This is a genomic window from Flavobacterium sp., assembly GCF_046296355.1.
Taxonomy (GTDB): Bacteria; Bacteroidota; Bacteroidia; order Flavobacteriales; family Flavobacteriaceae; genus Flavobacterium.
The window spans coordinates 4,367-119,709 of record NZ_JBKBLM010000001.1 but is presented as its reverse complement, the minus strand read 5'-3'; the positions used below and the strand labels follow the sequence as shown (position 1 = coordinate 119,709).

Genomic DNA, 115,343 nt, shown 5'->3' with positions numbered 1-115,343 from the left:
TGCGGTTGCGGAATGTTTAACTCTTCAAAGAAAGTATCGCTGAGGTTTTTATCGTAATGCTGACCGGTGTGTACCAACCTATAGGAAACGTTTGCGCCTTCGGCTTGCTTTTTTTCAATCGCCTTGATGATAGGTGCGATTTTGATAAAATTGGGTCTGGCACCCGCGATTATGGTGATTTTCATAAAACTATTTTACTAACGAAACAAACTGCTTTAATTTGCCGCTTTTGCTTCTTTCTAATTTTTCTTTTCGGGTGAAGGTAAAAGTCAAACCGGTTTCTAAATAAGTGGTAATGGCTTTTTCCATATTCTTAATTTGGTCTGAAGTCAATTCGTACTGACTCACATATTCAATATCAAAAGTATCGATTTTGGTTTGTTTTATGACAAATTCTTTCACATTTCCGTCATCTTCGATAATGCTTTTGGTTATGTAATAAAACGTTAATCCGGGCGATTTTTTACCGCTTGGGAGTAGAGCTATATCGTTGGTTCTTCCGATTAATTTTTTAAGAATGGGCTTTTTGAAAGTGCTTTTTTCATCCAAAATCCCTACATCGCCAATGTCGTAGCGAATAAACGGATGGGCTTTGTTGTACAAAGAAGTAATCACCACTCGACCTTCTTTTCCATTAGGTAAAACCTTATTTTTATCGTCTAAAATCTCGACAAATAAGGTTTCAGAATTTACCTGCCATTGACCTTGAGGATTTTGAAAGGCAATCAAATCCAATTCGGAAGCACCGTATTCATTGACTACCGGAACGCCAAACTGTTTTTCGAGCAGTTTTTTATCGTCCTCAAATAACATTTCCGAAGTGACTACGCAACATTTTAATGTGGGACAAACCGTTTTTAATACTATTTTTTTTTGTTCTAAAAATTTGGCAAACAAAACGATGGAGCTGGTGTAGCCATTGATGTAATCGAATTGTTTCTGTTGGAATTTTACCAATACACTTTCCAAAACTTTGTCTGATAAATCAAAAATAGGAAACCGATACCGATGGCTTAATAAATCTTTGATTCGCTCTTTGGTGTTCCCAATAAAATCCAATGGAATTCCGTAAAAACGAGCTTGTAAAGAAGTATTAAAATTAATACCGTACCATCCGAATCGGTCGAAAATATTGACCCAAGTCAGCGCGTGCGAAAATTTGTCTTTGGCAAAAATAAAAGGATCACCACTCGAACCCGAAGTTTTATTGACATATACATTCTTTGGTGCATAGCCTTCCGAAAGTCTTTCTGCTAAAGGTTTTTGAAAATCTTTTTTGGTCATTATCGGAAGTTCTTCCCAATTGTTGGGGTTTTTATTTCCGACTAATGCTTTATAAGAAGCATTGTGTTGAAAGTGAAAAGCAACGATTTCTTTTCTTTTGGTTTCTATATAATTCTGATAATCGTCTTCTGATATTGCTTGAATTTTTTCAAATGCATACTGAGCTTTCTTTAACGGAAAGCCTTTCAACCAAAGCGAAAAATGGAATAGTGGAAACACAAAAATCAATTTTCCTCAAAAATAAGAAAAGCAAAGTGTTAAGTGCCTAAATTTTTTAAAAGAATGACTTTAAATTCCATCAAAAACAAACTACTTTTGCGCAGCAACTACTAACAATACAACACTATGACTATCCTATTACTTGGATCGGGCGGAAGAGAGCACGCTTTAGCTCATAAATTATTGCAAAGTCCAAAATGCCAACATCTTTTTGTAGCACCCGGAAATGCCGGAACTGCAGCGATTGCCACTAATGTTTCTATGAGTCCAATAGATTTTGAGAGCATAAAAACTTTTGTAATCAAAGAAAGTATTGACATGGTTGTTGTTGGTCCGGAAGATCCTTTAGTGCACGGAATTTATGATTTCTTCAAGAATGATGCAGCACTTAATCACATTCCGGTTATTGGTCCATCAAAAGTGGGTGCCCAATTGGAAGGCAGTAAAGAATTTGCCAAAGAATTTCTAATCAAACACCAAATACCAACCGCGGCTTATGACAGTTTTACTTCGGAAACGGTCGAAAAAGGATGCCGATTTTTGGAGACATTGCAACCACCTTATGTTTTAAAAGCAGACGGATTGGCTGCCGGAAAAGGCGTTTTAATCTTAAATGATTTAGAAGAAGCTAAAACCGAGTTGCGAAACATGTTGGTACACGCCAAATTTGGAACCGCCAGCTCAAAAGTGGTGATTGAAGAATTTTTGGACGGAATTGAACTAAGTTGTTTTGTATTGACCGATGGGAAAAATTACAAAGTATTACCAACAGCCAAAGACTACAAGCGAATAGGCGAAGGCGATACCGGATTGAATACCGGAGGAATGGGAGCTGTTTCTCCTGTGCCATTTGCTGACGAAATTTTATTAGAAAAAATAGAAACCCGTGTGGTAAAACCAACCGTTGAAGGTCTACAAAAAGAAGGAATTGAATACAAAGGTTTTGTTTTCATCGGACTCATTATTGTCAAAGGCGAACCGATGGTCATTGAATACAATGTCAGAATGGGCGATCCGGAAACCGAAGTGGTGATGCCTAGAATCCAATCGGATTTGGTGGAATTGTTTCAAGCAGTCGCCAATCAAAAACTAGACGAAGTTACTTTGGAAATTGACCCAAGAAGCGCTACAACCATTATGGTAGTTTCGGGTGGATATCCGGAAGATTATGACAAAGGTTTTGAGATTACCGGAATTGAAAACGTACAAGACTCGATTGTTTTTCACGCCGGAACTAAATTGGAAAACGACAAAGTAGTAACTAGCGGCGGAAGAGTATTGGCAGTAACTTCTTTTGGGGATAACTTTCAAGAGGCCATAAAAAAATCTTACCAAAACATAGACAAGCTACATTTTGATAAGATGTATTTTAGAAAAGATATCGGGTTTGATCTAACTTAAGAAAGAGTGTGCCGTAGTATCTTGGTTTTCTTCGTTGTTGTCTTGGTGCTTTTTCAATTCTTTACACCAGTAAACGATGTAATAGCTACATACAATAATTAATGTCCAGCTAACGACATTGGCTAACCACCAACCTAAGGAACCATTTAATTCAAGTGCTCTTAACCAGTCTAATGGTTTGAATAAAAAGTCTACAAATAAAGTTTGAATAGCTTCGAAAAATGCTTTCATTTTATAAAATGTTATATTTACAGCACAAATGTATAAAATATCCTTATGATTACAAGCATTTTTAAAAAATCGAGCATACTTAATTATGCTTTGATAATAATTTTATTATTAGTTTCTTTTTTTTTATTCCAATCCAATGCCTTAAGCCAACTTTCGGGTGCTACTGATTTATCGGATAACACCTTATTAATCATACTTTTACTTACGTCCTTTTTTTTGGTCAACTTTATTGTCAAGAAAAACGGACTCACGAAAAACAGCAGCTACACCATTTTATTTTTTCTGTTGTTTTTGTTGATTTTTCCTTTAGTTTTCAGTCATTCTAACTTGCTATTTGCCAATTTTTTTCTACTGTTGGCCATGAGAAGATTGATTTCACTTCAAACCTTAAAGGCGCCAAAAGAAAAAATATTTGACGCTTCGATGTGGATTTTTATCGCCAGTTTGTTCCACTTTTGGTGTATTCTTTTTATCTTTTTGGTTTACATTTCTATCATCTTTCACGTTTCCAGAGATTACAGAAATTGGTTGCTTCCATTTGTGGCGTTTGTGACCACAGCAGTAGTCTTTTTGGTTGCAGCGTTATATTTTGATAAAACATGGATTGACCATATTTTGAGCCAAACCCAAACCCATTTTGAGCTCGATTATTTCACTAGTCACTACCAAAATGCGGCGCTTTCCTTTTATGTAGTCATTGCGCTGTATTTTCTATTTTCGATGGTTTTTTCGTTGACCAACAGACCGTTGATTCTACAAGCGTCTTATAAGAAAATGATTTTTGGGTTTTTAATCGGAAGCGTGGTTTTCATCCTTTCGCCTGATAAAAATAACGCGATGTTGCTGTTTACTTTTTTCCCTTTAGCGGTGATGATTACTAATAACATAGAGTATTCCCAAAACAAAATGTATCAGGAAATTGTTTTGTTGTTATTGATTGCAGGAAGTCTTTTCGCTTTTTTCGCCCAACTATAATTTGCTTCCATAAGCCAAATCGCCGGCGTCGCCCAAACCCGGAACGATGTAGTTTTTCTCGTTGAGTTTTTCGTCTAAAGCGGCTACCCAAAGATGACAGTTTTCAGGAAGATTTTTTTCCAAATAAGCGATGCCTTCAGGTGCGGCAATCACTACAGCAATGTGGATTTCTTTTGGTTTTTGTTCCAAATGTAATTTGTGTAAAACCGCCACTATCGATTGTCCGGTGGCCAACATCGGGTCTATCAAAATCAGATTTTTATTTTCAAATGACGGCGCGGCTTGGTATTCGACTAAAATATCAAACTTATCATCGTTGTCATAATGATGGCGATAGGCAGAAACAAACCCGTTTTCGGCATTGTCAAAAATGTTCATAAAACCGGTATGCAAGGCCAATCCGGCGCGAAGAATCGAACACAAAACCACATGGTCAGCAATCGTCGTCGTGTTTTTTATTCCCAAAGGCGTTTGCACATCCACATTTTTATATTCCAACGTTTTGCTGAGTTCATAAGCCATAATTTCCCCAATACGCTCAATGTTTTTTCGAAAACGCATGCTGTCTTTTTGAATGGTAACATCGCGAATTTGGGCCAAAAAATGATTGAGAATACTATTCTGCTCGGAAATGTAATGAATATGCATGGACGACTTTAATTTTGTATGTTATGGTAAAAGTATAAAAACTATCTTTGTACCCGAGACCTTTTGGTCTAATAGTATAAAATTAAAATAAAAACCGCAACTATGTTTTCAGAATTTGCCTTTCCTATTTTCGAGCAAAGTATAAGAGATTACCATATCATAGACGACGTATATCAACCTACGTTAAACCCTTACGCCAAAGGAACTATCGAGTATTTATTGTATGCCAAAAACTGGGTAGACACCGTACAATGGCATTACGAGGACATCATTCGTGACCCCAATATTGACCCGGTTGCTGCCTTAGTTTTGAAAAGAAAAATTGATGCTTCGAACCAAGTGCGTACCGACATGGTAGAATATATCGACAGTTATTTTCTGCAAAAACACCAAGATGTTCAGGTGAAACCCAATGCTAAAATTAATACCGAAAGTCCGGCTTGGGCTATCGACCGTTTGTCAATCTTGGCGCTGAAAATTTACCACATGAGTGAAGAAGCCAATCGCGCAGAAGCTACGGCGGAACACAGAGCCAAATGTCAGGAGAAATTAAATGTATTGTTAGACCAAAAAAGCGATATGTTTATTTCCATCAACGATTTGTTGACCGATATTGAAAACGGCGACAAGTTTATGAAAGTCTACAAGCAAATGAAAATGTACAACGACGACGATTTGAATCCGGTGTTGTACCAAAATAAAAAATAAAAACAGACCGCATTTGCCAAACCCAAACCAACATATAGCCGTCATCCGATTGTCTGCCATGGGCGATGTTGCGATGACAGTTCCTGTTATCCGAGCGCTGGCACAGCAAAACCCAAGTGTAAAAATCACAGTGGTTTCGCGTCCTTTTTTCCAACCTTTTTTTGCCGATATTCCGAATGTGAATTTCTTTGCAGTCGATGTAAATGGCAGACACAAAGGTTTTTTAGGTTTAGTCAAATTGTTCTCCGATTTAAAGAAACTTAACATTGATGCCGTTGCTGACTTACACAATGTTTTGCGTTCAATTATCGTTAGAAATTTATTCGCGCTAAGCGGAAAAAAAGTAGCACATACCGACAAAGGCAGAGCCGATAAAAATGCCCTGACCAGAGCCAAAAACAAAATCGTTCAACCTGTAAAATCTATGGTTGACCGACACGCAGAAACCTTCAAAGAACTGGGTTTTTTTGTTGATTTGTCTAATCCTATATTTCCGGAGAAAGCAAAACTGACAAAGGAAATTTTAAAGATTTCAGGCGAAAGGGAAACTCAAAAATGGATTGGCATTGCACCATTTGCCCAATATGAAAGCAAAGTCTATCCGTTCGACTTGATGCAACAAGTGATTGATGATTTAGCCAAAAATCAGACTTATAAAATCTTTCTTTTTGGCGGTGGGAAAAAAGAAATTGAACAATTGAATTTTTTGGCTGCAGCCAAAGAAAACACCATAGTTGTAGCCGGAAAATTATCTTTCGAACAAGAATTACAGCTGATTTCGAACCTTGATATTATGCTTTCCATGGATTCGGGGAATGCTCATATTGCGGCTATGTTAGGTGTAAAAGTAATTACACTTTGGGGCGCAACACATCCTTACGCAGGCTTCAAACCGTACAACCAACTAATGGAATATTGTCTGACTTCAAATCGAGAACAATATCCGTTATTGCCGACTTCTGTTTATGGCAATAAGAAAGTTGAAGGTTACGAAAACGTCATGCGAACAATTTCTGCTGAAAAAGTAGTCGAAAAAATAAATTCCAATCTCGCCTAAACAAAATTGGAATTTTTTATTTCAAAATTTTAAAGACTAAACGTCATCAAAATCCACATAAATTTCAGGAGAAGTCGGATGCGCTTGACAAGTCAGAATTAATCCGTCTGCAATTTCACCGTCTGTTAAGATTGAATTCTTTTTCATCTCGGCTGAACCATTCGTAATTCGTGCCAAGCAAGAACTGCAAATCCCGCCTTGGCAAGAATAAGGAGCATCGATGCCTTGTTTCAAAGCTGCTTCCAATAACGTTTGTTTCTGTGACATTTCAAAAGTAGTTTCTTCATCATCTACCATCACAGTAATTTTGGTATGACCTTCCTGTGAAGCGGCAGCGGTATTTTCGGCAGCAGTTGACGTGGAGAACAATTCAAATTTGATGTTTTTTTCAGGAATGCTGTGTTCTTTCAACACATTGGAAACCAAATTAATCATGTCTTCCGGACCGCATAAATAGAACTTGTCGAACTCTTTTTCCTTGTGTTTGTTGTTCAAGACAAAATTTACCGTTGACTTTTCAATTCGGCCGAAAAGTTCGTTTTCCACTTTGGCCTGACTGTACACAAAATGCACAAAAAATCTTCCGACGTATTTCAATTGCAAGTCGTGAAGTTCATCGTGAAAGATGGTTTCTTCAGGCGTTTTATTGCCGTAAACCAATACAAAAGAACTGTTGGGTTCACTTTCCAAAACCGATTTTAAGATAGACATTACCGGTGTAATTCCGCTTCCTGCCGCAAAAGCCGCATAGTTTTTTAAGTTGGAAAATGAGGGTTCAAACGTAAATCTTCCTTCGGGTTGGCTGACTTCTAAGATATCACCCACTTTCAAATTGTCATTAGCAAATTTAGAAAAATGACCACTTTTCACCGATTTAATAGCGATTCGCAATTCACCGCTATTGGGCGAAGAACAAACCGAATAAGCGCGACGTACTTCTTGTCCGTCAAGCGTCAATTTTAAGTTGACGTATTGACCAGCGGTAAATTGGTAAGCCGATTTTAACTCGGCCGGAATGGTAAAAGCAACAGAAATAGCGCTTGGTGTTTCGCGCTTTACTTCTTTGATATGTAATTTATAGAATGAAGACATGAAATTTGTTTTTGCAAAGGTAACAAACGTATCACTTTTGAGAAAATAATTATTTATACCCAAGAATATTATGTATATAAAAAACTTATGTATATTTGAACTTCAAAAATGAAGAGCCAATGAAGAATTCACAATTATACAAAGGAAGTTTAACTACGATAGTGATGAAACTTTTAGAAGAAAACGGCAGAATGTATGGGTATGAGATTACCCAAAAAGTAAAAGAAATTACCAAAGGAGAATTGAAAATAACCGAAGGCGCTTTGTATCCTGCGTTGCACAAGCTCGAAGCCGATGGCGTTTTAGAAGTTGAAGTCGAAAACGTTGACAATCGATTGCGAAAATATTATAAGCTTACGGAAAAGGGTTCGGCAGAAACTTTGAACAGACTGACCGAATTGGAAGATTTTATACGAAACATGCAAACTTTGGTACAACCTAAATTAGCCAATTAATCATGAAATTAAGCAAAGAAGAAATCAAATTTATTGACACTTATATAGAAAGCAGTGATGTTGTTTATTCGGATATCCGCCAGGAAATGGTTGACCATATTGCCACCGCGATAGAAGAAAAAATGCAATTGGAGCAAGAGGATTTTTACCAGGCATTTAAATCCTATATGTTGACCCATAAAAAGGACATTCTCAAAAACAACAAAAAGCGTTGGAGTTTTTCTTGGGAAGCCTTTCGCCAATTTTTACTGTTTTTAGCCAAGCCTTATATGTTATTTTTTGGGGTTTTGCTGTTTTTCTTTTTTAAGAATGTAAATGTAAATCGGTATTTCTCAGAAGATTTCACCCTTAAAAATTTGTTTTTTGTTTTGTTCCTGACAGCGTTACTCTTTCAGTCAGGCTACATCAATTTATATCTCAAAAAAAGATTTTACACTGTCGAAAAAACATCCGTTATATTGGCATTGATTTATTATGGACAAATGTTTTTCTTCCCCATTTTCGGCACAGAACAAGTTTCTTATTGGACACTTACGGTCTTTAGTTTTTTGTTCTTTGGGTATGTTGTCTTTTTTATTCAAGAATTGATAAAATTTCATAAGCACCGATTTAATTATATTTAGCATGAAACTCAACGCCGATCAAGTCGAAAGACTTTATGCATTCACGCGCCAACACTATGTGGAATACTACGATTTGCAAACCGAATTGGTTGACCATTTAGCAAATGCCATAGAAGAGCAATGGCAACAAAACCCAAAATTGTCTTTTGAAGAAGCTTTGCAAAAGGAGTTCAAAAAATTTGGCGTTTTTGGCTTTATGGAAGTCGTTGAAAAAAGGCAAGCGGCACTCAACAAAAAGTACAATAAACTCGTTTGGAACGAACTCAAAGCCTTTTTTAGTTTGCCCAAAATAATAGGAACTTTTGCCGCTATCGGCATAGTTTTTTACCTACTCAAGTATTTTCAAAAAGACGTTTTGATGGTGCAAATGGGATTTCTAGCCTTGGTTGTTTTCTTTTTTCTCGGGATATTTATGCTTTCGAGAAAGAACAAAAAGAACCACCAAAAAACCGGCAAAAAATGGCTGCTCAAAGAAATTATTTTTGGCTATGGTTCTCTTACCGGATTGATGAACTTGCCCATACAACTTGCCCTTCAAATTAAAGGCGAAAATTACCATGATTGGACTTTAATGTTGTTTAGTTTTCTGATGATTGTAATGGGTTTAGGGGAATATATTGTCTTGGTTTTAATTCCTTCTCAAGCCGACAAACACCTCAAAGAAACTTATCCTGAATATGAATTTGTAAATTAAATTGTAACAATTTTCTATCTTTAGGAACTAATTTTGAAAACCTAAAACCAACAACTATGTTCAAACATTTTATTAAACTTGAATGGAAGTCTTTTCTTCGCTCGTCTTCCTTTGGGAGTAATTTGGCGCTGAAAATCATTATGGGTATTTTTGCGGCCTTGATTATTTTAGAGTTTTTGGCACTTGGCGTTTTCTCCTATGATTTAATGGAAGAAAGCAACCTAAAACCTTTGGAAACGGTAAACAAATACCTCATTTATTATGTGTTAATTGATCTGGTTATTCGTTATTTTTTGCAAAAAATGCCGGTGACTAATATCAAACCATTGTTGCTTTTACCTATAAAACGAAGCACCATTGTACATTTTTCACTAGGTAAAACCGCTATTTCTTTCTTCAATATAATGCACGCTTTTTTCTTTGTACCATTTACAGCGCGTTTACTGTATGAAGGATTCGGTTTTAATGCTGTTTTGTGGCATTTAGGTATTGTTGCTTTAATTTATTCCAATAATTATATCAATGTTTTTGTCAATAATAAAAGTTCGGTTTTTTATGGTGTATTGACCGTTTTGATTGGGTTAATAGCGTTACAATATTATAATGTTTTTGATTTAACGGTTTATTCTACTCAGTTTTTTCAAGGAATGTATACTACCAATTATTTGTTTGTGGTTCCAATGATTTTGGTTGCATTGGTTTACTATTTTTCATTTAACTATTTCAAAAGCCGATTAAATCTCGATGATGGATTGGCCAAGAGAAGCGATATCGCTAAAACCGAAAATTTCGCATGGTTAGACCAATTCGGTACTTTGGGAACATTCCTCAAAAACGACATTCGATTATTGAAGCGAAATAAGCGTTCGAGAATGACTTTGATTATGAGTGGTATTTTCATCTTTTATGGGTTATTATTTTTCACCCAATCCATAGAATCTTACGACAATCCGTGGATGAAAGTCTTTGCCGGAGTTTTTGTTTCGGGTGGATTTTTGTTCACTTTCGGACAGTTTGTACCAAGCTGGGACAGCGCTTATTACCAGTTGATGATGAGTCAAAACATCCAATACCGCGAATACATAAGTTCTAAATGGTGGCTGATGGTGATTGGAACCGTAATCTCTACCATTTTAGCCTCATTTTATTTGTATTTCGGATTACATACTTATTTGATTATTGTGGTTGGTGCGATTTTTAACATTGGCGTCAATTCGCATTTGGTGATGCTTGGCGGTGCTTTTGTAAAAACGCCTATCGATTTAACGACTTCCAAACAAGCCTTTGGCGATAAGCAAGCGTTTAATATGAAGACAATGCTGATTTCGTTACCCAAAATGTTGGTTCCTATGGCATTGTATACTTTGGGCTATTATTTATTTTCTCCAAATGTAGGTTTGATATTCGTAGCCGCAGCCGGAGTTTTAGGTTTTGCGTTCAGAAATTATGTGTTCAATCAGATAGAGAAAATATACAAAACTCAAAAGTACGAGACCATAGCAGCTTACAAGCAAAAAAACTAATTACCTTTCACTAATTACTAATCACACGAAAAATGATACAAGTTCACAATCTTTCAAAAACATACGGCAACGGCGTAAGAGTTTTAAACATCGCCAGTCTTGAAATTCCAAAAGGGCAAAGCTTTGGGTTGGTTGGAAATAACGGTGCCGGAAAAACCACTTTTTTCAGTTTGTTGCTCGATTTAATTCAGCCAAGTACCGGACATATTATCAACAACTCCGTTCAAGTCAACACCAGCGAAGCATGGAAGCCCTTTACCGCAGCTTTTATCGATGAAAGTTTCTTGATAGGTTATTTAACTGCCGAAGAATATTTTTATTTCATAGGAGATTTGCGCGGCCAAAACAAAGCCGATGTGGATGCTTTGCTCAAAAAGCACGAAGAGTTTTTCAACGGAGAAATTCTAAATAGCCGAAAATACCTCAGGGATTTATCCAAAGGAAACATGAAAAAAGTGGGTATTATTGCGACTTTAATCGGAAATCCCGAAGTGATTATTTTGGATGAACCATTTGCTAATCTTGACCCAACAACCGTAAACCGTTTGAAAAAAATTATCAAAGAATTGGCCGATGATCCCAACAGAACTGTTTTGGTTTCCAGTCATGATTTAGTGCATACCGTTGAGGTTTGTAACCGAATTGTAGCCTTGCATTTAGGCGAAGTCGTTAAAGACATTCAAACTTCACCCGAAACTTTAAAAGAACTGGAAGCATTTTTTGCGGTCTAATTTTTTGCCATATCAAAAAGAAACGTATTTTTACCAGTTAGTTATACTATTTATGACTTTTTCACGTTATTATAAAAATACGTTTCGTTTTGAAAAACAACACTACTAAATATTTTATTTTCACCGGATTACTCCTTTTTTTGATAGCTTGTTCTACCAAGAAAAACACTTTTCTTTCCAGAAATTCTCACGCACTCAGCACAGAATTCAACATTCTTTATAACGGTCAATTGGCTTTAGACAAAGGCATTGAAGATGTAAAGTTGCAGAACAAAGACAACTTTTGGGAATTGTTGCCCATAGAAAGAATGCAAGTTACGGAAGACAGAATGTTGCCCGGAGACAATAGAAACGCCAATTTTGAAAGAGCCGAAACCAAAGCCACTAAAGCGATTCAAAAACATTCCATGAATATTCAGGGTTCGGAGAAAAATCCTCAAATGGACGAAGCGCATTTGCTTTTGGGGAAATCAAGATACTACGAGCAAAGATTTGTACCGGCATTAGAAGCTTTTAACTACGTGCTTTACAAATACCCGAAAAGCGACAAAATCTATGAAGTAAAAATTTGGCGCGAAAAAACCAATATGCGTTTGGAAAACGACGCGATTGCGGTTAACAATCTGACCAAGCTTTTAAAAGAAATCAAATTCAAAGACCAAATTTATGCCGATGCCAATGCGGCCTTGGCACAAGCGTTTTTAAATCTTGAAGAAAAAGACAGCGCGGTGGCCAAAATAAAATTGGCTACAGAATTCACCAAATCCAACGAGGAAAAAGCAAGATACCGATTCATATTGGCACAATTGTACGAACAACTAGGCTACAAAGACAGTGCTTATGCCAAATACCAAGAGGTAATCGACATGAACAGAAAGGCTTCCCGACAGTACATCGTTCAGGCGCATGCTAAACAAGCCGGTCAGTTTGATTACGAAAAAGGGGATTCGATTACCTTTTTGAAAAAATTCAATGATTTAATCGAAGACAGAGAAAACCGTCCTTTCTTAGATGTTTTACACTATCAAGTGGCTTTGTTTTATGATAAAAACAAAAACTTTCCTCAAGCCAAAAAGCACTACAATCTTTCGCTGAAAAAGAAAACGCAAGACACTTATTTGACGGCTTCCAATTACAGAAATCTGGCAGATATTTATTTTAATTCGGCCAAATATGTAACCGCAGGGAAATATTTTGACAGTACACTAGTGCAGTTAAAACCGAGAACTCGCGAGTTCAATTCGATTAAAAAGAAAAGAGAAAACCTCGAAGATGTCATCAAGTATGAAGGCATTGCGCAAAGAAACGATAGTATTATTTCGTTGTATGCCATGTCGGGTTCAGAGCGAACAGCTTATTTCGAAAAACACATCGAGAAACTGAAAAAAGCCGAAGAAGCTGCCCAAAAATTAGCTGAAAAAGAAGCTCAAATAAAAGAAAACCAAGACAGAAACGAAGGAAGAATTGATGCTAATGATAGTCCGAAAAAAGCAAGCGCTCCATCGCCTTCGGTAGCCAACCCAAGTGCTTCGGGTAAAGACAATACATTTTATTTCTACAATCCGACCACAGTAGCTTACGGACAAAAAGAGTTTCAAAAAATCTGGGGCAAAAAAACATTACAAGACAATTGGAGATTGGAATCAGGTTCGGGTAAAATCAATGAAAAGGAAGAAGTAGCTGAAGCGGAAAAAGAAAACGAAAAAGACTCTAAAGAAGCGGAAGTTGAAGCGCGATTCACCCCTGATTTTTACATCAAACAATTGCCGACAAGCCAAATCCTTATTGACAGTTTGAGTAAAGAAAGAAATTTTGCCTACTATCAGTTGGGTGTTATTTACAAAGAGAAATTCAAAGAATACCAATTGGCCGCCAACAAATTGGAGCAACTGTTAAAAAACAGTCCGGAAGAAAGATTGGTTTTGCCTTCGATGTACAATTTGTACAAAATCTATGAAATCATAGACAAGAACAAAGCTGAAAGCATGAAGGCAAGAATTATTTCGTTGTATCCAAATTCGAGATATGCACAGATATTAAGCAACCCGAACAATGAGTTTGCAGAATCTGAAGATTCGCCTAAAGCAGTTTATGAAACACTTTACAAACAATACCAAGCCGGAGATTACAAGTTAGTTTTAGTAGCGACTACTAACGCAATTGACAGATTTACCGGAGATGAGATTGTTCCGAAATTTGAATTGTTGAAGGCCAATATTGTTGGAAAACTTTCGGGTTTAGAAGAATACCAAAAAGCGTTAAATTTTGTAGCCTTAAATTATCCGAACAGCGAAGAAGGCAAAAGAGCCGAAAAAATGATTGAGGTTGATTTACCAAAATTAAATGCTTTGCAATTGTCAAGTCTCGATTCTAAAAATTGGAAAATCTTATACCAAACCAAAGATTTTGAAGACAAAAACACTAAAATCCTTAGAGAAAAAATTGGCAAATTTATCAAAGACCGAAGCTTAGACAGGTTGAGTGTTTCTTTGGATATTTACACCATGACCGATAATTTTGTGGTGATTCACGGGTTGAATTCTAATGATTTGGCGGTTGGAATTACTTCTATTTTAAAAGACTATAAGGATTATAAAATTCAGGACACACCGATTATTATCTCTACAGAAAACTATACGATTCTTCAAATCAAAAAGAATTTGGACGAGTTTTTGGCCGGAAATCTAACCGATAACCCAACCCAACCCAATTGGGACGGAACCTTCGAAAAACCGGCAGTGCAGGAAGAACAGCCAGTGCAAAACCAAGAGAAGCCAAGGAAAGAAGCTCAAGACCCTAATAACCCACAACCCATCAAATCAACTAAAGGAATTGAAGAGAGTGACGGGCAAATTGGGATGCCACCATCACCTCAAGCACCGAAGTCAGGCAAAAAAGGATAATATCATGTTTGAAAAGAGTCAAAAGTCATATACTGATCTTTTAGGGAAAACCAACAGAATTGTGGAAGGAACTACTATTACCGGTGATATTATTTCCCCGGCTGATTTTCGTTTAGACGGCCATTTAATTGGTAATTTTCAGTCCAAAGGCAAAATTGTAATTGGACCGGCCGGAAGTGTAAAAGGAGATATAATCTGTAAAAATGCGGATATCGAAGGCACTTTTGAAGGCAAAATCCAAGTGCAGGAAATCCTGAACGTAAAATCAAAATCCCATATCATAGGAGAAGTAATTTGCGGTAAATTGTCAGTAGAACCCGGTGCCGAATTCAGCGCATCTTGTGTCATGAAACCTCACGTGAAAAACCTTCCCAACAATGGACAATCCTCAGAAGAAAAAAGCGCGTAACAAGTGGTTGGCACTCATCAACATTCCCATTCAAATGGGCGTTATCGTTTTTTTATTTGCTTATTTAGGACGTTGGCTTGACGAAAAGTACAGTAATCCACATAATATTTATGTAAAAATTTTAACCTTGGTTGGCGTAGCAATAGCGTTTTACAACCTTAACCGGCAGTTGAAAGAAATTAATAAATCAGATAATCAGTAATATGAATTTAGACAAATTCAAATCCATTTTAACCATTTTAGTTTTAGGAATAATCGGTTTTGCTGTTCACAAAATCTTGTTTTATTTTTTGGTGCCCAAGGCTTACGAAGCCGGATTTATTTATTCCATTGAATTGTTGTACTTGTTCTTTTTCTTCTTTTCTTCGATATTGATTTTGGCGCTTGATAAGGTCAAAGAAAAGAGCATTAACTCAGTAGGTTACACCTTTTTATTGCTCACTACTTTAAAAATGGGAATCGCTTTTGTTTTTTTGAAACCAATATTGGCCGCAGAATTGCCCAAAACACCCACAGAAAAAATGAGTTTTTTTATCATTTTTATTTACTTTTTGGCAATAGAAACCTTTGTAACTATCAGAATTTTAAATAATAAACAATAAAAGGGGTTTAAATTGACAATTCTGTCAAAAAAAATAAAACATATACTTTTTAATATTAATTAATATTGTACTTTTGCACCAAATTTGAGAAAATAAAATTTAGATAACTATCAGATATGGTGTTTTCAAAAAAACCACTCCGTTTTATCATCGCTACCTTAGTAGCTTTTTTACCATTAGTAAGTTCGGCAAACCCTACAGTTGATTCAACCCAAGTTTCAGCAGAAACTTCACATGTTGTTGAAGCGGCTCATGGTGAAAATGCTGAACCAAAAGACGTTAAAACCGAAATCAAAGAGTTCATCGACCATCACTTGAAAGACTCTTATGACTTCAATATTTTTGGTTACAAAGATGAAACCGGAAAACAACACCACGTTGGATTTCCATTGCCGGTTATTTTAATTGATAATGGATTACAAGTTTTCTCTTCTTCAAAATTCCATAACGATCATGAAGTTGCTGAGGTTAATGGAACTTTCTACAAATTACACCACGGTAAAATCTATAAAGTAGACAGTGCTCAAGGCGAAGTAACTATGGATGAGCATCACCATGCTACCAATGAAAAGCTGCTTGATTTTTCTATTACCAAAAACGTATTCATGATTTTTGTAGTAGCTTTAATCATGTTCTTATTGTTTAAAAGTTTGGCTAAATCATATGTTAAAAACGGAGGTATTGCTTCCGGAGTTGGACGTATTTTCGAACCGATTGTTTTGTACGTAAGAGACGAAATCGCTATTCCTAACATCGGAGAGAAACACTATAAAAGATACATGAGTTATTTATTGACCATCTTTTTCTTTATTTGGTTCTTAAATATCTTCGGATTAACACCACTTGGAATCAACGTAACCGGAAACATTGCCGTTACTGCTTGTTTGGCATTAATCACATACTTAATCACAACTTTTACCGCTAAAAAAGATTATTGGGGTCACATCTTCTGGATGCCGGGCGTGCCTGTACCTATGAAATTTATCTTAGCACCAATTGAATTATTGGGAACGATTATCAAACCTTTCTCGTTAATGATTCGTCTTTATGCGAATATTGTTGCGGGTCACATCGTATTGATGAGTTTGATTGGGTTGATGTTTGTTTTCAAAAACTGGATCGGAAGTAGCTTGTCTTTCTTCCTTTCGTTTGCGATTTCTTTAATTGAAATATTAGTTGCTTTATTGCAAGCTTATATATTTACTATGTTGTCGGCCCTTTATTTTGGTTCGGCTGTAGAAGAGCATCATCACGATGAAGCTCACCATTAAAATTTTAGATATCAAATATTAAATTTTAAATATCTGAAATTTAATATCTAATATCTAATATCAAAATTGAATGTTTAATTTTTAATACATATTTTTATGGAAATTCCTAAAATCATTGGAGCTGGATTAGTAGTAATCGGAGCTGGTATCGGTATCGGAAGAATTGGTGGTTCTGCAATGGACGCTATTGCACGTCAACCGGAAGCTACTGGTAAAATCCAAACAGCTATGCTTATTGCTGCTGCGCTTATTGAAGGTATCGGATTTGCTGCTTTATTCGCAGTATAATTCAAACAAAACAAAAAGCTGCAACGGTTGGTTGTAGCTTTTGTTTAAAAATTAAATTAAAAGACTATATAATTACTTTATAATATGGAAAAGTTAATAAATGATTTTTCATTAGGATTGTTCTTCTGGCAGTTTTTGATTTTCGTAGGATTGATTTTCTTATTGAAAAAATTTGCTTGGAAACCTATTCTTGATGCCGTAAACGAAAGAGAAGAAGGAATCAGAAACGCTTTGCTTTCTGCTGAAAATGCAAAGAAAGAAATGCAAAACTTGAAATCAGATAATGAGAAATTATTAGCTGAAGCAAGATTGGAGCGTGATACTATGATGAAAGAAGCTCGTGAAATCAAAGAAAAAATGATTAACGATGCTAAAGCAGAAGCACAAACTGCCGGTCAAAAAATGATCGAGCAAGCGAAAGCTTCAATCGAAAGCGAGAAAAATGCAGCTTTGGCTGAATTGAAAGCTCAGGTTTCGACTTTGTCATTAGACATCGCTGAAAAATTATTAAAAGACGAATTATCTAACAAAGAAGCTCAAACCAAATTGGTGGAGAAAATGTTAGGTGATGTAAAATTAAATTAATCGTTATGTCAAGAGCTGCGATTAGATACGCGAAAGCAATTTTAGAAACTGCGGTTTCAAGCGGAAACGCTGCTAAAGTAAACGAAGACATGTTGTCAATCGTTGCTTCAGTGGCCGGAAGCGCTGAATTAAGCGAATTTCTATCAAGCCCAATCATTTCTTCAGAAGTGAAAATGAGTGCTTTGAAAGAAGTTTTTGCTACGGTTCAGTCAGAAACCAATGCTTTATTCAGATTGCTTCAGGAAAACAAAAGATTTGAAATTTTAGCTGAGGTTGCCCAACAATTCAATGCCCAATTCGACGTAATGAATGGTGTTGAATTAGCCAAAGTAACTACTGCTTTCCCAATTACTGCTGATTTGCAAAATCAAGTATTGGCTAAGATTGCAACGATTTCAGACAAAAAGATAACTATCGAAAACATCGTAGATCCATCCATCATTGGCGGATTTATTTTGAGAATAGGAGACAAACAATACAATGCTTCTGTGGCAAACAGATTGCAAGAATTAAGAAGAGAATTCACTAACTAAAATTAAGATGAAAAAACTATTTACAGTATTGTTTTTGTTGATTAGTCTTGCCTCTTTCTCTCAAAAGATAAAGTTGAAAAAAGGCGATGTTTTAGTTGATGAAAAGGAGTGGCTTAAATATAAAAAAGATGTATTCGATTACTCAATTTTGAATTTAAAGGGTGACGAAATAATCTTTATCAAATATGTTGTAAGAGGACCAAACAATCAGGTTTTTAGCAAAGAAGGAGAACCAAATTATTATCAAATTTCTTTTCTAGGCTTAAACAAGAAAGTTGAAATCAGAAGATTTGAAAAAGATATTTTGGAGATTTTGTATTCTGCTAAAGTGGTTAACGAAGATGGGACATTGAATCCAGAGAAAGTAGAAACACTTGTTGAAAAATACGGAAATCAATTTTCCGAAAACAATGGCAATAAAACAATTATAATCAAAGAAGAACCAAGAAGCGGTTCAGGAGTTAATATCAACATAAGAAGATAATATTATTATGGCGGAAATTAAAGCTGCTGAAATTTCAGCAATATTAAAAAAACAATTAGAAGGATTCCAATCTGGCGCAACTTTAGAAGAAGTGGGATCAGTACTTCAAGTAGGTGATGGTATCGCTCGTGTTTATGGTTTGTCAAACGCACAATACGGTGAGTTAGTACAATTCGATAACGGATTAGAAGCGATTGTTTTGAACTTAGAAGAAGACAACGTAGGTGTTGTACTTTTAGGACCATCAACCGGAATTAAAGAAGGTTCTATCGTAAAAAGAACCCAACGTATTGCCTCTTTGAAAGTAGGTGAGCAAATCGTAGGTCGTGTTGTAAACACACTAGGTGAGCCAATCGACGGTAAAGGACCAATCGGTGGTGAGTTATACGAAATGCCATTGGAAAGAAAAGCTCCCGGAGTTATCTTCCGTCAACCGGTAACTGAGCCGTTACAAACAGGTATCAAGTCAATCGACGCGATGATTCCTGTAGGTAGAGGTCAACGTGAGTTGGTTATTGGTGACCGTCAAACAGGTAAAACTACAGTTTGTATCGATACTATCTTGAATCAAAAAGAATTCTATGATGCTGGGCAACCGGTATTCTGTATCTATGTTGCTATTGGACAAAAAGCTTCAACAGTAGCAGGTATTGCAAAAACATTAGAAGAAAAAGGCGCTATGGCTTATACAACAATTGTTGCAGCTAACGCTTCAGATCCTGCGCCAATGCAGGTATATGCTCCAATGGCAGGTGCTGCTATCGGAGAATATTTCAGAGATTCAGGTCGTCCTGCTTTGATTATCTATGATGATTTATCAAAACAAGCGGTTGCTTACCGTGAGGTGTCTTTGTTGCTAAGAAGACCACCGGGTCGTGAGGCTTATCCTGGAGACGTATTTTACTTACACAGCCGTTTATTAGAAAGAGCTTGTAAAGTAATTGCGGATGATGATATCGCAAAAAACATGAATGACTTACCTGATACATTGAAACCAATCGTAAAAGGTGGCGGTTCATTAACAGCTTTACCAATCATTGAAACACAAGCGGGTGACGTTTCTGCGTATATCCCAACCAACGTAATTTCGATTACTGACGGTCAGATTTTCTTGGATGGTGATTTATTCAACTCTGGAGTTCGTCCGGCGATTAACGTAGGTATTTCGGTATCCCGTGTTGGAGGTAATGCTCAAATTAAATCAATGAAAAAAGTAGCAGGTACTTTGAAATTAGACCAAGCACAATTCCGTGAATTGGAAGCGTTCGCAAAATTTGGTTCTGATTTGGATGCAGTTACTTTAAACGTAATTGAAAAAGGTAGAAGAAACGTTGAAATCTTGAAACAAGCCGTAAACGATCCTTATACCGTTGAAGACCAAGTAGCCATTATCTACGCTGGTTCTAAAAACTTGTTGAGAAACGTTCCTGTAAACAAAGTAAAAGAATTCGAAAGAGATTATATAGAGTACTTGAACAACAAACACAGAGATGTTTTAAATGCTTTAAAAGCCGGTAAGTTAGATGATAACATTACTGACGTTTTAGAGAAAACAGCTAAAGAAATTTCAGCAAAATATAATTAATATAAGTGAATAGTGATTAGTAATTAGTGACAAGCTAATTACTAATTCCTAGTTACTAATTACTCAAGAAAAATGGCAAACTTAAAGGAAATCCGTAATAGAATTACTTCCGTTCAGTCGACGATGCAGATTACATCGGCGATGAAAATGGTTTCTGCCGCAAAGTTGAAAAAAGCACAAGATGCCATTACAGCAATGCGACCTTATGCCGAAAAATTAACGGAATTATTACAAAGCGTTAGCGCTACTTTAGACGGAGATGCCGGTGGACAATACACTATTCAACGCGAAATCAATAAAGTGTTGGTGGTAGTTATTACCTCTAACAGAGGTTTGGCCGGAGCATTTAATACCAATGTAATCAAACAAGCAAAAGAAGTGGCTGATAGCTACGCCGGAAAACAAGTAGATTTTTTTGCTATCGGTAAAAAAGGAAACGACTTTTTCAGAAAAGTAAATACCGTAATCGAAAACAAAAGCGAAGTATTTGACAACTTAACTTTTGATAATGTTGCCGAAATCGCTAACGTATTAACGGATAAATTCGTTTCCGGAGAATACGACAAAATCGAAATCGTTTACAACCAATTCAAAAATGCCGCGACACAAATCGTGCAAGTAGAACAGTTTTTACCTTTAGCACCAATCGCTTCTGATAAGCCTGTTTCAACCGGAGATTACATTTTTGAACCTTCGAAAGAAGAAATCGTGTTGACCTTGATTCCAAAATCATTAAAAACACAATTGTACAAATCTATTAGAGATTCTTTTGCTGCGGAACACGGTGCGCGTATGACAGCAATGCACAAAGCAACAGACAACGCAACCGAATTGAGAAACCAATTGAAATTAACTTACAACAAAGCACGTCAAGCAGCGATTACCAATGAAATTTTAGAAATCGTTGGTGGAGCAGAAGCTTTGAAAGGATAATTTTCAAAACAATATTTTCACAAAAAGAGTCAACGCGAGTTGGCTCTTTTTTTATTACTTTTAAATTAAAATTCAACCAATGCAAGTCAAAGAACTTACAACCATATCCGATATGCTGGAGCAATTCAACACCATCCAATTTCTGTATCCCAATATGACTATCGAACGCTATGAATCATTCTTGAAAGACATGATTCCAAAGAGCTACAAACAAGCAGCCGTTTTTGAAAATAATGTTTGTGTCGGATTGACAGGATTTTGGTTTGGCACCAAATTATGGACCGGAAAATACATAGAAATCGATAATTTCATTGTCCATCCCGCCCATCGTCAAAAAGGAATCGGTGGGATTATTTCGAATTATATAGATGAAAAAGCCAAAGAGCTTGACTGCACTTGTATAGTCTTAGATGCATTCACCGGAAACTTTCCGGCGCACAAATTCTATTATAACTTGGGCTATGTACCAAGAGGTTTTCATTTTATCAAAACTATTGACGAAAATGGATTTTCATAATCCAATAAAACCCTATTTTTGTTTCACTAACTGGAATCACCTTGAGTTTATATAAAAGTCTTTTCAAGCAAACACTGATCTATGGTTTAGCCACGGTTTTACCCAGAATGATTAGCTTTTTGCTGAATCCGTTATATGTAAATGAATTGCCCAAACAAGAGTTTGCTGATGTATCTATAGTATTCGCTTGGTTGGTATTTTTCAACGTGATTTTATCTTACGGAATGGAAACCGCATTCTTCCGATTTTACAATACCGAAGACAACAAGAAAGGGGTAATTTCTACTTCTACAGTTTCGATATTTTGGACGTCAATTGCGTTTTTAGGATTGGCTTTATTGTTCAGAAATACGCTGTCAGATTGGTCCGGCATCAAAGTCGAATATGTGACTTACACCATTTGGATTTTGGTGTTAGATGCTTTGGCGATTATTCCGTTTTCTCGAATGCGCGTGACCAAAAGACCAATGATGTATGCCATTGTTAAGATAGGCAATGTGATGGTCAACATGATTTTAAACTTGTTTTTCTTATTGCTTTTACCACAATTAGCACAAGACAATCCCGATGGGTTTTTCAATACCATTTATTACGAAAACTTCCAAGTCGGCTATATTTTTGTAGCCAATTTGATGGCGAGTTTCCTAACTTTTGTAGTGCTTTCTCCGGATTATTTGAAAATCAATTGGAGTTTCGATTTCAAACTTTGGAAAAGAATGATGCAATATGGTTTGCCCATTTTAATCGCAGGTGTAGCTTTTGCCATCAATGAACATTTTGATAAAATTCTCTTAGATTGGATGAATGTTTCTAAAGCAGACATCGGCGCTTATTCGGCTTGTTATAAAATCGGAATGTTTATGGTTTTGTTTAGAACGGCTTATACCTTGGGAATAGAACCGTTCTTTTTCAGCCATGCCGCCAATGAAAATGCCCAACAAACCTACGCCACAATTACCAAATATTTTGTGATTTTCGGTTCGTTCATCAGCCTTTTCGTAATTGCGTTTATCGATTTATTAAAATTACCGTTAGTTCCGGAAGACAGTTATTGGGTAGCTATTAAAGTAGTGCCATTGATTGTCTTGGCCAATTTCTTCTTAGGCATTTACACCAATCTGTCGGTTTGGTACAAATTAATTGACAAAACCAGAATGGGCGCTTACATTTCTATTGTTGGCGCTTTGGTGACACTTTTACTCAATTATTTGCTTATCAAACAAGGGTTTAGTTATTACGGCTCGGCAATAGCAACTATCGCAGCCTATGGAACGATGATGATTATATCCTATAAAATGGGACAAAAACAATATCCTATTCCTTATGACATTAATACGATTTTAAAATACTTAGGACTTTCCATTCTCTTTTCGGGAATCTCATTTTACATTCCCATTTTAAGAGAAAATTATTTCGTTAAGGTAATTTTACTATCACTATTTTTATACTTTATTTACCGCAACGAAAAAGAAACACTACTTCGAATCATAAAAAGAAAAGCCAAATAAAATGACCATCAAAATCATCAATAAATCCCAACACGAATTGCCCAATTATGAAACCATCGCTTCGGCAGGCATGGATTTAAGAGCCAATTTGACCGAATCAATCGTTTTAAAATCTTTAGAAAGAACCATTGTAAAAACCGGTCTTTTTATAGAATTACCCATTGGTTACGAGGCGCAAGTTCGCCCAAGAAGTGGCTTAGCAGCCAAAAAAGGAGTCACCGTATTAAATTCTCCCGGAACAGTTGATGCCGATTATCGTGGGGAAATCGGTGTGATTTTAGTAAATTTATCCAATGAAGATTTCGTCATCGAAAATGGCGAAAGAATTGCCCAATTAATCATCGCCAAACACGAACGCGCTGAGTGGATTGAAGTTCAGGAATTGTCTGAAACTTCTCGTGGCGAAGGCGGTTTTGGTAGTACGGGTGTAAAATAAGTTAAACAGTCTCAATTAATATAAAATGAAAATTATAGTACCAATGGCCGGTCGCGGTTCACGCCTTCGTCCACATACGTTAACCATTCCAAAACCTTTAATTCCCGTTGCCGGAAAACCAATTGTTTATCGCTTGGTAGAAGATATCGCCGGAGTTTTGAATCAGGAAATTGAAGAAGTAGCTTTTATTATTCATGAAAGTTTTGGCCAAAAAGTAGAAGACGAACTAATCGCAATAGCAAAAAAATTAGGCGCTAGAGGAACCATTTACTACCAAAACGAAGCTTTAGGAACCGGTCACGCCATTATGTGTGCCAAAGATTCTTTGAGCGGACCGGCAGTAATTGCTTATGCCGATACGTTAATCCGTGCCGATTTTGATTTAGACAAAACGGCTGATAGTGTGATTTGGGTCAAACAAGTGGAAGATCCAAGTGCTTTTGGGGTAATTAACTTAAACCTAAAGAACGAGATTGTCGAATTAGTAGAAAAGCCAAAGGAGTTTGTGTCTGACTTGGCCGTAATAGGAATTTACTATTTCAAAGACGTAGCCATTTTGAAAAATGAGCTGCAATCGGTTTTGGACAACAATATTATTCACGGCGGCGAATACCAAATCAATGACGGAATCAAGCAAATGATGGCAAAAGGCATGAAATTTGTGCCGGGAAAAGTAGACGAGTGGATGGACTGCGGAAATAAAGATGTAACGGTAGAAACCAATTCCAGAATGTTAGGCTTTTTGCACAATGACGGAGAAAATTTGATTGCCGAAACCGTTCGATTAGAGAATGCTACCATTATTCCACCATGTTATATCGGAGAAGACGTTGCCATTATCAACTCAATCGTTGGGCCAAATGTTTCTTTAGGCAAAGGAACTCATGTAAGCAATACCAAAATTCAAAATAGTTTGGTGCAAACCCACGCGCATATTAAAAATGCTAAATTAGATAACGCGATGATTGGAAATCACGCTACCTTTGACGGTGAATTCAAAAGCATAAGTATCGGAGATTATTCGGTTTTAGAATAGAAAGAAATGAAAAGACTTGTAATTTATGGTTTGTTACTCGGAATGTTCTGCATTCCCAATATTGCTGTGGCCCAAGAAGAGCCCAATAATATTGCCGTAATAGACGATGGATTTCAAGATCATTTCTATGAAGCGCTCAAGCAAAAGAGCATCGAAAACTACGATAAAGCGATTCAGTCCTTGGAAAGATGCAAAGAAATTCAGCCTGAAAATGCGGTGGTTTATTTTGAATTAGGGAAAAATTATTTGGCCCAAAAAAAATACAAAGACGCTTACGACAATTTTGAAAAGGTAACCCAAATGGATCCTCAAAATCGCTGGGCTTGGGTCGGCATGTATGATGTTTGTTATGATACACACGACTACAATCAGGCGATTGTTATTGTGCAAAAATTGGTCGAATTCAAAGCAGAGTACAAAGAAGATTTGACTTCGCTATACATGAATACACAGCAGTTTGACAAAGCTTTAGAACTGATTAATGACCTAAATGAAAAAGTAGGAAAGTCAGACAAACGCGAATTGTACAAAGCAGATATTCTTAAAGACGCCAAATACCAATCGGCAGAAAAGAACAATCTTTTGGACCAAATCAAAAAATTCCCCAAAGAAGAGTCTAATTATATTGCGCTGATTTACATGTATTCGCAAAGCAATCAGGAAGAGAAAGCTTTGGAAATCGCCAAAAAACTCGAGAAAGAAATCCCAACATCCGATTGGGCGCAAGTGAGTTTATTCAAATTTCATTTGAACAACAACGACGGTGACAATGCTATTAAAGCGATGAATATTGCCTTACCGAGTCAAAAAATCGATGCCAAAATCAAACACAGAATGCTCAATGAATTTCTGATTTTTGCCAAAAACAATCCGAAATACGAAGTCGATTTAGACATAGCCATTGCTTATTTTGACAATGACAAAGAAGTTAGAGTAGCCAAAGAAATCGGAAAATTTTATTATGCAAAAGCGGCTTGGCCCAAAGCGGTGAAGTATTTTGAAATGCATTTAAAAAGCAATCCTGAAGACATGGAAACGCTCTTGTTGTTGCTTCAGGCTTATACTGAAAACCAACAATTTGAACTCTTGGCCAAAAAGGCAGACGATCTGACGCAATTGTATCCAACACAACCACAGTTTTATTATTATGCAGGTTTGGCGTACAATCAAACGGGGAATTTCAAGAAAGCCGCTTCTACCTTGGAAACTGGCTTGGATTTTGTTATCGATGATACGGCTTTGGAAATCAATTTCAACATTCAATTAGGCGAAGCTTATAATGCTTTGGGCGATGTGAAGAAAAAAGAGAAGTATTTTATCAAGGCCAATGAACTCATTAACAAACAAAAGAAATAATGAAGTATTGGTATTTTATAGTGTTGGTCGTTTTTTTTGCTTCTTGCAAGTCAAAGGCTGTAATAGTGGATACTAATTCTGCTAAACCGATTGTGACGGCAAATGAAAACGAACTGACTTCCCAAAAAGTCATCGAGAATCACTACAACAATAAAAGCAATTTTTCCACGTTATACATTAGATCAAGCGCCAAATACAGAGACGAAAATCAGTCGCAAAATGTTTCGGCCGAAATCAAAATCAAAAAAGGAGAAAAGATTTTAGTAAGCATTCGGTTTTTGGGGATTACTATGGCCAAAGCCTTGATAACGCCTAATGAAGTGAAGTATTACGAAAAAATAAACGGTACTTATTTTGAAGGCGATTATGCCTCGTTAAGCGAATGGTTGGGAACCGATTTGGATTTCAATAAAATTCAAAATATGCTTGTGGGTCAACCGATAGACGATTTAACCAAACAACAGTATATGTCTGAGCTAACGGATAAATTCTACAAACTCAACGCCGTTCAAGATAAAACCGAAAAGACTTTTTTCTTTGAATTGAAAAATTATTTGCTCAAAAAACAAGAGGTTAACCAACCGGAAAAAGAAAGAATGTTTGCCGTGAATTATTCCGATTTTCAAACTTTCACTTCAGCTATTTTGCCTGCCGGTTTGTTTATCAATGCAGTACAAAAGAAAGGGAAAACAGAAATTTCAATTGATTACAATTCGGTTACTTTTAACGAAGAACTTTCATTTCCTTACAGCGTACCCGATGGATATGACCGAATTTTTATAAATTAGACTAGCCAAAATTTACTTTACTATGCCAAGATTCCTTTTCTGCTTATTATTCTTTTGTTTAGCTATGCCAATGTGGAGCCAGCCGCCCACACAGGAAGAACTCGAACAAAGAAAAGCCAAAATCCAACTCGAAATTCAGGAGAAAGAAAAGTTGTTGCAATCGGTTAAGAGTAAAGAAAAATCAGTTGTCGGGCAGTTATTGATTCAAAAAGAAAAAATCGGACTCAAAGAAAAACTTATCCGCACTACCGAAAAACAAACCAAATTATTGAGCAATGATATTTATATCAACCAACTCAAAATAAACCAGCTCAACCGCGACTTGGAACAACTGCGCAAAGACTACGCAGAGATGATTTTAAAGTCGTATAAGAGCCGTTCGGAACAAAGTAGGGCAATGTTCTTATTGTCGTCCCAAAACTTTCTTCAGGCTTATAAAAGAGCGCAGTATATGAAGCAATATGCGAGCTATCGCAAAATGCAAGGTGAAGAAATCAAAGGCAAAACAACACAGCTCGAAGATTACAATGTTAAAATCGGCGCACAAAAATCGGAGAAGGAAAAACTCATAGCCGAAAACGAAAAGGAAAAGCAGGAATTGGTAAAAGAAAAGCAAGAGCAGGAAAAAATCGCCAATCAGATCAAAAAAGAGAAAGGCAAAATCACGGCAGAAATCAAAAAGAAACAAGCCGAAACCAAAAAGATTGATGCCCAAATTAAGAAAATGATCCGCGATGCGATTATTGCGGCCAATAAGAAAACAGCGGCAGCCAACGTAAAATCAAATCCGAAAATCACGGCTGCGGAGAAAAAAGCCATTGAATCCTCAACAAATATCGTTTTAACGCCTGAAGGCAAATTGGTTTCTAATAATTTCAAGGCTAACAAAGGTAGATTGCCTTGGCCGGTGGAAAAAGGCGCCATTAGTTTAGGCTATGGAAACCAACCACATCCGGTTTTTAAAACCATTGAAGTTCACAATAGCGGTATCGAGATTTCTACCGAAAGTGGTGCTTCAGCCAGAGCGGTTTTCTCAGGCGAAGTGGTTCAAATTCAACAGGTAACGCCGCTTAAAAAAGCAGTCTTGGTGAGACACGGAGATTTCTTCACTCTTTACCAAAATTTAAGCTCAGTAAATGTTCAACCGGGCGATAAAGTTTCTGCCAAAGAAGTATTGGGTAAAATCAGAACCGACGCAGACGGACGCACCGTACTTAAGTTTGTTATTTCGCAAAACAGCACTTATTTTAATCCGGCCACTTGGCTGTCTTCGAGATAATAAAAAAATCCCGTTTCGTTATTACTAACAAAACGGGATTTTTTTTAAGGGAAATGGAATTAGTTTTTCTTTAATAAAACCTTTTCTTGAGTAAACTGGTAAGCTGCATCTAAGAAAGCAATCATTTTGGCCCAATTGGCATTAGGCTCATAATAGTTTTTATAATACTTAAATGTTTTGATTACCAATTGATTTCCTTTTACTTCAGCCGTTGCCGTAAATCCTCCGGTTTCATTTTCCACTTTTTTGTTTAGTTTTTCCAATCCGGAAACAGTATAGCCGGCCGGTATTTCTAAAATAATTTCATTTTCAAAAGAGCGTGGGTAAATCATGTAAATATTGTTTTTTCGGTCTTTTTCTTTTTGGTCAATTTCAATTTGAGAAGTCAACATTTTGCCGATTTCAATCAGGTATTTATCACCCGCTTTTTTGATTAAATTGTTTTTAACCACAAAAGTCTCTTCCATTTCCAAAGCCGATTTTTTACCGTAACGTCCGGTATTCTTGATTTCAAATTTGTAATCATCTACGTCAAATTCGTACTCTTCTTCCGTTGATTTTTCGAAGGCTTCTTTTTGTTTGTCCTTCATTTTATTAATCAAAGCAGTAAGTTCATTGGTGTATTGCTCTTTCTTCTTTTTGTTTTTAACATATTCTAAAAGCTGCGTTGTACCGTATTTTTTGTAATCTTCATACACATAATCATAGAAATTGAATTTGTCTTTTTGCTCGTTTTCTTTCAAATGACCCAAATAGGAAGACGCTCTTTTGATAGAAAAACCGGTAAAGTTATCTAGGGTTAAGGTTGTTATAGTTTTATAACTGTTTTCCTGATAAGTACTTGACGGAAGCACTACGGTTGAAGCATCGGTTACGCGTTTACCTTTCGAAACTTCCAACACATAGGCTTTTGAATTTTCTACTGTATAATCAATTTGGTCCGCACTGGTATAGGGCGAAAAGTATTGCAAGTAAACCGGATTTTTGGTATTTACTCTGATAAGCTTGGTCACATTGCCTTGGATTAACAAATCATCGATAGAACCGTTGTATCTTGGCGTGGCTACAATGATATCATAATCAATCTCATTCTTCTTGAGGAAGTACATGAAATAATTGATAAAAGATTCTTCATAACTAAAGAATATCGGATTGTAACCATAATATTCAAACGGATAAAAAAGCTTGGCTTCGTTAACTACAAAAGCTTCTATATAACGCGTATAATATTCGTGACGACAGAAATAATATACTTCGCGAATTTTTTCTTCGTCATTGGCAAAGGTTTTGCCTTTTAAGAAATCTTTGATGGGATCTAAGTTTCCGGAAGGCACAAACTTTTTGTTGTAATAATCGTAAATATCTCCTTTGGCCACCGTTTTTTTGATTTCTTTTTCGCTTTCAGCTAAAAAACCATCTGCTAGTTTTTCAAACTTCCCCGAACGGGCAAAAATTACCTGAAACTTGTAGCAAGGCATTTCCGCCAATGGATAAAACCAACGCGGGAATTCGTTCTTTTCGATGTTTTTTTCGGCCAATTCATAGCTTCTCTCTCCGCTGTTTTTGGTCGGAACTTGCTTCAAATCCGGTGCGCCGTTATAGGTATTGAAGTTTACGAAGAAGTCGTTTTCGGTTTCCAAAGTAATTTTTAAATCCATGGTTGGGTAAACGTCACCCAAAGGCGTTTCAACCGCTTCAAAACTGTAATCATAAACCGATTTGAAAGGTTCGATGCTGTAAAAATAAAAATCAATAATATCGCCAACTTCCAGATTAGCAATGGCTAATTTTTGTTCCCCATTGACTTCTTTAGAATCTTTTTCAGCATCTATTTCAACTTCTTTTCCATCGGGTTTTACCACTTTTACACCAATAAAATTGGTTCCTCTGCGCCAAAATCCGCTACCGTAAGCTTTGTTGGAATAGAATTTGGTTTTATAAGAAAACTGCGAAAACTCGGTTACTGCCGCTTGGTCTTGAAGCTTTATTCTCTTGCGAATGGCCGAAGTGTAAGTCACATTGGCGCCAAACTTATGGTAGTTATAATGTTCTCTTTTGTGAATGATTACTGCCGATTCGTTTTTCCATTTATCAGGAACCGTATTGGCTTTTTTGAATTCATCTTTGGCACCCCAAAAAAATTCTTTCACTTCTTTTTTATCTTGTGCTACTATCGAAGTGGTAACTAATAGCAAAAGCAATAACAGTTTGGCTTTCATTTGACTTTGGATTTATTTGGATAAGGTAATTTGTTGGTTGTAATTCTCGATTAGTTTTTTGTTGAAATCATTCCATTTTTCAATTTCATCGGCCTTGATACAGCCGTTTTTGAAAAGGAAGGTTTTTTTATAAACGATTTCCTTTCCGGTGTTTTCAAAACTAATGTTGATGTCAAAATTAGCCTCTTTAACCACAAGATTAGAAGGGATTTTGGTCACTTTATAACCGTCGGGAATTTTTAAAGTTATCAGTGAATTGAAATTGGTTTTGTAATCCATCTCATAATCCACTTTTCGGTCTTTTAATTCAAATCCTTTGTACTCATTCATAAAGTCTAAATCCACATAGATTTCATCGTCAAAAGAGGAAACTTTATTCGAAATGGCAATGGAATAGTCTAGTGTTAAAGGAATGTCGCGGTTTTTGAAGTCGCTTGTTTTCAAATCTTTTACTTGTATACTTTTGTTTTGTCTTGATAAAAATCCGTCTAAACGTTCTTTCTTTTTATTGGTTTCAAAACTGTTGTATACATTTAAAAATTGGGTTTTGCTTTCGCCAAAAAAACTTTTGTTACACAAACCAACAATGATTTCATTTTCAATACTCAGTGTTGCTTTGAAAAGTTCTTTGTTGCCGTCAGCGGTTCCGCCCGGTACTTTTTCGATGAGGCATTTTTCACCGTCTTCAATCATGACTTCTTTGTTTTGAATTCGCTCGGCATAATCGCCCAAAGAATTGAATTTTTCGGTTCCGTCAAGGTAAATCTTTTTACCTTTGTGAAATAAAGTACAAATCATGTGGTTGTCTACCGCTAATGAAGGCGTTCTGTAATCGTAGGCAATATGCTTGGTTCCAATCCAAGTCAGTCGCGCATCAAAACCGGCCAGTTTCAGCATTTGTTTGATTAAGTTGGCCATCCCTTTACAGTCACCATATCTTTTGGTAAAAACATTATTGGATTCATCGGGTTTGAATCCGGCAATCCCATCTTCAAAGGCAATGTATCGAATATTGTCCTGAACCCAGTAATAGATATTTTTGATTTTTTCTTCGTCAGTTTTGGCATTGGCGGTTAGTTCTGCTACTTTGTCTTTGAGCACGTTGGTGTCGTCTTTAATCATTAAAACCAGCGAACGATACCATTTGTATAAATCGTTATAATCGCCAAAAAGAGGTGTCTTAAAGCCATCTCTGGTATATGATTTGGCCAAAATTAAAATGTGCGGATAAATATAACTTCTCCCCGGAGTTTCGTCTTCTTTATATAGCGCCGGAACATCATCAAAGGTGTAAGTAACGTGCGTGATATTGCCTTCTTGGGTTGAAGTTTTGGTAATTTTATGGCCTTCAAAATTGAATTCTTTTAATTCAACTTCGAGCCAATTGGGAATGTCAAAGGCAATTTTTTTCTTTAGAATAGGATATTCGTCATTGAAATACAGCGCTGTAAAATACTTTACATCATCGTATTTTTTCTCCATTTCATATTTGTAATTGTAGCCTTGAACCGGAAAATCAACGGCGATGTACTTTACTTTGGCATCGTTGTAGAATAAATCGTTGTCTTTGTAAAATTCGTCCGTAACACTAAACTGTGCCGGTTTGTCATTTCGGTATTTCAAGGAGAAAGTCTGAATGCTTGACTCACTATCGTAAAATTCATATTTATGAATGTCTGCACGATGATTGATGTTCATCAAATTTTCTTTGGCAGTGTGATTCACAATGACTTTTCCGTCTTTTTTGTTCAAATCAAAGCTGACAAAATCACTACTTTCCAGGATGGCAATGTCATCTTTGGTGTATTTTTCTCGTAATTGTTTTGCCTTGGTAATGTCTTCGGGCGTTGGATCAATACCTTTTTGTGCTACAGCAACATTCACAAAAAGACATAAAAAAACCAACAAAAGTTGAGTGGTTTTCATTGTACAGAATTTTTGGAAATATACTGTTTTTTTGAATAAAAAAACGGCTGCTAAACAAATAATGCTTTTAGCTCTGTAGCATCGTGCGGATTCATTTTTCCGGCCAAGACCAAACTCAACTGTTTTCTGCGTAGCGCGGCATCAAATCTTGATTTTTCCAATTCAGTTTCCGGCTCAATTTGAGGCACAGGAACAGGATGTCCCATTTCATCAACGGCCACAAAAGTATAAATCGCTTCATTGGCTTTGGTTCTGTTTCCCGATTCACGGTCTTCAATCCAAACGTCAATAAAAATTTCCATGGAGGAATTAAAGGCTCTTGAAACTTTAGCTTCTACTGTTACCACGCTTCCCAAAGGAATTGCACGGTTAAAAGCTACGTGATTTACAGAAGCGGTTACCACTATTCTACGAGAATGTCTACGTGCGGCTATACTGGCAGCTCTGTCCATTCTGGCAAGTAATTCACCACCAAAAAGGTTGTTCAAGGGATTGGTTTCACTTGGCAAAACTAAATCGGTTAAAACCGTTAAGGAATCAGAAGGATGTTTAGGCGTCATGTTTTTTTTGCAAAGGTAATTACAGTAAACAAAAAATCCCGACAAATCGGGACTTTTTTATAGTTCTTCAATCAATAACCAAGCATCTTTATTGTCTAGTTTTTGAATGTCTTTCATCGCGCTTTGGGCTTCAGTATAGGAAGAATAACTTCCGTAAAGTACCGGAAACATGCCATGTTTATTGGCTGACAATCTTTTAGCTTTAAAGCCTAATTTCATCAGTGATTGATAGGCATTTTCCGCATTGCTTTCAATTCTGAAAACACCGGCAACTACATGATAAGGCTGTTTCTCATTTGGTACAGTTAAGGTCACACTTGGTAACGGATTCTCTATAAAGAAAGTGGCTTCTTGTATTTTTTGATTGATTTTTTTCTGAACATTAGATTGAACCATTAAGGTTTCTTGTTCTACTTGCGTCAAATAATTGTCATACAATTTGTAACCCAAAACGCCGGTCAAACCCAATGAAAGGGTGAAAACTGCAGCGTATTTCAAGGCTTTATAACTTCTTCTTTTTTCAGGAGTGAAAGCAATTGGCGCTTTTTCTTCGAGAGTTTCTGCAACTTGTTTGTAAGCTTCGCGTTTTACGGCAGGAGAAACAAATGAACTCAAACCAAAAGATTCTTTAAGGTAATTAACCTGATCAGCCGGAACAAAAACTAAGTTTTTTTCAGCGTTTAAAGTGAATTCTCCAATATTTTTGATGGAAAAACGACCTAATTCCTGAATTTTATTTTTCCAATCTGAAACTTCATTTTGAATGGCGTTTACCGCTATTTCATAGGCAATCTTTTCAGTTTGTGCCAAATGATTGGCCAATAAACCGTCGTTGTTTTTGATAAACGGATTGAACGAAACCAATTTTTTTGGCGGATAAAATGAATGGGCGTTTTCATCCAATTGCGCCGACTGGAATTCGGTCAAAAAAGCACCAAATCCGGGAACGGTAACGCATTGGTAACGGTATAATAATTGGGAAATGTATGGTTCAATCTTCATACCAACAAATTTAGAGAAACAATAGTAGTATCAAAAAATTATTCACAAATTTTATTAACAATTCAAAAGAAAAATATTTATTTTTGTAGTAATTTATTGATATGAATACCAGCGAACTTTTTCATGTTTTAGCACTTTTACGCATTGAGGGCGTTGGTGATATTGTGGCCAAAAAATTGATAAGCCATTGTGGTTCAGCGGAGAATGTTTTTAAAGCTAAGCTAAAAGCATTAAAAGCCATTGACGGCATAGGCCAAGTTTTGATTCAGAACCTAAATGACAAAAGTGTTTTCGAAAAAGCCGAACGAGAAGTACAATACATCCAAAACGAAAAGATCAAAGTATTGTACTTTCTGGATGATGATTATCCGGATAGATTAAAGCACTGTATTGATGGACCGGTTTTGTTATTTGCTTCCGGAAATTTCGATTTTCAAAATCGCAGAATGATTAGCGTTGTTGGTACAAGACAAATCACTTCTTATGGAACTGAGTTTTGCAAAAAACTCATAGAAGATTTAGCCATTTTCAATCCGGTTATCGTGAGCGGATTTGCTTATGGCGTTGATATAGTGGCGCACCAAGCAGCGATGGAGCACGATTTGCAAACCATTGGCGTTTTGGCGCATGGACTTAATCAAATTTATCCCAAAACACATAAAAAATACGTTGCCAAAATGGAACGAAATGGCGGATTTTTAACCGAATTCTGGAGCAGTTCAAATCCCGATAAAGAAAACTTTGTTAAGCGAAACCGTATTGTGGCCGGTATGAGTGAAGCTACGATAGTCATTGAAAGTGCCGAAAAAGGCGGATCGCTAATCACTGCAAATGTAGCCAATGATTACAACCGCGATGTGTTTGCCGTTCCGGGAAGAATTACAGATAAATACAGTCAGGGTTGTAATGATTTGATTAAAACCCAACGCGCCAATTTGATTACTTCAGCGGCAGATTTGGTCTATTGTTTGAATTGGGAGATTCATTCACCGACTAAGAATGAAAATAAAGTTATCCAAAAACAACTTTTTGTGTCTTTGGATTTTGAAGAACAGAAAATTTATGATTACTTGCAACAAAATGGCAAACAATCGCTTGATATTGTTGCACTTGATTGTGATTTACCTATTTTTAAACTTTCTTCGGTTCTTTTGACCATGGAATTAAAGGGAATAATCAGGCCTTTACCGGGGAAATTGTTTGAAGCGATTTAAAAAAATACCTATGAATATTATTGAAATAGCGGTGTTATTGTCTGTTGAACCAGCCCAAATGGGTTCATTCACCAAAGCAGATTTTACCGAAATAGAAAGCAGATTGGAAGTTGAAAAGCAAAATCATCCTAATCTGACTGACGAATCGATATTGCAGTTTTTTAAAGCGTTAAAAAAGCAGGCAAAGCCTTTTCAGACAGTAATGAATAACCGAGCGTTGTTTAACTTTTTTGCCCAAAAAAATTATTCCAAAAAACAATTTCAAGTTCAAGAGGAAGTTCTAGATACAGCAAAGATTCAGGCCTTTATCCAAACATTTTTATCGGATAGCCTCAACCCGTTTGTATTTGATAAAATTGTAGCCAATGATTTTCAGGAAATCGCCTTATTGGTTGAAGCGCATGAGTTTTTACCTTACTCATTTTCGGAACGAATTCTTTTTTATGCCAAAGAAAAACTTGATTTGGCCAACAATAATTTGAAACCACCATTTGGTGATTTTTCTAAAATACTTTACATAAAAGACGCTAACTTTTTTATTTTCCTGAATGGTTTAAAAAACGAAGAGCTTGAAGAAAAAGTCAAAATATTTTTTACCACTGTAATGAATCTGTACATAGCAGATAAGACTTCTGAATTGGCAAAGCGGACTTTTACAGCAATGAAAAATTACGAAGCACTTGACGAACAGCTTTCTAAAAATATAGGAATGCTTAAAGAAAGTGCGGAAATCAATTACAAGCCTTTTGCCGTAAATCGGAAGAAATATTATTGGATTTATGCCGTAGTAGGATTGTTTATCCTAATCAGAGTTTCTTTTTTCATCAGTGAAATTTCTGAAATAAATAACCAGTATGACAGTTACGAGAATTATGACGATTATGAAACCGATTCAGCGCCGAGAAAGTTAGACCGTTACTACACAGATATGAAGTTTAAAATTGACAGCTTCCGCATTTTTTTAGCCGATTATAATCAAGATCAAATTAAAAGATTAACCAAAATCAGTGATATTAAAACCGGGGAAAATCCGTTTGAAACCTTCTACGAAAACCAACCCACAGGAGAAAGCGGCAACAACATCAGAATACAAAACAGCAGCGATTATGATATGTTGCTTTTAGAAAATGCGGTATTGTATGACAGCATTAAAATCCCACGTACGGCTCATTTTATAAAAGCAGGTGATTTTGTTTATATCAACTTTAATAACGAAGACACCAGAACTATTTTCAATGTGTATATGGGAAAAAAATTGGCTACTTTCCAAACAGAAAGTAACCATTTATTTGTTAGAGGTGGTTCTATCGTTGAATACCGTTTTAGCGAATTGGCACCAAGCGCCAAAGCGATTTTAGCAGAAGACCATATCTTTGAAAACGATGTCAAGTTAAATTACAAAAACGGAGGATTGATAGAGGATTAAGCTATTCAAATCCGAGTTTGGTTCTCACTTTTTGCAAAACGCCATCAGCAATCTTGCCTGCTTTGGTCGCGCCCAATTTTAACAAACCATCAACTTCTTCCTGATGACTCATATAGTAGTTGTACTTTTCTCTTTCGGTTTTGAACTTTTCGCAAATCAATTCAAATAAAGCTTGTTTGGCATGACCATAACCAAAATCTCGGTTAACATTGGCATATTTGACTTTCATTTCGGCAATTTGATCCGCATTGGCAATTAATTTATAAAGCCCGAATATTTTACAAGTATCAGTATTTTTTGGTTCTTCCAATGGTGTACTGTCGGTTTCTATGCTCATGATTTGCTTGCGCAAGGCTTTGTCATCGAGGAAAATATTAATGATATTGCCACGGGATTTACTCATTTTAAAGCCGTCGGTTCCCGGTACATACATGGTTTCTTCTTGTACTTTTCCTTCAGGAATGACAAAAGTTTCGCCCATTTGATGGTTAAAGCGAGAAGCCACATCACGGGTAATTTCAATGTGTTGCATTTGGTCTTTTCCGACCGGAACAAAATTGGCATCATACAATAAAATATCGGCAGCCATCAACATTGGATACGAAAACAAACCGGCATTTACATCTTCTAACCTTTCGGCTTTGTCTTTGAAAGAATGGGCAAGAGTTAAGCGTTGGAACGGGAAAAAGCAACTCAAATACCATGACAGTTCAGCTGTTTGCGGTACATCGCTTTGGCGGTAAAAAATCACTTTATTGACGTCTAATCCGCAAGCCAACCAAACAGAAGCTGTGCTGTAAGTGTTTTGACGAAGTTCCGCGCCGTTTTTAATTTGGGTAACAGAATGTAAATCAGCAATAAAAAGAAAGGATTCGTTGCTTGGATTTTTTGACAGTTCAATGGCAGGTAAAATCGCACCTAAAAGGTTTCCTAAATGCGGCGTTCCTGTACTTTGAATTCCGGTTAATATTTTTGACATTTTCAATTTATTTCTAATCGCAAAGTTAAACCTTTGTATTAAAAATTGCATACCTTTCATTACATTTGACAACATGAGAGCATTGAAAATTGTTTTTTGGACGCTTTTTCGCGTTTGGTTTTACGTTTTGATGGCGATTCCGATCATCATTATGTTTCCTTTTCTTTTTATTTCGATTCTTTCCGAGAAATGGTATCCGTATTTTTTTGTGATGGCGCGAATTTGGGCCAAATTCATTCTCTTTGGAATGGGATATCGTGTAAGAGTTGAGTTTGAAGAAGCACCGCAAGAAGGGAAAAGTTATATGTTTGTAGCCAATCACACTTCGATGACCGATATTATGTTGATGCTTTCGATAGTCAAAAATCCCTTTGTTTTTGTGGGTAAAAAGGAGTTGTCAAAGATTCCGTTATTCGGGTTTTTCTACAAGCGCACTTGTATTTTAGTAGACCGGAAAAGTTCCAAAAGCAGAATGGCCGTTTTTGAACGTGCCCAAAAAAGATTGAATCAAGGTGTAAGCATTTGTATCTTTCCTGAAGGTGGTGTTCCCGACGAAAGTATACTTTTAGATGAATTCAAAGATGGCGCTTTTCGTTTGGCAATAGAACATGAGATTCCAATTGTGCCCATGACTTTTTATGACAACAAAAGACTTTTCTCTTATACCTTTTTTAGTGGAAGTCCGGGATTGATGAGGGCAAAAGTGCATCGCTTTTTTGACACCAAAAACCAAAGTGCTGAATACAAAAAGACTTTGAAACACAACGTCAGAGACATGCTCTTAAAGGATTTGCAAGAAGATTTGAAATAAAAAAGAGTTCCGAATTTCGGAACTCTTTTTAGTTATTACACGAGAGCAATAACACCACTTAACTAATTTTTAAACAATCACAAACTAGAACTTATAGCTTATTCCGCTGTAGATTCCAAACACGTAAGGTTTGAAATTTCCGTCATTGGAACGGAAAGTGTTTAACTGATATTTGAAGGTTGGCTCTACATTGAATTCAAAAGACTTCATAAAACCATATTTGATACCCAAGCCGATATTGGTACTAAAATGAATCGGATTTAAATTGTTGGCTCTTCCTAAAACGGTTGTTCGGTTATTGGATACAATTGAAATGGAATTGTCTTGTAAAAATAAGGTACTGAAACCACTGATGATTTTTAATCCGAAACGTTTCTCAATAATGGCATAAGACATTTCCAGCGGCATTTCTAAATAACCTATTTCCTGGTTGATATGGCCTTCGTTTTTTTGAACAATAGCTTGTTCAAATGCTAAAAGATCATTTTCAGAAATTAAAAGAGTTGATGACGGATTTGGGACTGCGCTTTCCACTTGTAAAGTATAACCGGCACCTGAAGGACTCAAACCATCGAGATAGCGGGTTTGCATACTGGCATAATAAAACACATCATTGGTGTTGTAACTCATATTCAATTTATTCAATCCGGTTCTTATCTTCAATTTTGAATTGACTGTGTAATTTACCCCAAGACCAAATCCAACTCTTGTATTGTAAGTTTTGGAATTATTCACAAGGGTAGAATCAATCGGAGAACCACCTGAGAATGACCCTAAAAAAAGAGGTGCCACATTAGAGGTAAGTTGCCATCTGTTTTGTTTAGATTCTTGTTTAGATTTTTTTTCTTTTTCCTCCAGCAATTTTTCCAACGGATTGTCAGCAACACTTTTGTTAATGGTAGTGTCATTAACCTTATTTTCTATTTCTTTCTCGGCAATTTTAGTATCATTATCTCCTTTTAAACCATCAAGATTAATCTCTTTTGGAGCTACTATCGCATTGATGTCTTTTGATTTATTGGAGTTGTTTTCTGTTTGAACAATCTGATTTTCATTAATATTTTGGGCTGAATTCTCTTGGTTCACCGCTATTGGAGTTACGTTTTTTACAATGGCACTTTCGGTAACCGAAGTTGTATTGTTTTCTGAATGCGATTTGTTTTTTGACGATTTCTTTTTATTCGATTTTCTTTGAGCAACGGCAGATTTTGAATCATTTCCTATTGATGAGGGTTTGATTTTGCCGCTTGATTTTTGGTTGTTTGATTTGGAATTAGGCACTACTGTACCAACAGTGTTGTCTAATTTTAAAGAGTTGTCATTGGTTTCTCCTTTATCTGTAACGGCTTCAGAAGTATTGTCAACTTCGTTACCAGTTCCTTTTTTCAACTCAGTATCAGCATCGGCATTGGTTTTTCCTTTGCCTTGATTGACATTTTCTTCATTAACTACAGAATTCGCAGGCACATTGTCATTGTTAAAGATAGTTTTGGTCATTACTATTCCAATAACCAATACAGCCACCAAACCAGAGAGTTTCCACCAAAACGGAATCACTCTTTTGCGTTTCTTGCCTTCGAGCCTTGCTTCAATATTACCCCAAAGATCTTCTGTCGGACTGACTTCAAAATCTTTGAATTTTTCTTGAAAAATACGGTCTATGTTCTTTCTTTCACTCATTTTGCAGAAGGAAACTTTTTAGCTTCTTCGTTTTTGTGTTGTTCAATTTTTTCTTTTAAAATCATTCTGGCTCGAGCCAAGTTTGATTTTGAGGTGCCGACATTAATGATCAACATTTCAGCAATTTCAGCATGTGAAAACCCGTCGATAACATAAAGGTTGAATACCAATCGGTACCTGTCGGGCAATTCCTGAATGATTTTCAACAAATAATCCATGGAAATATGATCGTCCTCGATTTCAACTTCATAATCTTCAGCAACATCTTCATTGACCAAACTCAAAAAAGTTTGATTCCGATATTGCTGTAATACGTTATTAATCATAACTCGTTTTAGCCAACCATCAAAAGAACCTTTGAACGAAAACTGTTCAATTTTATTAAAAATCAATAAAAACCCATCTTGCAAGTTATCTTGCGCCTCAGTATAATTACGAGAATACTTCAAGCAAACAGCAAACAGTTTTGGTGAATATATTCTATATAACTGTTCTTGTGCTTTCCTATTGTTGTTTTTGCAATCATTTATGAGTTGATTTAAATCCAATTTTCAAAAATTGATTGTTGTGTTCTAATTTGTTACCGGTATTTCGTAGTTTAAATAAATATCGTTTCCTTGTTCGTCCTTTCCTTGCCAAAATTTAAAAATATAAGAGCCATTACTGGTTACTAAAAAATCAAAAGAGCATTCGTATAAGTTGTTTTCTGTTAATTCTTGACAGTTGTTTTGCTGAGAGACAAGGGCTTCAACAGCTACAGTTCTTTTATTCAGATCTTTGTGATAATAAATAGAGTTGTAGCTATGACAATTTGTTGGTATTCTGTAAAACATTTTCATTTGGTAAGTTTCTCCTAAGGTAAATTCTGTTGGTATTTCAACACTTTCAACAGGCAACAATTCTAATGAATAATTTGTTCCTGAATCAGGAGAACAAGAATTGAATAAAAAAACTAACGCTAAAAGAGAAATTATTCTTTTCATAATGGTAATTGATTTTTTTGTTAGATGAATAAGTTAACCAATGGTTGCGTTAAATTAATAAAAAAACCCGAAAATCTTCGGGTTTGTGTATTAAGCATTATTTTCTTTTATAAGATCTTTAATTTTTTGTTCTAATTCGTCCGCTAATTCCGGATTGTCTTTAATTAAAACTTTCACTGCATCCCGACCTTGTCCTAGCTTGGTATCACCATAACTAAACCATGAGCCGGCTTTTTTAATGATTTCAAATTCAACGGCTAAGTCCAAAATTTCGCCGGTTTTAGAAACACCTTCTCCATACATGATGTCAAATTCGGCGGTTTTGAATGGTGGCGCAACTTTATTTTTAACCACTTTTACTTTGGTTCTGTTACCAATTACGTTTTCACCATCTTTAATTTGTGACGAACGACGAATATCTAAACGAACGGAAGCATAAAATTTCAAAGCATTTCCACCGGTAGTGGTTTCAGGATTTCCGAACATTACTCCGATTTTTTCTCTCAATTGGTTGATGAAGAAAACCGTACAGTTGGTTTTGCTGATGGTTCCGGTTAATTTTCTCAAAGCTTGAGACATCAAACGAGCATGCAATCCCATTTTAGAATCACCCATTTCGCCTTCAATTTCGCTTTTTGGTGTTAAAGCTGCAACCGAGTCAATTACCACAATATCAATGGCACCTGAACGGATTAAGTTTTCGGCAATTTCCAAAGCTTGCTCTCCATTATCAGGTTGAGAGATGATTAAGTTTTCAATATCAACACCTAATTTTTCAGCATAATTTCTGTCGAAAGCATGTTCTGCATCAATGAAAGCAGCGATTCCACCTGCTTTTTGGGCTTCGGCTATAGCGTGTAAAGTTAAAGTGGTTTTACCCGACGATTCCGGTCCGTATATTTCAATTACTCTTCCTCTCGGGTATCCGTTTACCCCCAAAGCTAAATCCAATCCCAGCGACCCGGAAGGAATAACTTCGACTTCTTCAACAGCTTTGTCCCCCATTTTCATTACGGTTCCTTTACCGTAAGCTTTGTCTAATTTATCAAGGGTTAGTTGTAATGCTTTTAATTTGGCTTCTTTTTCTGAACTCATTTTTTTAAAAATTTAGTGGCATAAAAATAACGCTTTTTTTGATGTTATAAGATACAACACAGAGGAGTTTTGAACAAATTGTGCTTATCAGTAACAGCTATTTTCAAAGGTAGCAGAGTTTAATTATTTACAAGTACACTAAAAGTGCCTATTTTCTAAAAATTATAAAATGTTTTTAATTCTGATGTATGCTTTCTGCCTTGATTTTTACTTATTTTTGTTTACAATTTTTACCCTATGGAAAAACTCATCTCGTATCCAATTTCAGTACTATACTATTTGTGTTTCGGATTAACATTGGTCATTTTTCATCCTATTCAATGGGTTTGCTTCAATGTTTTTGGTTACCAGGCGCACAAAAAAAGTGTCGATTATCTGAATTTTTTTCTGACAAAATGCACAAATATTTTAGGCACAACTTACACTTTTGAAAATAGGGAAAGCATCCCAAAAGGCGCTCCGATTATCTTTGTAGCCAATCATCAAAGTTTGTATGATATTATTGGAATCATTTGGTATTTGAGACGATTCCACGCCAAGTTTGTCAGCAAAAAAGAATTAGGCAAAGGCATCCCAAGTGTTTCCTATAATTTAAGACATGGCGGATCAATTTTGATCGACAGAAAAGACCCAAAACAAGCCATTCCGTTAATAAAAGGTTTATCAGAATACATAGAAGCAAACAAGCGTTCCGCAGTTATTTTTCCGGAAGGTACGCGAAGTAAAGACGGAAATCCTAAAGAATTTGCCCAAAGCGGGTTAAAAATCTTATGTAAATATGCGCCATCTGCTTATGTTGTGCCAATTACCATTAATAATTCGTGGAAAATGGTTAAATTTGGTGCTTTTCCTATGGGTTTAGGGAATCGCTTACAATTTATTATTCATGAGCCCATGGCCGTCAAAGATTTTTCATTTGAAGAATTGATGCAAAAAACAGAACAAGCAATAGTACAATCTATAAAAAATTAAACAATGCCTCAAAAGAATGTTAGACTTGAAGTCATGCAGTTCCTGGAAAAAGACGTAGACAAATTTGTTGATGAGTTTTTAATTCCGGTAGAAAAAATATGGCAACCTTCAGACTTACTTCCTAATTCGGAGAGTGAAAATTTCTTTGAAGAAGTAAAAGAATTGAGAGAAATCGCCAAAGATTTACCCTATGATTTTTGGGTGGTTTTGGTTGGAGACACCATCACCGAAGAAGCATTGCCAACCTACGAAGCGTGGTTAATGGACGTTGAAGGCATTGACAATGTGGAACGAAACGGCTGGGCAAAATGGGTTCGCCAATGGACCGGTGAAGAAAACCGTCACGGCGATTTACTGAATAAATATTTATACTTATCCGGTCGTGTAAACATGCGCGAAGTGGAAATGACAACACAACATTTAATCAATGACGGATTTGATATAGGAACCGGTCGTGATCCATATAAAAACTTTGTTTATACTAGTTTTCAAGAATTGGCTACTTACATTTCACACAATAGGGTTTCCCAAATTGCCAAACAATACGGCGATAAAAAATTGTCCAAATTGTGTAAAATGATAGCCGGAGACGAAATGCGTCATCACCACGCTTACAGTGAATTTGTAAACCAAATTTTCAAAGTAGACCCAAGCGAAATGATGCTAGCTTTTCAATACATGATGAAACAAAAAATCGTAATGCCTGCCGTTTTCTTAAGAGAATCAGGAGAAAAAATAAGTACTGCTTTTGAAGAATTTTCTAATTCGGCCCAAAAATTAGGCGTATACACCGCTGCAGACTATGTAGATATTTTGAAGAAATTGACCGAAAAATGGGAGATTGATAAAATTACCAACCTAAATGCGGAAGCCGAAAAAGCAAGAGATTATTTAATGAGATTACCGGAAAGAATGGCCAAAATTTCTGAAAGAATGGTCTTGCCCGAAGAAACCAAAACGTTCAAATGGGTTGAGCCCGCTTTGATTCGATAATAAATACAAATCCTTTCCAACGAAAGGATTTTTTTTAAATCCCAAAAGATGTCAATAATTGATAAAACCATACTTTTTGTAAAGCAGCAACTCGAGAATGCAGAAGGCGGACACGATTGGTTCCACTTAGAGCGCGTTTATAAGAATGCTTTATTGATTGCCCAAGAAGAAGCTTGTGATTTAACAGTAGTGAAACTCGGCGCATTACTTCACGATATCGCTGATAGTAAATTCCACAATGGAGATGAAACGGTTGGACCAAAAACGGCACGTGCTTTTTTAGCATCCGAAAATGTAGATGAAGCAACGATAGTTCATGTGATAAATATTATCGAAAACATTTCCTTCAAAGGCGGAAACTTTGAAAAGAAATTCAATTCTAAGGAACTCGAAATTGTTCAAGATGCTGACCGATTGGACGCAATCGGCGCCATTGGTATTGCCAGATGTTTTAATTATGGCGGATTCAAAAACAGAGCGCTTTACAATCCGGCAATTGGGCCAAATCTCAATATGAGTAAGGAAGAATATAAAAATTCGGAATCACCAACACTCAATCATTTCTACGAAAAATTATTATTGCTGAAAGACAAAATGAATACCGCAACAGGCAAAAAATTAGCCGAAGCGAGACATTTGTATATGGAAAATTTCCTATCGCAGTTTTATGCCGAATGGGAAGGCGAGAAATAGTGGTCAGTGTTCAGTTGTTAGTAAGCAGAAGAACTGAACACTAATTGCTGAACACTGAACACTAAAAATTATTTCCCTGTAAAACTGGCTTTTCTTTTTTCCAAGAAAGCCGTTGTGCCTTCTTTAAAATCTTCCGTACCAAAACATTTGCCAAAGTTTCTGATTTCTACATCATAACCGTCAACATCGTGTTTGTAATTGGCATTAATAGCTTTTATGGCTTTTCCGATGGCGTTTGGAGAATTGCGCATGATTTTGCCGGCTATGCCTTTGGTGAATTCTAACAACTCAGATTGAGGCACTACGTTATTGACTAAACCATACCCTTTGGCTGTTTCAGCGTCTATCATTCCGGCAGTCATAATCATTTCCATAGCGCGTCCTTTTCCAACCAATTGTGGCAAACGTTGCGTACCGCCATAACCCGGAATTACACCAAGCGAAGTTTCCGGCAATCCCATTTTAGCATTGTCGGAAGCGATTCTGAAATGACAAGCCATCGCCAATTCTAATCCGCCACCAAGTGCAAAACCATTCACTGCCGCAATAACCGGAGTTTTCAATTTTTCAACAAAATCAAATAGTAATTCTTGTCCATGTGCCGCCAATTGTGCGCCTTCTTCAATAGAGAAACTCGCAAATTCAGAGATATCTGCACCGGCAACGAAAGCCTTTTCACCTTCACCGGTAATAATAATGACTCTTACTTCGGAATTGTTTTCTAAGTTTTCAAAAGCGTCATGCAGTTCTTGAATGGTCGCTTTGTTCAAAGCGTTTAATTTTGCCGGACGATTGATAGTAATTTGTCCGATGCCGTTGTCAACAGCTACTAATATGTTTTCGAAGTTCATAAGATGTATGTTTTATTTAACAATAGGAAGTGATACCATAAAAGTGGAGCCTTTTCCTGCTTCGGTTTCAAAAGTAATAGTTCCTTTGTAATTTTCGATGATGTTTTTGATAATTCCCAATCCCAATCCCATACCGCTGGTTTTGGTGGTGAATTTGGGTTCAAAGATATGCTCGATATTTTCAGTATCAATGCCAATTCCGTTGTCTTTAACCGAGATGATTACATTGTCTTCAATTTCTTCTACCGAAACCAAAATGTGTTTTTCTTCTTGGTCTTCCGGAATGGATTGCGTGGCGTTTTTAACCAAATTGGTAATGATTCGAATCAGTTGTGTTCGGTCTAATTTGGAGATAATCTCTTCTTTATTGCTTTCAAAAACGATATAATCTTCGTTGAAAATATCTAGCGCCAATTCGACTACATCAACTACATTAAGGTTTTCATTCTGCTGCGCGGGCATCGAAGCAAAGTTGGAAAAAGCCGAAGCCACAGAACTCATCGTGTCCATTTGCTGAATCATGGTTTTAGAATAATCATTCAGTTTTTGCTTTAAATCGGGATCATTTGGGTCAAATTTACGCTGGAAACTTTGCACCGTCAAACGCATTGGTGTTAAAGGATTTTTGATTTCGTGGGCGACTTGTTTCGCCATTTCGCGCCAAGCTTGTTCACGCTCACTTTGGGCTAACATGCTGGCACTTTCTTCCAACTTGTCGACCATCTGATTATAAGCATTAATCAAAGAGTTGATTTCTTTGCTGTTGGCTTCAATGACGATTTTCTCGTTCTTTTGATTCAAACTGGTTTCGTTGATTTTATCCGAAATGGTTTTCAGCGATTTGGTAATATAACTCGCTAAGAAATACGCCAAAGCAAAAGCAATGACCAACATAAAGGAATACACCTGACTCAATCGCAACAAGAATTCCCGCAATTCGGTTTCATAAAAACCATCGTCTTCCACATACGGAATATTCAAAATACCCAATGGTTTGAACTTGTCGTCTTTGATTTGACTGTAAGAAGAACGGTTTTTTACGCCGTCAATATTCTTGATATCCACATATCTTTTGTCTACAGAAGACTGAACCAATTTCAAAATATAATTCGGAATCGGCGGTGCAACTTTGTCAACGGAAAAAGAAGATTTAGAAGATTTAACCAATTTTCCTTCGAGTGAATAAATATTGATTTCTAAATTATGAATATCCGAAAGCTCATGGATTTTGTCTTTAAAAACCAAAGGAAGATTTTCGGGCGTTAACGGATAAGTTGTCGTGGAAAGGACATAGTTAATATGCTCTTTGATTGCAAATTCTTTTCGGTCTAAGCGTTCTTGGTGGTAATCTTTAGCTTCATTTTTAAATTGAATAATCGAAATGGAAGCCATCAAAATCGAGGCAATCAATATCAATATAATCATCGACAGGAAAATCCTGGTGCGAAGGGAAAGCATTGATAGTTTGATGTTTAGCATTATTTCAGTGATTGGTGATTAGTAATTAGTAATTAGTAAAGCATTTGTAAGCCAATCACTAACTACTATTCACTAATTACTTTTTTTCTCTTATTCGTTTATAAAATTTAAAGCCTAGCATAATCAACACAGAAAATAAAACGATTCCGACCACGCCATAAATCCAATTGACCGCATTCTTTAAAATTACTAAAAAAACTACTGCAAACAAGATAATCGTTGCGCCTTCATTCCACAGTCGCATAAAATTCGAACTGTAATTGAACTCGTCATTTTGTAGCTGATTATAAATCTGATGGCATTTGAAATGATAAGCAAACAATAAAACCACAAAGCCCAATTTCACTTGCATCCAAGGCATTTGCAACCAAGACGGCATTAAATGTAACAACCACAAAGCAAAAATCGTTGCCAAAACTGCACTCGGCCATGTAATGATATACCACAAGCGATAGGTCATGATTTTGTATTGCTTTTGCAGAATTTCTTTCTCGGGTGAAGGTTTGTCGTTGGCTTCAATTTGGTACACAAACAAACGAACGATATAAAACAAACCCGCAAACCAAGTGATGATAAAGATGAGGTGCAATGATTTTATGTAGTTGTAGAGTTCCATTTAGACAATTATTTACTCCAATCCTTAATCCAATTCGCAACCACTTGACACCATTCTTCTTCATCATTCATACAAGGCACTGCCATAAATTCTTCCCCACCGTGATGTAAAAACTGTTCATTTGCTTCCATAGCAATCTCTTCTAAAGTTTCAAGACAATCCGCAACAAAGGCCGGAGTAACTACGGCTAATTTTTTAATCCCTTGTTCAGGCATTTTATTGATTTCAACATCCGTGTAAGGCGTTAACCATTTGTCACCCGCCAATCGAGATTGGAACGTTTGACTGTATTTGCCTTCCGGAATACCTAATAATTTTACGACTTGTTTTGTAGTCTCATAACATTGATGACGGTAACAAAATTCGTGCGCAGGAGAAGAAGTGTTGCAACAAGACCCATCAATTTTACAATGAGATTTAGTTATATCCGTTTTACGAATATGACGTTTTGGGATTCCGTGATACGAAAATAATAAATGGTCGTAATCAAATCCTTCCAAATGTTTTTTAATCGAATTGGCTAATGCCTGAATATAATCCGGTTTGTTGTAAAATGCAGGCACATTGGTAAACTTCATTTCCGGGAAATACTTTTGACGCAATTCTTCAGCTAAAACAACAATGGTTGTGGTTGATGCCATAGCGTGTTGCGGATATAATGGCAAAAGCATCACTTCGGTAACTCCTTTGTCTTTCAATTCTTGCAATCCTTTTTGGATAGTGATTGTTCCATAACGCATAGCAAGAGCTACGGGAATTTCAACTTTGGAAGCAACTTTTTTGTGCATTTTTTTCGAAATCACAATCAAAGGCGAACCTTCACTAGTCCAAATTCTGGAATAAGCTTCTGCAGATTTTTTGGGACGAGTTTGTAAAATAATACCGCGAACTAAAAGCGCTCTTAATAAAAATGGTACGTCGATAACGTATTTATCCATTAAAAATTCATCTAAATACGGTTTAACGTCTTTTGCTGTTGGACTTTCGGGCGAACCGAGATTGACTAATAATACTCCTTTCATTTTGGCAATTTTAATTTTGTTAAAAGTAATGAAACTTCTTTTTTGGCTTTAGGTTAAATAAATTTTTTACTAATGGTTTGATATACGAAATCAATTGGATTAGGTATTGGCGTTCAAACTCATTAAATATTTTTTGGGTGTGGTGGCAAATTTCTTTTTGAAGGCGGCAATAAAATGACTTCCGGTGCTGTAGCCGATTTTTAGCCCAACTTCATTCACATTATACGAACCGGAATCCAATAATTGTCTCGCATAATCCATTTTATAGTCGAACAAAAATCCATAAACGGTGTCGCCGTAAATTTGTTTGAAACCCATTTTTAGTTTTTTCAAACTCAAACCAACTTGTTCCGAAAGTTCTTCCAATCCCGGCGGTTCTGCCATGTTGGCAATCATGATTTCTTTGGCTTTTTTGATTTTCATCACATTGTCTTCGTCGATTAGGAACGGACATTGTTCGGCATTCGGATCTTCATTTCGATTGAAATACAAACTCAATAATTCATAGCCTTTTCCTTTATAGTAAAGGTTTTTGATAGATGGATTCAGCGAATAATGAAACATCTGACTCAGAACAATCGCCATTGACGGACTGATATTTTCTTCTTTATAATATTTTTTATCGTTGTTCTCCGGACTCAAGAACGGAATATGGTCGGATTGATTACTGAACAAAGAATGGAACTTTTGGATGGAAATAATAACCGAAATCACCCAAGAATTTGGAGCTAATTCCAAGTCCAAAGGCAATTCTTTTTGCGGATTGTAGAACAATAATGACTTCTCTTCTTTCAAATCTAAAGCATAATTTCCCTGATTGAAGACAAATTTGGCTTTGCCTTTAATGCCAAAGTGAAATTGGATCAGCCCTTGACTGATGTGCCTTTTCACATGAAAATTGTCATTTCCGTCGTTTTGAAAACGAATTAAAGTAAAATCATTTTCAATAGTTATTATTTCTTGAGAACCCATAGCGATATTTTTTCGTATATGATTTCGAAAGCAAGTGAAATTCTTATTTAGAATGAATCTACATAAAGAAGTTACGAAGACTTGATTTCATTGCAAATTTATGATAAATAACGCTAAAAAGATATTTGATAATCAAAATATCTCACAGCGACACAAAAAGTCCCTATAGCGTTACTTTTATAAATTGTATAGTAATATTTTTGTTGAACTTTTTAAGGAAAGTAGTTTATGGAAAATTTTAATATGTCGAAACACACCTCTTTTTACGCCGTTGGATTAAGTTACAAAAAAGCAGATGCTGAAATCAGAGGAAAGTTCAGTTTAGATGCCAAAGCTAAATCAACTTTGTTGATGCAAGCTGAAGCAGAAGGAATTGAAGCCTTAATCGTTACATCAACCTGTAACCGAACTGAAATATATGGTTTCGCCAACCATCCATATGAGTTAATCAAATTACTTTGTGAAAACAGCCAAGGTTCAGTTCCTGAATTTCAGGAAGTGGCTTATATTTATAAAAATCAGGAAGCTATCAATCACATGTTCCGTGTTGGAACTGGTTTAGACAGCCAAATTCTTGGTGATTTCGAAATTATTAGCCAAATTAAAATTGCTTTTGTTGAAAGCAAATCAAACGGTTTGGTTAATTCTTTTATGGAAAGATTAGTCAATTCAGTTATCCAAGCCAGCAAAAAGATCAAAACCGATACCGATATTTCTACCGGAGCGACTTCGGTTTCTTTTGCGTCTGTACAATACATTATCAAAAATGTAGAAGATATCGCCAATAAAAACATTTTGCTTTTCGGAACCGGAAAAATTGGCAGAAATACTTGTGAAAACTTAGTAAAACATACCAAACACGAGCAAATTACACTAATCAATCGTACCAAAGATAAAGCCGAAAGACTAGCTCAAAAATTAGATTTAGTCGTTAAAGATTACGCCGATTTACAGCTGGAATTGCAAAAAGCAGATGTAGTGATTGTAGCCACCGGTGCTCAAAACCCAACTATTGATAAAGCTATTTTAAATCTCAAAAAACCATTGTTGATTTTGGATTTATCGATTCCGAAAAACGTCAATGAAAATGTAAAAGAAGTGGAAGGCGTGACTTTGATTCACTTAGACCATCTTTCTCAAATTACGGATGAAACTTTAGAAAACCGAAAACTCCACATTCCGGCAGCCGAAGCGATTATTGAAGAAATCAAAGATGAGTTTATGGCTTGGGCCAAAAACAGAAAGTTTGCACCAACCATTCAAGCGTTGAAAGAAAAACTGAATTCTATCAAAGAAGGAGAATTGAATGTACAACGCAAAAAGTTGTCTAATTTCGATGAAGAACAAGCCGAATTAATCAGTAACCGCATCATTCAAAAAATCACCAATCATTTTGTAAATCACCTCAAAGACGGAGATTCTATGGATGAAGGCATTGAATGGATTGAAAAAGTATTTCAATTAGACCAAGAGAAATCATTTTTTTAAAGCAAATCGAAGTGGCCGAAAAAACAATAAGAATAGGAACGCGCGACAGCGAACTAGCACTTTGGCAAGCCCATACCGTTCAAATGAAACTCAACGATTTAGGCTATAAAACTGAAATTGTTGCCGTGAAATCACAAGGTGATATTATTCTCGACAAACCTTTATACGAACTCGGAATCACCGGAATTTTTACCAAAACGTTAGACATTGCCATGATCAATGGTGAAGTTGATATTGCTGTTCATTCGATGAAAGATGTGCCAACGGCATTACCAATTGGTATTGTGCAAGCAGCCGTTTTGGAAAGAGCGAATGTTTTAGACATTTTGGTACACAAAGGCAATCTCGATTTCTTAACCAGAAACGGAATTATCGCCACCGGAAGCCTACGTCGTCAAGCGCAATGGCTGAATAAATATCCTAATCACACGGTAACCGATTTGCGTGGAAACGTAAACACCCGCATGCAAAAGTTGCAAGACAATGACTGGAGCGGAGCCGTTTTTGCCGCGGCAGGTTTGGAACGAATCAATTTAAAACCCGAAACTTTTATCGATTTAGATTGGATGATTCCGGCACCGGCACAAGGAGCAATGGTGGTTGTAGCGATGGGCAATGATAATTATACGATTGATGCTATTTCGCAATTAAATGATATCGAAACCGAAATTTGCACCTATATAGAAAGACAGTTTTTAAGAACATTGGAAGGCGGTTGTACCGCGCCAATCGGGGCTTTGGCCAAATATAATCAGCACGATGATACGATAGAATTTCAGGGATGTCTGCTTTCGCTTGATGGAAAAGAAAAATTCGAAATCAAGAAAGCGGTGGATATTTCAGAATGGAAAAAATTAGGTTATCATTCGGCACAAGAAATACTGGAAAAAGGAGGAAGTGAATTGATGACTGAAATCAAAAAACAGCTTAAACCCAAAGTATAAAAGATGGAAAATCAAATTCGCCTATTATCAACCAAAAAGCTATTAGAAAACCAAAAGCAATTACTGTTGAGTGCGAATTTTAATATAGAAGAAGCTGATTTTATCAATGTCGTGAATAGACATTTTAAAATTAAAACAATCAACGATTTTCTGATTTTTACCAGTCAAAATGCGGTAGAAAGTGTTTTAGAAAATGAAAGAATAGCCGAAATAAAAACACGAAAATGCTTCTGCGTAGGCGAAAAAACCAGAGCATTATTAGAACAAAACAGCTTTGAAGTAATCGTAAGTTCAGATTATGCATCAGAATTGGCTTCAATTATTTGTAACCAATATTTCAAAAGCAGTTTTACGTTCTTTTGCGGGAATTTGAGACAAGATATTTTACCGGATTCACTGACTTTAGCCGGAGTAATTTTTGAGGAAATTGAAGTCTACGAAACCGTTTTAACGCCTCACAAGGCCGCCGACAATTTGAACGGTATTTTGTTTTTCAGTCCGTCAGGGGTACAAAGTTTTTTGAAAGCCAATGTCATTCGGGACGAAGTCTGTTTTTGCATCGGCGGCACAACTGCCAAAGCCTTGATAGGAATTACCAATAAAGTTGTAATAGCCAATCAGCCCAATATTGAAAGTACACTTATAAAAAGTATAGAATTTTTTAATAAAATATAATTTGGCCTCAGCCAAAACAAAAATGAATTATGATTAAAAACGATTTATTCCTTCGCGCCTTAAACAATGAAACAGTAGAACGTCCACCGGTTTGGATGATGCGTCAAGCGGGAAGATATTTACCTGAATTCAGAGCTTTACGCGACAAATACGATTTCTTCACCCGTTGCGAAACCCCGGAATTAGCAGCTGAAATCACGGTACAACCTATCAGAATTGTAAAACCGGATGCAGCAATTTTGTTTTCGGATATTTTGGTAGTGCCAAGAGCAATGGGCATTCCCGTGGAGTTGAAAGACAATTTGGGACCCATAATTCCAAACCCAATCAGAACGATGGAACAAGTCAATCAAGTCTTCGTTCCGGATGTTCATGAAACTTTAGGTTACGTTTTTGACGCCATCAAATTAACCAAAGAAATGCTAAACGATGAGGTGCCATTAATCGGTTTTGCCGGTTCACCATGGACGATTTTCTGTTACGCTGTAGAAGGAAAAGGTTCAAAAAGTTTTGACACCGCTAAAGGATTTTGTTTCTCCAACCCAATTGCAGCACACACATTATTGCAAAAAATCACTGACACCACCATTTTATATTTAAAAGAAAAAGTAAAAGCAGGTTGTAACGCCATTCAGATTTTCGATTCTTGGGGCGGAATGTTATCACCTGTTGATTATCAAGAATTCTCTTGGCCTTACATCAACCAAATCGTTGAAGCCTTAGCCGAAGACACTAAAGTCATCGTGTTCGGAAAAGGGTGTTGGTTTGCGCTAAATGACATGGCGAAATCAAAAGCGTCAGCACTTGGTGTTGACTGGACTTGCTCAGCCAGAAACGCTCGTTATTTATCAGGCGGAAGAATCACTTTGCAAGGAAATTTTGACCCGAGTCGTTTGTTATCGCCCATTCCAACCATCAAAAAAATGGTACACGAAATGATAGACGAATTCGGAAAAGACAGCTATATCGTAAACCTCGGTCACGGAATTTTACCTAACATTCCGGTTGATCACGCCAAGGCTTTTGTAGAGGCGGTGAAAGAATACAATCAGTAGGCAGTCACAGTTATCAGTTTTTAGTCACTGCGACTGAAAACTGCGACTGAAAACTATTTCACAATGAAAGATAAATTCTATCAATATATATTACAATTACAAGACCAAATCACTTCAGCTATAGAAGCAGTCGATGGCGTTGCTAAATTCCGTGAAGATATTTGGCAAAGACCTGAAGGCGGCGGCGGAAGAACACGCGTGATGGAAAACGGAAAAGTTTTTGAAAAAGGCGGTGTAAACATTTCAGCCGTTCACGGAAAATTACCCGAAGCGATGCAAAAAATGTTCAACGTAGGCGAAGCCGATTTTTTTGCGTGCGGATTGAGTTTAGTAATTCATCCGAAAAGCCCAATGGTGCCAACGGTTCATGCCAATTGGCGTTACTTCGAAATGTATGACGATAACGGCAACGTGATTAATTCGTGGTTTGGCGGCGGACAAGATTTAACGCCTTATTATTTGTTTGAAGAAGATGCGAAACATTTTCACCAAACCTGCAAAACCGCTTGCGACAAACATAATTCCGATTTTTATCCGAAATACAAAAAACAATGTGACGCTTATTTTTGGAATGCCCATAGAAATGAAGCCCGCGGAATTGGCGGATTGTTCTTCGATTATTGCAAAGCAACTGAAGAAATGGCAATGGAAGATTGGTACAATTTCGTAACCGAAGTCGGCAACAGTTTCTGCGAAGCCTATGTTCCAATTGTCGAGAAAAGAAAAACATTACCGTATTCCCCCGAACAAAAAACTTGGCAAGAAATCCGCCGTGGTCGTTACGTCGAATTCAATTTGGTACACGACAAAGGCACGTTATTTGGTCTAAAAACCAACGGCAGAATTGAATCGATATTGATGAGTTTGCCACCACACGTGCAATGGGTGTATGACCATCATCCGGAAGCCGGAAGCGAAGAAGAAAAATTAATTAAAATATTAGAAAATTCAATCGATTGGATTTAACTTAAAAATAAAAATTATGTTTCCACTACAAAGAGGCAGAAGATTACGCGTCAACGAAAGCATTCGTTCTTTGGTTCGCGAAACAACTTTAAGTCCATCCGACTTTATGTTTCCGATGTTCATAGCAGAAGGCGAAAATTATAAATCTGAAATTTCCTCAATGCCCGGCATTTTCCGCCGCTCTATTGATTTAACCGTAGAAGAAGTAAAAGAACTTTTCGCTTTAGGCATTCGCGCCGTAAACATCTACGTAAAAGTGGACGAAAGCTTAAAAGACAATACCGGCAAAGAAGCATGGAATCCCAACGGATTGATGCAACAAGCGATAAAAGCCATCAAAACCGCTTGTCCGGAAATGATTGTCATGCCCGATGTAGCCTTAGATCCGTATTCTATTTACGGTCACGACGGCATCATCGAAAACGGAGATATTGCCAACGATGCGACTAACGAAGCTCTGGTAAAAATGGCCGTTTCTCATGCGCAAGCCGGGGCCGACTTCGTAGCACCAAGCGATATGATGGACGGACGAGTTTTGCGTTTGCGCCAAGGTTTAGACGCTGCCGGTTTTCAAAATGTAGGCATCATGAGTTATTCGGCCAAATACGCTTCGGCCTTTTACGGTCCGTTTCGTGATGCTTTAGACAGCGCACCAAGAGAAGCCGATGTTGTGGTTCCCAAAGACAAAAAAACCTATCAAATGGATTACGCCAACCGCATCGAAGCCATCAAAGAAGCCTTAATGGATGTTGAAGAAGGCGCCGATATGGTCATGGTCAAACCGGGAATTGCCTATTTGGATATTGTTCGCGAAGTCAAAAATGCCGTGAATGTTCCCGTAACGGTTTTCCATGTTTCCGGAGAATATGCCATGATCAAAGCCGCTTCCGAAAGAGGTTGGCTCGACCACGACAAAATCATGATGGAGCAATTGATGTGTATTAAGCGTGCCGGGGCCAGTTTGATTTCGACTTATTTTGCCAAAGAAGCTGCAATTTTATTAAATCAAAAATAGGAGCGAAAGGTTCGGGCTTTATCGGTTGTCCCTATTCCCGCTGTCCGAACTACATGGTAGTTTCTCCCATCGGGGCTAATTAGGATTTGTATTGATTTTTTGTACACTATGAAGAAAATTATATTACTCGCATTCATTATAACCTTCGCGTCTTGTAAAAAAGAGGTGGAAGACAATTATGGTCAACCAAAACAAGATGAAACTGCAGTAGCCATTTCCGGTAAGGAATTATTTGAAGGCAAAGGAACGTGCACCGCATGCCATTTACCCGGCCAAAAAGTAATCGGACCAAGTATCACCGAAATTGCCAAAATCTACAAAGAAAAAAAGGGAAGCATCGTTAGTTTTCTGAAAGAAGAAAGCGAACCCATCGTTGACCCAAGTCAGTATGAGGTGATGAAAGCCAACTTCGCCATCACCAAACAAATGAGTGATGAAGAACTTAAAGCTCTAGAAGATTACATCTATACTTTCTCAAAATAAACCTTTGCAACCTTCGCACCTTCTTTGCGACCTTTGCGGTTAAATCACTAACTTTATCACATGGAAACCGCATTCATTAAAACACCACTCGGCGTCGCCAAAATAGCCGGCGATGACAACGGCATTTCTGTAATCTCCATTTTAGAAGAAGGTGAAATTACTATTGAAGTTCCAGCTGTTTTAAAAGAAGCTATTAGCCAACTCCATGATTATTTTCAAGGCAATCGAAATGATTTCGATTTCAAAATGAATCCATCGGGAACAGAATTCCAACAAAGAGTTTGGCAAGAATTATTAAACATTCCGTTTGGCAAAACCCTATCTTATTTAGATTTATCCAAAAAGCTAGGCGATGTCAAAGCCATTCGTGCCGTAGCTTCGGCTAATGGTAAAAATCCATTATGGATAGTCGTTCCATGTCATCGCGTAATTGGAACCGATGGTTCGTTAACCGGTTATGCCGGCGGGCTTTGGCGCAAAAAATGGTTATTGGACCATGAAAGTCCGAGTGGCCAACAATCACTTTTTTAACTATTTTTCTTTCATATTTAAAATAAATCACTAATTTTAAGTCGGTTAATTCTTAATTTTATTCCTATGATTGAAAAAATCCCACTCAATAACATCCTCTTTCTAGACATAGAAACCGTTCCCGAAGAAGACAACTTCAACGCTTTGGATGCCGAAATGAAAACGCTTTGGGAACAAAAAACACAATACCAAAGAAAAGACGAATACACTCCGGAAGACTTTTACGAACGTGCCGGTATTTGGGCTGAGTTTGGTAAAATTGTCTGTATTTCGGTAGGGTATTTTGCGAATAAAAGTGACATTCGAAATTTTAGAGTGACTTCTTTTTATGGCGATGAGAAAAAGATTCTAAAGGATTTCTCTAATTTATTAGATACTCATTTTAATGGAGCCCAACATCTTTTATGTGGTCATAATGCTAAAGAATTCGACTTTCCTTTCATAGCCCGAAGAATGATTATCAATCAAGTTCCCATTCCAAGTAAACTGAATTTATTTGGCAAAAAACCATGGGAAATTCCCCATTTAGACACTTTGGAACTGTGGAAATTTGGCGACTACAAACATTTTACTTCTTTAAAATTACTGACCAAAATTCTCGGAATTCCTTCTCCAAAAGGTGATATCGATGGCAGTCAAGTGGCTCATGTTTTTTATGTGGAAAAAGACATTGATAGAATCGTAACCTATTGCGAAAAAGACGTCATAGCAGTAGCGCAAATCTTTCTCCGACTCCGCAGAGAGGATTTATTGATAGAAGAGGAAATTTTACACGTATAAAAAAAGAGGTCAATTACGACCTCTTTTATATTAGTTTTCTTTATCGGATTAGTTTCTTCTTAAAACTATTTTCTTTGTGATTGAACCTTGATTATTGGCAATATTTACTAAATAAACACCATCTTGAAGATTTTCTATACCAAAAGAAGTAAGCACTTGATTAGTTTCTTTGGACATAATGGCTCTTCCTTGTAAATCATATAAGGTAATGGTTGCTTTTTCATTTAAAGAAGGAATGGTAATGTTAACAATTCCTTTGGTTGGATTTGGGTAAACACTGCTGTTTTGTAACGGATTTTCTGCAACAGTTAATAATGCCGGTACCACTCTACAAATGTCAATACTAAAGTTGTTGATGGCACCACCGTCTTCATTGTAAGGATCAATTACTCGTAACGTCCAAACGCCATCCGCCGATAAGTTATTTAATACGCTCAAATTATTTATCGGAGCTATATTCCCACTTATAGCAGGATTGCCTACGCAACTTGGAAAGTTTCCGGCGTCATCGTAGGTACAATTGATATTATCTTCACCGGTACAAGCCTCTTCTTGCAAAATAATAACAGGGCTCCCAATTGTGGCCGGACCTTCTAAAACAATCGTCATATCTTGTACCCAAGTATGTGAAATCGTCACATTGATATTAATATCTCCTATAGAATAGCCACCGGTTATGGTGATTGGAACAGAGGCTTCTGAGTTGGCTACACTCGCAATAACAGCATTACTGTAATTTGACGCCGCAAAATTGGCATCACAAATTAAGTTTCCGGTTGCAAAATCGTTAACAGCAGCAGAAGTAATAGCCACAGTGCCACAATTATTCATAGGAATTACTCTCCAATAATAACGTGTTGCTTCACTTAATCCGGAAATAGTATAAGAATTGATGCTCACATAGTCATCGGTTATCAAACTGGAAAAGTCGCTAAATCGGGAAACTTGAATTTGATAAGTCAAGGCATTAGCCTGAGCAGCCCAATTAAAAGTTACAGTGGTAGATAAACCGCTTTGTCCATTTGTTGGCGATTGTATGGCAATAGGTTCAAAAGTACCATTATAAATGCGAAGTGTTTTATATCGTGTTTCGGTCTCTATATCGTTTGAGCCAAAAATTCCAATAAAGTACTCTCCGGCTACAACATTAGACAATCCAGTAATGGTCATAGTAACTACACCACTAGCACTTAATGAGTTTGGAGAGAAAGTGGCATTAGCACCCGTTGGTAATCCTAAAGCGGAAAAAGTGGTTGTTCCGGCTCCTGATTGGGCATAATTAAACGTATAAGTAGCATTTTGTGTTGAACACACAGTAACATCTGCAGAACTTGGGTTTAATGAAAATGCAGAATTAATACCTGTAACCACTAAAGAGAATTTTTGACTGCCCGTAACCAAAGCTCCTTTATGGGTGACAGTAATAGTGTATTCTCCGGCAGTTGGCGCATCTATCTTGATAAGTTCTATATTGTCCACATTGTTGTCACCGGTTCGGATAGCCGGAGTAGTCGGATTGGAAGTTAATTTCCATGGATAATAAGTATTATCGTTTCGTGTAATTCGAATATCTAAATCATTAACCAAAACCGGAGTTGTATCATTCGGACCATTGGCACCTGAATTAACAGTTCCCGGCAAATCAGTCCAAGTAATAGAGGCCAACAAAGGTGAAGAGCCATTAGAATTAACGGTCATGGTAAAACTTTGATTGTTGTTGATATTCTCTTCAGATACCCAGGACGTTAAACCATTATTGGTTAAAGTTTCAGCCGCTTTTTTAGCATTTAATAATCCCCAACCAAATACGGCATCAGGGCCAACCAATCCTGCATCATCCGCTGTATGACAAGCCAAACCTTTTAAGGTTGCAGCACGCATAAAATTGGTAGTCAGGTTTCGATAATGTTGTTGTAATAGGATTAATGTTCCGGCTACATTAGGAGAAGCCATTGAAGTTCCTGATAGTGTTGCTGTACCAACATTACTTGAATTACTGGTTGAGGTTAAATTGGTTCCGTTTCCTGTAATGTCCGGTTTTACACGCAAGTCATCTGTAGGACCTTGACTGCTGGAACCATTAATAGAAATGGTACCGGTTACTGCACCATCTGTTCCAACAGAAACATCCGAACTGTTGGCTACAACCAAATTGTTTTTTGCAGTTTTATCCCCAACAAGTTTGTCATATCCCAAAGCAATAGGGTCATCATTATCATTATTACCACCTTCGTTACCGGCAGACATTACTGCCAAATAATAAGGGGCAATGTACGCAGCTTCATCCCATTCATAAGCGCCATAAGTGTAAGCCCCAATATACCAAGAAGGCAATGTACTGGTACCACTTGTTATTGGTGTTCCATAAGAGTGGTTAGAAATCAACATTCCCATTTGTGCCTCAGATATGGCTTCGCCTAAGTCTTCATTCCAATCAAAAGTTCGAGCGAATGCTTCAGGCGCCATTCCTTTAACAGCTGCTGGATTCGCACTGGCAACCATTGTCCCGGCGACATGGGTTGCATGAAGAATGGAACCGGTACTGCTGTTGTCAGCAACAGTTACTCTTCCTCCAAACGCGGCGTGACTGGCTCTGACATTTCCTCCGTCCCAAACTCTTGCGGTCATTCCTTGGCCGTTAAGATTTAATCCCATAGAACCGGTACTATTTAAAAAACTGGCGCGGGTTGAACGAGCGGCATTGATGTTTTGAGTTGAATAATATATAGGAAAACCATCGGGAGTTAGTTTCATTATCTCTAAGATAGAGCCGTCTTCTTTTTCAACATAAACAGGCCATCCTTTGGCTACAGCTTTGGCTACAGCTTTTTGTTTTTCGGCAATGGCTTTTTTTCTGTAATAAGCTTCTCTTTCTTTGAGCTTTACCATGTCATAATCAGCCGTAATTTTTTTAATCTCTTCCTGTGACTGACCAAAAACGGAACATGAGACAAAAATTATTAAAACTAGTAGTAAATAGTTCTTTTTCATAATTTTTTTAAAGAATAAATAGTGTGTTGTTTAAAAGTGTGCAAATATATAAATCTTAGCTTAAAATGGTTGTTTTATTGTTAAATAATCATTATTTTTTAATAAATGTTCAACAGAAGTCAAAAAGTATTACAGAACGGCGGGGTTTTTTATAAAAAATTTATTTCAAACCCTCAACAAAAATTTATTTCTGTCCAAAATGGAGAAATAGTATATTTACCAAAAAACAGATTATGGTTTTAAGTAGATTTTGGCTCGCTATTTTTATTTCATCTATTGTCTTTGTAGTGTTTAGTTTAGTTACGTCAAACAGCTATTCGGTGGATTTTATTTTGAACGGAAAAAAGGACGATCCCATCTTAATTTCGGAAAAATATCTAAATCAAGTGCCAAAGTTTGTCATGGACAGCATTGAAAAGGCACCCGAACAAACCATGATAGTCAATCGCGATACACTTAATGCTGACACTACTTATGTTTATAAAAGCAAAACCGTAAAAATATATAGCGGGGTTCAAAAATCGGATGGTTTATTACCAACATGTAAAAACAGTTTACTCGATTTGATTATCCCGTTGATAGCCTATTTGGCCTTCTTTTGCGGATTAATGGAACTTTTAATCATCTCAGGCGCAGCCGAAAAATTAGCCAGAAGACTAAGCCCGATGTTTGCTAAAGTTTTCCCGACCATTCCTAAAAATCACGAGTCTATATCGTATATGACTTTAAATTTTGCAGCCAACTTTTTAGGATTAGATTCTGCCGCAACACCATTCGGATTAAAAGCCATGCAAAGTCTACAGGAAATCAACCCCGAAAAAGACAAAGCCAGTGATGCTCAAATCATGTTCATGTGTTTGCACGCCGCCGGACTAACTTTAATCCCAACATCCATCATAGGATATCGTGCCGCTGAGAATGCCGCCAATCCGGCCGATGTGATGTTACCATGTATTATCACTTCATTTATCGGGACCATTGCAGCCTTTTTAATTGTAGGCATTCGCCAAAAAATCAATTTCAAAAGCGCGTCATTATTGGTGGCGTTGATGACAGTTATTGGCGCTATCGTAGGATTGTTGTTTTATGTCAACGGTTTGGATTTGATAGGCAAAAACGCGTTTACATCTAATTTGTCCGGATTGATGTTAGTCGCCATTATCGCCTTTACCCTAATCTTTTCTTTTGTCAATGAGAAAAAGTTCGTAGCCAAAGACACCACTATTTTTGATTCATTTGTAACCGGAGCTAATAATGGTTTACAAACCGGCGTTAAGATTTTCCCTTATGTAATGGGAATGTTGGTGGCCATTTCTTTTTTCAGAAACAGCGGTTTGTTTGAAATCATCAGTAACTGGATTTCATTTGCGTTTTCGAATATCGGTGTAAGCAAACAAGTTACCGATTCTTTACCTGTCGCTATGCTCAGACCATTTAGTTCAGGCGGTTCACGCGGATTTATGATTGATTCCATGCGTAACTTTGGCCCTGATTCTTTCACGGGCAGACTGAGTTGTATTTTCCAATGCAGCGCCGAAACTACTTTTTATGTGATAGCAGTTTATTTTGGAAGTATTAATGTGAAAAACACTCGATACACACTCGCCACTATGCTTTTAGTAGATTTAATCTGTGTGATTACAGCGATTTTTGTGGCGAGTTGGTTTTTTTAGGAAATGATTTGGTATACATTAATTTAGCAACTATTTCATTTCAGCAATCGAGCACTTTGCTTAACTTTGCCACTTAAAATAACACACCAAAATGGACTTTATATACCAAGATCCGTATCCCATTCTTAAAGACGATACGCAATACAAAAAGATCACTTCCGATTACGTAAAAACGGAACAATTAGGCGATAGAGAAATCCTCACCGTTGACCCGAAAGGCTTGGAGCTTTTGGCCCAAGAAGCGATGATTGATGTTTCGTTTATGTTGCGCAAGGCTCATTTACAAAAATTGCAAAACATCTTAAACGATCCGGAAGCCACAGACAACGACCGATTCGTAGCTTATAATTTATTGCAAAATGCAGCTGTGGCTGTCGAAGGCGAATTACCTTCTTGCCAAGATACCGGAACGGCAATTGTAATGGCGAAAAAAGGAGAGAATGTTTATACCGGAGTAGATGATGCTGAATGGTTGTCGAAAGGAATTTTCAATTCGTACCAAATAAAGAATTTGCGCTATTCTCAAATTGTCCCGATTTCGATGTTTGAAGAGAAAAATTCGGGTTCCAATCTTCCGGCTCAGATTGATATTTATGCCAAAAAAGGCTCGAGTTATGAGTTTTTATTCTTGGCCAAAGGTGGTGGAAGCGCGAATAAAACGTTCTTGTATCAAAAAACAAAATCACTCTTAAACGAAAAGTCTTTAGACGAATTCGTTCGCGATAAAATAAAAGATTTAGGAACATCTGCTTGTCCGCCGTATCACTTGGCTTTAGTGATTGGAGGAACTTCTGCGGAAGCCAATTTAGCCGCAGTGAAAAAAGCCTCAGCCGGTTATTACGACAATTTGCCTACTTCCGGAAACATGTCGGGACAAGCGTTCCGCGATTTAGAATGGGAAAAAAAGGTACTGCAAATTTGCCAGGAAAGTGCCATCGGCGCTCAGTTTGGCGGAAAGTATTTTGCTCATGATGTACGCGTCATTCGTTTGCCGAGACACGCCGCTTCTTGTCCTGTAGGATTAGGTGTTTCTTGTTCGGCCGATAGAAATATCAAAGCGAAAATTACCAAAGATGGTATTTATTTGGAACAATTGGAAACCAATCCGAAGCAGTTTTTACCTGCAACGCCACCGCATTTAGAAGCACCGGTGGAAATCGATTTGAACCGACCGATGAGCGAAATTTTAGCCGAGTTGACTAAATACCCAATCAAAACCCGCTTAAAATTAAACGGAACGGTAATCGTAGCCCGTGATATTGCCCACGCCAAAATCAAAGAATTACTCGATGCCGGTAAACCAATGCCGGAGTATTTCAAAAACCATCCGGTTTATTACGCCGGACCTGCAAAAACGCCTGAAGGGATGCCATCGGGAAGTTTTGGTCCAACAACCGCAGGAAGAATGGACGTTTATGTAGACGAATTTCAAAGTCATGGCGGCAGTATGATTATGTTAGCCAAAGGAAACCGAAGCAAAGATGTGATGACTGCTTGTAACAAATATGGCGGATTCTATTTGGGTTCTGTTGGCGGTCCTGCAGCGATTTTGGCCAAAGAAAATATATTAAAAGTAGAAGTAGTCGATTTTGAAGAATTGGGTATGGAAGCCGTTCGCAAAATTACCGTGAAAGATTTCCCGGCGTTTATTATTACTGATGATAAGGGGAATGATTTCTTCGCCAATTTATAATGATGCTATTTACAGAAACCTTCAGCGAGTTTTACAGTAAAGCAAAAGAAAGTTTAGCCGGCGGAACGTTTGCCAAATTGACTTTTGCCAAAACCATAGGTAATACGCAATTGATGAACATTTATATCCGTCCGATAATTGAAGCGGAGGATTTACAATTGGAACTCAAGTTCAAATTCCAACAAGAAGAAATTGTCGAGTTTTATTCGATTGATGATGCTTTCGACAGATTGTTGCCCTTTATAAATAATCCGTTTTCGTCAGTTATTTTATTTACTACCGAATTTGATTTGGTTTATAAACTCAACAAGAAAAAAACGGTCAGTATTACCGAACAACCACCAACCTTTGGCAATGCGTCACCAATACTGTTAGAGTATTTGGCCACCAAAAAATAAAGAAAAGATTACTCATAAAAAAACCACAAAATTCAATCGAGTTTTGTGGTTTTTGTTTTTATAATGAGTTTGATTAAATCACCATTTCCGGAATTTCACCTTCGATAATTAAATCGGCTTCTGTTGAGGCGATAATATGTTCCACGGTTACGCCCGGTGCGCGTTCTAAGAGTTTGAAACCTTTTGGCGTGATTTCCATTACGGCTAATTCGGTTACGACTTTTTTCACACAACCTACGCCCGTTAGCGGCAAGCTGCATTTCTTTAAAATCTTACTTTCGCCGGCTTTATTGACGTGCATCATCGCCACAATAATATTTTCGGCAGAAGCTACTAAATCCATTGCGCCGCCCATTCCTTTGACCATTTTACCCGGAATTTTCCAGTTGGCTATATCACCATTTTCAGAAACTTCCATAGCGCCCAAAATGGTTAAATCTACTTTCTGACTTCTTATCATTCCAAAACTGAAAGCCGAGTCAAAAAAACTGGCTCCCGGTAAAGTCGTGATGGTTTGTTTTCCGGCGTTGATGACATCTGCATCTTCTTCGCCTTCAAAAGGGAATGGTCCCATTCCTAAAACGCCGTTTTCAGATTGAAATTCAACTGAAATATCTGTTCGTACATAATTCGCCACCAAGGTTGGAATTCCGATGCCCAAGTTAACGAAATACTTATCCTTAACTTCTTGGGCTATTCTTTTTGCGATTTCTTCTTTTCCTAGCATGACTAACTTCTTTTTCGGGTTGTACGTTGTTCGATACGTTTCTCAAATTTTTCGCCTTTGAAGATGCGTTGCACCATGATTCCGGGAATGTGAATTTGATTTGGGTCGAGTGAACCCACCGGAACTAATTCTTCTACTTCAGCAATGGTAATTTTAGCGGCACCGGCCATGGGTGCATTAAAGTTACGAGCGGTTCCTTTGAAAATTAGGTTTCCGGCTTCGTCGCCTTTCCAAGCTTTTACTATGGAAAAATCGGCTTTGTAGGCTAGTTCCATGATGTGCATTTTGCCATTGAATTCGCGGACTTCTTTGCCTTCAGCGACTTCAGTTCCGTAACCGGCAGGAGTGAAGAATGCCGGAATTCCGGCTTGTGCAGCGCGACATTTTTCGGCTAAAGTGCCTTGTGGTGTTAGTTCAACATCCAATTCGCCTGAAAGCATTTGGCGTTCGAATTCGGCATTTTCTCCCACATAGGAAGAGATCATTTTTTTGATTTGTCTTTTTTGGAGCAACAAGCCCAAACCGAAATCATCAACACCGGCATTGTTGGAAATACAGGTTAAATCTGTGGTTCCTTTTTGGACCAATTCGTCGATGCTGTTTTCGGGTATGCCGCAAAGTCCGAAGCCACCAAGCATGATGGTCATACCGTCTTCGATGCCTTGCAGTGCTTCTTGTACAGAATTTACTTTTTTGTTAATCATGATTGATTAGTGTTGTTTTGTTTGTGGCGTAAATTTAGGAATTTAAAAGAGAATAGGGAAATACCTGCCTGCCGGCAGGCAGGGCTTCTGAAAATTATAACCCAAATTCTTCCGGATCTTGAAATTCTTCTTCTTCCGGAACCGCTAAGGAGTCGACTTCGACTTTTGGTGGCGACCAACAATCGACTTTTATAGAAAGATTATCGGGTCTTTGGAAAGGATCTTTGGAGATTTGCAGGTCTTTGTCTTCGTAACATTTCTTCATCATATAGCCCCATATTGGTAAAGCGGCTGTTGCGCCTTGACCATAGGTAATGCCTTTGAAACGAGCTGAACGGTCTTCGCAACCTACCCAAACACCGGTCACCAAATTGGGAACCATACCAATAAACCAACCATCAGATTGGTTTTGTGAAGTTCCGGTTTTACCCGCAATTGGGTTGGTAAACATGTATGGATAACCGGTCCAACGGTTGTCACCGCTTCCGCCGCCTTGGGTACGCAAACGCACACCCGAGCCGCTTTCGGTTACGCCTTCGAGCAATTTGATTACGGCATAAGCGATGTCTTTATTCAATACGTCATGTGTGTCGGGAACGGGTTCATAAAGGATGACACCGTTTTTATCTTCGATTCTGCTGATGAATTGTGGTTTGATGTAAACGCCTTGGTTGGCAAACGTACTGTAAGCCGCGACCATATCTTCTACTGTAATTTCTACTGCTCCTAACGCAATCGATGGTTGTGCAGGAATTTCAGATTCAACGCCTAATTTTTTGGTCAATGCAGCTACGGCTTCGGGTCCGGTTTTGTCAATTAATTTGGCCGAAACGGTATTGATTGACAAAGCCAAAGCGCGTTTTAAAGTCACCATGCCTCTATATTGATGGTCGGAATTTTTAGGCTCCCAATCTTCGGTTACGTTGTGTCTTCCTTTGTGAATCATAAACGGACTGTCGATGATAGAATCACAAGGCGACATACCGAGTTGCTCAATCGCTGTGGCATAAACGAATGGTTTGAAAGTCGAGCCGACTTGTCTAGCACCTTGACCAACGTGGTCGTATTGGAAATATTTATAATCAATTCCGCCAACCCAAGCTTTGATATGTCCGGTTTGTGGTTCCATCGACATTAATCCCGCTTGCAGGAAGTGTTTGTAATACCGAATGGAATCCATCGGGGTCATTAACGTATCGATTTCGCCTTTCCAGGAAAAGATTTTCATTTTGGTTTTGATGTCAAACGAAGCGATAATTTCGTCTTCGGTTTTGTCCATGTCTTTCATTACGCGCCAACGCTCGGAGTTTTTCATAGCTTGGTTAATGATTTTTTTGGTTTCTTCAGGGGTGATATTTATGAAAGGTGCGTTTTTATTATCCTTTTGTTGGGCAAAGAATTCCTGCTGTAGGTTTTTCATGTGTGCCGATACGGCTTCTTCCGCATGTTCCTGAATTTTGGAATCAATGGTGGTATAAATTTTTAGTCCGTCGCTATAAATGTCCCAATCACTGCCATCAGATCTTTTGTTTTCTTTGGCCCAATTTTTCATGTATTCACGAAGGAATTCACGGAAATAGGTTGCTGTTCCTTCTTTGTGACTTTCGGGATGGAAGTTTAGAACGATAGGTTTTACCGCTAAAGTGTCACGGGATTCTTTAGCCAAAACTTTGTTTCTTACCATTTGGTCTAAAACAGTATTTCTTCTGTTTTTTACTTTTTCCAGACGACGAAGCGGATTGTAAAGGGAAGGATTTTTAAGCATTCCGACAAACATCGCGGCTTCATCAATAGATAAATCGCGTGGTTCTTTGCCGAAATATACTTTAGAAGCCGAACGAATTCCAACGGCGGTATTTACAAAATCGGCCTTGTTTAAGTACATGGCAATGATTTCGTTTTTAGTGTATTGGCGTTCTAATTTAACGGCGATAATCCATTCTTTTACTTTTTGAATCACACGAAAAGGCTTGAAACTCGAACCTTCACCATGGAAAAGCAATTTGGCTAACTGTTGCGTTATCGTACTCGCTCCACCATCGGAACCTAGTTTTATGGCTGCGCCTAAAGTTCTTCTGCCGTCAATTCCGGAGTGTTCGTAGAAACGCTCATCTTCCGTAGCGACTAAGGCTTTCACCAAATGTGGCGGTAAATCTTCATATTTAATTGGGGTTCTGTTTTCGTTGTAAAACTTACCAATGGTCACACCATCAGAAGAGATGATTTCGGTGGCCAAATTAGATTCCGGATTTTCTAAATCTTCAAAGGAAGGCATGCTCCCGAAAAACCCCCAAGAAGCCAAAAAGAAAAACAAAATCATTACACCAAGTCCGTAAACCAACAACTTCCAAAACTTATTTTGGTAGTATTTAATGTCTTTAACTGTTGCGGTATTATTTTTTTGTGCCATATTTTTATTCTGTAGATTCGATTCTAAAACCAACATCGGATATTCCTGCCAGTGAAGGAACGCCTTCAATTTTGCCGGTTTGTCTTACTGCGTGTTTGATGTGAATTTTATAAATTCCTTTTTGTGTAAAAAGTTGTTTGTCTTTATAAAACAGCTTATTTTCTTTAATATCGGTAAATCCTTCTCCAAGAAGCGTGCCATCAGGATTGGTCATTTGGTATTCTAAAGTATCCACTTTTATTTGTCTGTTTGGGTGTTCCAAAGAAACAATCAAGAACAAATTATTAAACGGATAATCATCGTTATCTCTGACGTTAACGTACAAATTGTACATTTTTTTGGCGTCTAATTGTGGCAATTCAAAAGTGACTACACTGTCTTTGTGCCATTCTTTACCAACGGATTTATATTCGTCAAAAACTCTTTTTTCGTCGCAAGAAAATAAAAGCACCGCGACCAATAGCAGAATAAAACTATTTCTTAATCTTAGGCTCATTATTATTCTCGGATGAAGGTTTTTTATCGGCGCCAAAAGGTTTACGCTTTTTATTTTTATTGTTATTTCTTTTCTTATTTCGAGGTTGGTCAAAACGAGTCAAACTCTCTTGTCCCATGGCGTTGTTGAAATCTTTTTCAGGTTCAGCGACAATTTCAATGGCAAAATCTTCCAATGAACTTACTTTTTTGCCTTGTTTGTTTTGGGTCACAATTTCTCTAACCTGGTCAATTTTCAACACATGCCAATTGGCAAAATTGTCAAAATAAGCAAACCACATTAAGCCTTTGAAAATATCTTGTTTTTGACAAACGGCGTCGCCTTTTTCGGTTTTTAATTTGGTTTCAAAATCCGGAAAATCTTTAAGCGCATCCATGTAGGTGTCTAGTTCATAGTTCAGACAACATTTCAATTTACCACATTGACCGGCTAATTTTTGCGGGTTTAAAGACAATTGTTGGTAACGCGCTGCCGAAGTATTCACGCTTCTGAAATCGGTTAACCAAGTCGAGCAACACAATTCTCTTCCGCAAGAACCAATGCCGCCAAGTCGAGAAGCTTCCTGACGGAAACCAACTTGCTTCATCTCAATTCTGGTACTGAATTCACGCGCATAATCTTTGATTAACAAACGGAAATCCACGCGATCATTGGCTGTGTAATAAAAAGTTACTTTCGAACCATCGCCTTGGAATTCGATATCAGAAATTTTCATTTCCAATTTGTGTGCAATCGCCAATTCACGGGCTTTTACCTTCATCGGTTCTTCCTTGTCACGGGAATCGCTCCAGATATCGATGTCTTTTTGAGACGCTTTTCGGTAAACTTTGGCAATTTCAGGACTGGTGTGATTTACGCCTTTTTTCTTCATTTGAATTTTAACCAATTCGCCTGTAAGCGTAACAATTCCGACATCGTGACCCGGTGAAGCTTCAGTAGCCACAACGTCACCGATGCTTAAAGTTAGTTTTTCGGTATTTCGGTAAAATTCTTTTCTTCCGTTTTTGAAACGCACTTCAATACAATCGAAAGGCGCTTCTCCATTGGGCAAACTCATGTTAGAGAGCCAATCGAAAACGGTTAGTTTGTTGCAGCTATCGGTGCCGCAAGTCCCATTATTTTTGCATCCTTTTGGTGCACCACCATCGGATGTAGAACAACTTTGACAAGCCATAATTTGGATATATGTATGTTGGTCGCTTCGTTTCGATAACGAGGCTACTAATCATAAACGTTAAAAGTGTAAAGATAGTATTTTTTAAAGTTTTTAAAATTCTTTCTAACAATATTTGAATTTGTTTTTCTATAAGATAATTTTTCTATTTTCGCTTTTTTAATAAAATAAAATTTAATACAATGAAAAAATTAAGCTTATTCTCTTTGGCAATTTTGTCAAGTTTTGCGATTTCATGTTCATCTGATGATGGACCAACTACTTCTGGGGATTTAATTGGGAAATGGTATTTTAAAGAATACAAAGTACAAGGGCAAACTATTCCTTATGATGATCATGAAGAATGCGGTAAAGATTATATTCAATTTAACGATAACGGAACCGGTGCGAATGTTGATGTATGGGATTGTGTAGAAGATATTGCATCATTTACTTACACAAGATCGGGTAACAGTCTTACCATTACTTCTGATGGCGTATCCGATACTGTTCAAATAACGGAGCTTTCTTCAGCTAATTTAAAGATTAAAACCACTTCTGATTTTGATGATGATGGTGATGATGAAACGGTTATAATAGTTTTAACTAAAAACTAAAAATTAGATAAAAAGCCGTTAATTAAAACGGCTTTTTTTATGCAATAATTTTAAATAGCTTATCCGATAAACGCACTCGAAAAGGAACTTCAAAAGTGACTTTGTCTCCTGGTTTGGCCATTGTACTTTCTTGTCCGTTCACTAACATTTTATCTAAAATTAAGTCTTCATTTCCTGTTGTTGGTCCGGAAATTATGATTTTATCGCCAATATTGAGTTCCTGGTTTTCGATGATAAAAAGGCCAACTTTTGCTTTTACGTAGTAATGTTCGGCTTTGCCAACTAATACTTTTTTCACCTTTATTTTTTGGCGAATGTCAGTTGGTTTTTTGGCTGTAGCCAATGCAATATCGGAGAGTTCACCCGAGTGTTTGAACTTGAGGTTTTCAGATTTTCCTTTGCGAAAGATTTTGTTGCCGACTTGCTTTCCTCGTCTCAATTTTACTTGTTCGGCCAAAGGCAAATGGGTAATTTCCAAACATTCATTGGAACAACAATTTTCCATTGCGGCTTTACAATCGTCACATTGGATAAACAACAAATGACAACCGTCGTTGGAACAATTCGTATGATTGTCGCACGGTTTTCCACATTGGTGACATTGCGAAACAATATCGTCGGTGATTCTTTCGCCTAAACGATGGTCGAATACAAAGTTCTTTCCGATGAATTTGCTTTCCAGATTTTCCTCTTTGATTTGTTTGGCATAATTGATAATGCCGCCTTCCAATTGGAACACATTTTTAAAACCTTGGTGTTTGAAATAAGCGGAGGCTTTTTCGCAACGAATACCACCGGTGCAATACATCACGAGGTTTTTATCTTCTTTAAAATCTTTTAATTGTTCGTTGATGATAGGTAAACTTTCTCTAAAAGTTTCTACATCCGGAGTTATCGCGCCTTTGAAATGCCCGATTTCACTTTCGTAATGATTCCTAAAATCGACCACAATCGTGTTTGGATCTTCTAAAATTTGATTGAATTCGTTGGCTTTTAAGTGTACGCCAATGTCGGTTACGTCAAAAGTTTCGTCATTTAAACCATCGGCTACAATTTTTTCCCGAACTTTTACGGTCAATTTCAAAAACGAATGGTCATCGTGTTCCACAGCCACATTTAAGCGGATGTTTTTCATGAAATCATAGGCTTCTAAAGTTTCGCGAAAAGCTTCAATATTTTCGGCCGGAACCGACATTTGGGCATTGATTCCTTCTTTGGCCACATACGTTCGGCCTAAGGCATCGAGTTTGTTCCATTCGATAAATAAATCGTCGCGAAATTTTTTGGGATCTTCAATTTTGGCATACGCATAGAAAGACAAAGTCAGTCTTTGTTTACCGGCTTGGTCAATCAGCTCGGCTCTTTCTTCTGCGCTTAAGGTGTTATACAGTTGCATGCTATAAACGTTTAAGTGAGAAATATGTTGTGAATTCTAAATGGAAGAATTCGGTGCAAATTTACATTTTTTTGGCAATAAAAAAACCCAAACAGTTTTTACACCGGTTGGGTTTCTTTTTCATAGCATTTCTCCCATTTAGCATGGCATCTTGTTCAGTAGACGCAATTCAATAGAAAAGGTTGCGTGATGTTTTTAAAAAATATTTTTTAGCAGAATTCTGCGTAAGCATCTTTTAGGTTTTCCGCGATTAGTTCAGCCGGACGACCTTCAATATGATGACGTTCTAACATGTGCACCAATTCGCCGTTTTTGAACAAAGCCATACTTGGCGATGATGGCGGAAAAGGAAACATTTCTGCTCTTGCTGCGTCAACGGCTTCTTTGTCAACTCCTGCAAAAACAGTGATTAAATGGTCCGGTTTTTTAGCACCATCTAAACTCATTTTTGCACCCGGACGAGCATTTCTGGCCGCACAACCACAAACTGAATTGACAACTACAAGTGTTGTTCCTTCTGCTTTGATAGCATTTTTTACGTCGGCTGCTGTATATAATTCTTGAAAGCCAGCTTCTGAAAGTTCAGCTCGCATTGGCAATACCATTTCTTCTGGATACATATTTTTTTATTTTAAATATTAGTAAATTTTAGATTTTGAAATCTCTTGCAAAGATAATGAGAAATTTAAAGGTAATTTTTAAAGAAATGATAAAGATTTGTTATTGTTTGATAGTCTTAAAACGGTTTTATTTATTTTTCATTCGGTCTTTTAAAATGGTTTCTACTTTTTCCAAGCTAAAGCCTTTTGCTTTGAGTAAAATTAAATAATGAAACAGTAAGTCAGCCGCTTCGCCAAGAAACAAATCGGCATTGTCGTCTTTGGCTTCTATGACCAATTCGACTGCTTCTTCACCTACTTTTTGAGCAATTTTATTGAGTCCTTTTTGGAAGAGTGAAGCAACATAAGAGTCGGAATTTTGAGTTTTAATTCGATCTTCAATAATTTGTTCCAATTGATTTAAAAACGGAAGTTGGGCTTCTTCTGCAAAACAAGAAGTTGTTCCGTTGTGACACGTTGGTCCGTTTGGAATGACTTGAATGAGTAACGCATCTTGGTCGCAATCTTCTTTAATAGAAACAACTTTTAAAAAATTCCCTGAAGTTTCGCCTTTGGTCCACAACCTGTTTTTGCTGCGGCTGAAGAATGTCACAATTTTTTCTTCTTGTGTTTTTTGGAATGCTTCTTCGTTCATGTAACCTAGCATCAACACTTGTTGCGTTTGGTTGTCTTGAATAATCGTTGGAATTAATCCGTTATATTTTGAGAAATCTAAGGTCATCTGATGGGTATGTTTTGGGTTTTTAAAATGTTTTTTAAAGTAGCAATCGGCACTTCGTTAAAGTGGAATATACTCGCAGCTAATCCGGCGCTGACTTCAGTTTTGGTAAATAAATCGATAAAGTCCTCTGCATTTCCTGCGCCACCGGAAGCAATAACCGGAATAGAAACCGCTTCGCTAATGGCATTGGTGATTTCTAAAGCAAAGCCGTTTTTCGAACCATCGTTGTTCATTGAGGTAACTAATAATTCTCCGGCACCGAGTGCTTCTGCTTTTTTGGCCCAATCAACCGCTGGAATTCCGGTCGATTCCCTGCCACCTTTGATAAAAACAAACCAGTCATTTTCGATTTTTTTAATATCAATGGCGACGACCAAACTTTGGCTTCCGAATTCATTTGATATTTGAGTAATTAAATCCGGATTCAAAACGGCAGCAGAATTGATACTGACTTTATCCGCACCGGATTGCAACAACAATTTAGCATCTTCCACCGATTGAATGCCGCCGCCAACGGTGAAAGGGATATTGATTTCTTTAGCCAACTGGGTTACCATTTTGGCCAAGGTTTTTCTCTTTTCTAAAGTCGCGCTGATGTCTAAGAACACCAATTCGTCAGCGCCGTTTTTAGAGTAAAAAGAAGCCAATTCCACCGGATTTCCGGCGTCTTTCAGTTCCAAAAATTGAATGCCTTTCACAACACGCCCGTCTTTAATATCCAAACACGGAATGATTCTTTTTTTTAACATAATTCGCGCAAGTTTTCGATTTTAATAGTGCCTTCGTATAATGCTTTACCGATGATGGCGCCTTCGCAACCTATGGTTTTCAGCAATTCTAAATCAGCTACAGTGGTCACGCCACCGCTGGCAATTAGATTCACTTTGGTCTTTGATAAAATATCAATATACAATTCATTGGATGTGCCTTGAAGCATGCCGTCTTTTGAAATGTCAGTACAAATCACAGTCGAGATACCTTTGGAAACATAGTTTGAAATGTATTCTATAACATCTAGTTCAGACGTTTCCAGCCAACCCTGAGTCGCAATTTTTCGATTCAAACAATCGGCGCCTAAAATGATTTTATCGTTTCCGAATTCGTTTAACCAGTCTAAAAACTCCATTGGATTTTTGGCAGCAATACTGCCGCCGGTAACTTGATTGGCGCCGTTTTCAAAAGCAATTTTGAGGTCTTTACGTTGTTTTAATCCACCGCCGAAATCGATTTTCAAATTCGTTTTCGTAGCGATTTCATACAGCACTTTGTGGTTGATAATTTGGTTGGATTTAGCGCCGTCCAAATCCACTAAATGCAAATATTGAATCCCATTGTCTTCAAAATATTTAGCGACTTCCAACGGATTTTCGTTATAGATTTTTTGCGTCGCATAATCGCCTTTGGTCAAACGGACACATTTGCCGTTGATGAGGTCTATGGCCGGTATGATTCTCATAATTTCAAAAAGTTTAGTAATAATTGTTCGCCTGCACTCGAAGATTTTTCGGGGTGGAATTGGGTTGCATAAAAATTATCTTTTTGCATCGAAGCGCTAAACGGAACGATATAGTCACAAACAGCGGTGGTTTCTTGACAGATTTCAGCGTAATAACTGTGGACGAAATAGAAGTTTTCTTCGGCTGAAATTCCATCATACAATATTGAATTTAAACCCGAAATGTTGTTCCAGCCCATGTGCGGCACTTTTAATTTAGGTTCGAATTTCCTTACTTTAGCTTCAAAAATCCCCAAACAATTGGTGTCGCCTTCTTCCGAAAACTGACACAATAATTGTTGCCCGAGGCAAATTCCTAAAACCGGTTGTTTGAGGTTTTTAATCACTTCGTTTAACCCTTTTTCTTTTAAGTATTTCATCGCCGAACTCGCTTCACCAACACCTGGGAAAATTACTTTTTTTGCTTGTTGCAAAAGGGTTTTATCATCGGTTACTAGGCAAGAATAACCCAATCGTTCCACCGCATTTTTCACCGAAGTGATGTTGCCGGCATTGTATTTTACTATCGCTATCATAAGATTCCTTTGGTGCTTGGGATGTTGTTTGTGCCGTCTTTTTGAATGGCCATTTTTATGGCTTTGGCAAAAGCTTTGAAAATCGATTCTATTATGTGGTGTTCGTTTTCGCCTTCTGCTTTGATGTTTAGATTACATTTGGCGCCATCACAAAACGATTTGAAAAAGTGGGAGAACATTTCAGTAGGCATTTCACCGATTTTTTCTCTTTTGAATTGGGCTTCCCAAACCAACCAGGAACGACCGCCAAAATCTAAAGCGACTTGTGATAAACAATCATCCATTGGCAACAAAAAGCCATAGCGATTAATGCCTTTTTTGGAACCTAAAGCCTGTGCAAAAACATCACCCAAAGCAATCCCAACATCTTCAATCGTGTGGTGTTCGTCTACATACAAATCGCCTTTGACTTTGATGTTTAAATCGATATTTCCGTGTTTAGCAATTTGGTCGAGCATGTGATCAAAAAAGCCTAAACCGGTGTTGATGTTGCTTTTTCCGTTACCATCCAAATTAATTTCAACGGAAATTTCGGTTTCTTTTGTGGTTCGAATAAGTTGTGCCACGCGAGGTTGCGCTTTTAAAAATTGGTAAATGGTTTCCCAAGAAGTAGTAGTCAAAACCGCTTGTTCATTGGCTTCAGCCGAAATAGAAATCGCCTGACTGCCTAAATTTTGGGCCAATTGAATATCGGTAATTCTATCGCCTATCACAAATGAGTTTTTCAAGTCGTAATTGCCTTTGACAAACTGCTGCAATAAAGCGGTTCCGGGTTTTCGCGTAGGCAAATTTTGTTCCGGAAATGATACATCAATAATCACATCCGAAAATCGAATCCCTTCGTTTTCAAAGGCTTTGAGCATCTTATTTTGGGCCGGCCAAAAAGTGTTTTCGGGAAAGGAGTCCGTTCCCATGCCGTCTTGGTTGGTGACCATGACCAATTCATAATCGAGTTCTTTGGCAATGCGCGATAAGTATTGAAAAACTTGCGGATAAAACTCGAGTTTTTCTAAAGAATCGACTTGAAAATCAATCGGCGGCTCGAGGATTAACGTGCCGTCTCGGTCTATAAATAATACTTTTTTCATACGGTTATTAGTTGTAAAGCATATAGTAATTGTTGGTTTTCTCTTGGCGTTCCAATGGTAATTCGAATGGTGTTTTGAACTACCGAACTTCGGTTACGCGTGATGATTTGTTGCTCGATTAAACTGTTGTAAATGTTGGTGGCATTTTCCATTTCGACTAATAAAAAATTGGCTTCAGACGGATAAATTTTGGTTACAAAATCTAAGGCTAAAAGGGATTCTTCGAGCAACTCGCGCTCTGATTTTATCAGTTGTACATTCGATTTGAAAGTAGCTTCATCGGCAAGCGATTTTACTGCGGCTTCTTGGTTCAACTGACTCACATTGTAAGGTGGTTTGACTTTATTCATTACCGAAATAATAGTTTCATTGGCATAAGCAATTCCGATGCGAACTGCTGCCAAACCTCGGGCTTTGCTAAAGGTTTGTGACACAATCAAATTGGGATATTGTTTGATTTTGGAAACCAAAGAAGGTTGTTCGCTAAAGTCGATGTAAGCTTCGTCCAGAAAGACAATTCCGTTGAAATTTTCAATAATGTACTCGAGATTTTCCAAAGCATTTCCGGTTGGATTGTTGGGCGAACACAAATACAAAACTTTAGCTTTTTGCGCTAAAATGGCTTCGGTATTCAATTGAAAATCTTCGGTAAGCGGAATCGAAATGATTTCCAGATTATTAATGTTGGCATAGACTTCATACATGCCATACGTTGGCGGACAGATGATGATTTTATCGGCTGAAGGTTCGCAAAAAACGCGTTGGACTAAATCGATGATTTCGTCGCTTCCGTTGCCGATTAAAATGTTTTCAAGGCCGACTTTCTTCTGACTGCTCAAAATTTGTTTCAAGCGCCATTGGTAAGGATCGGGATAGCGGTTTAAGTTGCCATATGGATTTTCATTGGCATCCAAAAAGATGCCTTTATTACTTTTATACTCATCTCTCGCGCTCGAATACGGCGTCAACGAAAGAATATTTTTTCGAATTAAATTGTTGATATTATCCATTTTGTAATTTTTTTAATCGAATGGAAACTGCGTTTTTGTGGGCGTCTAATTGTTCGGCTGCTGCCATGAGTTCAATAGTTGGACCAAGATTTTGAATTCCTTTGGAAGTCAATTTTTGAAACGTGATTTTCTTGACAAAACTGTCTAATGAAACGCCGCTGTAATTCTTCGCATAACGATTGGTTGGTAACGTGTGGTTGGTACCGCTAGCGTAATCTCCGGCGCTTTCGCAACTGTAATTGCCAATAAAAACCGAACCGGCATTTTCAATTAAATTGATTTTGTTTTCGGCATCTTCTAGGGCTAAAATCAAATGTTCCGGTGCGTAAAAGTTGCTGAATTCGATTCCGGTTTGGATACTTTGAAAAACCAATGCCCGACTATTTTCCAGTGCTTTTTCTACAACCGATTGTCGTGGTAAAAGTGCTTTTTGTTTTTCGATTGCTGAACCAACTTTTGAGACAATTACCACGGAATTGGTGACCAAAATCACCTGACTATCGCCACCGTGCTCGGCTTGCGAAAGCAAATCAGACGCTACAAAATCAGGATCGCAAGTGTCATCGGCAATGACCAATAACTCACTTGGTCCGGCCGGCAAATCGATAGCTAAACCTAATTGTTGTGCGTATTGTTTGGCCGCAGTCACATATTGATTTCCCGGACCGAAAAGTTTATCCACTTTCGGAATTTCATCGGTTCCTAATGTCATTGCCGCGATGGCTTGAATGCCACCAACTTTGTACATTTGAGTAACACCGGTTAATTGTGCAGCGTACAATATAGCCGGATTGATATTACCGTTTTTGTCCGGTGGCGAACACAAAACAATGTTTTTACAACCTGCAATTTTTGCCGGAATCGCCAACATTAAAACAGTAGAAAAAAGTGGTGCAGTTCCGCCTGGAATGTAAATACCAACCGTTTCGATAGCGCGACTTTCTCTCCAACAAAACACGCCCGAAGTAGTTTCGATTTTGGTTGGGATTTCCTTTTGAGATTGGTGAAAACGCTTGATGTTGTCGGAAGCGATTTGGATGGCGTTTTTTAAATCAGATGGAATTTCGGCTACAGCTTTTTCTATTTCCGCTGTCGAAACGGCTACATTTTCAATCGATATGCCGTCGAAATAATTCGTATACTTTTTTACGGCAGTTGAGCCATTTTTTTGGATGTCGTTAAAAATGGATTTTACGGTTTCGTTTAAATCGGCTGTCGCTACGGTTTGACGTTTGGCCAAATTATTCCATTGTTCGGGAGTTGGATTTATATAAGTTTTCATGTTTTATTGAATTGAATTATCGAATCATTTTTTCTATCGGAATAATGAGAATGCCTTCGGCACCGAGATTTTTGAGTTGTTCTATGATTTCCCAATAATCGTCTTCTTGAATCACCGAATGCAAACTGCTCCAGTCTTTGTTGACCAAGGGTAAAATGGTCGGCGATTTCATTCCGGGAAGCAAAGAACAGATGTTGTCGATGGCAGAATTTGGTGCATTTAATAAGATGTATTTATTCTGTTTTCCCTCGCGAACCGATTGGATTCGGAACAGCAATTTGTTGAGAATGGTTTGGGTTTCTTGTGTCAGATTTGGATTGGCAATTAAAACGGCTTCACTTTTAGTAACGGTTTCGACTTCTTTTAATCCATTCATTAAAAGTGTACTTCCGGTGCTGACAATGTCGAATACGGCATCGGCTAGACCAATGCTGGTGGCAATTTCGACGCTGCCGCTGATTTCTTCGATAAAAACATTGATGTTCTTTTGGGCAAAAAAATCAATTAGGATTTTAGGATAACTGGTGGCGATTCGTTTGTCTTGAAAATAACTTAAGTCGGTGTAGATTTCGTCTTTCGGAATGGCCAATGACATGCGGCAACCGGCAAAACCCAATTGCTGAATCACTTTTACCTCTTTGCCTTTTTCCCAGACTTCATTTTCGCCCAAGATGCCAATATCGGCAACGCCTTGTTCTACGTATTGCGGAATGTCATCATCGCGCAGGAATAGGATTTCGACCGGGAAATTTTGGGCAACGGCTTTGAGTTTTCGTTCGCCATTGGAAATTTTGATGCCGCATTCTTCGAGCAGTTGAAGCGACTTTTCACTGAGTCGGCCACTTTTTTGAATTGCAATTTTTAAAGTACTCATTTTTAATTGGGAATAAAAGCTGAGTATATCGCGAAGTGTATAAATACAAAAAACCCGTCTTGATATACTCAGACGGGTTTTTAATTATGTTTTTGAATTAGCTACAATACATCATTAACTCGCCTGGTTGCAAGAATGATGATGATGTAATTGAGCAATAATCGTGTTCATGTTTTTTATTTTGATGGAGCAAAACTAGGGATAACTTTCTGAAGAAACATTGCTTTTTATAAAGTTTAACATTTGTTGATTGACTTAATTACCGAATAATTCTGCTAAAAAGCGCTTTGATAAACAGCATTTTTGGGCAGCGCCAAATGACCTGCAAATCTTCCCAAAAAGAGGTTTCTTCATCTAAAAACTTGAAGATTACGGAGGTATTTCCTTTTTCAAACATAGCAGAAAAGATGGTGGAACCCAAATGGTTTTTTTGATCTAAAATATCTAAAAGAAGCAAATCATAAAACCAAAATTTATCAGTTTTATGAAACTTAGTTAAATTGTTTTCTTTGGACAAAAATTGGACTAAAGCTTTTGATTTTTTAACCGTATTTTTAAAAGTATAACCGGTACTGGCTTTGGTCCATCCGCCGGCAGAGCCAATGTTGAGGATGTTTTTCGAGTTGTATTGCCAAAACGGATAACACGTCATTGGAATATTTCCCTGTTCTTTTTCCAATAATTCGTAATTCGTAATTCCTAATTTATTGATGTAGTTTTTGATTTCAGTTTCGTATTCTTCCTTGGCTAATAAATCTTTGGAGAACAACGTATATTCCAATAAAGCTTCGTTCGCTGAAGTTGGTAACACATACATAAATCGCGTGTTGCCTTTTTGTTCCACTGAGAAATCCATAAACGTAGCACAATCCGGATTGAAAACGGGTTCTTTGCTTTTGATAAACCAACCGATGAAATGCTGGTGCAGAAAAGGATATTTAGTTTGGTTTTTAACCAATTCCGGGTTGAAAATGGAGTTGAAAATTTGGTTACAAGTAAAACTTTCCAAATCAGTTTTGACTTCGCAACGATGTCCTAATTCTTCAAAATTGATCACTTTTTGGTTTAAAAAAGTGATGTTTTTTTCTTTAGAAATTACTTCAAAAACCTTGTTGTAAAAATCCAATCCTTTCACCATTTTGTATTGGTATGGATTTAGATTTAGTTGTCTTTCAAAAGAGTCATTTTTGAACCAAGCTTCGTTCCATTGGGCGGAAGCCATATCATTATATAAACCTTTATCGTCCCAAAAGCACCAAGTTCTATCGTTTGTTTTTTTGGAATTCTCGTCAATCAGAAGAATAGATTTGTCTTTGAATTTTCCGGAAAGGACCATTTCATAAACCGTCATCAAAGCGGATAAACCTGCGCCGGTAAAAATGTAATGGTAGTGTTTCATTTAGAGTCTGAATGAGAAGCCCACGGCTAAGTAATGTTCTGGGGCATTATCGGTAATTCCGATTCCCGAAGACAAATCTAGCATAAAATTGTTGTTAATCAAATAGGTAATACCGCCGTCAAAACTGTGGTTTGCGGTATCATTTTGAGGAGCAAAACCAAAAAATTCAATATATGAACCAATTTTTTCAGTGATTGAAAGTCCAGTCGCTACGGTATAAATGAAAGTGGGTTCAGCGGAAAAGCCATCCCATTCGGCGCCTAAATTGTAGCTGAATGACATTCTTTTTGACAAAGTGTGCTGCATAACAAACCGGAATTCTGGGGCATGGAATTCGGTTTTGAAGTCAGTTGAAGCGGCATTTGGTAAAGAAATATGACCAATGAAAGAAGTTTTAGGCCAAAATCCTTTCTCTTCTGCAATTCTGATTTTGCAACCAATTAAAATCGGATTCAATCCCGAAGCCGTCTCGATACCGAATTTTTCGGAAACAAATTCAGTAATTAATCGCAACTCGAAATTTTCATTCACGCCATATTTCCAGAGGGTTGAAGGCAAAGTATTGGTCTTACTTACTTCATCATTCTTTTGAAATGAGAAACCCGTTTCTACTTGAAACATTCCTTTTGGCGTTAGGGCAGGAGTTTCTGTTTGGTCCGGTCTGTCGGTTTGAATAGGTTCTGTTTCTTGAGCAAAGCCAAGACTTGTAATTAGTATAAAAGGCAAGAGTAAGTTTGTTTTCATGAAAATATATTTTAGACAAAACTAAAAAATATTTTATTTAAATCAAATTTATGTTTATTTTTGTCCAACAGAATTTATACTCATGACCATTTCCGAAGAAAATTACATTAAGGTTATTTATCACCTGTCGTTGGTTTCTCCAAAAGGCGTAAATACTAATGCCATCGCCGGAATGTTAGAAACCAAAGCGTCTTCGGTGACGGATATGTTGAAGAAACTTTCTGAAAAGGATTTGGTTTCCTACCAAAAGTACCAAGGGGTAACTTTGACAGAGAATGGTTTTCTTTCGGCTAAAATGATTGTGAGAAAACACCGTTTGTGGGAAGTTTTTTTGGTGGAGAAATTGGCTTTTAATTGGGATGAGGTGCATGAAATTGCCGAAGAATTGGAACACATCAAGTCGGAAGCATTGATTAATAAATTAGACGCTTTTCTAGGATTTCCGGCGTTTGACCCGCATGGTGATCCCATTCCGAATGAAAAAGGCGTGATTCAAAAAGTCAATAAATTATTACTTTCCGAAGCCGAATTGAACAGAGAATATTATTGCATCGGTGTTAAAGATTCTTCTTCGGAGTTTTTAAAATATTTAGACAAACAAAAAATAGCTTTGGGTTCTACTTTTAAAGTAATCGAAAAAGAAAGTTTTGATGATACTTTGACGGTCGAAGTCAATTCACAAGAGAAAATTATCTCCAATAAAATTGCTAATAACTTATACGTTCAATAATTATGTACCAATCAGTAATAGAATATTTTGAAAGTATTGACCCGGTTTTGGCCGCTTTTTATGCCACTATGTTCACTTGGTTTTTAACAGCGCTTGGTGCTTCGTTTGTGTTCTTTTTTAAGAATATGAATCGTGTAGTACTTGATGGAATGCTTGGTTTTACAGGCGGTGTGATGGTGGCGGCGAGTTTTTGGAGTTTGTTGGCGCCAGCCATTGAAATGAGTGAAGGGGAAGGTTTTGTGAAAGTTATTCCGGCTTCGGTTGGCTTTTTATTGGGGGCATTATTCATTTTTGGTTTGGATAAAATTCTACCGCATTTGCACATAAACTTCAAAGAAACGGAAGGGATAAAATCGCCTTGGCAGCGAACAACCTTATTGGTTTTAGCCATCACTTTGCACAATATTCCAGAGGGATTAGCGGTTGGAGTACTTTTTGGTGGAGTAGCTGCGGGAATTCCGGAAGCTTCAATTGCAGGAGCTGTTACTTTAGCGATTGGAATTGGAATTCAAAATTTCCCTGAAGGAATCGCGGTTTCTATGCCTTTGCGCCGAATGGGCATGAGCCGTTGGAAAAGTTTTATGTACGGACAATCATCCGCTATTGTAGAACCGATTGCCGGAGTTTTAGGCGCAGTAGCCGTTATCTTTTTTATACCAATTTTACCTTATGCGCTAGCTTTTGCCGCAGGTGCGATGATATTTGTAGTAGTAGAAGAAGTGATTCCGGAGACACAGCAAGATAAAAATACAGACATTGCCACCTTGGGATTTATAGGAGGATTTATCGTGATGATGACTTTGGATGTAGCTTTGGGTTAGTGACAACCACAATCGTCTTTGTCACAACCTTTTTTGGCCTTCTTTTTGCCAATAAATTTTTTGGCCAAAAAACCTATGGCGATTCCCAATGCCACATAAACCAGTATTTCCTGAATATTCATTTATTTCAAAAATTGGTACGCTATCAGCGCGGTTAGATAAGCAAAGCCACTCATAAATACCAATTGGATTATGGGCCATTTCCAACTGTTAGTCTCTTTTTTGACAATCGCCAAAGTACTGATACATTGCATCGCGAATGCATAAAAAAGCAATAAGGAAACTCCGGTAGCAAAGTTGAAAACCTTTCTGCCATCAGGATGAACTTCAGCATTCATGCGGTTTTTGATGGTGGTTTCTTCATCGCCGTGACTTCCAACGCTGTAAATCGTGGCCAAGGTTCCTACGAAAACTTCACGAGCCGCAAACGAACTTACGACAGCAATTCCTATTTTCCAATCATAACCCAAAGGTCTAATTACAGGCTCTATAGATTTTCCCATAATTCCGATATATGAATTCTCGAGTTTGTGCGAACTGATTTGGTCGTTTAGGTATTCTAAATCATCAAGTCTGTTTTCTGTTTTAACTTTTTTGATGACTAAACTTTCGGCATTGTCAAATCCTTTTTTTGGTCCGTGTGAGCCTAAAAACCACAAAATAATCGATAAGGCCAAGATGATTTTTCCGGCACCAAAAACAAAAGCTTTGGTTTTTTCAATTACGTTAATTGCCACGTTTTTAAATAAGGGTAATTTGTAGTTTGGCATTTCTACAACAAAATACGATTTGGCTTTCAGTTTTAATATTTTATTCAAAAGATAAGCCGAGAAAATCGCCATTCCGAAACCTAAAAGATACAAGACCATCAAAGTGGCACCTTGTAAACTGAAAATACCAAACAATCTTTTTTCGGGAATAATTAAGGCGATTAAAATTGCATAAACCGGTAAGCGCGCCGAACAAGTAATGAATGGAGTGACCAAAATGGTAATCAATCGTTCTTTCCAGTTTTCAATATTTCGCGCACTCATAATCGCCGGAATAGCACAAGCGGTACCCGAAATTAACGGCACCACACTTTTGCCCGACAAGCCGTAACGACGCATAATTTTGTCCATCAAAAAGACTACTCGACTCATATAACCGCTTTCTTCTAAGACAGAAATAAATAGGAATAGAAAAGCAATTTGCGGAATGAAAATTACAATACCGCCAATTCCGGGAATGATGCCTTCGCTGATTAGATTGGTAAATTCACCCGCAGGAAGATTGTTTTTAGCATAATTGGCCAAATTGGCAAAAGAGCTGTCAATAAATTCCATAGGAATGCTCGACCAATCAAAAATAGATTGGAAAATCAGCAATAAAATCCCAAAGAAAATTGCGTAACCAAAAATTTTATGCGTTAAAATTTTGTCCAATTTAGACCGCAAATCAGAAGCATTTGCCGTGTCAATTTGCTGACCGATTTTCAACGTGTCATTGATAAATTGGTAGCGTTTTATGGTTTCTTTTTGTTGTAACCGTTTTAAGTCGGAATGCGATTTGGCGAAGGAACTTTGGATTTCTTTTCGCTCCAAATTCAAGAAATTGACATCCTGAGTAATCACCAACCAAAGTTTATACAATAACTGATTGGGAAAAGCATTTCGAAGTTTGTCAAAATAGTCCGCATCAATGCTCGAAGCATTCAAGCAAGGTTCTGTGGAAAGATTTTTATAATCGACAATCGTGTTTTTGAGTTCGTCTATACCAACGCCTTTTCGAGTGCTGACTAAGACGATTTTGGTTTTTAATTGTTGTTCCAAATAAGGTATGTCTAGCGTAATTCCTTTCGGTTTCATTCGGTCAGACATGTTGATGACCAAAATAGTTGGAATTTCTAAATCCTTGATTTGGGTAAACAGTAAAAGATTTCTTTTCAGATTCTCTACATCGGTCACCACTATGGCAACATCAGGGAAAAGTTTGTCGTTTTTGTTGAGTAATAATTCGATTACTACGTTTTCATCAATTGAGCTCGCATTTAAACTGTAAGTTCCCGGTAAATCAAGAATATTGGCTTTGATATTGTTGGGTAATTTGCAGAATCCGAGTTTTTTTTCAACGGTAATTCCGGGATAATTGCCCACTTGTTGGTTCAATCCGGTGAGTTGATTGAACACCGAAGTTTTTCCGGTATTTGGGTTTCCAATAAGCGCTACGTTGATGTGTTGGATGCTCATTTTTGATTATTTCTCACGGATTTCGACTTCAATCTCATGAGCGGTTTCTTTTCTTATCGCCAAATGAGAACCGTTGTTTACATTGATGTAAATCGGATCGCCAAGCGGTGCAATCTGAATAATTTCTATGTCATTGTTTGGTAAACAGCCCATCTCTAAAAGTTTTAGCGGGATTTTATCCAAATCAACGTAAGTGATTATCGCTTTGTCTCCAATTTTTAATAAATCAACGGTGGTTTTCAATGCTTATTTAGATTGAATTAAGATTACAAAAGTAGGCATAAAAAAAGAAAATCGAATGATAATTGTCAGTTTAACTAATTTTTATCGTCTTCCAATAACCACTTAATATCTTCAATTAGTTTTTGAACTTCTTCCTTTTTGGTGCCATCATAAAAACCTCGAACATGTCTTTCGGCATCCACAAGGACAAAATTTTCGGTATGTACCATGTCGTAAAGTTCTTTCGGCTTGCCTAATTTTACTGCCAAATAGGATTTTCGGGCCATGCTGTAAATGGCTTTTTTGTCACCGGTAACCAAGTTCCATTTAGCATCAACAACACCTTCTTTTACAGCATATTTTTTCAAAACCGGAACACTGTCAATTTCAGGGGTTACGGAATGAGATAAAATCATGACTTTTGGATTGTTCAGAAAAGCCTTTTGTATCTCAATCATATTTTTACTCATCACCGGACAAATGGACCCGCAAGTGGTAAAGAAAAAATCGGCTACATAAATTTTGCCTTCATAGTCTTTTTGGGTAATGGTTTCGCCGTTTTGATTGGTAAAAGAAAAGTCAGCTATTTTATGGTATTTTTCAATATATTGCACCGTGCTGTCTACTAATTCCGGATTCACATCCGCCGGATTGTAAATAGGAAGCGTTTTTTCGGGTTTTAAAACATTGTAAAAAAGTGAAACCGTTATGATGGAAAAGATGACGAAAGTTCCAATAAAGATTCTGTATTTTTTTATAAAGGCAAGCATTCTTTTTTTGGCAAAAATACAAAAGCTAAGTCAACCACAGTAACTTTTCAGGGCTAATCAAGACTTATATTTTTGTTAAAAATCAATTTCTAAATTGATAATCGATAAATTTGTATAAACTAACAAAATTTCACTCTTTATGAAAAAGAATACCATATCAAAAGCATTACTCGTAACCGTTTTATTGGCGGGTGTTTTACAAATCAATGCGCAAGAGATGAAACCCGGAATTAATTTGTTCTTGATGGATAAATCAGTCAGACCTAACGATGATTTCTTCAATTTTGTTAATGGGACTTGGGTAAAAAATACCGAAATTCCTGCCGATAGAACCCGTTGGGGAAGTTTTGATGAATTGCGTCAAAAAACGGATACGGATGCGTTGGCCATTCTGAATGAAGCCGCTAAAAATCCTGCTTATAAATCCAACACCGACCAAGGGAAAGCCATCAATCTTTACAAGTCAATTATGGACACGGTAGCCCGAAATAAAGCAGGCATTGATCCGTTAAAACCTTATTTAGCCAAAATTAACGCTGTAAAAAACATAGCCGATTTACAGAAATTAATGATTGAAATGGCGCCAAAAGGAGGCATTGGTTTTTTTGGTGTTGGTGTTGGAACCGATGCTAAAAACAGCAACAGAAATGTGGTCAATGTTGGTCCGGGTTCCTTAGGATTACAGGATAGAGATTATTATGTTTCTGATGACGCGGATTCAAGAGAGAAAAGAGATAAATATGTTGCCCACGTAGCACGCATGTTGGTTTTACTCGGAGAAAAGCCGGAAACAGCTAAAGATAATGCCAAAAAAATATTAGCACTTGAAATTGAAATGTCAAGTCCAAGATTAGACAGAGTCGAAAGAAGAGACCGAAGAAAAACTTACAACCCAATGACTGTTGCCGATTTGCAAAAATTGACTCCGGACATTAATTGGGAAGGTTACATTGCCGGAATAGGATTGCCTAAAGTAGATTCGGTTATTGTGTCACAACCAAGATATATGGAGTACTTGCAGAAAATTTTCACAAATAACAAAGTTGAGGATTGGAAAGCCTACATGAGATGGACTTTATTGAATGATGCCGCTAATAAATTGTCGACAACCATTGAAAAAGCCAATTGGGAGTTTTACAGCAAAACACTGAGCGGAGCCATCAAGCAAAGACCTTTAAACGAAAGAGCACTTCAGGTAGTTAATGGTGCGACAGGAGAAGCATTAGGGAAGTTGTATGTTGAAAAAATGTTCCCGGAAGAAGCCAAACAAAAAGCTACGGAAATGATCAAATACGTGATTATGGCCTATGAAAAACGCATCAACAACTTAACTTGGATGTCTCCGGAAACCAAAGAAAAAGCTATTGAAAAATTAAACGGCATGACCATCAAAATTGGTTATCCGGACAAATGGAAAGATTATTCGGCGTTAACTATTAAAAGTCCGGCTGAAGGCGCAACGTATTTCGACAATGCCATGAGCATTTCCAATTGGAATTTTAAAAGAAACATTGACAAGTTGGGCAAACCGGTAGACAAAACCGAATGGGGTATGTCACCACAAACGGTAAATGCTTACTACAATCCGTCAAACAATGAGATAGTGTTTCCGGCAGCAATTTTACAACCGCCATTTTATGATTATAAAGCAGATGAAGCTGTAAATTATGGTGGTATAGGAGCGGTTATCGGACATGAGATTTCACACGGATTTGATGATTCAGGGTCAAGATATAATGCCGAGGGTAACTTAGTAAATTGGTGGACTGAGGAAGATTTAAAACAGTTTACAACCTTAGGAACTGATTTGGCCAATCAATATTCGGCTTTGGAGCCACTACCCGGAATTAAAGTAGACGGAAAGTTTACCTTGGGCGAAAATATTGGAGACTTAGGTGGAATCAATGCCGCTTACGATGGTTTGCAATTGTATTTAAGCGATAACGGTAATCCCGGATTAATTGACGGCTACACGCCTGAACAACGTTTGTTTATTTCTTGGGCTACTATTTGGAGAAGCAAAATGCGTGACGAAGCCATAAAAAACCAAGTGAAAACTGACCCGCACACACCGGGAATGTACAGGGCTTATGTGCCGTTATTAAATTTGGAAACTTTCCACAAAACATTCGACATCAAACCTGGAGACGGTATGTATCTTGAACCGAGTAAAAGGGTGAAAATCTGGTAATAAAAATTAAAACCTCAAGTTAAGCTTGGGGTTTTTTTATGCTTTTCATTAAGCCGATTACGCTCACTATAGCCCAAGTGCCTTCGAGAATTATAAAAGGCCAAAAGCTGATTAGTACAGAAGCAAAACAGGCAATACTCGCACCAACTATATTCATAATATAAAACAAAATCCCCTCTTTTTTAATCCAAGAAAAGATGTTTAAAAAATAGGCGAGAAGGATTAATCCAACCCCGATGGTTCCAATAAGGTCATTAGTATTCATAAGGTTTTGTTTTGAAAGGTGTAACCCAAAACGGTTGCGATTTTATCACTTAAAATCGTTTTACCAACAGAACGTTTGCTTTCGTTAAACTCCGGCAATGATAATCCTAATGCTGCTGCTTTTTGAGTGTAGTAGTCTTTTCGGGTTGGGTGAAATGGCGTTACAGCATTAAAGGTTTCGCCAAAAAAATCTTGTTCAATAATACTTTCAATGATTCCGATACAATCTATTTGATGAATCAGGTTGATTGGTGCTTCCGGGTTTTCAATGTCTTGTCTTCCGGCTAAAAAACGAATCGGATGTCGGTCTTCGCCAATCAATCCGCCGAAACGAACGATGGTTGTTTTAAAGTTGGAATTACTTTGTAAAATTTGCTCAGCTTCCAATAATTGTTTGCCGCTTTCGGTATCGGGTTGAGGTATTGATTCTTCTGTGACGATAGAATTTTCATCGGTATAAACCGAAGTCGAACTCACAAAGATTATTCTTTGAATGCCTGATTTTTCTATAAAGGGAAGGAGCGTTTTTATTTTGGCTACAAAATTTTCAGATGCATTGCCTCTTAATTTAGGCGGAATATCAATGATTAAGATTTCGGAATTGGATAGAAAAGAATCCATTTCTCCGCTAATTTCTTTTTCCGATAAAGCAATTTGGAAAGCATCAATTCCGGCGTTTTGCAACACGGAAACTTTCTCCAAAGAAGTTGTCGAGCCTTTTACGGAAAACCTTTTCGCTATTAATGATTTGGCCAAAGGCAAACCCAACCAACCGCAACCTAAAATGCTGATGTTTTTCATTATCGTAAACTGTCAGCTGCAACTATTAAACTATCTCTTTGCGTTGATGATCCAATCGGATAAGGTTTCGGATTGTTTTCTTGCGGTGGTGAAGCTTTTATTTTTTGGCGAATAATCACCGCATCGTTTAAAACAAAAGGCGTCGGAATCATCCAGGCTTTTCTTGGGGTAATGCCAAACAACGGATTGCTCATCAAATCAAACGAACTTTCGACCAAGCTCAAATCCAGTTTTTGATTGGCAGGAATAGAGAAATTCAATTCCAAAGGAAGATTATCAACCACATAATAGGTCAACAGTTTGCCCCCGATTTTGCTCGAAATATTGCTCTTAAAATCAATCGATTTCACTCCATTTGCCCTGAAATTATTCACGGTTAAACTATTATTATTGAAAATATCATAACGGTTTACTTTTCGATTGGGTGTGATTCTGATTCGGTACAAACGTTGGTTGCCTTGCACAGTATCGCGCAGGAATTCAATCGTTGGTTCGGTTATATTTTTGATTGGCGCCGATGCCATAAAAGTATATTGAGAACCGTATTTGCTGTATAATTTATTGGTGTTTAATGCCTCACCACTTTTCGGATTTTCGCCTAAATAACTTTTTGTCCATTCGTCTAAATTGATATCGTAAGTCGCCCAATACGCTTTGTTTTTATCGGCATCTAAAATATAAACCAAGCTGTTCGGTTTGGCTTTGCCATAAGTATAGCCCGAACCTTGATGCGCTTTGATGAATAATCCAATCGAAACTAAAAAGAAAACCAAGGACCAAATGCCTTTTCGTGGAAACGAACCAAAAACAGGCAACAATAAAGTAAAAGCTAAAACAGTTAAAATGGCACTACCATACATCATTTTCAATCCTAAACCAACCGGAAACATTTGGACAAAAGGGACAATGATGATTAGTGTCGGAATTGACAACAAGCAATTGACAAACCAGTTTGACTTTTGTGTCAACACAAAAACTCCCAACATTAAAGCGCTAGAAAGCACCGGAATTATCAAAAATCCTGCTCCGGGTAATTGTAAAGCAATGCCAATATTTATGAGTAGCCAAATGAATAACGGTGCAATCATTTGATTCATTTCGGGATTGCGTTTGCCGTTGTTTTGGTAAAACAAAAAACAAATCGACAAGGACAAACTCACAAAAGCATAAATATAATCGTGACCGTTATAAGTAAATCCGTGAAGTAGGTCTTGGTATTCGGGATAGAAATTCAGGAACAATTTCCAACCGACATAAGTCACCAAACCGGCGGTAATCAATGAACCCAAAAGCGGAATAAAGCCTTTAATAACTTCATCCATACGCAACACATGCTTGCCCATTCCGATAAATAGGAACAACAAAACCAATCCAAATCCGATAATAACCATCGGTAAAATCCACCCAAAAGGATAACTCAAAAATCCAAAAGGAACACTGAAATAGACTTTGTCATCGGTGGAATTCAGGTTTTTCAAATCGGCATTCGCAAAATATTTGAGCAACGGAACCAAATACGTTCCTTGATGTGCCAGCGTTTTTGGATCTAAATGTTCAAATTTATCCTGCGAAGTATGGTAATTGAAATGACTATCGATAAAGGCAAAATTGAACCCTTGAATTTTCCCTTCTTCTCTAAAAACCGTTAAATCAGTATCATTCGGCAACATTTTATAAATGCTGTACATCAACGAATTCGAAACCGGATATTGCGCCTTGCCATTGCTGAAAGCCTCGACCATTTTGGCATTGCCTTCATTGGTTTCCATCAACATATAACTCGGTCCGGAAGAACCGCGGGCTTCAAAATTTAAAACTAAACCGACTTCTTTTGCCCATTTATGTTGCGTTACAAAAAGTGCAGCGCCATTTAATCCCAATTCTTCCGCATCACTAAAAAGAATTATAATATCGTTTTTGTGTGGGTTTTTGTTGTGCAGAAAAGACCGAACACTTTCAATAATAGTCGCGACTCCGGAAGCATCATCACTCGCGCCATGCGAAAACGAATGTGGTGCACTGTCATAATGGGAAAGTAATACTAAAGATTTTGTATTGGCAGTTCCTTTAATTTTGGCCAAAATATTTTTCGACTTCACCAAAGTGCCTTTTTCGGTCATCGAAAAACCTTCTTGCAAAGATGTTTCTAAACCTAGATTTCGCAATTCTTTTAGCAAATATTGGGCAACCACTTCATGGTTCTTAGAACCAACATAATGTGGTTTTACACTCATTGCCTTAACGGTTTGCAAAGCTCTTGTTGTAGAAAATTCGGAAAGTGGCGCTTCGGTTTCGTCGTAGCCTTGTGGCATCATAAAGTAAAATACGCCTGAAATAACAGCTACTAAAAAGAGAAAGCTCAGCAGTGATGGTTGGTTGTTTTTCATTCTTGGCCAGTTGTTTGTACGGAATAAGAAATACAAATTCAAGCTATATTTCTCCTCTTGCACTTGGTAAATTTACTAAATATCTTTTTTAACCAATACATAAAAATCATGTTCTAATGGCATATAACCTTGGTCATATACAAAAAAGTACGTATTTCCGGTTTTGGTATTCAAGATATTGGTCAAATAGTCAAAGTCGAAACCCTTACTTAACAGTTTAGTCTTGGTTGTTTTTGTCTTGCCTTCCACATTCAACTCCGAAAGAATTCGGTAATTTTTGCGCAACTTGTTGTTGGTGTTCCGCATGTAATTCGTGCTGTCTTTGTTGATTTTGTTGTTGTAGGCATTACGACAACCATCGCTGCAGAACTTTTTGTCCTCGCGACCTACAATCTTATCGCCACATTCTAAACAGGTTTTGTCCATAAGAATTCTTTTAAGGGAACATTATTTCAATTTTTTAATCTGATACAAATCGTGTCTTCGGTCTTTCAGAATTCTAACGCTCCCATGTTCGTGCAGTTTTTTTAGTAAATCCAAGTCAACATCAACAATTAAGGTCATTTCTGTATTGGGAGTCGCTTCTGCTTTAACGCCATTGCTTGGAAAGGCAAAATCAGAGGGCGTAAAAACGGCTGTTTGTGCATATTGGATGTCCATGTTGTTTACTTTCGGTAAATTTCCAACGCATCCTGCGATGGCCACATAACATTCGTTTTCAATAGCTCGGGCTTGGGCACAAAGTTTTACACGTGTATAGCCATTTTGAGTATCGGTAAGGAATGGAACAAATAAAATCTCCATGCCTTGGTCTGACATTAATCGAGATAATTCGGGAAACTCCACATCATAACAAATCATGATGCCAATTTTTCCACAGTCGGTATCAAAGGTTTTGATTTCTGATCCGCCTTTCATCCCCCAATATTGCACTTCGTTTGGCGTGATATGAATTTTGGTATACATTTCATAAGTTCCATCTCTTTTGCACAAAAAGCCAACATTGTACAGAACACCATCTTCCAGATAAGGCATGCTTCCCGTAATGATGTTAATGTTGTATGAAATGGCCAGTTCTTGAAATCTTTTGCGAATCGGTTCACTGTAATTGGCTATTTCTCGGATGGCATCTGCTTCTGATAAATGATTAAAATCGGCCATTAAAGGCGCAATAAAAAGCTCCGGGAAAAGCGCAAAATCACTTCCGTAACCTGAAACAACATCGATAAAAAATTCTGATTGTTCAAAAAGCGCTTCCAAATTGGCTAGCGGACGCATTTGCCATTGTACTAAACCAATTCGAACAACACTTTTTCGGGTATTGATTAGTTTTGGACTTTTATCATAATAAATGTTGTTCCACTCTAGTAAAACGGCAAATTCCTTAGAACTCTTGTCTCCTTCAAGATAATTTTGCATTATTTTGATTACGTGAAAGTCATTGCTTAGTTGAAAGGAAAGTACAGGGTCATAAATTTCTTTTTGTCTTACTTTATCAATGTATATTTTTGGCGTAATCTCGTCAGAGTATTTGGTATAATTCGGAATTCGGCCAGCAAACATAATGGCTTTCAGGTTTAATTGTTCGCACAATTCTTTTCGGGTGTCATACAATCGACGACCCAAACGTAAACCCCTGTATTTTGGATGAATGAAAACATCAATGCCATACAACACATCACCCAAAGAATCGTGTGTTGAAAAAGTGTAATTTCCCGTAATGTCAGCGTAATTGTGATTTCTTATGGCTGTATCCTCATTTACAATTAACGAAAGTGCAGAACCGACCACTTTACCATCAACCAAAATCACCAATTGACCTTCGGGGAATATAGTCAAAAGTTTGTTGATATGATGTTCTTTCCAATAGGCATTATCCAGCTCTTTGTAAGCTTCCATCATGGATTTTTTTAATTCTTTATAATCTTCGATACGTAAATTTCGTAGCTCAACTTTGTTTATTTCAGTTTGCATAAAACGCTAATTTTGATAAAGGTAGACAAATTAATTTCCATTTACAAACGGTTACAAATAATTACAACCGAAAGTAAACGGTAAGAAACCGACTATCTTTTCTAAACTATCACAACTTTGCCTCGTCGAAAACCAACAACGGTTAGCTGACAAGAGTAATTCAAAAAACAATAACATTTAAATTTTAAACGCCATGAATGCAATGAAAAACAGAGTACAGTTAATCGGTCATGTAGGACAAGAACCGGAAGTAAAAACCTTCGATGGAGGAAAAAAAGTAGCCAACATCACGATTGCTACTAACGATTATTACACCAACGACAAAGGTGAAAAAGTAGAAAACACCGAATGGCACAAAGTAGTCGCTTGGGGCAAAACTGCCGAAATCATCGAAAAGTATGTCACCAAAGGCAAAGAAATTGCCATCGACGGTAAATTAACCCACAGAAGTTATGACGACAAAGACGGCACCAAACGTTACGTTACTGAAGTGGTTGTCAATGACCTTTTGTTGTTAGGTAAATAAATGCGTTCCCTTTGAATTCCTCATTCTGAAATATTCGGAATGGGGAATTTCGACGGGTTGTCACATTAAAATAACAACTGACATGAACATCAAAGTATTTAATATTCGTTTGGCAAAGGAGTTTTGCCAAGACGATCAGGTCAAGATGAATGCCTTTTTGGATAGCGTAGAAGTCAAATTAACTTCCACCAATTTCGTAACAACCGGTTCAGCAGATTACTGGTCTGCAGTAGTGTTTTATTCGCCAAAAACGGTGAAGAGTCCAAAACCCGAGAATAAGATTTCGGAAGAGGAATTGTCGCCTCAAGAAACTAAAATTTTCAACGCTTTAAGATTATGGAGAAACGATTTGGCCCAAAAATTAGATTGGTCTTCTTTTAGAATCTGTCACAATTCCCATTTAATTGCGGTGGCAAAATCCAATCCACAAACGTTGGAAGATTTAGAACAAGTTCATGGCTTTGGCAAAGCCAGAACAGAAAAGTATGGAGAGGATATTTTGGCGGTGCTTAATGCACTTTAAATTAGGTTTTGGATAGAAAGCGGCAAAGTGGGAACTTTGCCGCTTTTGATTTCTGATTTCGTAATAATTTAACTCAAAAAATATAAAGTTGTCAACACGAAAACGTTTTCGTTGAGAATATAAAAACAAAACTGGCTTTTGGTTGGATTATTTAATTATATTTAATTGTCAAATCCAACCAAAACCATGCAAAAATTAAAATTTATATTGATTTTAATTACAGCCACTTGCGCTGTCAATTTTGGTTTTGCCCAAGTTGGAATTAATACAGACCAACCATTGAGTACCCTAGACATTAATGGAAATTTATCGCTTAAAACGGTTACACTTACCGGAAGTGGTTCGGCCACGCTAATCAATGATGGCGTTTATATTTCTATTAATCCACAAGCGACAGATCAAGAATTTCAATTGCCCAATCCGGTAACTTATCCGGGAAGAGTTTATATCATTAGAAATATTAATAATACCATAACAGCCAAGTTAACTTCTGCCGCCGGACTGTTATTTCCAAAAGGCTCTACTACCGGAAGTGCTGAAATTTACATGTGGGAAGGCAACAGAAGAAGTGTAATAGTCATTAGTGATGGTTCTAACTGGACCTACTTTGATTAAACAAAAAACTTCAACTAGTGAAGGCTTTTTACTTTATTTAGTTTTTTCAGCAAATCAAACATCGGACACCTTTTGCATCGTTTGTCTTCAGCTTTTTTGAATTTTTCACAACATTCCGACTTACAGTTTTCGGCTATCTTATGGGTTTTAAGGAGTAGTTTTTTATGCTTTTTTTCCTTGTCTTTAGTCTTATTTTTTTCTTTCTTGCTCACCTTGCTACATTTATAATAAGTACGGACTAAACCTGTTTACGGTTTTGTATTCAAAGAAACCGAACTGGTAACTACCAATTGTTGAATGTCGCGGTCAAACAAATACAAACCACCACGGTCTTCACCAATCAAATTGATTTTGTCTAAAATGGTTTTGGCCTGTGCTTCTTCTTCTATTTGCTCAGCCACATACCATTGCAAGAAATTGTGCGTAGCATAATCTTTTTCACCTAAAGTGATGTGAACCAATTCGTTGATTGAGTTGGAAACAAACAACTCGTGTTGGTACAATTCTTCAAACATTTCTTTGAATGTTCCGAATTTTGTTTTGGGTGCTTTTAATTCAGTAATCGCCGCATTCGAACCTCTTTCATTTACATATTTAACTAACTTCAACATGTGCTGACGTTCTTCATCTGATTGGGCAAACATAAATTGGGCAACACCTTCAAGTCCTTGAACTTCAGCCCAGCAAGCCATTGATAGATAAATTTGTGATGATTCCGCCTCAATGCGAATTTGGTTGTTTAACGCTTTTTCGATATTAATTTGTAGCATAATTTTCTTTTTTGGTAAAGTTAAAAAATTAATCGTTTAACAACTCTTGAAGTAAAGTTAAAAATTGGCCAACGTGGAAACCATCAACTAGTCCGTGATGTACGTGAACTGAAATTGCCATAGATTTTTTGCCGTTTTCCTCAACCATTTTGCCATAGGAAACCTTAGGACAACTGTCCGGCCAGCTAAAACTTCTTGCATGGGAATAGGAAGTAAAATCAACCCAAGGCACAGCCGAAAAATGAATTAAATTAATCTCAAAATCACGGGTAATTAAACCGGTAGTGGTTTGAATTCTGGCGATTTCTTTTCGGGTGATTTCTGCAAAGGTGTTTAAGTGTTTGTTGTATTCCATTAAAGAAAATCCAAAGGTTTTGTCTTCCCGCAAAATCGTTGCCGAAGCATCAATTTGGTCAAAAATATAAACTTCATTGTCAATAATTCGGTAACGAAAATTCTCTACGGCATTGACAGCAACTAAGGTTTTGTGCAAATAATAAGTAAAAAAAGAAATGCCCAATTCCTTAGCTTTTGCATAGGCTTTGGTACAATCCACTCGGGTTGTTATGCCAAAAAAGGGTACTTCCATTTGCTTAAAAAAAAGAAAATGCTCTTTTCGGTTCCAAGTATCGAGGTTTAATTTATGTTTCAATTTATTTCAATAAAATGGGCAGTACTTCAGTAATTCTTTCTAAAGCGGTAAAGTTTGGATGTTCCACTTTGTGACTGATTTTTTCATGTTCCCAAGTCGTATGAAACGGAATATGAACGGCATAACCGCCAATGTTCAAAACCGGTAAAACATCTGATTTCAAAGAATTGCCAATCATAAAAAATTCGTCAGCCATGATTTCCAATCGTTTTAACAAGTCTTCATAATCCTTCTCTTTTTTGTCCGACATCACTTCAATATGGTGAAAATAATGGCCCAAACCTGAGTTGTGTAATTTTCTTCTTTGGTCCAATAAATCGCCTTTAGTCGCGACAACCAACTTATATTTACCGTTCAAAGCCGCCAAAGTTTCTTCAACGCCATCTAATAATTCGATAGGTTTTTGAAGCAATTCTTTTCCGTATTCGGTAATCTTTTCAATGGTTTCGATGGAAATGGTATTGTTGGAAATTTTCATCGCCGCTTCAATCATCGAAAGAATATAGCCTTTGATTCCGTAACCGTATAGTTCTAAATTGGCAATCTCGGTTTTGAATAATTCCTGTGACAAACCTTGATGCGACAAATAATCGCTCATTAAAGCACAGAATTTTTCTTCCGTTTCCTGAAAATACGGTTCGTTGACAAACAAAGTGTCATCGGCATCGAAAGCGATTACTTTTAAGTTCATTGTTTTTAATTTAACTAATCAAAGCACCATTATCCACACCTTCCGCATCCGGATTTACGAAAACTAATTTGCCTTCTTTGTCATTGGTCATCAAAATCATCCCTTGACTTTCTACACCACGCAACGCTCTTGGCGCTAAGTTTACTAAAACCGTCACACGTTTTCCAACGACTTCATCCGGAGAAAAATGCTCTGCAATGCCGGAAACTATGGTACGAACGTCAATTCCGGTATCGACTTTTAGAACTAAAAGTTTATTCGCTTTCGGCATTTTTTCAGCTTCCAAAATCGTTCCGACACGCAAATCTAATTTGGCAAAATCTTCAAAAGTTGATGTTGGTTTTTGTGGTTCGGTTACTTGGTTTTCCATAACATTCGCTTTTTTGGTCGCTTCAAGTTTGTCAATTTGTTTTTGGATTTCGGCATCCTCAATTTGGGCAAATAAGATTTCGGCTTCGCCAATTTGGTGACCAGCCACAATTAATTCAGAAGTTTCGGTAACCGAATTCCAACTTAAGCTATCCAATTTTAAAATCTTCGATAATTTACCTGATGTAAAAGGTAAAAACGGTTCGGACAAAACTTGTAAAGCAGCCGCAATTTGCAAGGCAACATACATTTGGGTTTGTACGCGTTCCGGATTGGTTTTCACCATTTTCCAAGGTTCTTCGTCGGCTAAATATTTATTTCCGAGTCGGGCTACATTCATCAATTCACCTTGTGCTTCTCTGAAACGGTAACGCTCAATCGAACTCGAAATTACTGCAGGATAAGCTTTTAATTCGGCTAAAGTTTGTAAGTCGACTTCTGAAAATTCATTCGGTGACGGAACGATTCCGTTGTAATATTTATTAGTTAAAACCACAACTCTATTGATGAAGTTGCCAAAAATCGCTGCCAATTCGTTGTTATTCCTCGCCTGAAAATCTTTCCAAGTAAAGTCGTTGTCTTTGGTTTCGGGAGCATTTGCGGTTAATGCATAACGCAATACATCTTGCTTCTCGGGGAAATCGATTAGGTATTCGTGTAACCAAACCGCCCAGTTTTTCGAAGTCGATAATTTATTGCCTTCTAAATTCAAGAATTCATTCGCCGGAACATTATCGGGTAAAATAAAACTGCCTTCTGCTTTTAACATCGCCGGGAAAATGATACAATGGAAAACAATATTGTCTTTTCCGATGAAGTGAACCAATTTGGTATCATCCTTTTTCCAATAATCTTCCCAGTTTTTCCCTTCGCGGGCAGCCCATTCTTTGGTAGAAGAAATGTAGCCAATCGGAGCGTCAAACCAAACATATAGCTTTTTGCCTTCCGCACCTTCAACGGGAACATCGATTCCCCAATCTAGGTCACGCGTTACCGCACGAGGTTTCAAACCGTCATCTAACCATGATTTTACTTGACCTAAAACATTTGTTTTCCAATCTTTGGCATGACCAACCAAGATCCATTCTTTTAAGAAATCATCGTATCGGTCCAAAGGTAAAAACCAGTGTTTGGTTGATTTCAAAATAGGCGTTTCACCTGTAATTGTAGATTTTGGATTGATTAAATCTGTTGCGTTTAAAGTTGAACCACAACGTTCACATTGGTCACCATAAGCTTCCGGGTTTTCGCATCTCGGACAAGTTCCCGTTACGAAACGATCGGCTAAAAATTGGTCCGCTTTGGCATCGTATAATTGTTCGGTTATTTCTTCGATGAAGTCGCCGTTGTCGTATAATTTTCTGAAAAATTCAGAAGCAGTATCGTGATGAATCTTAGAGGATGTTCTAGAATAATTGTCGAATGAAATTCCGAAATCAATAAAAGACTTACGGATAATCCCATCGTATTTGTCAATCACTTGTTGCGGTGTAATGCCTTCTTTTTTGGCTTTCATCGAAATGGCCACACCGTGTTCATCGCTTCCGCAAATAAAAGCCACGTCTTTTCCTTGTAATCTTAAATAGCGCGCATAAATGTCTGAAGGCACATAAACGCCGGCCAAATGACCGATGTGAATGGGTCCATTCGTATAAGGTAAAGCTGCGGTAATGGTATATCTTTTTGGGTTTTCTAACATATTCTTTGAAATAGAGAGCAAAAATAACTTTTTAGCCACGAAATCCCGAATTAATTTTGGGATTTGTTTACTTTTGGTACAGCCAATTTACAATCATTTTTGATTCATGCGAATCCTTTTAATCTTAGTTTCACTAATTACCATTTCCTCTTATTCCCAAAAAAAGATGATTACACCACCATATCTCCAAAAAGGCGACACGATTGCCATCGTTTCAACAGCTCGAAAAAACATAGACGATAATTTAAAACCGACGGTTGACATGCTCGAAGGTTGGGGTTTGAAAGTCAAAATAGGCAACACTATTGGTTTAGATTATTACCAATTGGCCGGAACAACAGAACAGCGCACAGCCGATTTTCAAGCCCAAATGGACAATCCGAATATCAAAGCCATTTGGTGCGTTCGCGGCGGTTATGGTACCGTAAAGATTATTGATAATTTAGATTTCACTAAGTTTAAAGAAAACCCGAAATGGATAATCGGTTTTAGCGATGTGACCGTTTTGCATAGTCATTTGAACCGAATGGGCATTGAATCGTTGCATGCGATTATGCCGGTGAGTGTAGCCCGAGCAACCGATGAAGCGAAAAATTCCTTATGCACCGCTTTGTTTGGCGAGAAATTGCAATACACTTTGGATTGTGATGCTTTGAATCACATAGGCAAAGCCAAAGGCGAATTGGTAGGCGGAAACCTTTCGATTTTGTATAGTTTGTTGGGTTCAGAATCCGCCATAGATTGTAATGATAAAATCCTTTTTATTGAAGATTTAGATGAATATTTATACCACATCGACCGCATGATGATGAACTTGAAACGCAACGGTTGTTTGAGTAGTTTGAAAGGAATTATTGTTGGCGGTATGACCGATATGAAAGATAATGATATTCCATGGGGAAGAAATGCTTTAGAAATTATTGAAGACACTGTAAAAGGATTAAATATTCCTATCATTTATAATTTTCCGGCCGGACATATCAGAGACAATCGCGCGTTGATTTTTGGTCGACAAGTTTCGATGGAAGTCACAACAGAAAATAGTAAAGTAGTTTTTGAATAATGGCAGAACACAACGAACTAGGTAAATTTGGAGAAGAATTGGCGGTAGAATTTCTGCAACAGAACGGCTATGCCATTTTGGAAACCAATTGGACTTTTCAAAAAGCCGAGATTGATATCATTGCTCAAAAAGAAAACACTTTAGCCGTTGTTGAAGTTAAAACCCGTTCTTCCATTGAGTTTGGCCTGCCGCAAGATTTTGTTAAACCCAAGAAAATCCAACTCTTGGTGAAAGCCGTAAATGAATATGTCATTTCAAATGATTTGGATGTCGAGATCAGATTTGACATCGTTGCCATTTATAAACAAGAAAATAATTATAAAGTTGAACACATAGAAGACGCTTTTTATCATTTTTAAAAAAGAAATTCTTAAAACATTAAAGATTAAGTAATTATTAAGTGAATTTCAATAACTTTAGCCCCATCAAAAAATTAACAACTCCATACCATATGAAGAAAGTTCTACTTTTAGCTGTTTTTTTAATAGCAACCTCAGTTAGTGCTCAAAATAGAATAGCTCAAGAAATCGGCAAAATGCAAAAATTAAACGCCAATTTTAAACCTGTTTCTGTGCTTACGCCTTTACAAAACAATGTCAATAATGAAGTAAATAAAGTAGTCGAAGAAGCTACATTGGCTACATTGGACATAACCAAAATGAATGAAATTGTAACCAATCAGTACGGAACGATTGACTTAACCATTCCATACAAAGGACAACAAATTTCGATTTTGTTGTATAAGGTTAACCCTTTTGCAGAAGGATTTCAGGTGGATACCGACAAGGGAAAAAATTTTCCTTACCAAAGCGGTGTGTACTACAGAGGAATAATCAATGGGGATTCTAACTCAGTGTCTTCTTTTAACTTTTTCAATGGAGAATTCAACGGTATTTTTTCGAGTTCGGAATTCGGAAATGTGGTAGTGGGAAAATTAGACAAAGCCAATAATCAAACCGATTATATTGTATACTCTGATGCTAAAATGAGCGTTACAAACGATTGGGATTGTCATGTTAAAGAGGAAGGATTCGAATTAACGGAGTCAAGCACCACTGCAAGAGATGCGAATACCGTGAAATGTGTTACGATGTATTTTGAAGTCGATTATACTTTGTATGTGCAAAACAGCAGTAATGTTACCACCACAACCAATTGGATGACTTCCGTTTACAATAATGTTCAAACTTTATTTAACAATGACGGCATCACTACTGCTTTAAAATCCATTTTTGTCTGGACAACGGTTGACCCATACAGCTCTATGCCTTCGGGTTCAACTTCGGGAGATTATTTAGGAACCTTTGCGCAAAATAGACCGGTTTTTAATGGTGATGTTGGAATGTTGGTAGGAATTGATCCGGGTGGATTGGGTGGCGTTGCTTATTTAAATTCGGTTTGCGGTCAATCAAATTATGCCTATTCGGATGTGAATTTCAGCTATGCTACCGTACCAACTTATTCTTGGACAGTACAAGTAATGACACACGAATTTGGTCATTCATTAGGGTCGCCACACACACACGGTTGTTATTGGAACGGAAATAATACGTCTATTGACGGTTGCGGGCAGCAAGCCGGCTATAGCGAAGGAACATGTGCTCAAGGACCAATTCCGACAACTACAGTGAAAGGAACCATTATGAGTTATTGTCATTTGGTTTCAGGAGTTGGGATAAGCTTTGCCAACGGATTCGGACCACAACCGACAACTTTAATTACCAATACCGTAAACGGGAAAAGTTGTTTGAGTTCAGATTGTATCAACACCTGTATTAATACGGTTGCTGAAGTTTTGGTCAATAACATTTCAGAAACATCAGCGGTTATAACTTGGAACGATTTGAACACGGGTCAAACCTCGTGGCAAATTTCAGTCACATTAATTGGCGCTGCGTCTTCTTGGCAAACGGTGAATACTAATAGTTATACAGTGACTAATTTGGCACCTAACACTTATTATGATTTTCGAGTAAGACCTATTTGTACGGGCATTACGCCTGTTTTTGAAAGAACAATTTTTGCTTCTGCCGGAGATTATTGCGGTGGTATGCTATTTACGGATTCCGGCGGCCAATTTGATGAGCATTCTAATATGGAATCGTTTACAAGAACGATGATTCCGAATCAGCCAAACCAAATGTTAAGAGCAATATTTACTTCCTTTGAATTGGAATTGGATTATGATTATTTATACATTTATGACGGACCAAATGAGACTTATCCTGAGTTTTTCTCCGGAGGCTATACAGGAACTAATTCACCGGGAACTATTATTTCATCAGCTCCTGATGGTTCTTTGACTTTTAAATTTTTCTCTGATCAATACATTACTGCTCCGGGTTGGCAAGCTAATATTACCTGTTTACAATCGCTTGGTGTTGGTGAAAGTAATTATATTGATTACACTTATTATCCTAATCCAACCAACGGAAATGTATCAATTTCTTCTAAAGACCCAATAACAGAAGTTACGGTTTACAATGTTCAAGGGCAATTGTTATTCGAGCAAAAAATTAATGAAATGAACACTAATGTTGACCTATCTGCTTTCGCCGGAGGAACATATTTCTTCAAACTGAAAATCAATGGTGTTGAAGCCAATTTCAAAGTTTTGAAAATGTAATTACCACAGAGTTATATATAAATGAAAAGCCACTCAAATCGAGTGGCTTTTTTATTTCTTCATCAATTCCATAAACTCTAAAGCTCGGGAAATAGATTTTACGTTTTCAAAAGTGAGGAGTAATCGCAAACCGTTTTTGGTTTCTTTCTCTTTCATTTTACAAATGTTGCCATGTTGTTGTACAAACTGTAACATGTGTCTGAATTGCATCGAATTGTAATAAGCCGATTGTTGGTCAGATACAAAATAACCGATCAGTTTGCCTTGTTTCATAACGATTCTTTCGATGCCCATTTGCGTTGCAATCCATTTGATGCGAATGCTGTTCAACAACGCTTTGGCTTCTTTTGGTAACGCTCCAAAACGGTCAATGAGTTTATTTTCGTAAGCAATTAATCCGGCTTCGTCTTTTATGGTTCCTAATTCATTATACAAATTCAAACGTTCTGAAATGTTGTTGATGTATTCGTCAGGGAATAATAATTCGAAGTCGGTGTCGATTTGTAAATCTTTGACGTATTCTTTGTTTTCGTCTTCGTTTTCTTCGCTGTACAAGTCTTTGAATTCGTTTTCTTTCAACTCTTCAATGGCTTCGTTCATGATTTTTTGATAGGTTTCAAAGCCAATTTCGTTGATAAAACCGCTTTGTTCACCGCCTAATAAATCTCCGGCACCGCGAATCTCTAAATCTTTCATCGCAATATTGAATCCGCTTCCCAATTCGCTGAATTGTTCCAAAGCCTGAATGCGTTTGCGGGCATCTTCCGTCATGGCTGAGTATGGCGGACAAATGAAATAACAGAACGCTTTTTTATTGCTACGGCCAACTCTTCCTCGCATTTGATGCAAATCAGACAGTCCGAAATTATTGGCATTGTTGATAAAAATCGTATTGGCATTCGGCACATCCAAACCACTTTCAATAATCGTTGTTGCGACTAGTACATCAAAATCACCATTCATAAAACCGAGCATTAGTTCTTCCAACTTCGTGCCTTCCATTTGACCGTGACCAATACCAACACGCGCATCAGGAACCAATCTTTGAATCATGCCGGCAATTTCCTTGATATTCTCGATTCTATTATTGATGAAAAACACTTGTCCGTTTCGCTGAATTTCATACGAAATCGCATCGCGAATTAATTCTTCATTAAACCCAACCACTTGCGATTCGATTGGATAACGATTCGGCGGCGCAGTTGTAATTACGGATAAATCTCGTGCTGCCATCAATGAAAACTGTAAAGTTCTCGGAATAGGCGTGGCGGTTAAAGTCAGCGTATCGACATTTGCAGCGATGGTTTTGAGTTTGTCTTTGACGTTGACACCAAACTTTTGCTCTTCGTCTACAATCAGCAAACCTAAATCTTTAAAGACTACATTTTTGTTGACCAATTGGTGTGTGCCAATGATAATATCCAATTTTCCGGAAGCTAATTCTTCCAAAGTTTGTGCTTTTTGTTTTGCGGTTCTGAATCGGTTGAGATAACCCACGCGAACCGGCATTTCTTTTAATCTTTCTGTAAAGGTTCGATAATGTTGGTAAGCCAAAATGGTCGTTGGTACCAAAACAGCGACTTGCTTGCTATTATCTACCGCTTTGAATGCCGCACGAATAGCCACTTCCGTTTTTCCGAAACCTACATCGCCACAAACCAACCTATCCATTGGACGGTCTTTTTCCATATCGGCTTTGACGTCTTGCGTGGCGGTGATTTGGTCGGGTGTATCTTCGTAAATGAACGAGCTTTCTAATTCTTTTTGCAAATAACTATCAGGCGCAAATTGGAATCCTTTTTCCAATCTTCGCTTGGCGTATAATTGGATTAAGTTGAACGCGATATGTTTGACACGTGCTTTGGTTTTTTGTTTTAAAACTTTCCAAGCATTCGATCCGAGTTTGTAAATCTTCGGCGGCGTGCCGTCTTTTCCGTTGTATTTCGAAATTTTATGTAGCGAATGAATACTGACGTAAACAATGTCGTTGTCGGCGTAAACGAGTTTAATCGCTTCTTGTGTTTTGCCTTCGACTTGAATTTTTTGAAGTCCACCAAACTTCCCGATGCCGTGGTCAATATGCGTTACATAATCGCCAACGGATAGCGAATTCAGTTCTTTTAGCGTCAGTGTTTGCTTTTTAGAATACCCGTTTTTGATAGTGAATTTGTGGTAACGCTCAAAAATTTGATGGTCGGTGTAACAGGCAATTTGGTTTTCTTCATCGATGAAACCTTGGTACAAAGAGGAAACTATTGTATGGTATTGCTTGCGGATATTCTCGTGGTTTTCTTCGTCTAAACTTTCAAAAATATCGTGAAAGCGATTCGCCTGACCTTCATTGGCACAATACAAATAATTGGTGTAGCCGTTGAAATGATTGTCGCTCAAATTGTTCAACAGCAAATCAAATTGCTTGTTAAACGAGGGCTGAGGTTGTATGTGAAACTCGAAAGTTTTAGTCGTTTTGAATAATGGTTTGTTGGACAATTCAACAATAGAAAAATCCAACGCTTTGCGCAAAAAGCCTTCTTGGTTTAAGAACAGATGTTCCGGCGAAGCGTGTTTGACGTCTTTTGATAGTTTGTCAAAAGTTTCTATAGCTTTGCCAAAAAGTTTGTCGAGTTGAGCGGTTAAAAACTCTGTATTTTCAATACACAACACGGTTTTATCGCTTATGTAATCGAGGAAACTTTCGCGGTTTTCTTTGATGAATTTATTTTCTAAATTCGGGATGATGGTAATCTTGGTTTGCTTTTCTACTGAGAGTTGGGTTGCCACATCAAACGTTCGTATGCTATCAACTTCATTCCCAAAAAATTCTATACGATACGGATTGTCATTGGAAAACGAAAACACATCTAAGATTCCGCCACGAACTGAGAATTCTCCCGGTTCGGTGATAAAATCTACGCGTTTGAATTCGTATTCGAATAAGACTTCGTTGATAAAATCTATCGAAACATTATCGCCTACTGCAACCTTTAAAGTGTTTTTGTCTAGTTCTTTTCGCGTCACTACTTTTTCAAAAAGTGCTTCGGGATAAGTTACAATAACGGCGGGTTTTTTGCGGGAATTGATTCGGTTTAAGACTTCGGAACGCAATAATACATTGGCGTTATCGGTTTCTTCAATTTGGTACGGACGGCGATACGAACTCGGATAAAACAGCACGTCATTGGCACCAATCATTTGTTCCAAATCGTTGAGGTAGTAAGCGGCTTCTTCCTTTTCGTTGAGAATAAGTAAAAATGGTTTTTCACTTTTTTTAAAAATCGCTTGAAACACAAACGACAGCGACGAACCCAAAAGTCCTTTCAGCTGAATTTTAGCCAAAGGAGTCTCCAGACTGTCTGCTATTTGCTTGACTTTCGCCGAGTGAAAGTAACTGTTGTATAAAGAGTTTTGGCTCAAAGCTTACTTAACGGAATTTAGTACTTTAGGTTTGGATGGAATAGCGCGCGTGGTGTCTAACATGCGTAACATATCGTTTTCGCCTTCTTCAATTTTAATGTTGCTTTTGCGGGTAATTTCATCGAGTTGGAACTGTAAAGAAGCCACTTCGGTGTTGATTTCTTGTACCAATTTTACAATTTGTGTATCGGGAATCTGTTGCAAATTGATGTAAAGATTGATGGAATTTATCTTAGTGTTTATCGCAGCAATTCTGCTTTTTACTTCGGGAACGGCGAATTTTACGGGGATGTTGTTGTTTAAATCGGCCGCTTTTTTGGAAAGTGTTCTCGCTTTTTGTTTGAAAGCACCGATACTGCTTTTGGGCTTTTGACCTAATTCATTTAAGAACAAGCGCCATTCTGTCCAGTTGTTGGTCAATGAACCGGCCGTTAGATTGACAGGTCTACTGTTGAAGTTCCAACCTTTGCTGATGTTGTTAAAAATCACTTCTTGCTTCTTGGCTTCTTTCTCATGTTCTAAGATGCGAATCTTTGGGTCTTCCTGACAGGACACGAGCGTCAGCGAACTGGCGAAGCAAACCAAACACAGCAGCATTAAAACCAAAGTAGAAAAACGGATCTTCATTAAAATCAATTTAAGTCGTAAAGGTACAAAGGTAAAAGGAAACTTCATTATGAAGTAGTTAAACGGATTATAATTTTGTTAAAAAAGAACGCCGCTTTTAGGTAATGAAACATTTCTTAAAACTGTATCTTTGCAGGACACTCGAGCATAGCGACTGCATGGTACGAGTGGAATAAAACACACAAACTAAATGAGTACAAAAATCCTAATTATTGGTGCTTGCGGACAAATCGGAACCGAGCTGACCAAAAAACTAAGAGGCATTTACGGCGTTGACAATGTAGTGGCTTCCGACATCCGAAAACTGAATATTGATATCGTCAACGAGGGCATTTTTGAAGTAGTCAATGCTTTAGATTACAATCAGATTGAGCATTTAATAGAACAATACCAAATTACCGATGTGTATTTGATGGCAGCTTTGCTATCGGCAACGGCTGAAAAGAATCCGGCTTTTGCCTGGGATTTGAATATGAATTCGCTTTTTCACGTATTGAATTTGGCGAAAGCTAAAAAAATCCAAAAGATATTCTGGCCTTCAAGCATCGCGGTTTTTGGACCTACAACGCCAAGAAACAATACACCCCAGTATACCATTATGGAACCAACTACGGTTTACGGCATCAGTAAACAAACAGGGGAAAGATGGTGTGAATATTACCATAACATTTACGGTGTAGATGTACGTAGTATTCGTTATCCTGGCTTAATCAGTTGGTCGACTGAACCTGGTGGTGGAACTACAGATTATGCGGTAGACATTTACCACAAAGCTTTGAAAGACGGCAAGTATGAATGTTTCCTTTCAGAAGATACTGCTTTGCCGATGATGTATATGGATGATGCTATTCGAGCGACGGTAGAAATTATGCAAGCGCCGAGTGAAAACATCAAGATTCGTTCTTCGTATAATTTGGCCGGAGTGAGTTTTACCCCAAAAGAAATCGCTGCTGAAATCAAAAACCACATTCCTGATTTTACCATTTCTTATCAACCCGATTTCCGTCAGAAGATTGCTGACAGTTGGCCGGCTTCTATTGATGACAGTGCGGCACAAAAAGACTGGAATTGGAAGCATAAATTTGACTTAGCTTCCATGACGGTTGAGATGTTGGAAAATCTTAAATAATAAAAAAACGCTACTTTTTAGGTAGCGTTTTTTATTTAAAGGTTGTTCCAATTATTGAACAATCGGATCTCTTAGTGATTCTAATACTACTACAATATCGGCATACAATTGGGTGTCAGCGGCCACACCGTTTTGATTGGCTGCAGCTCCAACATAGCCTACAAATTTGGTGTAATTGGCATTAGTAGATGTAGTTCCCATTCTTGGGTTCAAAGCCGGATTGTGCGCCGTTACCATATCCAAACCTGAATAGGTATTTACCGCATTGGTTCCTCCTGTGTTGAAAGAGAAAAAGTCGGTAAGATTGTCGACCAAGATGGCTAAGTTGGTAGTGTTTCCGGCGGTAACTTCGCCTAAAATCGGAGCAAAGTGTGCTCCCAAATTCCCTGAGGCATTGGCTTGAACATCGGCTACGATTAAACCAACAGTAGAGTTTACTACTTTGCGGTAGCTTAAACGACCTTGTTCAATCATTTGTCCCGGATTATCGGGATCGGCAACCATAGTTGTTCCACCTAATCTCTCATAGATTGAAGGTGTTGCAGGCGGATTTGAATCATCGTCACTGCTACAAGAAGTGAAGACTATCGCTCCGAAGACTAAAGCACATAGTGCTAATTTTGAATACTTTTTCATAATGATATAATTTGAAGATTAATTAAAAATTCCTTGGATAAATTTGCTGAACTTGTATTTGTAACTGTCTTTTTTCATTACAGGACAAACTTGTTTAGCGGCCAAACTTGGCGGTAATAAAAAACGTTCGGCTTTATAATTGCCTTTAGTCATTAGCTCGTCGTATACTTTTTTGGAATCAGCGACGGTGTTGTCGTGGAAATACACTACTACATTTCTTTTAACGATGATGTCGCTTTTGACACCCGGAATACTGTGCAAATTCTTTTTGATGGCAACCGTGCTCAGGGAATCAAACGGTTGGTCAAAATCGATGCGGCTTATTTGGATGGTGGCATTTTCAACCGATCCAACCGGTTTGGCATTGGCAATGTGATAAACCAAGATGCCAAACAGCAAGAGTACTATTCCCAGTATACTCATGACTATTTTTTTAACGGTTTTGTTAATTCTCATGGTAAATTGTTTTTGTGTTTCTCTCATTTACGAGCTAAAATGATTTTTGGTTTTTATAAAAGCAAAAAAAATGTAATAACAAGAATAGAATTGGGGGTAAAATCAAAAAGCGCCACTGATACAGCGACGCTTTTCTTTAAACAAAAACAAAACTAACATGGTATTAGTATAGGTGTTGCCTTTGGCTTGGTTTTACAAGCTAATCTTTTAAAACAGGAGCAAACAGGGCTAAGTAGTAGGCCGAAAAAACTAACATTACCGTAGTTAGAATAGCCACAGCTCCAAAAAGCATGTTGATTTTTTTATTGATGTCCATAGTCATAGATTTGGGGTTCTTGTTCTCATGTACGAGAAAAGAATCACTATGGATTTACAAGAAGTGAAAATTAGTTTTTCTTTTCTCTCAGGGTCAAGATAAGTTCGTCTTCTATGGGTGCTTTGACTTCAATGACTTGGTCTATATTGTCGTTTGGGACAGTCATCGAAAGGACATAGTGTTTTATTTTCCACTTTCCTTTTACTAAAACCATTACGCCCGAACCGCGACAAATTTTCATTTGGGTATCGAGTAATTCGTCAAACCAAGCGATTTTTTTATCACTGCTGAAGTAAAGATGTCTTTCAAGTGCCGTGAAATTCCAAGCTTTTCCTTTGTCGAAATAAGGTTTGGCAAAAGCCTGAAAAGCGGGTTTGTCCCAATGTTCGGTCGCATCGGTTCCTATAAAAATAGAATCGTCAGTCATTGCGTCGAAGTAGTTTTTAAAGTTGGCTTCGGCAGCGTCTTTGTGCCAAGCATCAAGCGTTTTGTTGATTTGTTCTTTAGGGTCAACTACCGGAGTTTTGGCTTTAACTTGAGCGGTTATTGTGGTAGATGTGATTAATGCTATCAATAGGATTACTGTTTTTTTCATGATATTATGTTGTTTAGTGGTTGTTTTTTTGGTGTAGTAAATATAATACTTGCCGTTAGTTTTAAGCCATTAGTTTTTGTAATTTTATGAAAATAATTTCAAAGTTGGTATGAAAAGTAAGCAGTGGTTTGGTGGAATTCTTTTGATGATGGTTTTAGGTTTCTCTTTGACCGGTTGGTATTGCGCTAAAAAAGAAGAGGCTAAAACAGCTTCGGCGACTGATCTGAATAGTAAGTTTCGTTCGGAAGATATTGCTTTGTCGTTCGACAGCACTCAAGTAGCGGCTTTTTATGCCAAATATCCTAAGTTGGTTTTGTACCAAAAACAAGCGGTTGATTTGTATCGAAAAAACCAATACAATTACCTCTGGTATGACAAAAAGGGGCGAAAAGAAACCGCTGAAGTCATCTACAACAAACTGAACAATTTGTTTGAGGATGGTCTTTTGGCCAAAGTTCCTTACAAAGAAACATTGGACGGTATGTTCCGAAGAACAGCCTCTAAGCCTAACCTTGACGTTGAGTTGTTTTTGACCAATTACTATTTCTATTACACCAACAAAGTGCTTCAGGGGATTGATGACAGTAAAACCAATGAGTTGGGTTGGTATTTGCCCCGGAAAAAACAATCCTATGTGGCGTACTTGGATTCTTTATTAATTGACCCCAAACTGATGGACAACAAAGAGCAATTGATTGGGCAATATTATAAGCTTAAAAGTGTCTTGCAAAAATACCGTTCGATTGAAAAAAACGGTGGTTGGGAAGCGATTTCGGTACCGACTGATTTCAAGCAGCTTAAACCCGGTGACAGTTCTGAAGTAATTGTACAAATCAGAAAGCGATTGTTTTTGACCAATGACATAGCGTCGGATTCGAAGAGTAATATTTATGATGAGTCGTTGCAAGATGCCGTTTTGAGGTACAAAAAGCGCAATGGTTTTTCGGAAGATAAAAACATTACGTCTAAACACATCGATGAAATGAATGTGCCTATAAGTGACCGTATTAAAACCATCATGGTCAATATGGAGCGCTGCCGTTGGATATCGACTGATTTGACTAAAGCTAAAGAATTTATTGTGGTCAATATTCCATCGTATCGCCTGACTTATTTTAAAGAAGGGAAAGCCGCTTTGGTTTCTAATGTAGTGGTGGGAACGGCTTTGAATGAAACGGTGATTTTTAGTGGGATGATGAGTTATATTGTTTTTAGTCCGTATTGGAATGTGCCGAAAAGTATTCGGGATAAAGAGATCCTTCCGGCTATTAAAAAGAATCCGAACTATTTGTCCAAGCACAATATGGAATGGAAAGGCAATAACATCCGACAAAAACCAGGGCCGAATAATTCATTGGGTTTGGTAAAGTTTTTATTCCCGAATTCTAATAATATTTATTTGCACGATACGCCTTCAAAGAGTTTATTCAGTCAGGAAAAAAGAGCGTTTAGTCATGGTTGTATCCGTGTAGCTAAGCCGAAAGAATTGGCCAACTTGATTTTGCAAGACGACCCGAGTTGGACCCCTGAAAAAATAGAGGCAGCCATGAACGGCAAAAAAGAAAAATGGCACACTTTGAAGAATAAGATACCGGTGTATATTGGGTATTTTACCGCTTGGGTGGATGATGAAGGCGTGGTTAATTTCTACAAAGACATTTATGATAGGGACAATGCTTTGGCGAATTTGTTGTTAGAGGAATAGGTTCTCGATACTATTTCATCTCATGTGAGCCATGAGCTGAAATCACTCGAACTGACGGTAGCTTATTTAAAAAGCTTCTCCGTGTTGCGATAAATCTAAGCCCATATTTTCTGATTCTTCTGAAACGCGTATTGGGATGATGATGTTGGTTAGTTTGAATAACAAATAAGCGCCGCCAAAAGTAAATACCGATACCAAAACCAAAGCCAGCATGTGATGCCCGAAGATGTTCCAGCCGCCGTAAAGTAAACTTGCGTTTTCTCCTTTGGCAAAGATGGCTGTTAGGATCATTCCCATTATTCCGCCTACGCCGTGACAGGCAAATACGTCTAAAGTGTCGTCTATTTGTTTTAGCTTTTTCCAATAGACCATTTTGTTGGAGACTATGGCGCCTATGAATCCGAAGAAAATACTTTGCGGAATGGTTACATAACCTGCGGATGGAGTGATTACTACTAATCCGACTACTGCGCCTATACAAGCTCCGAGTGCGGATACTTTACGTCCGTTCATTCGGTCGAAGAATACCCACGATAACATAGCCGAAGCCGAGCAAATGGTAGTGGTGGCAAAGGCCATAGCCGCAGTAGCATTAGCCGCTAAAGCTGAACCGGCATTAAATCCGAACCAGCCGAACCATAACATACCGGTGCCTAATAAGACGAATGGGATGTTGGTGGGAATGTGCTCGCTGTTTTTTCTTTTGCCTAAAACTAAAACACCAGCCAAAGCTGCAAAACCCGCACTCATGTGAACGACTGTTCCACCTGCAAAATCCTTTACGCCGAAAAAGCTACCCAAGAGACCGTTTGGGTGCCAAATCATGTGGCATAAAGGCGTATAAATACAAAGGGTAAACAAACAAATAAAGAGCAAAAAGGAGATGAAACGGATGCGTTCCGCGAGGGCGCCGGTGATGATGGCCGGTGTTATTACTGCAAATTTCATTTGGAACAAAGCAAACAAAATAAAAGGTATCGAAGAAGCCATGGTCTTGTGCGGGTGCATTTCGACATAGCTAAAGAAAGCAAAATCAAATGGGTTGCCAATGATGCCATAGTGAACGCCGTTAATCGTGGGGCCAATCGGGGCGCCAAAAGAAAGCGAAAAACCAACCGTAACCCAAAGCAAACTGATTACACCAAGGCAAATAAAACTTTTAAGCATGGTGGAAATGACATTCTTTTTCCCGACCATACCGCCGTAAAAGAATGCTAAGCCCGGCGTCATTAATAAAACCAAACAAGAAGCGGTAAGTAACCAAGCCACATCGGCATAGCTGATGGTGTCAACGGCATTGAATGCGTCGTTGTTTTCGGCTAGTTTTTCGGGCCAGAATAAGCCTGAAATGGCGACTAAAGTAATGATGAGAAAAGAAACTATCCAACGCTTTTCGATTTTCATAAAAATGCAATTTTTAATACAACCCCTGTTTAAGATAGGGCAAATTTATGAAATATTATAAATTTTGAATTATAAATTTTAAATTATTGGGGGTTGCGATGAATTTTTGTATAAAAATAGAGGAATTGAAGGAGTTTTTGTGATTTTAGAAAATAACCACTTGGTTTTTGAGAAAAGTATATTGGGGTTCTCGATACATCCCGATTTCATCGGGACACTCGAACTGACGGTTCTTACTTTTTCAGAGATGCTTTTTGTAACTCTTTTAGGTCGGTGGCTTTGAAATTGGTGGCTGAGCCGGTATAGGCCGAGTAAATGATTTCACCGGTTTGGGAGTTGGTTACCGTTACGAATTTCTCGGTGGGTGTTTTGATGAATAGTAAGTAATAGAACGGTGTGGCGTTGGTTAGGATTTTATCGTTGAGTTCTGCTGTGGGCAAGACTTTATAGGTTTGGGTAAAGCCGTCGAAGATTTCTTTGTCGGTGTACTTTTTGCTTTCGTCATCAGAGTTCTTGGCGAACTTGGTTAGCACATAGTCAGGGATGAATAGCGTGGATGAGGCCATCTTTTGGAGTGCTTCTTTGTTGGCTATTTCGGTTTTGGCTAGGGTTTCGGTGCCTTTGTTTAGTAGGGAAGTTAGTTGTTGGAGGTAATTGGTTATAATGCCTGTGCCCCAGTTTTTGAAATGGCCCACGGCATCATAGTCCATTTTGTATAGGGCGCTTGGGTTGTTTTGGGCGAAGAAATCGGCGAAGAGTTCTATGGTGGCGATGGAGATTTTATCGGCTTGGTTGAAATGTCTTCTTTTCTTTGGGTCGTAGGTGTATTTGCCGTTGGTGGTCCAAAGTTCGAGATAGATTCGGGTTTCGGTGGAGGCCAAGGTGCTGTTGGAGGTAGTCATGTTGGCACCAATAGTTACAAAGCTATTGTTTGGTGCAATGTTTTTCTCTACATCGGTGTATTTGATACATTCTACTTTGGTGAGTGTATAGGCCTTTTTGATAGCATCGACGTATGTTGCTGCTTTGGGTGAAGCGGGATCTTTCATGGCGAAGTAGGTGGTGCCTTGTTTGATTTTGGCTACTTCGGCGGTGTTGGTAAGGGTGATTTGACTGAAGCTGAATAGGGGTGATAACGCTATGGCTATAAGCGTTATTAAGGTGTGTTTTGGTTTCATAAGCCGTTGGGTTGGTGAGGTAAAGTTAAAGAAATAATTATTTGGTTGGGGATAATTTGAAAATGGAACGCAGATTAAACGGATACAGGCAACACGGATAGTTACGGATTTTTTTGGATTGAAATAGAAAGGAAAAAGCACGGATTGGAAATCCGCGTCATCGGGTTAAAGCACGGATTGCAAATCCGCGCTATCGGGTTAAAGCACGGATTGCAAATCCGCGCTATCGGGTTGGTGATAATTTGAAAATGGAACGCAGATTAAACGGATACAGGCAACACGGATAGTTACGGATTTTTTTGGATTGAAATAGAAAGGAAAAAGCACGGATTGGAAATCCGCGTCATCGG

At 37.5% G+C, this 115,343-nt stretch carries 114 protein-coding genes (1 of these 114 cut by a window edge); 57 read left to right on the top strand and 57 right to left on the bottom strand.

Annotated elements, in window-relative coordinates:
- Both wecB and ACK4HO_RS00585 read right to left on the bottom strand, forming a co-directional pair.
- Positions 1 to 185: the 5' end (the start) of a non-hydrolyzing UDP-N-acetylglucosamine 2-epimerase gene (gene wecB / locus ACK4HO_RS00590; RefSeq protein WP_409661062.1), read on the bottom strand. The gene continues 901 nt to the left of window position 1, outside the view; 185 of the gene's 1,086 nt are visible here — the first part of the coding sequence; its start codon is at positions 183 to 185; its stop codon lies off the left edge, out of view.
- A gap of 4 nt (positions 186 to 189) precedes the next feature.
- The gene (locus ACK4HO_RS00585) at positions 190 to 1,503 is read right to left on the bottom strand and encodes a phenylacetate--CoA ligase family protein (RefSeq protein ID WP_409661059.1); all 1,314 of its coding nucleotides are present in this window, start codon (positions 1,501 to 1,503) and stop codon (positions 190 to 192) included.
- Positions 1,504 to 1,629: 126 nt separating this feature from the next.
- Here ACK4HO_RS00585 and purD point away from each other — a divergent pair, with 126 nt between their 5' ends.
- Positions 1,630 to 2,904, top strand: coding sequence for a phosphoribosylamine--glycine ligase (gene purD, locus ACK4HO_RS00580; RefSeq protein WP_409661056.1), 1,275 nt, complete (start codon positions 1,630 to 1,632; stop codon positions 2,902 to 2,904).
- Here the strand turns inward: purD and ACK4HO_RS00575 are convergent.
- Entirely contained in the window at positions 2,896 to 3,135 is a 240-nt protein-coding gene (locus tag ACK4HO_RS00575) for a DUF6341 family protein (RefSeq protein WP_409661054.1), read from the bottom strand. The genes purD and ACK4HO_RS00575 overlap by 9 nt on opposite strands.
- Positions 3,136 to 3,180: 45 nt before the next feature.
- Between ACK4HO_RS00575 and ACK4HO_RS00570 the strand changes: the two genes are divergently transcribed.
- A complete protein-coding gene (locus ACK4HO_RS00570) occupies positions 3,181 to 4,110 on the top strand; it encodes a DUF6427 family protein (RefSeq protein ID WP_409661051.1) in 930 nt (309 codons plus the stop codon).
- Here ACK4HO_RS00570 and upp read toward each other — a convergent pair.
- Positions 4,105 to 4,758: a uracil phosphoribosyltransferase gene (upp, locus tag ACK4HO_RS00565; protein ID WP_409661048.1), complete on the bottom strand. Its 654-nt coding sequence runs from the start codon at positions 4,756 to 4,758 to the stop codon at positions 4,105 to 4,107. The genes ACK4HO_RS00570 and upp overlap by 6 nt on opposite strands.
- A gap of 102 nt (positions 4,759 to 4,860) precedes the next feature.
- On the opposite strand from upp, the gene ACK4HO_RS00560 reads away from it, so the two are divergent.
- A complete protein-coding gene (locus tag ACK4HO_RS00560) occupies positions 4,861 to 5,466 on the top strand; it encodes a DUF4254 domain-containing protein (RefSeq protein WP_409661045.1) in 606 nt (201 codons plus the stop codon).
- A 58-nt stretch (positions 5,467 to 5,524) separates the two neighbouring features.
- Positions 5,525 to 6,523, top strand: a complete 999-nt coding sequence (locus ACK4HO_RS00555; protein WP_409661831.1) for a glycosyltransferase family 9 protein — start codon at positions 5,525 to 5,527, stop codon at positions 6,521 to 6,523.
- Between the two features lie 36 nt (positions 6,524 to 6,559).
- Here ACK4HO_RS00555 and ACK4HO_RS00550 read toward each other — a convergent pair whose 3' ends face one another.
- Entirely contained in the window at positions 6,560 to 7,615 is a 1,056-nt protein-coding gene (locus ACK4HO_RS00550) for a 2Fe-2S iron-sulfur cluster-binding protein (RefSeq protein WP_409661042.1), read from the bottom strand.
- 119 nt (positions 7,616 to 7,734) lie between these two features.
- Between ACK4HO_RS00550 and ACK4HO_RS00545 the strand changes: the two genes are divergently transcribed.
- From ACK4HO_RS00545 to ACK4HO_RS00435, 23 genes are all read left to right on the top strand, one after another.
- Positions 7,735 to 8,070 carry a PadR family transcriptional regulator gene (locus ACK4HO_RS00545; RefSeq protein ID WP_409661039.1) on the top strand — a complete coding sequence of 112 codons (336 nt, stop codon included), beginning with the start codon at positions 7,735 to 7,737 and terminating at the stop codon, positions 8,068 to 8,070.
- A gap of 2 nt (positions 8,071 to 8,072) precedes the next feature.
- Positions 8,073 to 8,693 (top strand): hypothetical protein, encoded by a 621-nt coding sequence (locus ACK4HO_RS00540; RefSeq protein WP_409661036.1) that lies wholly within the window; start codon positions 8,073 to 8,075, stop codon positions 8,691 to 8,693.
- 1 nt (position 8,694) lies between these two features.
- Positions 8,695 to 9,387, top strand: coding sequence for a hypothetical protein (locus tag ACK4HO_RS00535; RefSeq protein WP_409661033.1), 693 nt, complete (start codon positions 8,695 to 8,697; stop codon positions 9,385 to 9,387).
- A 56-nt stretch (positions 9,388 to 9,443) separates the two neighbouring features.
- The gene (locus ACK4HO_RS00530; protein WP_409661030.1) at positions 9,444 to 10,910 is read left to right on the top strand and encodes a DUF5687 family protein; all 1,467 of its coding nucleotides are present in this window, start codon (positions 9,444 to 9,446) and stop codon (positions 10,908 to 10,910) included.
- A gap of 32 nt (positions 10,911 to 10,942) precedes the next feature.
- Positions 10,943 to 11,641: an ABC transporter ATP-binding protein gene (locus ACK4HO_RS00525; RefSeq protein ID WP_409661027.1), complete on the top strand. Its 699-nt coding sequence runs from the start codon at positions 10,943 to 10,945 to the stop codon at positions 11,639 to 11,641.
- 89 nt (positions 11,642 to 11,730) lie between these two features.
- Entirely contained in the window at positions 11,731 to 14,544 is a 2,814-nt protein-coding gene (locus tag ACK4HO_RS00520; protein ID WP_409661024.1) for a tetratricopeptide repeat protein, read from the top strand.
- Between the two features lie 4 nt (positions 14,545 to 14,548).
- Positions 14,549 to 14,953: a polymer-forming cytoskeletal protein gene (locus tag ACK4HO_RS00515; RefSeq protein WP_409661021.1), complete on the top strand. Its 405-nt coding sequence runs from the start codon at positions 14,549 to 14,551 to the stop codon at positions 14,951 to 14,953.
- A complete protein-coding gene (locus ACK4HO_RS00510) occupies positions 14,922 to 15,155 on the top strand; it encodes an AtpZ/AtpI family protein (RefSeq protein WP_409661018.1) in 234 nt (77 codons plus the stop codon). Before ACK4HO_RS00515 ends, ACK4HO_RS00510 begins: the two co-directional genes overlap by 32 nt.
- Before the next feature lies 1 nt (position 15,156).
- Complete coding sequence (locus tag ACK4HO_RS00505; RefSeq protein ID WP_409661014.1) at positions 15,157 to 15,555, top strand: hypothetical protein; 399 nt, start codon at positions 15,157 to 15,159, stop codon at positions 15,553 to 15,555.
- Positions 15,556 to 15,671: 116 nt separating this feature from the next.
- Complete coding sequence (atpB, locus tag ACK4HO_RS00500) at positions 15,672 to 16,826, top strand: F0F1 ATP synthase subunit A (protein WP_409661011.1); 1,155 nt, start codon at positions 15,672 to 15,674, stop codon at positions 16,824 to 16,826.
- A gap of 96 nt (positions 16,827 to 16,922) precedes the next feature.
- The gene (gene atpE / locus ACK4HO_RS00495; RefSeq protein ID WP_171221220.1) at positions 16,923 to 17,114 is read left to right on the top strand and encodes an ATP synthase F0 subunit C; all 192 of its coding nucleotides are present in this window, start codon (positions 16,923 to 16,925) and stop codon (positions 17,112 to 17,114) included.
- Positions 17,115 to 17,198: 84 nt separating this feature from the next.
- Positions 17,199 to 17,699 (top strand): F0F1 ATP synthase subunit B, encoded by a 501-nt coding sequence (locus tag ACK4HO_RS00490; RefSeq protein ID WP_187659193.1) that lies wholly within the window; start codon positions 17,199 to 17,201, stop codon positions 17,697 to 17,699.
- Positions 17,699 to 18,232: an ATP synthase F1 subunit delta gene (atpH, locus tag ACK4HO_RS00485; protein ID WP_409661829.1), complete on the top strand. Its 534-nt coding sequence runs from the start codon at positions 17,699 to 17,701 to the stop codon at positions 18,230 to 18,232. The genes ACK4HO_RS00490 and atpH overlap by 1 nt, the downstream gene beginning before the upstream one ends.
- Positions 18,233 to 18,239: 7 nt before the next feature.
- On the top strand, positions 18,240 to 18,716 hold the full coding sequence (locus ACK4HO_RS00480; RefSeq protein ID WP_409661006.1) for a hypothetical protein: 477 nt from the start codon (positions 18,240 to 18,242) through the stop codon (positions 18,714 to 18,716).
- A gap of 7 nt (positions 18,717 to 18,723) precedes the next feature.
- Entirely contained in the window at positions 18,724 to 20,301 is a 1,578-nt protein-coding gene (gene atpA / locus ACK4HO_RS00475) for a F0F1 ATP synthase subunit alpha (protein ID WP_409661003.1), read from the top strand.
- 72 nt (positions 20,302 to 20,373) lie between these two features.
- Positions 20,374 to 21,234 carry an ATP synthase F1 subunit gamma gene (gene atpG, locus ACK4HO_RS00470; RefSeq protein WP_409661000.1) on the top strand — a complete coding sequence of 287 codons (861 nt, stop codon included), beginning with the start codon at positions 20,374 to 20,376 and terminating at the stop codon, positions 21,232 to 21,234.
- 79 nt (positions 21,235 to 21,313) lie between these two features.
- A complete protein-coding gene (locus ACK4HO_RS00465; protein ID WP_409660997.1) occupies positions 21,314 to 21,751 on the top strand; it encodes a GNAT family N-acetyltransferase in 438 nt (145 codons plus the stop codon).
- A 41-nt stretch (positions 21,752 to 21,792) separates the two neighbouring features.
- Positions 21,793 to 23,259 (top strand): lipopolysaccharide biosynthesis protein, encoded by a 1,467-nt coding sequence (locus tag ACK4HO_RS00460; protein WP_409660994.1) that lies wholly within the window; start codon positions 21,793 to 21,795, stop codon positions 23,257 to 23,259.
- A 1-nt stretch (position 23,260) separates the two neighbouring features.
- Complete coding sequence (gene dut / locus ACK4HO_RS00455) at positions 23,261 to 23,695, top strand: dUTP diphosphatase (protein ID WP_409660992.1); 435 nt, start codon at positions 23,261 to 23,263, stop codon at positions 23,693 to 23,695.
- A 25-nt stretch (positions 23,696 to 23,720) separates the two neighbouring features.
- Entirely contained in the window at positions 23,721 to 24,731 is a 1,011-nt protein-coding gene (locus tag ACK4HO_RS00450) for a sugar phosphate nucleotidyltransferase (protein ID WP_409660989.1), read from the top strand.
- A 6-nt stretch (positions 24,732 to 24,737) separates the two neighbouring features.
- Positions 24,738 to 26,087 carry a tetratricopeptide repeat protein gene (locus ACK4HO_RS00445; protein WP_409660986.1) on the top strand — a complete coding sequence of 450 codons (1,350 nt, stop codon included), beginning with the start codon at positions 24,738 to 24,740 and terminating at the stop codon, positions 26,085 to 26,087.
- Entirely contained in the window at positions 26,087 to 26,875 is a 789-nt protein-coding gene (locus ACK4HO_RS00440) for a DUF4292 domain-containing protein (protein ID WP_409660984.1), read from the top strand. The genes ACK4HO_RS00445 and ACK4HO_RS00440 overlap by 1 nt, the downstream gene beginning before the upstream one ends.
- Before the next feature lie 22 nt (positions 26,876 to 26,897).
- Positions 26,898 to 28,154 carry a murein hydrolase activator EnvC family protein gene (locus ACK4HO_RS00435; RefSeq protein ID WP_409660981.1) on the top strand — a complete coding sequence of 419 codons (1,257 nt, stop codon included), beginning with the start codon at positions 26,898 to 26,900 and terminating at the stop codon, positions 28,152 to 28,154.
- Positions 28,155 to 28,213: 59 nt separating this feature from the next.
- Here ACK4HO_RS00435 and ACK4HO_RS00430 read toward each other — a convergent pair whose 3' ends face one another.
- The 4 genes from ACK4HO_RS00430 to ACK4HO_RS00415 are packed head-to-tail and all read right to left on the bottom strand — an operon-like array spanning position 28,214 to position 33,861.
- Positions 28,214 to 30,373, bottom strand: a complete 2,160-nt coding sequence (locus ACK4HO_RS00430; protein WP_409660978.1) for a hypothetical protein — start codon at positions 30,371 to 30,373, stop codon at positions 28,214 to 28,216.
- A 12-nt stretch (positions 30,374 to 30,385) separates the two neighbouring features.
- Positions 30,386 to 32,299 carry a transglutaminase-like domain-containing protein gene (locus tag ACK4HO_RS00425; RefSeq protein ID WP_409660975.1) on the bottom strand — a complete coding sequence of 638 codons (1,914 nt, stop codon included), beginning with the start codon at positions 32,297 to 32,299 and terminating at the stop codon, positions 30,386 to 30,388.
- A gap of 50 nt (positions 32,300 to 32,349) precedes the next feature.
- The gene (locus ACK4HO_RS00420) at positions 32,350 to 32,859 is read right to left on the bottom strand and encodes an acyl-CoA thioesterase (protein ID WP_171221202.1); all 510 of its coding nucleotides are present in this window, start codon (positions 32,857 to 32,859) and stop codon (positions 32,350 to 32,352) included.
- A 57-nt stretch (positions 32,860 to 32,916) separates the two neighbouring features.
- The gene (locus tag ACK4HO_RS00415) at positions 32,917 to 33,861 is read right to left on the bottom strand and encodes an SPOR domain-containing protein (RefSeq protein WP_409660972.1); all 945 of its coding nucleotides are present in this window, start codon (positions 33,859 to 33,861) and stop codon (positions 32,917 to 32,919) included.
- A 101-nt stretch (positions 33,862 to 33,962) separates the two neighbouring features.
- Here ACK4HO_RS00415 and dprA point away from each other — a divergent pair, with 101 nt between their 5' ends.
- Positions 33,963 to 35,075, top strand: coding sequence for a DNA-processing protein DprA (dprA, locus tag ACK4HO_RS00410; RefSeq protein WP_409660969.1), 1,113 nt, complete (start codon positions 33,963 to 33,965; stop codon positions 35,073 to 35,075).
- A gap of 10 nt (positions 35,076 to 35,085) precedes the next feature.
- Positions 35,086 to 36,501: a hypothetical protein gene (locus tag ACK4HO_RS00405; RefSeq protein ID WP_409660966.1), complete on the top strand. Its 1,416-nt coding sequence runs from the start codon at positions 35,086 to 35,088 to the stop codon at positions 36,499 to 36,501.
- 1 nt (position 36,502) lies between these two features.
- Here ACK4HO_RS00405 and trpS read toward each other — a convergent pair whose 3' ends face one another.
- Entirely contained in the window at positions 36,503 to 37,480 is a 978-nt protein-coding gene (gene trpS, locus ACK4HO_RS00400; protein WP_409660963.1) for a tryptophan--tRNA ligase, read from the bottom strand.
- Between the two features lie 73 nt (positions 37,481 to 37,553).
- Here trpS and ACK4HO_RS00395 point away from each other — a divergent pair, with 73 nt between their 5' ends.
- Complete coding sequence (locus tag ACK4HO_RS00395) at positions 37,554 to 38,291, top strand: lysophospholipid acyltransferase family protein (protein ID WP_409660960.1); 738 nt, start codon at positions 37,554 to 37,556, stop codon at positions 38,289 to 38,291.
- Positions 38,292 to 38,375: 84 nt separating this feature from the next.
- On the opposite strand, the gene ACK4HO_RS00390 is transcribed toward ACK4HO_RS00395, so the two are convergent.
- The 4 genes from ACK4HO_RS00390 to recA all read right to left on the bottom strand — a co-directional run bounded on the left by ACK4HO_RS00390 (position 38,376) and on the right by recA (position 42,049).
- On the bottom strand, positions 38,376 to 39,971 hold the full coding sequence (locus tag ACK4HO_RS00390; RefSeq protein WP_409660957.1) for a hypothetical protein: 1,596 nt from the start codon (positions 39,969 to 39,971) through the stop codon (positions 38,376 to 38,378).
- Positions 39,968 to 40,519 (bottom strand): RNA polymerase sigma factor, encoded by a 552-nt coding sequence (locus ACK4HO_RS00385; RefSeq protein ID WP_409660955.1) that lies wholly within the window; start codon positions 40,517 to 40,519, stop codon positions 39,968 to 39,970. The genes ACK4HO_RS00390 and ACK4HO_RS00385 overlap by 4 nt, the downstream gene beginning before the upstream one ends.
- 24 nt (positions 40,520 to 40,543) lie before the next feature.
- Positions 40,544 to 40,954, bottom strand: coding sequence for a hypothetical protein (locus tag ACK4HO_RS00380; protein WP_409660952.1), 411 nt, complete (start codon positions 40,952 to 40,954; stop codon positions 40,544 to 40,546).
- A gap of 90 nt (positions 40,955 to 41,044) precedes the next feature.
- Complete coding sequence (gene recA / locus ACK4HO_RS00375; protein WP_409660949.1) at positions 41,045 to 42,049, bottom strand: recombinase RecA; 1,005 nt, start codon at positions 42,047 to 42,049, stop codon at positions 41,045 to 41,047.
- Positions 42,050 to 42,286: 237 nt separating this feature from the next.
- On the opposite strand from recA, the gene ACK4HO_RS00370 reads away from it, so the two are divergent.
- The 3 genes from ACK4HO_RS00370 to ACK4HO_RS00360 are packed head-to-tail and all read left to right on the top strand — an operon-like array spanning position 42,287 to position 44,707.
- Positions 42,287 to 43,021 carry a lysophospholipid acyltransferase family protein gene (locus ACK4HO_RS00370; protein ID WP_409660946.1) on the top strand — a complete coding sequence of 245 codons (735 nt, stop codon included), beginning with the start codon at positions 42,287 to 42,289 and terminating at the stop codon, positions 43,019 to 43,021.
- 3 nt (positions 43,022 to 43,024) lie between these two features.
- A complete protein-coding gene (locus ACK4HO_RS00365; protein ID WP_409660943.1) occupies positions 43,025 to 44,014 on the top strand; it encodes an acyl-ACP desaturase in 990 nt (329 codons plus the stop codon).
- A 48-nt stretch (positions 44,015 to 44,062) separates the two neighbouring features.
- Positions 44,063 to 44,707 (top strand): HD domain-containing protein, encoded by a 645-nt coding sequence (locus ACK4HO_RS00360; RefSeq protein WP_409660941.1) that lies wholly within the window; start codon positions 44,063 to 44,065, stop codon positions 44,705 to 44,707.
- Between the two features lie 68 nt (positions 44,708 to 44,775).
- Here ACK4HO_RS00360 and ACK4HO_RS00355 read toward each other — a convergent pair whose 3' ends face one another.
- The 5 genes from ACK4HO_RS00355 to ACK4HO_RS00335 form a co-directional block, all read right to left on the bottom strand.
- Positions 44,776 to 45,558 (bottom strand): enoyl-CoA hydratase/isomerase family protein, encoded by a 783-nt coding sequence (locus tag ACK4HO_RS00355; protein WP_409660938.1) that lies wholly within the window; start codon positions 45,556 to 45,558, stop codon positions 44,776 to 44,778.
- A gap of 12 nt (positions 45,559 to 45,570) precedes the next feature.
- Positions 45,571 to 46,983: a sensor histidine kinase gene (locus tag ACK4HO_RS00350; protein ID WP_409661826.1), complete on the bottom strand. Its 1,413-nt coding sequence runs from the start codon at positions 46,981 to 46,983 to the stop codon at positions 45,571 to 45,573.
- Positions 46,984 to 47,113: 130 nt separating this feature from the next.
- Positions 47,114 to 47,653, bottom strand: a complete 540-nt coding sequence (locus ACK4HO_RS00345) for a CopD family protein (protein ID WP_409660935.1) — start codon at positions 47,651 to 47,653, stop codon at positions 47,114 to 47,116.
- Between the two features lie 8 nt (positions 47,654 to 47,661).
- Positions 47,662 to 48,675, bottom strand: a complete 1,014-nt coding sequence (gene hemH / locus ACK4HO_RS00340) for a ferrochelatase (RefSeq protein WP_409660932.1) — start codon at positions 48,673 to 48,675, stop codon at positions 47,662 to 47,664.
- Positions 48,676 to 48,774: 99 nt separating this feature from the next.
- Positions 48,775 to 49,647, bottom strand: a complete 873-nt coding sequence (locus tag ACK4HO_RS00335; protein ID WP_409660929.1) for a helix-turn-helix domain-containing protein — start codon at positions 49,645 to 49,647, stop codon at positions 48,775 to 48,777.
- Positions 49,648 to 49,875: 228 nt separating this feature from the next.
- Between ACK4HO_RS00335 and hemA the strand changes: the two genes are divergently transcribed.
- The 9 genes from hemA to ACK4HO_RS00290 all read left to right on the top strand — a co-directional run bounded on the left by hemA (position 49,876) and on the right by ACK4HO_RS00290 (position 57,584).
- Positions 49,876 to 51,135, top strand: coding sequence for a glutamyl-tRNA reductase (hemA, locus tag ACK4HO_RS00330; protein ID WP_409660926.1), 1,260 nt, complete (start codon positions 49,876 to 49,878; stop codon positions 51,133 to 51,135).
- A gap of 11 nt (positions 51,136 to 51,146) precedes the next feature.
- Positions 51,147 to 52,079 (top strand): hydroxymethylbilane synthase, encoded by a 933-nt coding sequence (gene hemC / locus ACK4HO_RS00325; protein WP_409660923.1) that lies wholly within the window; start codon positions 51,147 to 51,149, stop codon positions 52,077 to 52,079.
- Positions 52,080 to 52,082: 3 nt separating this feature from the next.
- Positions 52,083 to 52,754, top strand: coding sequence for a uroporphyrinogen-III synthase (locus ACK4HO_RS00320; protein ID WP_409660920.1), 672 nt, complete (start codon positions 52,083 to 52,085; stop codon positions 52,752 to 52,754).
- Between the two features lie 29 nt (positions 52,755 to 52,783).
- Complete coding sequence (gene hemE / locus ACK4HO_RS00315; RefSeq protein ID WP_409660917.1) at positions 52,784 to 53,809, top strand: uroporphyrinogen decarboxylase; 1,026 nt, start codon at positions 52,784 to 52,786, stop codon at positions 53,807 to 53,809.
- A 63-nt stretch (positions 53,810 to 53,872) separates the two neighbouring features.
- Positions 53,873 to 54,775: an oxygen-dependent coproporphyrinogen oxidase gene (gene hemF / locus ACK4HO_RS00310; protein WP_409660914.1), complete on the top strand. Its 903-nt coding sequence runs from the start codon at positions 53,873 to 53,875 to the stop codon at positions 54,773 to 54,775.
- A 16-nt stretch (positions 54,776 to 54,791) separates the two neighbouring features.
- Positions 54,792 to 55,790 (top strand): porphobilinogen synthase, encoded by a 999-nt coding sequence (hemB, locus tag ACK4HO_RS00305; RefSeq protein ID WP_409660911.1) that lies wholly within the window; start codon positions 54,792 to 54,794, stop codon positions 55,788 to 55,790.
- A 108-nt stretch (positions 55,791 to 55,898) separates the two neighbouring features.
- Positions 55,899 to 56,273: a c-type cytochrome gene (locus ACK4HO_RS00300; protein WP_409660908.1), complete on the top strand. Its 375-nt coding sequence runs from the start codon at positions 55,899 to 55,901 to the stop codon at positions 56,271 to 56,273.
- Between the two features lie 60 nt (positions 56,274 to 56,333).
- Complete coding sequence (locus ACK4HO_RS00295; protein WP_409660906.1) at positions 56,334 to 56,804, top strand: methylated-DNA--[protein]-cysteine S-methyltransferase; 471 nt, start codon at positions 56,334 to 56,336, stop codon at positions 56,802 to 56,804.
- Positions 56,805 to 56,870: 66 nt separating this feature from the next.
- Positions 56,871 to 57,584 carry a 3'-5' exonuclease gene (locus ACK4HO_RS00290; RefSeq protein WP_409660903.1) on the top strand — a complete coding sequence of 238 codons (714 nt, stop codon included), beginning with the start codon at positions 56,871 to 56,873 and terminating at the stop codon, positions 57,582 to 57,584.
- A gap of 48 nt (positions 57,585 to 57,632) precedes the next feature.
- Here ACK4HO_RS00290 and ACK4HO_RS00285 read toward each other — a convergent pair whose 3' ends face one another.
- Positions 57,633 to 60,575, bottom strand: a complete 2,943-nt coding sequence (locus tag ACK4HO_RS00285; RefSeq protein ID WP_409660900.1) for a S8 family serine peptidase — start codon at positions 60,573 to 60,575, stop codon at positions 57,633 to 57,635.
- 233 nt (positions 60,576 to 60,808) lie between these two features.
- Between ACK4HO_RS00285 and ACK4HO_RS00280 the strand changes: the two genes are divergently transcribed.
- The 3 genes from ACK4HO_RS00280 (at position 60,809) to ACK4HO_RS00270 (ending at position 64,339) form a co-directional block, all read left to right on the top strand.
- A complete protein-coding gene (locus tag ACK4HO_RS00280) occupies positions 60,809 to 62,248 on the top strand; it encodes a nucleoside recognition domain-containing protein (protein ID WP_409660897.1) in 1,440 nt (479 codons plus the stop codon).
- 91 nt (positions 62,249 to 62,339) lie between these two features.
- Positions 62,340 to 63,941 carry a fumarate hydratase gene (locus ACK4HO_RS00275; protein WP_409660894.1) on the top strand — a complete coding sequence of 534 codons (1,602 nt, stop codon included), beginning with the start codon at positions 62,340 to 62,342 and terminating at the stop codon, positions 63,939 to 63,941.
- Positions 63,941 to 64,339: a hypothetical protein gene (locus ACK4HO_RS00270; protein WP_409660891.1), complete on the top strand. Its 399-nt coding sequence runs from the start codon at positions 63,941 to 63,943 to the stop codon at positions 64,337 to 64,339. Before ACK4HO_RS00275 ends, ACK4HO_RS00270 begins: the two co-directional genes overlap by 1 nt.
- Positions 64,340 to 64,412: 73 nt before the next feature.
- Here the strand turns inward: ACK4HO_RS00270 and ACK4HO_RS00265 are convergent, their stop codons facing one another.
- From ACK4HO_RS00265 to ACK4HO_RS00245, 5 genes are all read right to left on the bottom strand, one after another.
- Positions 64,413 to 65,066 (bottom strand): 3-oxoacid CoA-transferase subunit B, encoded by a 654-nt coding sequence (locus ACK4HO_RS00265; RefSeq protein ID WP_409660889.1) that lies wholly within the window; start codon positions 65,064 to 65,066, stop codon positions 64,413 to 64,415.
- Positions 65,067 to 65,068: 2 nt separating this feature from the next.
- The gene (locus tag ACK4HO_RS00260) at positions 65,069 to 65,770 is read right to left on the bottom strand and encodes a CoA transferase subunit A (protein ID WP_409660886.1); all 702 of its coding nucleotides are present in this window, start codon (positions 65,768 to 65,770) and stop codon (positions 65,069 to 65,071) included.
- Between the two features lie 94 nt (positions 65,771 to 65,864).
- Entirely contained in the window at positions 65,865 to 68,180 is a 2,316-nt protein-coding gene (locus ACK4HO_RS00255; RefSeq protein WP_409660884.1) for a penicillin-binding protein 1A, read from the bottom strand.
- A gap of 4 nt (positions 68,181 to 68,184) precedes the next feature.
- Positions 68,185 to 68,676: a gliding motility lipoprotein GldH gene (locus ACK4HO_RS00250; protein ID WP_409660881.1), complete on the bottom strand. Its 492-nt coding sequence runs from the start codon at positions 68,674 to 68,676 to the stop codon at positions 68,185 to 68,187.
- Positions 68,654 to 69,850, bottom strand: coding sequence for a stage 0 sporulation family protein (locus ACK4HO_RS00245; RefSeq protein WP_409660878.1), 1,197 nt, complete (start codon positions 69,848 to 69,850; stop codon positions 68,654 to 68,656). The genes ACK4HO_RS00250 and ACK4HO_RS00245 overlap by 23 nt, the downstream gene beginning before the upstream one ends.
- A gap of 182 nt (positions 69,851 to 70,032) precedes the next feature.
- Between ACK4HO_RS00245 and ACK4HO_RS00240 the strand changes: the two genes are divergently transcribed.
- Entirely contained in the window at positions 70,033 to 70,446 is a 414-nt protein-coding gene (locus ACK4HO_RS00240; protein WP_409660876.1) for a lipocalin family protein, read from the top strand.
- A gap of 37 nt (positions 70,447 to 70,483) precedes the next feature.
- Here the strand turns inward: ACK4HO_RS00240 and ACK4HO_RS00235 are convergent, their stop codons facing one another.
- The 12 genes from ACK4HO_RS00235 to ACK4HO_RS00180 form a co-directional block, all read right to left on the bottom strand.
- Positions 70,484 to 71,842 carry a rhodanese-related sulfurtransferase gene (locus ACK4HO_RS00235; protein WP_409660873.1) on the bottom strand — a complete coding sequence of 453 codons (1,359 nt, stop codon included), beginning with the start codon at positions 71,840 to 71,842 and terminating at the stop codon, positions 70,484 to 70,486.
- Between the two features lie 209 nt (positions 71,843 to 72,051).
- Entirely contained in the window at positions 72,052 to 72,462 is a 411-nt protein-coding gene (locus ACK4HO_RS00230) for a BrxA/BrxB family bacilliredoxin (protein ID WP_187659242.1), read from the bottom strand.
- 127 nt (positions 72,463 to 72,589) lie between these two features.
- Positions 72,590 to 73,183, bottom strand: coding sequence for a bifunctional phosphoribosyl-AMP cyclohydrolase/phosphoribosyl-ATP diphosphatase HisIE (gene hisIE / locus ACK4HO_RS00225; RefSeq protein WP_409660870.1), 594 nt, complete (start codon positions 73,181 to 73,183; stop codon positions 72,590 to 72,592).
- Positions 73,180 to 73,932, bottom strand: a complete 753-nt coding sequence (gene hisF / locus ACK4HO_RS00220; RefSeq protein ID WP_409660868.1) for an imidazole glycerol phosphate synthase subunit HisF — start codon at positions 73,930 to 73,932, stop codon at positions 73,180 to 73,182. Before hisF ends, hisIE begins: the two co-directional genes overlap by 4 nt.
- The gene (gene hisA / locus ACK4HO_RS00215; protein ID WP_409660865.1) at positions 73,926 to 74,639 is read right to left on the bottom strand and encodes a 1-(5-phosphoribosyl)-5-[(5-phosphoribosylamino)methylideneamino]imidazole-4-carboxamide isomerase; all 714 of its coding nucleotides are present in this window, start codon (positions 74,637 to 74,639) and stop codon (positions 73,926 to 73,928) included. The genes hisF and hisA overlap by 7 nt, the downstream gene beginning before the upstream one ends.
- Positions 74,636 to 75,214 carry an imidazole glycerol phosphate synthase subunit HisH gene (gene hisH, locus ACK4HO_RS00210; protein ID WP_409660862.1) on the bottom strand — a complete coding sequence of 193 codons (579 nt, stop codon included), beginning with the start codon at positions 75,212 to 75,214 and terminating at the stop codon, positions 74,636 to 74,638. The genes hisA and hisH overlap by 4 nt, the downstream gene beginning before the upstream one ends.
- On the bottom strand, positions 75,211 to 76,302 hold the full coding sequence (gene hisB, locus ACK4HO_RS00205) for a bifunctional histidinol-phosphatase/imidazoleglycerol-phosphate dehydratase HisB (RefSeq protein WP_409660860.1): 1,092 nt from the start codon (positions 76,300 to 76,302) through the stop codon (positions 75,211 to 75,213). Before hisB ends, hisH begins: the two co-directional genes overlap by 4 nt.
- Positions 76,299 to 77,312, bottom strand: coding sequence for a histidinol-phosphate transaminase (hisC, locus tag ACK4HO_RS00200; protein WP_409660857.1), 1,014 nt, complete (start codon positions 77,310 to 77,312; stop codon positions 76,299 to 76,301). The genes hisB and hisC overlap by 4 nt, the downstream gene beginning before the upstream one ends.
- Positions 77,305 to 78,594, bottom strand: a complete 1,290-nt coding sequence (gene hisD / locus ACK4HO_RS00195) for a histidinol dehydrogenase (RefSeq protein ID WP_409660855.1) — start codon at positions 78,592 to 78,594, stop codon at positions 77,305 to 77,307. The genes hisC and hisD overlap by 8 nt, the downstream gene beginning before the upstream one ends.
- A gap of 16 nt (positions 78,595 to 78,610) precedes the next feature.
- Complete coding sequence (gene hisG / locus ACK4HO_RS00190) at positions 78,611 to 79,468, bottom strand: ATP phosphoribosyltransferase (protein ID WP_409660853.1); 858 nt, start codon at positions 79,466 to 79,468, stop codon at positions 78,611 to 78,613.
- A 259-nt stretch (positions 79,469 to 79,727) separates the two neighbouring features.
- The gene (locus ACK4HO_RS00185) at positions 79,728 to 80,867 is read right to left on the bottom strand and encodes a lycopene cyclase family protein (RefSeq protein ID WP_409660851.1); all 1,140 of its coding nucleotides are present in this window, start codon (positions 80,865 to 80,867) and stop codon (positions 79,728 to 79,730) included.
- On the bottom strand, positions 80,868 to 81,611 hold the full coding sequence (locus tag ACK4HO_RS00180) for a transporter (protein ID WP_409660849.1): 744 nt from the start codon (positions 81,609 to 81,611) through the stop codon (positions 80,868 to 80,870).
- A gap of 82 nt (positions 81,612 to 81,693) precedes the next feature.
- Between ACK4HO_RS00180 and ACK4HO_RS00175 the strand changes: the two genes are divergently transcribed.
- Together ACK4HO_RS00175 and ACK4HO_RS00170 are read left to right on the top strand one after the other, a co-directional pair.
- Positions 81,694 to 82,341: a metal-dependent transcriptional regulator gene (locus ACK4HO_RS00175; RefSeq protein ID WP_409660847.1), complete on the top strand. Its 648-nt coding sequence runs from the start codon at positions 81,694 to 81,696 to the stop codon at positions 82,339 to 82,341.
- 2 nt (positions 82,342 to 82,343) lie between these two features.
- Positions 82,344 to 83,162, top strand: a complete 819-nt coding sequence (locus ACK4HO_RS00170; protein WP_409660845.1) for a ZIP family metal transporter — start codon at positions 82,344 to 82,346, stop codon at positions 83,160 to 83,162.
- Here ACK4HO_RS00170 and ACK4HO_RS00165 read toward each other — a convergent pair.
- The 4 genes from ACK4HO_RS00165 to ACK4HO_RS00150 all read right to left on the bottom strand — a co-directional run bounded on the left by ACK4HO_RS00165 (position 83,159) and on the right by ACK4HO_RS00150 (position 86,382).
- Positions 83,159 to 83,284, bottom strand: a complete 126-nt coding sequence (locus tag ACK4HO_RS00165; protein WP_409660843.1) for a FeoB-associated Cys-rich membrane protein — start codon at positions 83,282 to 83,284, stop codon at positions 83,159 to 83,161. The genes ACK4HO_RS00170 and ACK4HO_RS00165 overlap by 4 nt on opposite strands.
- Positions 83,285 to 85,390: a ferrous iron transport protein B gene (feoB, locus tag ACK4HO_RS00160; protein WP_409660840.1), complete on the bottom strand. Its 2,106-nt coding sequence runs from the start codon at positions 85,388 to 85,390 to the stop codon at positions 83,285 to 83,287.
- 6 nt (positions 85,391 to 85,396) lie between these two features.
- Positions 85,397 to 85,633 (bottom strand): ferrous iron transport protein A, encoded by a 237-nt coding sequence (locus ACK4HO_RS00155; protein ID WP_409660837.1) that lies wholly within the window; start codon positions 85,631 to 85,633, stop codon positions 85,397 to 85,399.
- 74 nt (positions 85,634 to 85,707) lie between these two features.
- Positions 85,708 to 86,382 (bottom strand): SCO family protein, encoded by a 675-nt coding sequence (locus ACK4HO_RS00150; protein ID WP_409660834.1) that lies wholly within the window; start codon positions 86,380 to 86,382, stop codon positions 85,708 to 85,710.
- Between the two features lie 139 nt (positions 86,383 to 86,521).
- Here ACK4HO_RS00150 and ACK4HO_RS00145 point away from each other — a divergent pair, with 139 nt between their 5' ends.
- Positions 86,522 to 88,573, top strand: a complete 2,052-nt coding sequence (locus ACK4HO_RS00145) for a M13 family metallopeptidase (RefSeq protein ID WP_409660831.1) — start codon at positions 86,522 to 86,524, stop codon at positions 88,571 to 88,573.
- 19 nt (positions 88,574 to 88,592) lie between these two features.
- Here the strand turns inward: ACK4HO_RS00145 and ACK4HO_RS00140 are convergent, their stop codons facing one another.
- The 5 genes from ACK4HO_RS00140 to ACK4HO_RS00120 all read right to left on the bottom strand — a co-directional run bounded on the left by ACK4HO_RS00140 (position 88,593) and on the right by ACK4HO_RS00120 (position 93,999).
- On the bottom strand, positions 88,593 to 88,838 hold the full coding sequence (locus ACK4HO_RS00140; RefSeq protein ID WP_409660828.1) for a CBU_0592 family membrane protein: 246 nt from the start codon (positions 88,836 to 88,838) through the stop codon (positions 88,593 to 88,595).
- On the bottom strand, positions 88,835 to 89,638 hold the full coding sequence (locus ACK4HO_RS00135) for an SDR family oxidoreductase (protein ID WP_409660825.1): 804 nt from the start codon (positions 89,636 to 89,638) through the stop codon (positions 88,835 to 88,837). The genes ACK4HO_RS00140 and ACK4HO_RS00135 overlap by 4 nt, the downstream gene beginning before the upstream one ends.
- Entirely contained in the window at positions 89,638 to 92,025 is a 2,388-nt protein-coding gene (locus ACK4HO_RS00130) for a M28 family peptidase (RefSeq protein WP_409660822.1), read from the bottom strand. Before ACK4HO_RS00130 ends, ACK4HO_RS00135 begins: the two co-directional genes overlap by 1 nt.
- Positions 92,026 to 92,100: 75 nt before the next feature.
- Positions 92,101 to 92,451, bottom strand: a complete 351-nt coding sequence (locus tag ACK4HO_RS00125; protein ID WP_409660819.1) for a hypothetical protein — start codon at positions 92,449 to 92,451, stop codon at positions 92,101 to 92,103.
- 21 nt (positions 92,452 to 92,472) lie between these two features.
- Complete coding sequence (locus tag ACK4HO_RS00120; RefSeq protein WP_409660816.1) at positions 92,473 to 93,999, bottom strand: GNAT family N-acetyltransferase; 1,527 nt, start codon at positions 93,997 to 93,999, stop codon at positions 92,473 to 92,475.
- Between the two features lie 193 nt (positions 94,000 to 94,192).
- On the opposite strand from ACK4HO_RS00120, the gene ACK4HO_RS00115 reads away from it, so the two are divergent.
- From ACK4HO_RS00115 to ACK4HO_RS00105, 3 genes are all read left to right on the top strand, one after another.
- The gene (locus tag ACK4HO_RS00115) at positions 94,193 to 94,525 is read left to right on the top strand and encodes a single-stranded DNA-binding protein (RefSeq protein ID WP_409660813.1); all 333 of its coding nucleotides are present in this window, start codon (positions 94,193 to 94,195) and stop codon (positions 94,523 to 94,525) included.
- Between the two features lie 82 nt (positions 94,526 to 94,607).
- The gene (locus tag ACK4HO_RS00110; RefSeq protein ID WP_409660811.1) at positions 94,608 to 95,048 is read left to right on the top strand and encodes an HRDC domain-containing protein; all 441 of its coding nucleotides are present in this window, start codon (positions 94,608 to 94,610) and stop codon (positions 95,046 to 95,048) included.
- Positions 95,049 to 95,234: 186 nt separating this feature from the next.
- On the top strand, positions 95,235 to 95,663 hold the full coding sequence (locus ACK4HO_RS00105) for a hypothetical protein (RefSeq protein ID WP_409660810.1): 429 nt from the start codon (positions 95,235 to 95,237) through the stop codon (positions 95,661 to 95,663).
- A 248-nt stretch (positions 95,664 to 95,911) separates the two neighbouring features.
- Here the strand turns inward: ACK4HO_RS00105 and ACK4HO_RS00100 are convergent, their stop codons facing one another.
- The 4 genes from ACK4HO_RS00100 to metG are packed head-to-tail and all read right to left on the bottom strand — an operon-like array spanning position 95,912 to position 99,844.
- Positions 95,912 to 96,433 carry a ferritin gene (locus tag ACK4HO_RS00100; RefSeq protein ID WP_409660807.1) on the bottom strand — a complete coding sequence of 174 codons (522 nt, stop codon included), beginning with the start codon at positions 96,431 to 96,433 and terminating at the stop codon, positions 95,912 to 95,914.
- 28 nt (positions 96,434 to 96,461) lie between these two features.
- Entirely contained in the window at positions 96,462 to 97,085 is a 624-nt protein-coding gene (locus tag ACK4HO_RS00095) for a CatA-like O-acetyltransferase (protein ID WP_409660805.1), read from the bottom strand.
- Between the two features lies 1 nt (position 97,086).
- Positions 97,087 to 97,776 carry an HAD family hydrolase gene (locus ACK4HO_RS00090; RefSeq protein ID WP_409660802.1) on the bottom strand — a complete coding sequence of 230 codons (690 nt, stop codon included), beginning with the start codon at positions 97,774 to 97,776 and terminating at the stop codon, positions 97,087 to 97,089.
- A 10-nt stretch (positions 97,777 to 97,786) separates the two neighbouring features.
- A complete protein-coding gene (gene metG, locus ACK4HO_RS00085) occupies positions 97,787 to 99,844 on the bottom strand; it encodes a methionine--tRNA ligase (protein ID WP_409661823.1) in 2,058 nt (685 codons plus the stop codon).
- Positions 99,845 to 100,010: 166 nt separating this feature from the next.
- Here metG and ACK4HO_RS00080 point away from each other — a divergent pair, with 166 nt between their 5' ends.
- From ACK4HO_RS00080 to ACK4HO_RS00070, 3 genes are all read left to right on the top strand, one after another.
- Entirely contained in the window at positions 100,011 to 100,907 is an 897-nt protein-coding gene (locus ACK4HO_RS00080; RefSeq protein WP_409660800.1) for an LD-carboxypeptidase, read from the top strand.
- Positions 100,907 to 101,266, top strand: a complete 360-nt coding sequence (locus ACK4HO_RS00075; protein WP_409660797.1) for a YraN family protein — start codon at positions 100,907 to 100,909, stop codon at positions 101,264 to 101,266. Before ACK4HO_RS00080 ends, ACK4HO_RS00075 begins: the two co-directional genes overlap by 1 nt.
- Before the next feature lie 92 nt (positions 101,267 to 101,358).
- Complete coding sequence (locus ACK4HO_RS00070; protein ID WP_409660794.1) at positions 101,359 to 103,533, top strand: M12 family metallo-peptidase; 2,175 nt, start codon at positions 101,359 to 101,361, stop codon at positions 103,531 to 103,533.
- Positions 103,534 to 103,584: 51 nt separating this feature from the next.
- Here the strand turns inward: ACK4HO_RS00070 and mfd are convergent, their stop codons facing one another.
- Together mfd and ACK4HO_RS00060 are read right to left on the bottom strand one after the other, a co-directional pair.
- On the bottom strand, positions 103,585 to 106,947 hold the full coding sequence (gene mfd, locus ACK4HO_RS00065) for a transcription-repair coupling factor (RefSeq protein ID WP_409660792.1): 3,363 nt from the start codon (positions 106,945 to 106,947) through the stop codon (positions 103,585 to 103,587).
- A 3-nt stretch (positions 106,948 to 106,950) separates the two neighbouring features.
- Positions 106,951 to 107,574, bottom strand: a complete 624-nt coding sequence (locus ACK4HO_RS00060; RefSeq protein ID WP_409660789.1) for a hypothetical protein — start codon at positions 107,572 to 107,574, stop codon at positions 106,951 to 106,953.
- Positions 107,575 to 107,764: 190 nt separating this feature from the next.
- On the opposite strand from ACK4HO_RS00060, the gene ACK4HO_RS00055 reads away from it, so the two are divergent.
- Positions 107,765 to 108,703, top strand: a complete 939-nt coding sequence (locus ACK4HO_RS00055) for an L-threonine 3-dehydrogenase (RefSeq protein WP_409660786.1) — start codon at positions 107,765 to 107,767, stop codon at positions 108,701 to 108,703.
- A gap of 51 nt (positions 108,704 to 108,754) precedes the next feature.
- On the opposite strand, the gene ACK4HO_RS00050 is transcribed toward ACK4HO_RS00055, so the two are convergent.
- The 3 genes from ACK4HO_RS00050 to ACK4HO_RS00040 all read right to left on the bottom strand — a co-directional run bounded on the left by ACK4HO_RS00050 (position 108,755) and on the right by ACK4HO_RS00040 (position 110,706).
- Positions 108,755 to 109,339, bottom strand: coding sequence for a hypothetical protein (locus ACK4HO_RS00050; protein WP_409660783.1), 585 nt, complete (start codon positions 109,337 to 109,339; stop codon positions 108,755 to 108,757).
- An 18-nt stretch (positions 109,340 to 109,357) separates the two neighbouring features.
- Positions 109,358 to 109,795, bottom strand: a complete 438-nt coding sequence (locus tag ACK4HO_RS00045) for a hypothetical protein (protein ID WP_409660781.1) — start codon at positions 109,793 to 109,795, stop codon at positions 109,358 to 109,360.
- 386 nt (positions 109,796 to 110,181) lie between these two features.
- On the bottom strand, positions 110,182 to 110,706 hold the full coding sequence (locus ACK4HO_RS00040; protein WP_409660778.1) for a nuclear transport factor 2 family protein: 525 nt from the start codon (positions 110,704 to 110,706) through the stop codon (positions 110,182 to 110,184).
- Between the two features lie 109 nt (positions 110,707 to 110,815).
- On the opposite strand from ACK4HO_RS00040, the gene ACK4HO_RS00035 reads away from it, so the two are divergent.
- Positions 110,816 to 112,411, top strand: coding sequence for a murein L,D-transpeptidase (locus tag ACK4HO_RS00035; protein WP_409660775.1), 1,596 nt, complete (start codon positions 110,816 to 110,818; stop codon positions 112,409 to 112,411).
- Positions 112,412 to 112,477: 66 nt separating this feature from the next.
- Here ACK4HO_RS00035 and ACK4HO_RS00030 read toward each other — a convergent pair whose 3' ends face one another.
- Both ACK4HO_RS00030 and ACK4HO_RS00025 read right to left on the bottom strand, forming a co-directional pair.
- Complete coding sequence (locus ACK4HO_RS00030) at positions 112,478 to 113,815, bottom strand: ammonium transporter (RefSeq protein WP_409660772.1); 1,338 nt, start codon at positions 113,813 to 113,815, stop codon at positions 112,478 to 112,480.
- Positions 113,816 to 114,048: 233 nt separating this feature from the next.
- Positions 114,049 to 114,993: a hypothetical protein gene (locus tag ACK4HO_RS00025; RefSeq protein WP_409660769.1), complete on the bottom strand. Its 945-nt coding sequence runs from the start codon at positions 114,991 to 114,993 to the stop codon at positions 114,049 to 114,051.
- Between the last annotated feature and the right edge of the window lie 350 nt (positions 114,994 to 115,343).

Coding starts and splice junctions, on each gene's coding strand:
- purD (WP_409661056.1), top strand. CDS start 1,630: ATGACTATCCTATTACTTGGATCGGGCGGAAGAGAGCACGCTTTAGCT.
- ACK4HO_RS00575 (WP_409661054.1), bottom strand. CDS start 3,135: ATGAAAGCATTTTTCGAAGCTATTCAAACTTTATTTGTAGACTTTTTA.
- ACK4HO_RS00570 (WP_409661051.1), top strand. CDS start 3,181: ATGATTACAAGCATTTTTAAAAAATCGAGCATACTTAATTATGCTTTG.
- upp (WP_409661048.1), bottom strand. CDS start 4,758: ATGCATATTCATTACATTTCCGAGCAGAATAGTATTCTCAATCATTTT.
- ACK4HO_RS00560 (WP_409661045.1), top strand. CDS start 4,861: ATGTTTTCAGAATTTGCCTTTCCTATTTTCGAGCAAAGTATAAGAGAT.
- ACK4HO_RS00555 (WP_409661831.1), top strand. CDS start 5,525: ATGGGCGATGTTGCGATGACAGTTCCTGTTATCCGAGCGCTGGCACAG.
- ACK4HO_RS00550 (WP_409661042.1), bottom strand. CDS start 7,615: ATGTCTTCATTCTATAAATTACATATCAAAGAAGTAAAGCGCGAAACA.
- ACK4HO_RS00545 (WP_409661039.1), top strand. CDS start 7,735: ATGAAGAATTCACAATTATACAAAGGAAGTTTAACTACGATAGTGATG.
- ACK4HO_RS00540 (WP_409661036.1), top strand. CDS start 8,073: ATGAAATTAAGCAAAGAAGAAATCAAATTTATTGACACTTATATAGAA.
- ACK4HO_RS00535 (WP_409661033.1), top strand. CDS start 8,695: ATGAAACTCAACGCCGATCAAGTCGAAAGACTTTATGCATTCACGCGC.
- ACK4HO_RS00530 (WP_409661030.1), top strand. CDS start 9,444: ATGTTCAAACATTTTATTAAACTTGAATGGAAGTCTTTTCTTCGCTCG.
- ACK4HO_RS00525 (WP_409661027.1), top strand. CDS start 10,943: ATGATACAAGTTCACAATCTTTCAAAAACATACGGCAACGGCGTAAGA.
- ACK4HO_RS00515 (WP_409661021.1), top strand. CDS start 14,549: ATGTTTGAAAAGAGTCAAAAGTCATATACTGATCTTTTAGGGAAAACC.
- ACK4HO_RS00510 (WP_409661018.1), top strand. CDS start 14,922: ATGGACAATCCTCAGAAGAAAAAAGCGCGTAACAAGTGGTTGGCACTC.
- ACK4HO_RS00505 (WP_409661014.1), top strand. CDS start 15,157: ATGAATTTAGACAAATTCAAATCCATTTTAACCATTTTAGTTTTAGGA.
- atpB (WP_409661011.1), top strand. CDS start 15,672: ATGGTGTTTTCAAAAAAACCACTCCGTTTTATCATCGCTACCTTAGTA.
- atpE (WP_171221220.1), top strand. CDS start 16,923: ATGGAAATTCCTAAAATCATTGGAGCTGGATTAGTAGTAATCGGAGCT.
- ACK4HO_RS00490 (WP_187659193.1), top strand. CDS start 17,199: ATGGAAAAGTTAATAAATGATTTTTCATTAGGATTGTTCTTCTGGCAG.
- ACK4HO_RS00480 (WP_409661006.1), top strand. CDS start 18,240: ATGAAAAAACTATTTACAGTATTGTTTTTGTTGATTAGTCTTGCCTCT.
- atpA (WP_409661003.1), top strand. CDS start 18,724: ATGGCGGAAATTAAAGCTGCTGAAATTTCAGCAATATTAAAAAAACAA.
- atpG (WP_409661000.1), top strand. CDS start 20,374: ATGGCAAACTTAAAGGAAATCCGTAATAGAATTACTTCCGTTCAGTCG.
- ACK4HO_RS00465 (WP_409660997.1), top strand. CDS start 21,314: ATGCAAGTCAAAGAACTTACAACCATATCCGATATGCTGGAGCAATTC.
- dut (WP_409660992.1), top strand. CDS start 23,261: ATGACCATCAAAATCATCAATAAATCCCAACACGAATTGCCCAATTAT.
- ACK4HO_RS00450 (WP_409660989.1), top strand. CDS start 23,721: ATGAAAATTATAGTACCAATGGCCGGTCGCGGTTCACGCCTTCGTCCA.
- ACK4HO_RS00445 (WP_409660986.1), top strand. CDS start 24,738: ATGAAAAGACTTGTAATTTATGGTTTGTTACTCGGAATGTTCTGCATT.
- ACK4HO_RS00440 (WP_409660984.1), top strand. CDS start 26,087: ATGAAGTATTGGTATTTTATAGTGTTGGTCGTTTTTTTTGCTTCTTGC.
- ACK4HO_RS00435 (WP_409660981.1), top strand. CDS start 26,898: ATGCCAAGATTCCTTTTCTGCTTATTATTCTTTTGTTTAGCTATGCCA.
- ACK4HO_RS00430 (WP_409660978.1), bottom strand. CDS start 30,373: ATGAAAGCCAAACTGTTATTGCTTTTGCTATTAGTTACCACTTCGATA.
- ACK4HO_RS00425 (WP_409660975.1), bottom strand. CDS start 32,299: ATGAAAACCACTCAACTTTTGTTGGTTTTTTTATGTCTTTTTGTGAAT.
- ACK4HO_RS00420 (WP_171221202.1), bottom strand. CDS start 32,859: ATGACGCCTAAACATCCTTCTGATTCCTTAACGGTTTTAACCGATTTA.
- ACK4HO_RS00415 (WP_409660972.1), bottom strand. CDS start 33,861: ATGAAGATTGAACCATACATTTCCCAATTATTATACCGTTACCAATGC.
- dprA (WP_409660969.1), top strand. CDS start 33,963: ATGAATACCAGCGAACTTTTTCATGTTTTAGCACTTTTACGCATTGAG.
- ACK4HO_RS00405 (WP_409660966.1), top strand. CDS start 35,086: ATGAATATTATTGAAATAGCGGTGTTATTGTCTGTTGAACCAGCCCAA.
- trpS (WP_409660963.1), bottom strand. CDS start 37,480: ATGTCAAAAATATTAACCGGAATTCAAAGTACAGGAACGCCGCATTTA.
- ACK4HO_RS00395 (WP_409660960.1), top strand. CDS start 37,554: ATGAGAGCATTGAAAATTGTTTTTTGGACGCTTTTTCGCGTTTGGTTT.
- ACK4HO_RS00390 (WP_409660957.1), bottom strand. CDS start 39,971: ATGAGTGAAAGAAAGAACATAGACCGTATTTTTCAAGAAAAATTCAAA.
- ACK4HO_RS00380 (WP_409660952.1), bottom strand. CDS start 40,954: ATGAAAAGAATAATTTCTCTTTTAGCGTTAGTTTTTTTATTCAATTCT.
- recA (WP_409660949.1), bottom strand. CDS start 42,049: ATGAGTTCAGAAAAAGAAGCCAAATTAAAAGCATTACAACTAACCCTT.
- ACK4HO_RS00370 (WP_409660946.1), top strand. CDS start 42,287: ATGGAAAAACTCATCTCGTATCCAATTTCAGTACTATACTATTTGTGT.
- ACK4HO_RS00365 (WP_409660943.1), top strand. CDS start 43,025: ATGCCTCAAAAGAATGTTAGACTTGAAGTCATGCAGTTCCTGGAAAAA.
- ACK4HO_RS00360 (WP_409660941.1), top strand. CDS start 44,063: ATGTCAATAATTGATAAAACCATACTTTTTGTAAAGCAGCAACTCGAG.
- ACK4HO_RS00355 (WP_409660938.1), bottom strand. CDS start 45,558: ATGAACTTCGAAAACATATTAGTAGCTGTTGACAACGGCATCGGACAA.
- ACK4HO_RS00350 (WP_409661826.1), bottom strand. CDS start 46,983: ATGATTATATTGATATTGATTGCCTCGATTTTGATGGCTTCCATTTCG.
- ACK4HO_RS00345 (WP_409660935.1), bottom strand. CDS start 47,653: ATGGAACTCTACAACTACATAAAATCATTGCACCTCATCTTTATCATC.
- hemH (WP_409660932.1), bottom strand. CDS start 48,675: ATGAAAGGAGTATTATTAGTCAATCTCGGTTCGCCCGAAAGTCCAACA.
- ACK4HO_RS00335 (WP_409660929.1), bottom strand. CDS start 49,647: ATGGGTTCTCAAGAAATAATAACTATTGAAAATGATTTTACTTTAATT.
- hemA (WP_409660926.1), top strand. CDS start 49,876: ATGGAAAATTTTAATATGTCGAAACACACCTCTTTTTACGCCGTTGGA.
- ACK4HO_RS00320 (WP_409660920.1), top strand. CDS start 52,083: ATGGAAAATCAAATTCGCCTATTATCAACCAAAAAGCTATTAGAAAAC.
- hemE (WP_409660917.1), top strand. CDS start 52,784: ATGATTAAAAACGATTTATTCCTTCGCGCCTTAAACAATGAAACAGTA.
- hemF (WP_409660914.1), top strand. CDS start 53,873: ATGAAAGATAAATTCTATCAATATATATTACAATTACAAGACCAAATC.
- hemB (WP_409660911.1), top strand. CDS start 54,792: ATGTTTCCACTACAAAGAGGCAGAAGATTACGCGTCAACGAAAGCATT.
- ACK4HO_RS00300 (WP_409660908.1), top strand. CDS start 55,899: ATGAAGAAAATTATATTACTCGCATTCATTATAACCTTCGCGTCTTGT.
- ACK4HO_RS00295 (WP_409660906.1), top strand. CDS start 56,334: ATGGAAACCGCATTCATTAAAACACCACTCGGCGTCGCCAAAATAGCC.
- ACK4HO_RS00290 (WP_409660903.1), top strand. CDS start 56,871: ATGATTGAAAAAATCCCACTCAATAACATCCTCTTTCTAGACATAGAA.
- ACK4HO_RS00285 (WP_409660900.1), bottom strand. CDS start 60,575: ATGAAAAAGAACTATTTACTACTAGTTTTAATAATTTTTGTCTCATGT.
- ACK4HO_RS00280 (WP_409660897.1), top strand. CDS start 60,809: ATGGTTTTAAGTAGATTTTGGCTCGCTATTTTTATTTCATCTATTGTC.
- ACK4HO_RS00275 (WP_409660894.1), top strand. CDS start 62,340: ATGGACTTTATATACCAAGATCCGTATCCCATTCTTAAAGACGATACG.
- ACK4HO_RS00270 (WP_409660891.1), top strand. CDS start 63,941: ATGATGCTATTTACAGAAACCTTCAGCGAGTTTTACAGTAAAGCAAAA.
- ACK4HO_RS00265 (WP_409660889.1), bottom strand. CDS start 65,066: ATGCTAGGAAAAGAAGAAATCGCAAAAAGAATAGCCCAAGAAGTTAAG.
- ACK4HO_RS00260 (WP_409660886.1), bottom strand. CDS start 65,770: ATGATTAACAAAAAAGTAAATTCTGTACAAGAAGCACTGCAAGGCATC.
- ACK4HO_RS00255 (WP_409660884.1), bottom strand. CDS start 68,180: ATGGCACAAAAAAATAATACCGCAACAGTTAAAGACATTAAATACTAC.
- ACK4HO_RS00250 (WP_409660881.1), bottom strand. CDS start 68,676: ATGAGCCTAAGATTAAGAAATAGTTTTATTCTGCTATTGGTCGCGGTG.
- ACK4HO_RS00245 (WP_409660878.1), bottom strand. CDS start 69,850: ATGGCTTGTCAAAGTTGTTCTACATCCGATGGTGGTGCACCAAAAGGA.
- ACK4HO_RS00240 (WP_409660876.1), top strand. CDS start 70,033: ATGAAAAAATTAAGCTTATTCTCTTTGGCAATTTTGTCAAGTTTTGCG.
- ACK4HO_RS00235 (WP_409660873.1), bottom strand. CDS start 71,842: ATGCAACTGTATAACACCTTAAGCGCAGAAGAAAGAGCCGAGCTGATT.
- ACK4HO_RS00230 (WP_187659242.1), bottom strand. CDS start 72,462: ATGTATCCAGAAGAAATGGTATTGCCAATGCGAGCTGAACTTTCAGAA.
- hisIE (WP_409660870.1), bottom strand. CDS start 73,183: ATGACCTTAGATTTCTCAAAATATAACGGATTAATTCCAACGATTATT.
- hisF (WP_409660868.1), bottom strand. CDS start 73,932: ATGTTAAAAAAAAGAATCATTCCGTGTTTGGATATTAAAGACGGGCGT.
- hisA (WP_409660865.1), bottom strand. CDS start 74,639: ATGAGAATCATACCGGCCATAGACCTCATCAACGGCAAATGTGTCCGT.
- hisH (WP_409660862.1), bottom strand. CDS start 75,214: ATGATAGCGATAGTAAAATACAATGCCGGCAACATCACTTCGGTGAAA.
- hisB (WP_409660860.1), bottom strand. CDS start 76,302: ATGAAAAAAGTATTATTTATAGACCGAGACGGCACGTTAATCCTCGAG.
- hisC (WP_409660857.1), bottom strand. CDS start 77,312: ATGGATAATATCAACAATTTAATTCGAAAAAATATTCTTTCGTTGACG.
- hisD (WP_409660855.1), bottom strand. CDS start 78,594: ATGAAAACTTATATAAATCCAACTCCCGAACAATGGAATAATTTGGCC.
- hisG (WP_409660853.1), bottom strand. CDS start 79,468: ATGAGTACTTTAAAAATTGCAATTCAAAAAAGTGGCCGACTCAGTGAA.
- ACK4HO_RS00185 (WP_409660851.1), bottom strand. CDS start 80,867: ATGAAACACTACCATTACATTTTTACCGGCGCAGGTTTATCCGCTTTG.
- ACK4HO_RS00180 (WP_409660849.1), bottom strand. CDS start 81,611: ATGAAAACAAACTTACTCTTGCCTTTTATACTAATTACAAGTCTTGGC.
- ACK4HO_RS00175 (WP_409660847.1), top strand. CDS start 81,694: ATGACCATTTCCGAAGAAAATTACATTAAGGTTATTTATCACCTGTCG.
- ACK4HO_RS00170 (WP_409660845.1), top strand. CDS start 82,344: ATGTACCAATCAGTAATAGAATATTTTGAAAGTATTGACCCGGTTTTG.
- ACK4HO_RS00165 (WP_409660843.1), bottom strand. CDS start 83,284: ATGAATATTCAGGAAATACTGGTTTATGTGGCATTGGGAATCGCCATA.
- feoB (WP_409660840.1), bottom strand. CDS start 85,390: ATGAGCATCCAACACATCAACGTAGCGCTTATTGGAAACCCAAATACC.
- ACK4HO_RS00150 (WP_409660834.1), bottom strand. CDS start 86,382: ATGCTTGCCTTTATAAAAAAATACAGAATCTTTATTGGAACTTTCGTC.
- ACK4HO_RS00145 (WP_409660831.1), top strand. CDS start 86,522: ATGAAAAAGAATACCATATCAAAAGCATTACTCGTAACCGTTTTATTG.
- ACK4HO_RS00140 (WP_409660828.1), bottom strand. CDS start 88,838: ATGAATACTAATGACCTTATTGGAACCATCGGGGTTGGATTAATCCTT.
- ACK4HO_RS00135 (WP_409660825.1), bottom strand. CDS start 89,638: ATGAAAAACATCAGCATTTTAGGTTGCGGTTGGTTGGGTTTGCCTTTG.
- ACK4HO_RS00130 (WP_409660822.1), bottom strand. CDS start 92,025: ATGAAAAACAACCAACCATCACTGCTGAGCTTTCTCTTTTTAGTAGCT.
- ACK4HO_RS00125 (WP_409660819.1), bottom strand. CDS start 92,451: ATGGACAAAACCTGTTTAGAATGTGGCGATAAGATTGTAGGTCGCGAG.
- ACK4HO_RS00120 (WP_409660816.1), bottom strand. CDS start 93,999: ATGCAAACTGAAATAAACAAAGTTGAGCTACGAAATTTACGTATCGAA.
- ACK4HO_RS00115 (WP_409660813.1), top strand. CDS start 94,193: ATGAATGCAATGAAAAACAGAGTACAGTTAATCGGTCATGTAGGACAA.
- ACK4HO_RS00110 (WP_409660811.1), top strand. CDS start 94,608: ATGAACATCAAAGTATTTAATATTCGTTTGGCAAAGGAGTTTTGCCAA.
- ACK4HO_RS00105 (WP_409660810.1), top strand. CDS start 95,235: ATGCAAAAATTAAAATTTATATTGATTTTAATTACAGCCACTTGCGCT.
- ACK4HO_RS00100 (WP_409660807.1), bottom strand. CDS start 96,433: ATGCTACAAATTAATATCGAAAAAGCGTTAAACAACCAAATTCGCATT.
- ACK4HO_RS00090 (WP_409660802.1), bottom strand. CDS start 97,776: ATGAACTTAAAAGTAATCGCTTTCGATGCCGATGACACTTTGTTTGTC.
- metG (WP_409661823.1), bottom strand. CDS start 99,844: ATGTTAGAAAACCCAAAAAGATATACCATTACCGCAGCTTTACCTTAT.
- ACK4HO_RS00080 (WP_409660800.1), top strand. CDS start 100,011: ATGATTACACCACCATATCTCCAAAAAGGCGACACGATTGCCATCGTT.
- ACK4HO_RS00075 (WP_409660797.1), top strand. CDS start 100,907: ATGGCAGAACACAACGAACTAGGTAAATTTGGAGAAGAATTGGCGGTA.
- ACK4HO_RS00070 (WP_409660794.1), top strand. CDS start 101,359: ATGAAGAAAGTTCTACTTTTAGCTGTTTTTTTAATAGCAACCTCAGTT.
- ACK4HO_RS00060 (WP_409660789.1), bottom strand. CDS start 107,574: ATGAAGATCCGTTTTTCTACTTTGGTTTTAATGCTGCTGTGTTTGGTT.
- ACK4HO_RS00055 (WP_409660786.1), top strand. CDS start 107,765: ATGAGTACAAAAATCCTAATTATTGGTGCTTGCGGACAAATCGGAACC.
- ACK4HO_RS00050 (WP_409660783.1), bottom strand. CDS start 109,339: ATGAAAAAGTATTCAAAATTAGCACTATGTGCTTTAGTCTTCGGAGCG.
- ACK4HO_RS00045 (WP_409660781.1), bottom strand. CDS start 109,795: ATGAGAATTAACAAAACCGTTAAAAAAATAGTCATGAGTATACTGGGA.
- ACK4HO_RS00040 (WP_409660778.1), bottom strand. CDS start 110,706: ATGAAAAAAACAGTAATCCTATTGATAGCATTAATCACATCTACCACA.
- ACK4HO_RS00035 (WP_409660775.1), top strand. CDS start 110,816: ATGAAAAGTAAGCAGTGGTTTGGTGGAATTCTTTTGATGATGGTTTTA.
- ACK4HO_RS00030 (WP_409660772.1), bottom strand. CDS start 113,815: ATGAAAATCGAAAAGCGTTGGATAGTTTCTTTTCTCATCATTACTTTA.
- ACK4HO_RS00025 (WP_409660769.1), bottom strand. CDS start 114,993: ATGAAACCAAAACACACCTTAATAACGCTTATAGCCATAGCGTTATCA.